The following is a 115,343-nucleotide window of genomic DNA, read 5'->3' as shown; positions in this document are numbered from 1 at the left end:
AATGGCAACATAGACATAGACGCAAATTCGGTTAGCCCCAACGTAAATGTACCCAGCGCCATCACCATAATGGGCCAAAAATAGGATGAGTGTTCCACGGTGTGTTTTACCGACATAATACCTTCTTTACAACATGAAAAAATAAGCTGTACATGACCTGCTTACCCTTTCGGGTTAGAGCAGGAAAGCGAGTTTGTTCAATTAGTGATGTAGGGATGCGTAAAGCGTACGCCTTTATTAGACGAAAATGGCGAGGACATGAAAGTGCCACGCACTATGGTGCAATACAGAATATTCTTATTATTATTTTGTGAATCTAATTTGAACTAGACATTATACAAGGAAGCGCACGTCAAAAACATCCGCTAAACACGCAAATTATGGCGCTTATCAGGTTTTATTTACAATACGCCTAGCCTGTGTTCCTTATTATCAATCTGCTTTCACTGCAAATGGCAGTGGTTTTATACAGTCCATAATACGGCCCGATTGGGTTATTTCCATAAAATACTCCCCCAACCTATCAGTTTCTTGTAATACCTTGTTCCAGTACTGTATTCGCGTCTTCGCCGGCAGTTTTTCAAAGTCTTTTCTGTCAGGTATTTTGCCATAAGGCAAGCTGGCAACAAATGACGCAGAAGGCACTAACATAACCACGTTATGGTAGCTACTGGCATGAGGAACACGCCGCTTAAACCCTTTATCAAACCACCCAGGAATGGGCTTAGGTACGAAATGGGGATATAACACCAACCCTTCATTTGGACCAAAAGACAGATCAAAGTGATAATCGATAATACCGCCATCACGATACATGCCTTGCGGTGCAGCAATGATTTTTTCCACCCCTTCTAAGACCAAAGGGATCGCGCCTGACGCCAATAGCGCATCATTGACATTCGCATATCCAAGCTCAGTGGTTTCTGTCTTTAGTTGGTAAGGATCATGAATAGTTAATTGGCTGCCTGGAGCAGAAAATACGTGACGTGTATACAACACGCTGAGTTTTTTACGTCCCACGGCATTTAAAGCAGCACTGGCGGCTAACCCACGCATCTGGGTGATACGCCCCCGGCTTGCCATAGGGCCATGACACCTTGCAGCAATAATGTGCGCCTTAAAACGTTCGTTAGTGATCACATCCATAGGCCCTTGAGCGCCCATGACATGATGAAGCAATTCCCGCGCTTTTAAGGTAATTTCATTGGCCGTAGGTTTTTCAGAATACACGGTGTTGGCGTAGCGTTCGGCAAGGCGATTTATGGCAGCGTAAGGATCTTGCTGCACCATACAGGCCGCGCGAAAAGCCCCCGCAGATGTGCCAATAATTTGAATCTGTCCACCTCGGTGGTAAAACCATTCTGGAAATAAAACACGGTCTAGCCCAGCTAAAACAAACCACTTGGGGCCACCGGATGCGCCAAGAAAGTAATTAAATAAAAGCGGATGAAAGCCATGTTTTTTTAACGTCGCTAGCGCACCTGGGCCAGCATACACATCAAGAGGCGCAGCCAATAGTGAGTCCCTTATTACCAATAACAACCCGATAATCTACCAGCGCACCACCTAGTTGTCACTTCTGCTCACTGTATAAAGCAAACGTTGCCCTTGAAGGGTCTTTAATATACACAAAGCGGGCAGCACCATGATGCCGTACCTCGGTGATGGCTTCTCCCCCTTGCGCTATGGCTGTTTCAAGGGCGTGATTAAAATCGGCGGTGGTAAAATACGGTGTCCATCCAGTCGGCACATCATTATTTGCACCTTTGCGATGGCAAATTCCTCCCATCACATTTCCTTTACTATCTTTCATAATAAAATCGCTGTAACCGTCCATTGCAACATCAACTTTTGTCCATCCTAGAACGTGTTGATAAAAATCGCTTATGGCTATGGCATCGTCTACTGTCAGATCTCGCCAACCGTCATTTGGATCGCTCATATTTAATCCCTACTCTATTACGCTGTGTCAAGGGTTCAAAGGCGAAGAAATTTCGCTTTTCCAGCCTATTTTTTCTTTATAACAGTAGACAACTTCTGTGGAAAATGCTTGTGAAAAGATAAATGTTATCCACTGACCATTGTTTAACCAATTAATTAAATACTTTGTTTTCAGTAACTTGCAATACTCACACACACTACTCAACAAACTTATCCACAGATAAAGTGGATAACACGAGATTTTCTGTGCGCAAACTGTATAACCACAACCAAGTTGGTTCCGTTACTCTTTTTGCTTTACTATTAAGGTTAGCGTTAACACAGTTACGCGCCATCTGATAGCAATTTTTTGATGAGGGTTTTCATCACAAGGTGGTTTTAGCATAATTAAAATGGGTCAATTACCGTTGTTCTTTACTACTTCACCACCCGATGAATTTAAGCAATACCATGGCTTAGCTGCGCCGATCACTGCGCAGCCACTTTCTCTTGAGGCGGTAACGTCTTTGGTTATTAGCCAACAAATTTGGGGGCCAACGGTTCCCTTTCATTATTCAGGACATACCCTTTACGCCCCAGCGGCTTGCCGAGTAGAGACTCTTCCTGAACGGGGCTACGAAGTCCGTTTGCGTACCGTGTTTGGCTTGAAAATACTGATTACCCTGTCGCTACACACGCACCACTTAATGGGCGAAAAATGTGAACGGCTATGTAAACCCGGCGATGAGCTGGCTAAAGGTGACGCCATTATGCATATACACCCACTGTGGCTGAAACAACAAGGTATGCAAACCACCGGCGCTATCGCATTAATGAATGGACATCAGTGCCAAGGTTTAACCTTAAGCACGAATAAACATTGGCTGGCCCAAGATGATGACGTTATTGGTGTTTATGTGTAATTGCCCTTATCGTGTTTGCCATCTTAGTTATAAGTAAAAAACACGGTGTAGACACTAACACGCTGTAATTTAGGGATATCACTTTTCCACAGTTGCACTGGGCGACAGTCTTCCTTTAGACTCTGTGATAATATTACAGATAGCGGCAACGTGTATTTATGACAACAACATTATTTGGTATCAGCAATTGCGATACGATAAAAAAAGCCAAAAAATGGCTAGAACAACATGATATTGATTACGCTTTTCATGACTATAGAAAACAAGGTCTTGATGCCAATTGGCTGGCTGAAACAGAATCTCACCTCGGTTGGGAAAATCTACTCAACAAGCGCGGCACCACTTATCGTCAGTTACCCGAGGAAGATAAACAGTCTTTGAATAAAGAAACGGCTCTGGCACTATTACTGGCCCATCCGGCAATGATTAAACGCCCGGTTTTACATTACAACAATCAGTATTTCTTAGGGTTTAAAGCCGAACAATATAAGGACATTTTTGCCCTATGACACAGGTAGTAGATGTAGCAAAAAATCTCATTAATCGTCGTTCAGTCACGCCTGAAGACGCGGGCTGTCAAACCTACATGAAAGAATGGTTAGATGAATCTGGCTTTGACCACGAAACCCTGGTTTTTGAAGATACCACCAATTTGTGGTCTCGCCGAGGCACCGAAGCACCGCTATTTTGTTTTGCCGGTCATACCGATGTTGTCCCTAGTGGCCCTGAAGACGCGTGGGTATCTCCTCCTTTTGAAGCCACAGAAAAAGACGGCTATTTATATGGTCGCGGTGCCGCCGACATGAAAGGCAGTTTGGCGGCTATGCTTGTTGCCACACGTAAATTTGTTGCCGATTATCCCAATCATCGTGGCAGCATTGCTTACCTTATTACCAGCGATGAAGAAGGCCCATTCATTAATGGCACCACTCGGGTTATTGATACCCTTGAAGAGCGCAATGAAAAAATAGACTGGTGTATTGTGGGAGAACCCTCTTCCACCACGCTGGTGGGCGATGTGGTAAAAAATGGGCGTCGGGGTTCATTAACCGGTGATTTAACCGTGAACGGGATCCAAGGCCATGTTGCCTACCCTCACTTGGCGAAAAACCCGGTGCACGATGTTGCCCCAGCCCTTAGTGAATTAAGTCAGGCGCACTGGGATCATGGCAATGAGTTTTTCCCTCCCACCAGCTTTCAGATATCGAATATTCACGCTGGCACTGGGGCGGGCAATGTTATTCCCGGCGCGTGTCACGTCTGCTTCAATTTCCGGTTTTCCACAGAAGTCACCGACCAAAAATTGATTCAAAAGGTTAACCATATACTCGATGGCCATCAGTTAGATTATCATATTGATTGGACCTTCAATGGTCAGCCTTTCTTGACCGATTCTGGCGCCCTGGTAGAAGCGACCCAACACGCTATTTTAGAGGTAACAGGAAGAAACACCGAACTGTCTACTGCCGGCGGTACATCCGACGGACGCTTTATCGCCCCTACCGGCGCTCAGGTCATAGAGCTTGGCCCAGTTAATGCCACTATTCATAAAGTGAACGAGTGCGTGTTGATGGACGATTTGGTTGAACTGGCAGATATTTACTACAGCATTATGGTTAAACTGCTGGCATGAGTAAACACGACGCATGGTTAGGTATCGACAATCCCTATTTGTGTGAAGTGGGACCCTCTTTTCTTATCCATAAAGAGGTAAAACCCGCTTGGCAAGCCCTGCAAAGCGCAGCACACAACGACGGTATCGATTGCCAACTGATTAGTAGCTATCGGGATTTTCATCGTCAACTTGCCATCTGGAATCGTAAGTGGCGTGGCGATGCAACCCTGTTCGATACTGACGGTGAAATTATTGAGCACAGTCAATTAAGCGATAACGAGAAAATCGACGCTATACTTACCTGGTCGGCACTTCCTGGCGGCAGTCGGCATCATTGGGGCACGGATATCGATGTGTACGATAAGCGTTCGGTTGATAACTGGTCGCAAAATTTCGACCTAGTGGATGCCGAATACCGTGAAAATGGCCCCTGCTACGCCCTAGCCTGTTGGCTTGATAAAAACTTGCATGAGTTTGGTTTTGCACGACCTTTTATGGAAAATAAAGGGGGTGTTGCGGTTGAACTTTGGCATCTTACTCACTCACAATGTGCCAGCGAATTTGAACACGCCCGTAATATCGAACAGCTCGAAAGGGTGTTATCTGAAGCGGATATGGAAGGGAAAGCGGCGGTGCTTTCTCGACTAGATGAGTTATATCATCGTTATGTGTTAAACGAGGGAATAGTATGAGTACCGGCTGGCTTATAGTGATCATCATTCTTGCCGTCGGCTTTATTGCTGGCAACGTACTGTTACTGAAATCCTCGTCACGCTTTAAAGTACCAAAAGGCTTTAAACCTAAAAAATGGGATGACGACGAAGATTAATCCCGTCGTCGTTTGTGATTTTATGCGTCAATGATCTTAACCGCAGTGCCAGCAATACTCACCATTAGCATGCTGCCTTTCTCACCAATTACCTGATAATCAATGTCGATGCCTACCACGGCATTGGCCCCCATAGTTCGAGCTTCTTGTTCAAGCTCAGAGAATGCCAACTTCCGTGCTTTAGTCAATTCGCCTTCATAAGCCCCAGAACGCCCACCCACAATATCCCGAATAGAAGCAAACAAATCTTTAAACATGTTCGCTCCCATCACGGCTTCGCCAATCACAATACCGTGGTACTGGGTGATGTTTTTTCCCTCGATAGTGGGAGTCGTAGTTAAAATCATGATTTCTCCTGTACCAAAAAAGCATTTCTAATTGTAGTTAGTCGCGTTTCAAGGGCATCTTTTGTGTAAGGTACTGCCGGCTGCTTGCCCCAAATAGGGGCCGGCCAGGCTACATCATTTTCAAATCTCGCTACATGATGTATGTGCAGTTGTCGGACAATATTACCGATTGCCGCCACGTTAAGCTTATGGGGCTCAAAAACACGGGTTAACACATCACAGGTAAGCGAAGATTCAGCCCAATAGGTGACCATTTGCTGTGAATTAAGATCCGTAAGTTCAACCGCATCCTTTATTCGAGGAACCAAAATCAACCACGGAAACTGACTGTCATTGGCCAGTAAAACACGACAAAGATCGAGATCTTGCACAAGCACACAGTCATTTTGTAATCGAGGATCAAGACTGAACATCAATATCTCCTACTTGTACGGGAAGTACGGTTAACAAAGCTCGCTGTCCTAAAGCCACATTAGCGTTAGGGAAGACGATGGCTTCACCATCTCGCTGAGCCTCGTAACGGGCTCCGGTCTCAGAGGCTAGACAAAACCCCTTAGGAAAATCAGTAAAATTAGGTATGTCATCGGCAAAATGAAGGGCAAAATCTTCGCAGTTCTTATTTATAACCTGATTAATTTTATATAAGGTCACATCACTAATATCGTCATCTACCGCCAGCGTACGCTGACTAATAAGCTGCTTTAATGTGTCGCGAACCTCGGCAAAATTGGCCATATCATTTTGACCAAAGGCTTGCACTTTTCCTAATTCAACGGTAAATCCATGGGCCTGGTAGTAGTAAGACGAATAATAACTGAAGGTGGTGGTGGGTGACGCGGATAACAGTACGGTTTGTACGCCACACGCTTTAAGTATCGCCAGTTGCCGACCACTGTAGGATTTACCATGTAAATACGGATAGACCGCGAACTTCTCATTTTTAGATTCGCGAATTGCTGTATGTAGATCGTAATGTAAGCGCTCGGCCTGTGCTGGCGCATTATCAAAAAAGTCAGCGACGGCTTTTTTTAATTCTTTAGCCCGTTGTTGTTCTTTGTTTTGGGTTGGCGCATCGGCAGAATAAGGAGCACCAAAAAGCCGGTTCATATTCTCTTCTACAAAGCGCTCGGCGATGGCCATGGCGTCTAAATTACCAAACAAAAACATCACAGGGTGAGCCGGTATAAACCCACCTAACAATATTTGTTTTACTAAATCATCACATATTTCGATAGGAGCGGTTTCATTGCCATGAATACCACTTGATAGCACGATAAATTGATGACGCTGTGAAACATCTGGGGGATAGAAGTGAATAATTCCGGGCCCCACAACTTTCACTTTCACCCCCGACGGTAAAATAAATTCGTCAGCGGTTACATTGTCAGGAGAAAACCGTGAAAGGTTGAGGAAATCACCATAAGCAAGCAATCGGCTTCGCATTGTTATCCTGTTCTATTTCGCAAAAATAAGAGTTTATCCTTTGGTTTAAGAAAAACCAACCAAGGGCTGTCTTATATCAACTTACGCCGTAAAGGCGAGTCGCCCACGATAATGTCCGACGCAGCGAGTTGTATAAACCCTTGCAATGGTAAAGCGCGAGAAAACAGATAGCCCTGCCCTACCTTAATACCAATGTCTCTTAAAATATGCAGTTGTTCGATGGTTTCGATACCTTCAGCGATAACTTCACACTGCTTTGCTTCACCGATCATCATAGCGGCCTGAATAATGGCTTTATTCACATTATTCGTTGTAAGTTCCATCACGAAAGTCTTATCCACTTTCAAAGAATGAATTTCTAACGCGCGAATATAGGCAAGATTAGAATATCCTTTACCAAAATCATCCACCGCAATGTTAACCCCCAAAGAGCTTAATTCACTTAACTGTTTTTTCACCAACAGTGAATTTGATAAGGCCACATCTTCGGTTAATTCCAGTTCAAACCGAGAAAGAGACAAATTATATTTATCACGGAGAAACTGTAGCGTGGGGATCAGCTTACTGTCATAAAGTTGGGTAGGCGAAATGTTTACTGATAGGGAAACGTTCATTCCCTGCCTGTCCATTCGAATCATGTTGATAAAGGCTTGCTCGAATGTCCAATAAGCCAGTTCGTTCATCATATTGTAAGACTCTGCAGCCTCAATTAATGGACCGGGGAACAACACGCCTTCGGTGGGATGATTCCAGCGTAATAAACATTCTGCCCCCACAATCTTAAGGGTTTGCAAATCGATTTGAGGCTGGTAGTAAAGCTCTAATTCATTTTCTAAAAGTGCCCGTTTCAGATCGGCTTTTAACGCAAGGTTATGCCCGGTTTCGGCTTTATCTGCCATCGAGATAATATGAAAATTTTGATATTTATTTTCTTTAGCTAGCTTCAGGGCCGCTTCTGCCCGAGAAACAAAAGCCGTTAAATCAAATGATGATGTAGCGCCACATACTGCTCCCACGTTGAAATCAGCAATAAATGCATGGTTATCTAGATGGAGGGGTGTTTTGAAGTGTTCAACAAGATAATCAAAGTGATCCTGAAGGTCTTGGGTTTGAGTGATGTTGGGAAATACAATACCAAACACATCACCACTAATACGGCCAAAATACGCCCCATCATCAAACAAAAGAATAATACGGTTGGCCACTTCCAGCAAAAAACGGTCAGCAACCCGAATACCCAGGCTGGTAGTAACATCTGAAAACCGCACAATATCGACCAACATAAGAGCAAAATGATCAAACTCATTTGCACTCTTATCAATAGAATCAATAAAGGCGTACCGATTGGGAATTGTGGCCAAGCTTTGATGCAGGCGAGTCATTACTTCAACTTAAAAACGCGTTATACAAATTAAATCGATAGTGTTATAGAAACACGTTGTCTGACAGCGGGCAAGTTTTATTTACCCTGTGATACCACCGTTTGAAATAAATAATTACACAATTAAAATCCCGCTAATTCATTGTTACTAAATATAAAAATAAATATATTTTAAACAAGTTCAGTCAAGTTCCTATGCTTTAGAAACCCTTAGTTACAAAAAAACAGACCGTAGCCTGCTTGTTTTTTAGAGAAATCGGTTAACCAATAGGTTAACCGATGTTACGCCAGTAAATTGTAAATAAATTAACGCACCTCGCAAGAAGATAGTTTCCATATCCGCGAGACATAATCGGCTATCGAACGGTCAGAGGTAAACTTACCCATTTTGGCCGTATTTATAATTGCCATTTGTGCCCAACGCTCTTTGTCTCGATAAGCTTCGTCTACCCGTTTTTGCGCATCTGAGTAGGCACGAAAATCCGCTAATACCAAGTACGGGTCACCATGATCCAATAAACTTTGTTTTATCGATACCAATGCGCCCGGTTTTCCTGGGGTAAAATAGTCGGTTTCTAGCCAATCCAATATGGCTTTAATTTCGGCATCTTTGTAGTAGTAATCATAGGGATTATAGCCCTTGGCGTTTAACCCATGAACTTCATCAACGGTAAGGCCGAAAATAAAGATATTGTCTTCACCCACTTCTTCGGCAATTTCAATATTTGCGCCATCTAACGTACCGATGGTCAGCGCCCCATTTAACGCCAATTTCATATTACCCGTACCAGACGCTTCTTTTCCGGCAGTGCTAATTTGTTCAGAAAGATCCGACGCTGGGATCATTTTCTCTGCCAAAGAAACCCGATAATTAGGCAAAAACACCACTTTTATTTTGCCGTTCACCCGTGGATCATTATTGATTTTATCTGCCACCTTGTTAATGGCGTAAATAATATCTTTTGCTAATTTATAGCCCGGTGCGGCTTTTGCGCCGAAAATAAATACCCGTGGGTGCATGTCGTAATCAGGGTTTTCTAACAGGCGTCGATAAAGCGACATAATGTGCAATAAATTCAGGTGTTGACGTTTGTATTCGTGTAATCGTTTAATTTGCACATCAAAAATGGCATTCACATCCACATCGATGCCCATAGATGACTTAATTTCTGCCGCTAAACGCTTTTTATTTTCCAGTTTTACTTTCATAAACTGTTTCTGGAACGTTTTGTTATTCGCGTATTTAACCAAGCCTTCAAGCTTACTGAGTTGAGTTGGCCAATCGGCACCGATTTTCTTATCAATCAATTTAGACAGTGACGGATTACACGCTTTTAGCCATCGACGGGGAGTAATACCATTAGTCACATTAGTGAGCTTTCCTGGCCATAGTTCATCAAATTCAGGGAAGAGGTTTTGTTTCACTAATTTCGAGTGAATTTCTGCAACACCGTTTACCGCAAAGGCGCCGATCACCGATAGATGCCCCATGCGCACCATTTTTTCGCTACCTTCTTCAATAATAGATAGCGCGGCTTTTTTACTGTTATCAGCAGGCCACTTTTTATCCACCAACGACATAAAGCGATGGTTTATTTCATAAATAATTTCTAAATGTCGAGGCAGAATTTTCTCAATCATTCTGGCTGGCCATTTTTCCAATGCTTCGGGCAGTAAGGTATGATTGGTATAAGCAAAAACCTGAGTACAAATATCCCACGCCTTGTCCCAATCCAATTCGGCCCTATCCACCAAAATACGCATAAGCTCAGGAATGGCTATCGCTGGATGTGTGTCGTTAAGTTGGATCACAACCTGTTCAACAAACCGGCTCCAGTCATCGCCATGAGCCCGTTTGTAGCGTCGAATGATATCTTTTAATGAACAGGAACAGAAAAAATACTGCTGAATAAGTCGCAGTTCTTTACCCGCTTCTGTTTCATCATTGGGATACAGTACCTTAGAGATGGTTTCTGCCTGAATATTTTCACGTTGGGCATCAACATATCCACCGGCATTAAATACATCCCAATTAAAATAATGGGAGGCTTCACTTTTCCATAAACGCAGTACGTTTACCGTTTTGCCGCCATAGCCCACAACGGGAATATCCCAAGGCACCCCTTTCACAATTAAGCCTGGATGCCATTCTTTTTGAATACGGCCATTTTCGCCGTATTTAGTTTCGACATAACCATAAAGAGAAATCTGCTGAATAGATTCAGGACGACATATCTCCCAGGGGTTACCAAAATCACGCCAACTATCTGGACGTTCAATTTGTGCACCATTTTGAATTTCTTGGCGAAAGAGGCCGTGTTCATAGTGAATACCGTAACCGATGGCAGGTAATTCCATGGTGGCCAGAGAGTCTATAAAACACGCGGCTAATCGCCCTAACCCGCCATTTCCCAACGCCATGTCGGGTTCTTCTTCCATAATGTCGGTCAGTTCTACCCCAAGCTCTTTTAAAGCCTCACTCGCAACGTCAAACAAGCCGAAATTTTGCAGATTGTTAGATAACAACCGGCCCATTAGAAACTCAGCAGAAAAATAATGTACCGCGCGGGTGTCGTTCAAATAGTGGCTTTTTTGGGTTTTACGTAAGCCTTCTAGAACCTGCTCTTGCATGGTGGCGCAGGTCGCTTTCCACCAAGCATGGTTATTGGCTTTGTTTTCATCCGTACCTAGGGTGCAATGAAGATGTTGGATGATCGCGTTTTTGAACTCTTTTTTCGCGATGGTATCGTTGGCGACGGATGACGCCCCCACTTTTTTATCTGTCTTTGCATTCATCGTTGTTCTCACTCTCGTCTAGCAATAAGCCAAAAGTGCCAAAAGCTGTAATTAGATTACATATAAACACTTTTTCATGACAGTAATATAGCAGTAGGTACCCAATGTTATTGTAATTTTAATGTTAAAAACGACGAAAAAAGGCGCACATTTTCATGGGCGCCCTTGCATTTAACATCCTGCTAACAATAAAGTTATTTTTTATTGCTAAATTACCGTTTATTTAATAATTTTAGCCACTAGTTCTTCCGCTTCTTTAATTAAAGACTGTAAGTGACTTTCACCATTGAAGCTTTCTGCGTAAATTTTATAGATCTGCTCAGTGCCTGATGGGCGTGCTGCAAACCAACCATTTTCAGTAGAAACTTTAACCCCACCAATAGCGGCATTGTTACCTGGTGCATGAGTTTGTACAGCGGTTATCGGCTCACCGGCTAATTGTTCGCTGGTTACTACCGATTTATCCATCGCAGAAAGCTTGGCTTTCTCTTCGAGTGACGCCGCCACATCGACCCGCTGGTAACAGGGCGAGCCAAATTGAGTTTCTAAATCAGCGTAGTGCTCGCCGGGATCTTTACCCGTTACGGCTAAAATTTCAGCCGCTAACAAACACATAATAAACCCGTCTTTATCCGTGGCCCAAGTTTGACCATCTTTTTGCAGGTAAATCCCACCGGCGCTCTCTTCTCCGGCGAAACCAATCTCTTGATCACTTAACCCTGACACAAACCATTTAAAGCCCACTGGCATTTCAGCAATTTCACGGCCTAAATTTGCCGCTACACGATCTATCATCGAACTGGAAACCAAGGTTTTACCAATCTTCATACTTGCCGACCAATCTGGACGGTGAGAATACAAATAATTGATGGCCACCGCTAAATAATGGTTGGGATTCATCAGGCCGTTACTAGGGCAAACAATGCCGTGACGGTCAAAATCAGGATCATTACCCCAAGCCAAATCAAATTGGTCTTTTAGCTCGATAAGCCCTGCCATGGCATAGGCCGACGAGCAATCCATACGCAACTTGCCGTCTTTGTCTCGGCGCATGAAGCCAAATTGAGGATCCACTTTTTCGTTTACCACCGTGATATCGAGACCATATTTCTCGGCAATGCGGTCCCAATACCCGACTCCAGCACCACCGAGTGGATCGGCACCTAATTTGAGTTTAGCTTTTGCGATAACCGCCATATCAACCACATCGGCTAAATCATCGATGTAGGGTTCCATAAAATCGGCTTGGCAAACTTTATTTTCTGCCAGAAGCTGCTGAATAGGTAACCGTTTAACCTCTTGATTATCTTGCGCGATAATTGCGTTGGCTCGGTCTTGAATAAGAGAGGTAACATTACTGTCAGCAGGACCACCATGAGGCGGATTATATTTGAAGCCACCGTCTGAAGGCGGATTATGAGACGGCGTAATGACGATACCATCGGCAAGACCATCGTGACCTTCTCGATTGTAACGAATGATTGTCCGAGAGATCACCGGAGTAGGTGTATAGCCTCGACTGGCATTATCACTGCGCTGAATAACAACCTGAACACCATTGGCAGCCAATACTTCAATAGCAGTAATCATTGCCGGTTCAGATAAAGCATGAGTATCTTTACCAATATAAAGCGGACCGGTGATCTTTTCACCTTCACGGTACTCAGCTAGCGCTTGGCAAATTGCCGCAATATGCACATCAGTAAAGGTGGCATTTTGTGCTGTTCCTCTATGTCCCGATGTACCAAAACTCACCGCTTGAGCCGGATCGTTTTTATCAGGCTGATAAGAGAAATACTGGGTAATAAGTTCAGGTACATTAATCAGCTGTTCAGGTGATGCAGGTTTCCCTGCTTCTGGATGTAATGCCATTTTTTGTCCTTATTTATTAAATCTGCCTCGTGCAGATCGAATTTGGCTATGCAAATTTTGCAATCACGGCCTCACTAGTTTGTTCACCATAGCCTAACAGGGTTAACACCTGCTCAAGCATGGCGACTTTTTTCGCCGTGTTGTTGTTTGTGACCACCCAATAGGGACTATCGGGTATGGCCTTTGGATTAGTACTGCTACCAGTATTTAACAAGGCATCCTTACTGGTTGCAAAGTAGATACGGTTCTTTCCTTTAATCTGTTCAACTTTAGCAAAGTCTTCGCCATGGATGTTATACAACTCGGCAAGAATAAACAAAAACAGATCTACCCGCTTTGTGTAGGTGGACAGCGCATTGTCACTTAAGCGACCAAGAATATCGCCGGTACCGTGAGTAATGGGTGGCGCAGGGGTAGCCGGTTTTGCCCGCGGTGTTGAACTACGTTTGGCCGCAGGTTTAGGCGCAGTCGCCTTAGGTTGAACCGAATCAGCAGCGTTCACCGCTTGCTCTACGACTGGCGAATTATGGCTGCTGTCATCATTAGTTGCAGCAGGTAACAGCAAACGGCGAAGAATATCCGATGCACTTTCACCAATATGCTTGGTTTGCGCGGCGATAAAATGATAAAGCTCGTCGTCAATTTCAATTATTTTCATAGCGTACTTCCTTAATAAACCGGATCATTATAGACAACACGGCAAGCGATAACAGCACAAAATAACCTTGGCATTCGTCCCATCATAAATCAAAGCAATCTACAGCACGCTCCGTCTATACTTAGGTATAGACACCACGACATAAAATTTATGTAAACTTGGTAGCATGATGGTCTATATGGGTCCTTAAAGGTAAGATAATGCGTACAGATTTTCAGCAAATATTAGCCACGCTTTTAGCGCACATTATTGGTAAACCACATCAACTTAAACTGGCAATGACCTGTTTGCTTGCCGAAGGCCACCTATTAATTGAAGATTTACCTGGAATGGGAAAAACGACCTTATCCCATGCCTTGGCCCGTGTTTTCAATTTATCCTACTCGCGGATACAATTTACCTCAGACCTCTTACCCGCGGATATTTTAGGGGTGAATGTTTTCGACCAACAAAAACATAACTTTCGCTTTCACTCAGGGCCTATCTTTAACGAGTTAATTCTAGCCGACGAAATTAACCGAGCTTCACCTAAAACCCAAAGTGCGCTGCTAGAAGCCATGGAAGAAAGTCAGGTTAGTCTTGACGGCGAAACCCATCAATTACCTTCGCCATTTTTTGTTATTGCCACTCAAAACCCCAGCTATCAAAGTGGTACCTACCCTCTCCCTGAGTCCCAACTGGATCGGTTTTTAATGCGTATCTCATTAGGATACCCCTCTTACGAGGCAGAAAAACAGATGCTGACCCAATCTAGTATGAAGCCACAACTTCAACTTGCCGATACCATTTCACCGGTCGATTTAATTGACTATCAGCGCCAAGCATTAGCGGTAAACTGCGCCGATAGCATCATCCATTATATTTTGAGGTTGGTAAATAAAAGTCGAGAACAATCGGCTTACCCTCAACCGCTTTCACCACGGGCCAGTAAAGCCTTGTTAAGAGCTTCTAAAGCGTGGGCGTTTTTACATGACAGAGATTACGTGCTTCCTGAGGACGTACAAGCGGTATTTGCTGCGGTGGCTGAACATCGCTTAAAAGGCGTACAACTGGAATGGGGTGAAGAAAGTGCACTAAGCCAGCAACTGTTAGACAGTGTCGATCCGTTGGCTGCTTAACAATGGTAAAAAATGTTGCAATACGGGCACTCGCCGAACGTTGGTTAAAAAAGCGAATTTCGCCTCAGCAAACGCTCACGTTAAACCGTAAAAACATTTTTATATTTCCCGGCCTTTTTGGCTTGTTCTACATTGCCATGACCATGTGCCTTTTTATTCTTGCTATTAATTATCAAAACAATCTGCTCTTGTTTATGAGTCAATTTTTAGCCAGTTTATTGTTGATCACCCTTTTTACTACCTATAAAAATTTTTCGGGTTTGCACTTTCATGCCAAAGCAGTAAAACCGGTATTTATGGGGGAAGATGTAGTACTGCAAATTAAAATTGCCACGCAGAAACAACACTGTGGTCATTTAGAAGCACGCTGGCGACACCAACGTCAAAAACACCTTATTGATTTAGAGTCCGACGATACCACCATTCGTTTACCCGTTAGCACTACGCAACGGGGCGAGTTTACCTTGCCCCGAGTAACCTTTAGCCTTGCCTATCCGCTAGGGCTTATCCGTTGCTGGACACACATCGATTTTGACCAAAACTATTTGGTGTACCCACAAAAGCAACCCTGCGCTCTACTTCTTTCTAGCGCCCCGGTTGAAGAAGGCGAGCAACAAACCATCGCGTCGGGAAACGATGATTTTTACGCCATACAGCCTTGGCAGAAAACCGACCCATTACATCGTGTTGCCTGGAAACGTGTTGCTAAAGGAGGCGACTGGACCACCAAGGTATTTAGTACGCCTCAGGCGCAAACCGGCTACCTTGATATTGCCGAGCATGGCGCAGACGTAGAATTAGCACTTAAACGGCTAAGTTGGCAGGTAGATACTTTAGCCCGTCAGGGGGCAACCTATGGACTAAGGTTACATCAGTTGACCATTGCCCCAGCCAATACAGATGCCCATCGCAAAGCATGTTTACGTGCCTTGGCGGTTTTTGCAAAGAGTACAACGTTATGATGATGGAGAATATTCCGGTAAAAGGTTACCTACCTACTATTCTCATCGCACTCTTTTATGGGGTAATCGCCCTGTCCATGGGTTCAAACGTGCACTTTTGGGTATTACTGTTATGCGGTTGCGTGTTGTTTGTTCGCCTATCTTTGTATTTTGGACACAATAAACATACGCCCAAAAAACGCACGGTGAATCTTCTCGCTGTGTTATCTGCCATTGCACTACTAACAACCAGTGGTGATTTGGGCCTGCTTCCCATTATGATCAATTTGCTTATTCTTGCTTGTTCTTTAAAGCTAATGCTCATTGCTTATCGCAGAGATTTTTATCAGCTAATTATTTGCGCTACTTTTTTAGTGGCTTGTGGCTTTATCTTATATCAGTCTTTATTTCGCTCTGTTTTTTATGCACTGGCGCTAATCTTTCTTTTTTACATCTTATTGTCGGCTCACGCCCCTTATGCTCGCGCAAAAATAAGACAAAAACGCTTAGCCATACTGCTAATACAGGCATTACCCGTCGCCGTACTTCTGTTTGTTTTTCTACCCCGTCTACCTCCTTTATGGAAAATGCCAGAAGGTAAACAAACAGAAACGGGGTTGTCAGAAACCATGACGCCAGGTGATATTGCAAAACTCACTAAATCGGACAAACTCGCTTTTACCGCCACCTTTGATCAACGCCCTCCCGCACCTCAAAACCGATATTGGCGTGCCTTTTCCCTTGAAAGCTTTGATGGAAAAACCTGGACAGTCAGTGACACAAGACATTTTGCTCGACGCCAACTTCAACAGATAAACCGAGTGTTTACGCCTCGTACCCAAGGCGTAGCAATAGACTATGAAATTATTTTAGAGCCAACGCAAAAGCAATGGTTAGTTGGATTAGATACCGCCACACCATCTGACAGTTCTTATTCGCAAAATTTATGGCAAGGCTGGGATTACCAGCTTAGCACCCGTAAACCGGTTTTTAGTCGCTATGCCTATGCACTCACCTCTTACCCCAACACCATTCGCAATCAAGGAATTGGCTCGCTAGATTCACAGGTTAACCTGCAGGTACCTGAACAAGGCAACGAAGAAACCGTAGACTGGGTTGCAGCCCTGCGCCAGCAACACCCTAACAACCAAGGCTTTGCGAAAGCACTGATGGCGTATTTTAAACACAATGACTTCGAATATACCTTAACGCCGCCGCCAATGACCACAGACCCTGTCGATAGCTTTTTATTTACCTACAAGGCCGGATTTTGCGCCCACTATGCCAGTGCCATGGCCTATGCATTTAGATTAGCGGGTATTCCCGCCCGAATTGTCAGCGGCTACCAAGGTGGCACTGCACTGAATGACAATACCTTGTCTATCTACCAATACGATGCCCATGCATGGGTTGAAGCTTGGATCGACGAAAATGGCTGGCAGCAATTTGATCCCACCACCATGGTTGCCCCTTCTCGAGTAAACGGGGGCTTTGAACATGCTGCTCGCTACTCCGGTGAATTAATAGGCGAACATCCATTTAACGGCCTGTCTCATCAAGGTATATTTGCCTATTTTAGCGCCCTAGGGGCAAAAATGGATTACATGTGGAGTCGCTGGTTTCTTGGGTTTAACGAAGAACGTCAGACAGATATTTTCAAACATATACTCGGCAAGCTATCGCCCCTTCGCATCGCCTTGCTTGGCAGCAGCATCATTCTGCTGATTATAGGCTTGTTAACGCTGTACTTTATGCCGAGACGGCAGCGCGCACCTTTAGCCGAACATCAAAGAAATTACTTAACTGCCGTTCAGCTAATCGAAAAATTTACCGGCATCCGCCGTGAGGATAAAAGTGCAAGGCGCTATTTTGCCACCGTAAAAGGCACTCTCCCTGACCCGGTTAGACGTCGCTTTTTAACCATTACCGAATATTTTGAACACCAAGAGTATGATGCACCGGATCCCAAAGTGGTCATCAAAACTACCCTAGCCCAATTAAAAACGGCACTAAAAAACACCAAGCCAATCTTAGGCGATCCCCCTTCCCCTTAGATGGCTATTTTGCACACTTTTGAGTGTCTACTTTTTTTACACACCATTGTTTTATTTCATAATTTTATTTTTAAGTTATTGTTCTTAAGTTATTTATATTTGGTGGTTCAAGACTTGCTTGTGTTCAAAAAACACACAGGAAGAACACCTAATGATGAAAATAATGAGCGTTTTAGGATTAGCACTTATTGCGTGTAACGTAAGTGCAGGGTTGGTTTCACAGAGTCTAGGATCACTTCTTACCATACGTGATTGTCCAACCGCAGGTAATGAAAGCCAATGTATCAGTGAATCGTTATCAGCGAGTGGTAACGTTACCATCGAAGAGCAAATAATTGACACGACGAATGTGCTTTCCTATGGGAATGAATACAGCAGCGGCACACTGCTTCTAGATCCGTCGAAATTTTCAGTGCCGGAATTTAAGTTTGAAATTACGTCCGATACTCAACAGCGAAATGGCGTAAATTTGTTCGCTTATCAGCAATACCTCTGGACAGGAGAAGATGCGGTTATCGAGTTTACGGTAGATTTCAATTTCCTTATGTCCAATGATGTCTGGGGAAGTGATCTAGACAGTCATTATAACGTGACGGTACTATTCGCCGATGACATTTATGCTAGTGGTGGCTTTTTCCCCACAATGGACGGTGTGCTTGACTCCGCAACCTTTCAGTCTAAATCCGAAACAATGCTTCCAACTGGTGCATTTTTTGGCAGCATGAGTATTTCTCAAAACGTGACCACTAACCAATCTTTTTATCTCTATACCCAAGTCCAGTCTTTCGCCATTAACGGTGGCTTCGTCGATTCGACCCATACCTTAACGTCACAAATCAACGGCTACGATTTAAGCGGGGCCACCTTAGATGATACGGTGCTGGCATCGGCATTACAGCCGCAAAATGGTCCCGTTGAAGTCAATGAGCCTGCCAGTATTATCATACTTAGTCTGGTGCTAACTGGGTTAGCAGTTCGTAGAAGGCAGCCTAACCATTTTATCGCTCAGCCAGACAGGCCAAACTGAAGTCGTTGTAGTTAAAAAAACGCAAAACCTAGCTATTTTTTGCGTATAAAAAAACCCGCCAATAGGCGGGTTTTTAGTAGAAAAAGACGAATTATTTAGCGGCTTTACGGGCCTTCGCTTCTTCAATAACTTTTTCAGCAACGTTTTGAGGACATGCTGAGTAGTGGCTGAACTCCATAGAGAACTGACCACGACCAGAGGTCATTGTACGAAGCTGACCGATGTAACCGAACATTTCGGAAAGTGGTACATCTGCTTTAATACGTACACCGGTAGTGCCTGCTTCTTGGTCTTTGATCATACCACGACGACGGTTAAGGTCACCGATAACATCACCTACGTGATCTTCTGGCGTGAATACATCAACCTTCATCACTGGCTCAAGGATCTGAGGACCGGCTTTAGGCATAGACTGACGATATGCACCTTTCGCTGCAATTTCGAAGGCTACGGCTGAGGAGTCAACGGCGTGGAAACCACCATCGTATAACTCAACTTCAACATCAAGCACGGGGTAACCCGCAAGCGGACCCTGTTCCATCATGCTACGGAAACCTTTTTCGATAGCTGGGAAGAATTCCTTAGGAACATTACCACCAACAACAGAAGAGGTGAACGTATAGCCGGTGTTAACTTCACCTGGCTTGATACGGTAATCGATTTTACCGAACTGACCAGAACCACCAGACTGCTTCTTATGGGTATAGCTGTCTTCAACGGCTTGAGTGATAGTTTCACGGTAAGCAACCTGAGGTTGACCTACTTCAAGCTCAACGCCATAAGTACGCTTCAAGATATCAACTTTGATATCCAAGTGAAGTTCACCCATACCTTTAAGGATGGTTTCACCAGAATCTTCATCAGTTTCAACTTGGAAAGACGGATCTTCTGCAACCAATTTACCAATCGCGATACCCATCTTCTCGTTAGCGCCTTTATCTTTAGGCTTAACAGCGATAGAGATTACCGGCTCAGGGAAAATCATAGGTTCAAGAGTACATTCGTGCTTAGGATCACACAATGTGTGACCAGTTTGTACGTTTTTCATACCTACAACCGCAAGAATATCACCGGCTTGTGCGCTAGTCAGTTCTGTACGTTCATCGGCGTGCATTTCAACCATACGGCCGATACGCTCAGTTTTGCCTGTGGCACTGTTAAGAATGGTGTCACCTTTGTTCAACTTACCAGAGTAAATACGAATAAAGGTCAAGGCACCAAAGCGGTCATCCATGATTTTGAATGCCAGTGCGCGGAAAGGTTCGTCGGTAGAAACTACAGCAACTTCACCTGTCGCTTCACCCGTATCTGGATCAGTTAACGGCTGAGGATCAACTTCTGTTGGGCTTGGCAGGTAATCAACAACTGCATCCAGAACTAACTGCATACCTTTGTTTTTAAATGCCGAACCACAGAACGTGGGGAAGAAGGTCATGTCTTTAGTACCTTTACGGATACAACGCTTGATGTCTTCAATAGAAGGCTCTTCGCCATCCATGTAAGACATCATCAGGTCGTCATCCATTTCAACAGCAGATTCGATCAACTGTTCACGGTACTCAGCAACCTTGTCTACCATATCGGCAGGCACGTCCTGAATTTCATAGTTTTCTGGTAAACCGGTGTCATCCCATACAAAAGCTTTTTGCTCAAGTACGTCTACTACACCGACGAAGTCATCTTCGATACCAATTGGCAGAGTCATAACCAGTGGGTTTGCACCAAGTACTTTTTTCACTTGGCCGACAACACGATAGAAATCAGCACCCATACGGTCTAGTTTGTTCACGAAGATCAAACGGGCAACTTCTGATTCGTTAGCATAGCGCCAGTTAGTTTCTGACTGAGGTTCAACACCGCCAGAACCACAAAATACACCAATACCACCGTCAAGTACTTTCAGTGAACGATATACTTCAACTGTGAAGTCAACGTGTCCTGGGGTATCGATGATATTCATACGATGATCTTTCCAGAAACAGGTTGTTGCAGCTGACTGAATGGTAATACCACGCTCAGCTTCCTGTTCCATGAAGTCAGTCGTTGACTCACCGTCGTGTACTTCACCTGTTTTGTGGATCTTACCGGTGAGTTTCAAAATACGTTCTGTAGTGGTGGTTTTGCCCGCGTCTACGTGAGCAAAAATACCAATGTTTCTGTAATGAGATAAGTCTGACATTAGTTCACTTTCGTTGGTTCAGAGTAAAAAAACGGCGGGATTATAAAGGATTTTAATACCAGATTTACAGCCCTTTGTGAAAAAAGTCTAAAACTTATTCAGCTGTTCCGCGCCAAGCCTTCTATTTTTTCTATAAAATCATAAAGTTACAAAAACCATCAGCCGATTAAGCTTTTATGACAGTAACCGTAACTTCGTCGCGATCGTGATAAAGGTGCTTCACATTGATTGTGTAACCATGCTGCGCCTTTCCCAACCGCGTTTTTATTTCACCCAGAGCAGCCACCACTGTTTCATAGCGTTTTTTCATTGGCAGTTTCAGGTTAAATATGGCGTGATCAGCCCAGCCTTTATATAACCAGTCGCTCATCAGTGCCGCCACCCTGTCGGGGCGCTCTATCATATCACAGACTAGCAAATCTACACGGCCAAATTTTGGTCTATAGGTAAATCCGTCTTCAGCATAGTGATTTACCAGTCCTGTAGCCATTAAATGCTCATCAATTAAGCCGTTATCGATGGCCTCTACGGACAGTTCTCTTTTTACTAACTGATAAGTCCAGCCGCCAGGACACGCGCCTAAATCCACAGCGGTGCCCCCTTCCCTAAAAATACATTGCCGCTGAGTTTCAGTTAGCATGGTAAGAATGGCTTCTTCCAGCTTTAATGTAGAGCGACTAGGCGCGCCACTGGGAAACTTTAAGCGACAAATACCGTTAGCAAAAGCACTTCTTTGTTTACCATAAGAATGCCCGATGTAGCATTTGTCATAATCGGTGAAGAAAACGTGGATCCCTCTACCGTGGGGTTTTTCTTTATAAGTAAGGCGTCCCGACTTGCGTAATCCTTGCCGTAACGGCACAGTAAACTTACGGCAAAATTTAGCCAATTCTTTACCCGCTTCCGTATCGGCATGTTCAACCTGCAATAAGGTATTGGTATGTGCATCGGTGTCCGACTCTTCTATGGCCCGCATAATAGGGCCTAATCGGTCTTTTTTTTCTAAATCATCAAAGTGATGGGTGATCACAATAATTTGGCGGGCAAATATGGTTTCAGACACCGCCAGTTTTTTACCTATTTTCTCTGCATCGCCTGGTTCATAGCAATGAAAAACCACAAACCCTTGTCCCGCAACAAACAGTGGATAACCAAAGACCTGCAAATCGGCGCAGCATTGGGTCAGTTCTCCTGCCACATCTCCTTCATAGCCCGGACGGCAATAAGCCAACAAACTATTCATGAGCGGCCCCTTTAACTAGACCGAGGATAAGACAAATCCAACCCACCATTAAACATACACCACCGATGGGCGTAACAGGCCCCACTAGTGTCCATTTCGCTAACGTAAGCAAATAAATACTACCGCTGAATAAAAGTATGCCAGATACAAAAAAATACCCTGCCAGTTTTGCAAACTTGCTTGCTGTATAGTTATTGGTAACCGCCAATATCAGTAACGCCAAGCCATGATACATTTGATAGTTCACGGCCGTATGAAAGGCACTAAGGTGTGCCGGTGATAGCACCGTTTTTAGTGCATGAGCGCCTAGCGCGCCAAAGATAACCGCTAGTAGTGCGGCCACCGCGCCAATAATGGCAAAACGTCTCATTTACTTCTCCAATGTACGAATAAACTGGCTGCCTATGGTTGCAGCGGTACTGATATGGGTGTCGAGATCATAACCACTGGCTTTACGTGGTTTAAAACTATGATCGCCATCGGGTAAAAAATGAAGGTGAATATTGGCTGGCAATTTATAATCTGTCACTTCATTTTGGTGTCCGAAGGTATCTCTTTCTCCCTGGATAATACACATGGGTTTGTGGGAAGAGTGTAAATGGTCAGTTCTTAGCTTTTCCGGTTTGCCTGGCGGATGAAAAGGATAACCAAACACCAACGCACCGTCTGCGTCGCACTGGTCTAATGCCATGGTAGCCATTCTGCCGCCCATGGATTTACCGCCAATAAATAAACGCCCCGAATATGACTTTCTCACTTCCCTTACCAACGCCAAATAATGGCTAAGCAGTTTATCCCCTTTATCCGGCGGTCTACGTTTGCCTGTTTCTGTCATGGTTTGCATATAAGGGAAGTCAAAACGAAGTACGCTGATCCCTTGGGCGCATAGTCGGGATGCCATATCCGCCATAAACGTAGAGGACATACCGGCACCAGCGCCATGGGCAAAAATAAATAACCCTTTAGCGTCACTGGCATCATCACGTATTGTGCTAAATGTCATTTTGTTCTTCTTCCACCTGACCTAATATCCATTCGCGAAACGCGGCGATTTTACCTAAATCGGCCTGAGATTCATCACATACCATGTAAAAGGCATCGCGACTGGCGACTTTTTCTTCAAAAGGCATGATTAGACGGCCTGCATCTAATTCCGGTTTCGCCAATATGGTGTTACCCAAAGCAATCCCCTGACCTAATGCCGCCGCTTGTAACACTAACATAGAATGACTAAATACCGGCCCTTGGTTAACGTTCACACCCGTTACGCCCACCGCCTTTAACCAATTTTTCCACGCCTCTCGGCTCATGTCGTGCAACAAAATATGGTGACGAAGATCGCTTAATCGCGAAAGAGGCCTTGGGCCATTAAATAAAGAAGGGGCACAAAGAGGAGTAAGATATTCGGTGTGCAGTTTGTCCGCCTTCACCCCTGACCAACGCCCTTTGCCGTAATAAATAGCAACATCTACGTCATCTTCTAAGAAGCCCTCATCAAAATCCACCGCCTTTATGCGTACATCAATATCTGGGTGTTCCACGCTAAATCGGCTAATGCGCGGCACTAACCACTGGCTGGCAAAACTTGGCGGCATTGCCACCGTGATCGCCCCCTTACTGCCTTTGGCCAGTAAGCGCTCTGTGGCCTCTTGCAAGTGCTTAAAAATATCTTTTAATTCGAGAAAGTAAGCCTGCCCTTCTTCAGTAAGCAAAAGTGAGCGATTGCGACGCAAAAACAATTTCATCGACAAAAACTCTTCTAATGCTTTTATTTGATGACTTACCGCAGCTTGGGTAACAAACAGTTCATCTGCCGCTTTAGTAAAACTGAGATGTCGAGCTGCAGCCTCAAAGGCTTTCAACGCATTGAGCGGCGGTAAACGTCTATTCATGGGAAAACCTGATATGCACAAGAGTTAGACATGTAAGGCATGGATTGTTTATTAGACAATTAAGCACCCTTTGGTAGCCGAAATCGTGATAGAACAATAAAAAGCTAAGATATTTCTGTTTATGCGACATCACACGACTTTTGGGAAAACATAGAAGCTGAGAAAGTATTCATGAGTTACCCAATGTTGTCAAACAAAAGCAAGCTGGATAACTGCACCAATTTGTCGCCACTTCCGTCCCTTATTAATTTTCGCTACCGCACTGATGGCGCTACCTTCAGGCATATTTATAAGACGCTTAGCGAAAACACTAATGACAGAGAATGGCTGAACTCGATGAAGATAAAGCACGGCTTAATAATTTGGCATCGAAGGATTAAACTTTAGTTGCAACTTCGGATTAGTTAATCTAATCCATCACCCCTATATTTACTCGATTTAATATTTCATTAAAACTGTTTATTATTCGCCCGCTTTCAAAGACAGGCGTTTTTGTTCAATAAGTTACAAACGCCTAATGTTAATGAAAGTAGACAACTTGTTAATAGATATTAAATTAATTTTATTAGGTGTGATATGACTAAATTCAAAAAATTCTTCAGCCAAATGGCTGTAATGCTTGCTGCTACAACTGCTTATCCAACTATCAGTGCAGAAATGCCGGTACAAAGCCCGTTTACGCCAGTAATCGAAAAAATCGAGCTTGCTCCTGTGTCTGTGGACATTAAGGCTCAAGTCTCAGCAACATTGGCAACAGGTAGCGTAGAACACGCATCTAAAACTTTGTTAGTAATGTCTGACGAAGCGACCGTTGTAATAAAGGACGCTGACAAAAGCGAATAATCCTTTACCCACACCTGATACGAATGCCGGTAACGTAAGTTACCGGCACTCGCCATCAGACGCCTTAGGTTGCACTTGTATCTAACGGCGCAAAACCCTTCACCAAATCATCTAATGCTTTCATTTGTTGCAAATACGGCTCTAATTTAGACAGCGGTAATGCACAAGGTCCATCACATTTCGCTTCATCCGGATTCGGGTGTGCTTCAATGAATAATCCTGCTAATCCTAATGCCATACCACTGCGAGCTAACTGTGCCGCTTGTGCACGTCGACCATCTGCTGACGTTGCTCTTCCTCCTGGCATTTGTAACGCATGGGTCGCATCAAAAATCACTGGCGCGTAGGCTTTCATCGCATCCATACCCAACATATCGACCACAAGGTTATTGTAGCCAAAGCAAGAGCCTCGTTCGCATAAAATGACGTTGTCATTGCCCGCTTCGTTTAATTTGGCAATGATATGGCGCATTTCATGGGGAGCCAAAAATTGCGGCTTTTTCACGTTGATCACAGCATCGGTTTTGGCCATTGCTACCACCAGGTCCGTTTGGCGAGCCAAAAAAGCGGGCAACTGAATAACATCCACCACTTCTGCTACTGGTGCCGCCTGATGGGGTTCGTGCACATCGGTGATCACAGGCACCTTAAAGGTGTCTTTTATTTCTTCAAAAATCTTTAGGCCTGCATCCATACCCGGTCCACGATACGATGACACCGACGACCGATTGGCTTTATCAAAAGAGGCTTTAAATACATAGTTAATACCCAACCGTTGGGTAACCTCTACATAGTGTTCGGCAATTCTCATTGCCAAATCACGGGATTCGAGCACGTTCATTCCGCCAAAAAGAACAAACGGATTATCGTTGGCAACAGAAACATTACCCACTGCAATTTCTGTTCGAGACTGTGTCATGATTATTTTCTCTTACTAAAAGAATAAAGGTTGTTTGGTCACCGCAACCTTGGCGATCAACGCTAACCAGGTTAATGCGCCAATAAAACCAATCCATTTTAGCGGTGCATTGCGGGCCCATTTAAGGGCAAATAAACCCATCAAAATATACACCACTAACCCTACCACTTTAAACGTTAACCAACCTTGTACAAAGGGGTATTGATTTAGCATGACGCATAAAGAAAGCGCACTGATCAACAAGATGGTATCTACCACGTGAGGAGTGATTTTTAACCACTTTTTTTCCAACACAGCAGGTGAAAACTGTGACCAGATAAATCGTAAAACAAACAAAAATACACTTAACGCAACGGCGGTAAGGTGAATATGTTTGGCCATCATATACATAATCGTATCCTTTTTTTTCTTTTTTAGCTGTCTTTCCAGCGCTGTTGAATTTCGTTGAAACGTTCTATGTTTTCCAGCATGTATTTAACCAATCGCGGATCAAAATGCCGGCCGCTTTCCCCTTGTAATGTTGCCACGGTTTTATCTAATGACCATGCTTCTTTGTATGGGCGCTTGTTCATTAGGGCGTCGAAAACATCCACCACAGTAGCAATTCGGCTTTGTAACTGAATTTCTTCGCCTTTTAATCCCATGGGATACCCTTTTCCATCCCACCTTTCATGATGCTCTCTGGCCAGTATGGAGGCTAATTGAATCGTCGGGCTGTCTGAATCTTTTAGGATCTGATAACCGAATTCTGAATGCTGCCTAATGGCAAACCGTTCTTCGTCAGTCAGGGTGTCTGGCTTTACGAGTATATGAGAGGAAACTTGTGCATTACCCACATCATGCAGTGGAATAGCCAAACGCAAGGTGACGATGTCCCGCTCACTTAAACCGACATAGCGGGCGAGAAGTTCAGCCATTTCGACCATTCGTTTAATGTGATTGCCACCCCCATCAGCCCCTTCCATGGCAATGCCAAGTCGCTCAATTATTTCCCGTTGGGTACTTTCGACCTCTTGAGTAACCAACACGTTTTCAAAAGCCAATTGCACGTTTTCGGAAAACAACTTAAGTAAATGCATGTTGGTTTCGCTTAATTTTCGGGGAATACCTGACAGGTAAAGTAGCGAGTCTTTATGGTGTTTGCTGTAACAATAAGCCACCACGTAATCTTCACCAAAAATAATGCGCTTTTCTTTCAGGGCTTGCTGACATAATTGATAGGCATCTTCGGGGATCGTCTCATTTAAGCGCTTACCTTCCTTGCCGGCGTACTCGCCGTTGCCGGCAAACACAAACAGCTCACGAGAAGAAGGCTGCCGAAGGGGACGAGACACCGCCACCGCATTGGTAATGTAAGCGGCGTCTTTTGAAAACCCCATAATAGACGCAAGTTGCTGAATAATGCCCCGCATAAACTTCTCAAGTGAACGAGAGGTAAAGAGATCGGCAGACGCATCCATGATTTTTTCCAAACCAGCGCGGTTCTCTTCAATTACCACAATATCGCGATAAGATCGTAAAGAAGCGATCATTACCGTGAACAGTTTTTGTGCGGTGAGTTCTGTTTTTGATTTATAGTCGTTGATGTCATAATCAACAATGACACTGCGTTCTGGTGCCTGTCCCGGTTGTCCGGTACGTAAAATAATGCGAGTAAAATGGTTATCCAGCACATTTCGAATAAATTGTGCCACTTCCAGCCCGGCGTTATCTGTTTCCATCACCACATCAAGCAATACCACAGCCACATCATTATGGGTCCGTAAGTACGTTTTTGCTTCATCGCCGCTGTAAGCGCTAATAAACTCTAACCGCCGATCATCAAGGATAAAATCACTCAGAGCGAGTTTGGTAACCGCATGGACTTCGGGCTCATCGTCTACGATAAGGACTTTCCAGCTTCCCAGTTCTTCTGGTATGGCTTCATCATCGTCTTCTATAAAGAAAAAATCATCACTCATCTAATACTGTCCGTATTTGTGTGGCCAAACAAAGCATACTGTAAGCGCGATTATTCGCAAGAAACTCTTTTGGCCGCGGTGAGTCTATCTAAACCGGCGAGATCCTGATAGGTATGGATATCCTGATACCCTGCTTGGGCAAATTGCTCTCGAATCGCTTGGCCTTGGCTGTGCCCATGTTCAATTAAAAGCCAACCATGTAACCGTAGATGTTGACGTGCTTTATCGATGATATCGACAATATCTTCTAATCCATCCTCACCGGCAGTGAGGGCTGAACGAGGTTCAAAACGCACGTCGCCTTGACCTAGATAAGGGCTATTGGATTCGACATAAGGCGGGTTAGAAACAATCATATCGAAGGTCGTCTGCGCGATGGCATCAAACCAGTGACTTTGCAGAAACGCCACATTCTTAACCTGATTATCTTGTGCATTTGTTTTCGCTAGGGCTACCACATTAGCGAATTTATCCACTCCGGTAACGTGCACATTCGCCCGTTCACTGGCAATGGCCAACGCAATAGCACCGGTGCCGGTACCAAGATCACATACCTGAGTATCGCCCTCATCCAACAAGGTCAACGCCGTTTCTACCAGCAATTCGGTATCGGGGCGAGGGATCAAGGTTGATGGCTCCACCCGCAATCGTAAAGACCAAAATTCCCGGTATCCGGTTATATACGCCACCGGCTCCCCTACCTCGCGTTTGTGTACAAGGGATTCATAGGTTTGGCGTTGGTCTTCGGTGAGTAACTTTTCGGGCCAGGTATAAAGATAAGTACGGTTTTGTTGTAGTACATGACATAACAACACCTTGGCATCGGTGTCTGCCGACTCTCCCCGCGACAATGTGTTACGCGCCCAGTCCAAGGCCTGGGCAATGGAAAGCGTCATTAATCGTCAGCCAACGAGGCAAGCAAGTCTGCTTGGTGTTCCTGTCGAATCGGATCTAGCATCGCCGCCAAATTACCTTCTATCACTTCATCTAAACGATACAACGTGAGGTTAATACGGTGATCCGTCACCCGCCCTTGTGGGAAGTTATAAGTACGGATGCGCTCGGAGCGATCACCACTACCCACTAAGTTACGTCGAGTAGAGGCTTCTTCAGCAGCACGCTTTTCTTCTTCTATTTGATTCAGTCTGGCTTGCAACACCGACATGGCTTTCGCCCGATTTTTGTGCTGAGAACGCTCATCCTGACATTCCACCACCACACCGGAAGGTAAATGGGTAATACGAATGGCTGAGTCGGTTTTATTTACGTGCTGACCACCCGCGCCAGACGCGCGAAAGGTATCGATACGTAAATCGCCTGAATTAATTTCAATGGCTTCAGATTCTGGTATTTCTGGCAATACAGCCACCGTACAAGCTGAGGTATGGATCCGGCCCTGAGACTCGGTTTCCGGTACCCGTTGTACACGGTGGCCGCCAGATTCAAATTTCAAAATACCGTATACACCTTCACCAGAAATATGAGCGATAACCTCTTTAAAACCGCCATGTTCGCCTTCGTTTTGGCTCACAACGTCCACTTTCCAGCCCTGAGTTTCAGCATAACGGCTATACATTCTGAAAAGATCGCCGGCAAAAATACCAGCTTCGTCGCCACCGGCTCCGGCTCGGATTTCCAAAAAGCAGTTGTTGTCATCATTGGGATCTTTGGGCAGCAACAAAATTTGCAGTGCGCTTTCTAACTCGGTGATTTCAGCTTTGGTTTGTTTTATTTCTTCTTGCGCCATTTCACGCATTTCAGCGTCATCTTCAGCAAGCATTTCTTGCGCAGAAAGCAAATTTTCGGTTGCTTGTTGATAGGCATTAAAGCCTTTTACCACATCTTCTAACTGACTGTATTCTTTGGATAACGCACGGAATTTGTCTTGGTTAGAAATGGTGTCAGGATCCCCTAGCAGGGCCTGAACTTCATCAAAGCGCTCTACCAAGGTTTCTAGCTTTCTGACAACGGACTCTTTCATATTAAGTAATACCTTTATTTATCTTGCTTATCGCCAGTAATATCCATCGACTGTCCCAACCATTGGGTTAATGCGACATCATTTTTCTGGGCGGCTTCCCGCAAGACCCGGGTAGGACCATGCATCAGCGCATTGGTTAATTTGTATGCCAGTTCTTGCATAATATCTTCTGGGGGCTTGCCTTCAGCTAACTGATTTAACGCACGTGCAACCGCTTCATCCCGAGATGCCATTCCACGCTCTCGGTACTCGCGTACCAAGCTAATCGACTTCTGAGCCTGTTTCCAGTTCAGAAACACCACAGCTTGCTCAGCAATAATTTTTTCGGCTTCTTGCGCTGCGACTTCACGGGACGCTAGATTTTGCTCCACAATGTGCTGCAAGTCGTCCACGGTGTATAAGTAGGCATCAGCTAGTTCATTTACCTGAGACTCGATATCTCGGGGCACGGCCAAATCCACAAGAAAGATGGGCAAGTTACGCCGTTTTTTTAAGGCATTTTCTACCATGCCTTTACCGATTAATGGTAACTGACTTGCTGTAGAGCTTATGACAATATCAAAATCGTGTAGATGCTCCGGCAACTGAGACAGTGTAAGCACATCCGCATCTAGTTGCTGAGCTAAATTTTCGGCTCGGGTGACAGTACGGTTTGCAACCGCTAATCGGTTTACACCTTGCTCTTTTAAATGCTGTGCCACCAACTCAATGGTTTCGCCGGCGCCGACCAACAACACAGAACGCTTGGGCAAAGCACTAAAAATATGCTTGGCTAATTGTACCGCAGCGAAGGCAACAGATACCGCATTGGCACCGATTTCAGTTTCAGAGCGAACACGTTTTGCCACTGAAAAGGTGTGTTGAAACAAACGCTCGAACTCAGAACTTACCGTCCCTGAATGTTTGGCATCGCTGAACGCCTGTTTAATTTGCCCCAGAATTTGCGGTTCACCTAAAATAAGTGAATCGAGGCCACTGGCGACTTTCATCACATGTTTGACGGCCTCTTCTTGCTCATATAAATAACTATGATTTTGAATATCTGCAGCAGACACACCATGAAAATCCGCTAACCATTGCATTAGCAGATCTTTAGCATTGTTACCTTTCACGTAGATTTCAGTACGATTACAGGTAGACACAATGACTGACTCGTCAACATTTGGCAGCTGTTTTAACGAGGCGAGCGCAGACACCAGAGAATCCGGTGTAAATGCAACTTTTTCCCGTAAGGCAACAGGTGCGGTTTTGTGGTTAATTCCGAGGGCAGTTAAGGTCATTCAAATTCATGCTGGCGTCGTCGGAGCGGCATTGTACGAAAAACCCAAAATGATTGAAAGTACTCATGAAACTGTGTTCACATAAACAATGCTGCTATTACACTTCAATTGTGCCAGTTTGGATTAAGGGAAATAGGACCACTATGCGTCGTCACATCGCTCTCGTTTTTATCGTTTTTTTCTGGCTCAGCGCCTGTACAACCCTGCCAGACGGGCCGCAACAAGCGGTAGACCTTCCTATACAGTTGGCAAAGTTGAACGACATTAACCAATGGCAAATCAAAGGAAAGATGGCCATTCGCCAAGGAAAAAAAGCCGTAAGTGCTAACATGAATTGGAAAACCAATCAGGCAGATTTTAAATTTCGATTAACAAACCTGCTGGGGATCACGCTGGTAAATATGGATTATAGCCAAGGTTTGGCGGTTCTTGAAGCCGACGACAAGACTTATGAACACTCCGATCCTTCCGCCCTGATTTACGAAGTCACAAATTGGGATATCCCAGTACACAAGTTATTGAGTTGGATAAAAGGCTTACCGTTAAAAGATGATGTTTATCAGTTAAATGATAAGCAATTATTGGCGTCACTTTCGCCAAATTGTGAAACTTGTTCTTCCTGGCAGGTGAGCTATAGCCAGTATGGTAATGTAGAAGGGATCTGGCTACCCTACCAATTGACGCTAAGACAAACAGATAAAGACAACACCATGATAAAAATTCGTATTGATAGCTGGGAATTAGCTGATGAGCCTCGATAAATGGTGGCCAAGTCCGGCTAAAATTAACTTGTTTTTGCATATTCTCGGGCGCTATGACAATGGTTATCACCAGTTACAAACCCTATTTCAGTTACTCGATTACGGTGACAGCCTGGCCTTTGACATTAACGAGTCCGGTTTATTAACGCTCTCGCCTTCTATTGACGGCGTAAATGATGAAGATAACCTGATCATTAAAGCAGCCCGGCTTTTACAAGAAAAAACTGGCACCCAAAAGGGGGCTCACATTCAGCTTAAAAAAGTGCTGCCTATGGGCGGTGGTATCGGCGGCGGTTCATCAAATGCCGCCACAACCTTGGTGGCATTAAATTATTTATGGCAATGTGGGCTTAGCGCCTCACAGTTAGGGCAACTAGGGCTCGCGTTAGGAGCAGACGTACCTATCTTTGTTCAGGGCTGTAGCGGCTTTGCGGGCGGTGTGGGTGAAAAAATACACAGCGAAAATTTAGCCGAAAAATGGTATTTAGTGGTAAACCCCGGCGTTCACGTAAGTACCGCAGATATTTTTTCTCAACCGGCGCTACCACGCAGCACACCGGCCATAGAATGGCACGACTATACATTCGAAAATACCCACAACGATTGTCAGTCAATTGTATGTAAGCAGCATCTCGAAGTTGCAAAATTATTACAGTGGTTGGTACACTACGCACCGTCGCGGATGACGGGCACAGGCGCCTGTGTATTTTCGGTCTTTGATAATGAACTCGCAGCTACACGTATTTTGAAGGCATTGCCGGAAAAATGGGCAGGTTTTGTTGCCAGAGGCGTCAATACGTCGCCACTACACCATAAGCTAAAACATGTGAACGATGCATCGGACATGAACTAATTATTTTTGGGGTATAGCCAAGTTGGTAAGGCAGCGGGTTTTGATCCCGCCATTCGTTGGTTCGAGTCCAGCTACCCCAACCACCTCTTATTATCAATGCACTGAGGAAACACTTGTGCCAGATATGAAGCTCTTTGCAGGCAATGCTGTCCCCGAACTTGCTCATAAAGTTGCCGAACGCCTTTATACCAAACTAGGTAATGCCAGTGTTGGTCGTTTCAGCGACGGTGAGATCAGCGTAGAAATTCATGAAAACGTCCGTGGTTCGGACGTTTTTATTATCCAATCTACCTGCGCACCTACCAATGATAACCTAATGGAACTTATCGTAATGATTGATGCATTGCGACGAGCTTCAGCAGGCCGAATCACTGCCGTTATTCCTTACTTTGGTTACGCCAGACAAGACCGTCGTGTGCGTTCCGCCCGTGTCCCTATCACAGCCCGTGTGGTTGCAGACTTCTTGTCAAATGTGGGCGTGGACCGAGTCCTCACCATCGACTTACATGCCGAGCAAATTCAGGGTTTCTTCGACGTACCTGTTGATAATGCGTTTGGTACACCCATTCTACTTGCGGATATGGTAGAACGGGACTTTGTCGACCCCATTGTCGTTTCTCCTGATATTGGCGGCGTTGTGCGGGCTAGAGCCACAGCAAAACTACTTAATGATACAGAACTTGCCATCATCGATAAGCGTCGTCCTAAGGCAAACGTGTCACAAGTCATGAACATCATCGGTGATGTGAAAGACCGTGACTGTATTATCGTAGACGACATGATTGATACTGGCGGTACTCTGGCAAAAGCAGCCGAAGCGTTGAAAAATCATGGGGCACGCAAAGTCTATGCTTATGCAACCCATGCGATTTTTTCCGGTAATGCCCCCACCAACTTAAAAGAATCTGTGATTGACGAAATCATCGTTACCGACAGTATCCCACTGTCTGATGCGATGAAAGCCACAGGCAAAGTAAAACAGTTAACATTATCAGAGATGCTAGCCGAAACCATTCGCCGTATTAGTAACGAAGAATCTATTTCTGCCATGTTTGATTACTAACATCCTGTTTAGTCAGTGACTCATATCGAGTCACTGGCCTCTTATTCTGTCGTCGCCTTCTTCTCTTTTCTTCTCGCTTCTTTTTTTCTGTAAAAACCTATACAAGATTCATTGTTCGTTCAGATAAAGCACGGCACACTATCCATAGCAACGATTACAGAAAAATCAGGAGACAGTCTGTGACACGTTTTGTTTATGCCACTTTAATAACAACCGCTTTAACGCTGACAGGATGCAACGAAGAACACATCCCTCATACCGTACAAGACACCGCCCCCAATGCCATGCATACCGAGCAACCACCGGGAACCGCTATGACCGACCTTGAAACACTGACCGGCAAACTGGTCTATCAACCCCAGGAAGGTGGTTTTTTAGGCTTTATTACCACCGACGGCAAGCACTACATGTTACGTAACCTAGACAAGCAGTACCGTAAAAACGGGATGAAACTCACCGTCAAAGGTAAGCCCGTGACCGACATGGCCACCACCAGACAATTTGGCGTACTGTTTACGGTTAAAGAAATCGTGAATATGGATGCAAGCCAGGTTTCCTTACCCTCTAACGAGATGTAACCCCCATTTTACTTTATCGCCCGGTTGTGCCAGGGGTGATTAAATTCCCGTTTGTATCTGTAACAGGGTGGTGGTAGAATTCGCCGCCCTTTTATTTTGGGTGTAGGTATTGCGCTTAGCAATGGCCTAACTAATCGCAGATTTTGGTCGCAAAAATCTGCACACTATTAATTACTTACTACGGAGACATACATATGTCTGGTGCAATTTTTACTTTGGAAGCAGAAATCCGTACTGATTTAGGGAAAGGTGCGAGCCGCCGCCTTCGTCATGCTGATAAATTACCTGCTATCCTTTACGGTGGCGAAGAAGCGCCAATCGCGTTAACGCTTGATCATAACAAAGTTAATAACTCCGCTGACTTTGAAGCATTTTACTCTCATGTTTTAACATTGAACATCGACGGAAAGCCTGTTGAAGCATTGGTTAAAGACATGCAGCGTCACCCTTACAAGCCTAAAATCATGCACGTTGACTTCCAACGCATCATTGCTGGCGAGAAGCTGACTACCAGTGTTCCTTTACACTTTGTAAATGAAGCGCAATCTGAAGCTATCAAAGCTGGCGGTATTGCAGAACACCACGTAAATGAAATCGACATTACTTGTCTGCCTAAAGATTTGCCTGAGTTCGTTGAAGTTGACATGGCAAATGTAGACATGGATCACACTGTTCACTTATCTGATCTTACATTGCCTGCTGGCGTTAGCTCTATAGAGTTGGCTAAAGGTGATGAAACTCATGATTTGGCAGTAGTGACTGTTAAGCCTGCGCCTAAAGCTGCTGATGCAGACGGCGAAGGTGACGAAGAAGGCACAACTGAGGAATAATCAGTTTGTCAGATATTCGTCTGATTGTGGGCCTGGGAAATCCAGGCCCAGAATATGAAAACACACGTCATAATGCCGGTGCTTGGTACCTGCATGAGTTAGCTGCGCGTTTTAATACTAGTTTAAAACCAGAAAGTAAGTTTTTTGGTTATTCCGGCCGCATTACTGTAGGCACTCAAGATATTCGTCTGCTCTACCCCACCACCTTTATGAATAAAAGTGGTCAGGCTGTTTCAGCCATGGCAAATTTCTACCGGATCCCGGCAGAGAATATCTTGGTTGCTTTTGATGAATTAGATTTACCACCTGGCGTTGCCAAATTTAAAGTTGGCGGTAGTTCAAGCCAAAATGGTGTCCGAGACATCGTTGCCCGTATGGGTAATAACAAAGATTTCCTCAGGTTGCGAATAGGCATTGGCCATCCAGGCCATAAAAGCAAGGTTACCGGTCATGTACTTGGGAAGCCTCAGGCAAGTGAAAAAGATGCTATTGTTGATGCCATAGATGAAGCCATTCGTTGTACTGAAATATTAATTAAAAACGACTTAAAACAAGCCCAGAACAGACTACACAGTTTTAAAGCTGACGTTCCGGGTACATAACCAGACAAGGGTCAAGCTCATGGGTTTTAAATGTGGCATCGTTGGTTTGCCAAATGTGGGTAAATCTACCCTATTTAACGCACTCACCAAAGCCGGAATCGAAGCGGCTAACTTTCCTTTTTGTACCATTGAACCGAATACCGGTGTAGTACCTGTACCGGATTTGCGCTTAGACAAGCTGGCAGAAATCGTAAACCCTCAACGGGTTATCCCTACCACCATGGAATTTGTGGATATTGCCGGTTTGGTTGAAGGCGCCTCTAAAGGTGAAGGCTTAGGTAACAAATTCTTAGCCAATATTCGTGAAACCGATGCCATTGGCCATGTTGTTCGTTGTTTTGAAAATGACAATATCGTGCATGTGTCCGGTAAAGTTAGCCCCCAGGACGACATTGATGTTATCAATACCGAACTGGCGTTGTCTGATTTAGAAACCACTGAAAAAGCCATCCTTCGTGTTGGCAAACGCGCAAAAGGCGGCGATGCCGATGCCAAATTTGAGCTTAAAGTACTTGAGAAAGTTAAGCCACATTTAGATGAAGGCAAACTGGTTCGCTCGTTAGAATTGGCGAAAGAAGAAGTGGCAGCCATCAGTTACATGAACCTGCTGACCATGAAGCCCACTATGTACATTGCCAATGTAAATGAAGAGGGTTTTGACAACAACCCGTACCTTGATCAAGTAAAAGCTATTGCTGCAAATGAAGATGCTGTGGTAGTTGCGGTGTGTGCTGAAATTGAAAGCGAAATCGCCGAACTCGATGACGATGAACGCGATGAGTTCATGGAAGACATGGGCTTAGAAGAGCCGGGCTTAAACCGTGTTATCCGTGCCGGTTATAACCTGCTGACACTACAAACCTATTTTACAGCCGGTGTAAAAGAAGTCCGCGCCTGGACCTTCCCTGAAGGTTCTACAGCACCGCAAGCGGCGGGTAAAATCCACACAGATTTTGAAAAAGGGTTTATCCGAGCTGAAATCGTCAGCTACGACCATTTCGTCGAATTCGGTGGTGAGCAAGGTGCTAAAGATGCCGGTAAATGGCGTCTTGAAGGTAAAGAATATATCGTTAAAGACGGTGACGTTATTCACTTCCGCTTTAATGTTTAAGTTGATTAAATAAGTAAAAACACCGCCTTTAGGCGGTGTTTTTGTTTAGGCTATAAAAAGCGTAAACACAAGCCGATGATCAACCCGGTGACTAGCAATTGCATTAGACAAAACCCCATTATGTCCTTGGCTCGCAATCCGGCGATGGCCAATACAGGTAACGCCCAAAAAGGCTGAATTAGATTCGTCCAGGCATCACCCCATGCCACTGCCATGGCCACCTTACTCACATCGGCGCCTAATTCTATCGCCGCAGGCAACATAACAGGCGCCTGTACTGCCCACTGTCCCCCTCCTGAGGGCACAAATATATTGACTACGCCAGCACTGATAAAACTCCACACAGCAAGAGAGTCGGCGCTAGCAAAGCTTATAAGCCACGTAGAAAGGGTTTGTGCTAAGCCAGACTGAACCATTACCGCCATAATGCCAGCATAAAAGGGAAACTGGATAAGGATGCCGCCACCCCCTTTCATTCCTTGTTGTAGGCTATGGAGTAAGCGACGAGGGGTGCCATGAAGAGTAATGGCAAGAAACAAAAACAAGGTGTTGACGATATTAAGGTTAAGGCTGCCACCTTGGTAAAAAAAGTAACCAAGATAGATAAGCCCGGCAAAACCGATAAGTTGCGATAAGATGACACTGTTTTCTAATTTATCCGCCGGTCGCGTCGACGTCATGTTCGCCACGGGTGGGTCTTGTAGGGATTGGGCAGACACGATAACACTGTTTTTTGCGTCAGGAAGCATTAAACGATTTACCACCGGCACAATAACAAACAAAAGTGCCAGCAAAACAAGATTAAGGGTGGAAAACAAAGTTTGTCCGGTATCAATCACCCCTATTTGTGCTTCAGCAAAATGCCCTGGGGTGGCAATCGCTAACGGTATCGAGCCAGCAAGGCCGCCATGCCAGACAACAAACCCCGAGTACGCACTCGCCACTAATAAACGGTAATCAACCGCGGTGCGCCGGGCGAGGGCCTTAGCAAACAACGCCCCTGCCACCAAACCAAAGCCCCAATTTAGCCAACTGGTACTAAGCGCAACCAAGGTTACCAGTACAATGGCTTTTCCTGGTGTATCTCCCAACACGGCCAGTTTTTCTAAAATTTGTTTTACCACTGGGGTACTTGCCAACATGTACCCACTAACTAAAACCAGGAGCATTTGCATAGAAAATGTAAGCAACCCCCACATACCTCCTCCCCACTGCTGAAGAATAACCATGGGAGCTTGGCCTTCCACCATATAAGCCGCACAAAATGTCACCAAGGTAAGCAGTAAAACAAGGACAAAGGGATCTGGCAGGTATTTTTCAACTAGCCGAACAAAGGGTTGAGACGCACGATTTAGCATAATTTAAGTTACATATTTAACATATTGATTACACAATACCGAAAATCACAGTGCCATCTCAAGTGTTTAGTCAGGCAAATTTTCATGGTTTAGAAAAAATGCAAATAGGGAAACCCCGTATATGGGATGCTTTTTATCGACGATAATTGGTGACATTATCAACATATCGACGATGAAATAGCCATTACAGTACACAATATGACCATTTAAAAAAAGTTCGTAAAAAAGGGGTTGACGGTCGAGATTCATATCAGCATAATACGCGCCACTTCCTGAGAGGGAAGAAAAAGAAAGAGGCTACGTAGCTCAGTTGGTTAGAGCACATCACTCATAATGATGGGGTCGCAAGTTCGAATCTCGCCGTAGCCACCATTTTTCTTTTTAAAAACTCTCAGGTATGTCTATTTGCGGGAGTGGTGGAATTGGTAGACACGCTGGATTTAGGTTCCAGTGCTTCACGGCGTGAGAGTTCAAGTCTCTCCTTCCGCACCATTATTGGGGTATAGCCAAGTGGTAAGGCAGCGGGTTTTGATCCCGCCATCCGTTGGTTCGAGTCCAGCTACCCCAGCCATTTTTTTTGTAATTGCGTCTTATCGCGATTATCTCTTGGGGTATAGCCAAGTGGTAAGGCAGCGGGTTTTGATCCCGCCATCCGTTGGTTCGAGTCCAGCTACCCCAGCCATATTTTAAAAAAAGCCAATCTTTGATTGGCTTTTTTTGTTTCTACATCACGTTTGTCTTTAGCTGCAACATACCACCTAAATTTCCCCCTTTGCTAACAAAGCTCTTTCCCCTTCCTTGGGTTCTGATAACATAAACCTACTAACCTATATAAGAATAAAATATCAAGGAACTCATGTGATTAACGATATCGTCTCGGCCGTAAATAATGTGTTGTGGGGTGATGGCCAAGTCCTTATCGTCATGCTGCTTGGTTGTGGTATTTGGTTTACGTGGAAACTGGGCGCCGTACAACTTCGCCACTTTACCCATATGTTTGTCCTTTTAAAGGGCAGTACCAGCTCAACCAAAGAGGGGATAAGCTCTTTTGGTGCGTTATGCACCAGCTTATCTGCTCGGGTTGGGACCGGTAACCTGGCAGGCGTCGCCATGGCAATTTCACTAGGTGGCTCAGGGGCCATTTTTTGGATGTGGGTGATTGCCTTTTTAGGGATGGCCACCGGCTTTGCCGAAAGCGTATTAGGCCAGCTATATAAAGTAAAAGACGAAAATGGCGAGTTTCGTGGCGGTCCAGCTTATTACATTAAGCAGGGCCTCAACAAAACGTGGCTCGCGGTGGCCTTCTCACTTTGTTTATTTTTCGGCTACGGGTTTGTGTTTAGTGCTGTTCAGGCCAATACCATTACCGACGCATTAAATAACGCCTATGGCTTTTCGCCCTTCTATAGCGGCTTGGTGATCATTGCCCTTGCCGCACTTATCGTGGTGGGCGGATTAAGAGGAATTGCACGATTTGCAGAGTGGATCGTCCCTTTTATGGCCATCAGTTATGTGATTGCAGCGCTTATTATCATGTGTATCAACATTACCGAACTACCAGGTGTGTTCCTCGATATCATTAAATCAGCGTTTGGCTTACAAGAAGCTGGCGCTGGCATGTTAGGTGCCGCCATCAAAAATGGTATCCAGCGTGGCCTATATTCCAATGAAGCGGGCTCAGGTAGTGTACCTCACGCCGCCGCAGGCGCTGCTCCAAAGCCAAACCATCCGGTGTCACAAGGCTATATTCAGATGCTAGGGGTTTTTATTGATACCATGATTTTATGTTCTGCCACCGCCTTTATTATTCTGTTAGCTGGCGGCGAAGCCAGCGGCAATATGGAAGGTATTGGAATGACGCAAGCGGCAATGAATACACATGTGGGTGGTGGTGGCACGGCCTTTGTTTCCGCCGCCATATGCTTGTTCTCTTTTACCTCTGTGGTGGCAAACTACGCCTACGGAGAAAGTAACCTGCACATGTTTAAACTGGATAATAAACTTGGCCGCATGGCATATACCATTGGCTATCTCGGTATGATTTTATGGGGTGCGATGGCTGCCCTGCCTACCGTATGGGCCATGGCAGATATGGCATTAGGATTAATGTCGGTAATCAATATTATCGCCATTGTCTGGATGACGCCCACCATTGTCGCGATTAGCAAAGATTATTTTGCCAAATTAAAATCGGGTAAGGAAATAACTTACAAGGCCGGTGATGCCATCATTCAGGGTGAAACAGAAAAAGGGGTGTGGCGGGATTAGTCACATTTAACGTGCGCTGTGTAGTTATTAACTACACAGCGCCAATTAGCAATGGGATGTTACTTTTTAGGTTCCCAAGCAAATTTTTCGAACGCTTCGTCCACTGGGGTTTCCGCCAAGTGATTGGTGTAATTGCTCATTACCTTCTGCGATAAAATCAAGATAATCTCAAGCATATTTTGTGCAGTATACCCTGCATCCATGAATGCTTTTTGTTCTTTGTCACCAATGACACCTCGTCCTCGAGTGACGGCTAATACTGTATTTCTCAACGCATTAAGTTTACTGTCTTTCAATTCTTCGGCGTTTCGTAATGCCTCAATCAGTTCATCACTCACATTCATGCTCTTAGCAATACCTGTGTGAGCAGGAACACAATAGTGGCACTCGTGCTCAACGTTAATTGTCTGCCATACCACGGTAAGTTCATCGGCATTAAATGAGGTCTTTTGCGCAAGTTCATGCAGTAACTGATAGCCTTTAAGCAATTCAGGGGATTCCGCCATCACTGCGTGGAGATTAGGGATCATACCAAAAGCGCTCTGTGAGTTTTCCAACAAGGGTTTGGCATTATCAGGGGCAGTATCTTTTGTATGTAATGTATACGTTGTCATAGCATCTCCAAAATTAAGAAAAAATGACATCCACTGTTATGTGGATGTTTACCTTGGACGTCAATATAAGTACTATTGAACAGTTGTTCAAGATCAACTTGAACGAACGTTCAAGTTTGAAGATATAAGGTATAACCAAATGAGATACACTGATGAAGTGGTTATTGAAAAAGCAACGCGGTTATTTTGGCAAAAAGGCTATCTTGCTGTCGGTATGCGTGAGTTACAAAGTGCGTTGGATATGCGTCCAGGCAGCATTTACAATCGTTTTAAAAGTAAAGACGGTTTGTTTTGTCAAGTGATCCAAGCTTATGTGGTACGCAGTGAAAATGAATTGCTGGCGGTTGCCCAAAGCGCCACTCCCCTCGCCGCGCTCAAACACTACTTTGTCACAACGCTAACGGCGTCTGCGGATCACGTTCATCAACGTCAGTGTTTATTGATAAAAACCCTGGCTGAAATTGACAGTGTAAATGCCGATACCCGGTTTGTGTTATCTGAGGGAATGAAGACCTTGAAGCAGGCATTTATACAGGTGGTTGAGCAATTAGTGCACGCCCATGAAATACCTCGAGGTATGGAGTGCGAGAAAGTGGCCACTTGGTTGCAAAGTCAGTTTATTGGTTTACGGACGTTTTCCCTTATTACTCAAGACGATATTCAAGTAAGCCAGTTAATTGAAAAAACATTGGTTGATCTACAAGGGCCCTGGCCTGTCACAGCTCACTAGCAAGGTTAGCGCCCTAACCTTGCATCATCATTCGTATGAGTTGTAGCACCAAAGCAATCATAATTAGCGGCCATATCCAGCGGCTAAGCTTTCCCGCCGTTTCCCCACTAATACGCATTTTTGAGCGTTCAATAAGTGGCACAATTATAATTAATGCCAAAAACAATACGCCCAGTAAAATCAGAACTTCCATTCATCCATCCCTATTGCATGTTTTAATAACCCAACCTTAAGGGGACCGCTGATATCTGCCCCTTTGAGAAGTAGGTTTCTTATCATCTTCAATGGGGGTATTTGATTACTAAACAAGGCATAAAAGCCGTCCATAGCAGACATCATGCGCAAATTATCCTGACGCCGCGGTCTCGCATAATCTTGGGATAAATGTTGATAAAATGACGGTTCATCAGGTTTGCTCGTTGCGGTAATCGCCAGTAATGCCGATACATCTTTAAACCCAAGATTCACGCCCTGCCCAGCCAATGGATTAATGGTATGAGCCGCATCACCAATTAAAATCACCCCCGGTTGAATATAGCGGGTAGCATGAGAACGGGTTAACGGAAAGGCCGCTTTATCAAGGACTTCAAAGTCGTCTAAGCGTTGGGGAAAATGCGCTAGCACCTGCGCTTTTAATTGTTCAGGGGGTAAACCACACAACTGATTGATGCGTTGTGGGCTGTCATACCAAATCAGTGACCCATAATTGTCGTACATGGGTAAGTAGGCCCGTGGTCCAGACGGAAAAAACTGTTGCCAGGTTTCTCCTTTGCTTGGCGTTGCCGACTTTATAATAATTCCCATGGCCTGTTGCTGATATTGCCAGCCGCTCGTACCAATGCCTGCCAACGCCCTTACTCGACTGCGAGCGCCATCGGCACCAATCAAATAACGGCTAGTGACGGTGTTACCTTTTTCCAGCGTTAGCGTTACACCATTATCGTTGCAGGTATAGCCCACTAACCGATTCTCTTTGATCCAGGTTACATCTTGGTTCTCTAAAGCAGCATAGCAGCCCAGCTGAATTAACCGGTTTTCAACGAAGTAGCCTAAATGGGATTGCTGAATACTTGCGGCATCAAAAGATGCAGCCATTGTGGGGTTCTCCCACACCGACAATTGGTCGTAAGCTTTAACACGATATTGTTGAATATATGACCACGCGCCTAGCTTTTCTAGCAACTGACAAGAGGCTAAACTGATAGCCGAAAGGCGCAAATCCGGTGGCTGGTGTGTGTCGAAAGGCTCTGGCATTGCAGATTCAAGGATCACTACCTTGTAACCTTGCTGTACCAAGCCGAGGGCTAGGCTACTGCCTACCATTCCGCCACCATTGATACAAAAATCGTACATAACGTCTCCTGATTCGAACCGGCATTATGACGTAAAGCTATAGGTTACGCCATGGATCATCCCTAATACCTTGCGATAGATCAGACAGCTATATGCAACCCAAAGAAAGGATTTAACCGTTTTAATGAATGACTGGGCAAAACACTCTACAACAGGTAAAATACGCGGCTATTTTGAACATTTACCTGAAAACCTAAAGTGAATATGACCAAAAAGCTGTTTATCAAAACGTGGGGCTGTCAGATGAACGAGTATGACTCGGAAAAAATGGCTGACTTGCTGGACTCAACCCACGGTTATTCGCTAGCGCAGGAAGCCGAAGATGCGGACGTCATTCTGTTGAATACTTGTTCCATTCGTGAAAAAGCGCAGGAAAAAGTATTCCATCAATTAGGCCGCTGGAAAAACCTTAAAAAACACAACCCCAACCTGATTATTGGTGTGGGCGGTTGCGTGGCATCACAAGAAGGCGATCATATTCGCCAGCGTGCCCCCTTTGTTGATTTAGTTTTCGGCCCTCAGACGCTTCACCGCCTCCCTGAAATGATTAATCAACTACAAGGCGGTGCTCGCTCTGTTGTGGATGTCAGTTTTCCTGAAATAGAAAAGTTCGATCGTCTTCCTGAGCCTCGTGCGGAAGGCCCCACGGCTTTTGTTTCTATTATGGAAGGCTGTTCTAAGTACTGCACGTTTTGCGTTGTTCCTTATACCCGTGGCGAAGAAGTCAGTCGACCGGTAGACGATGTCATATTAGAAGTCGCCCAACTTGCAGAGCAAGGGGTTCGCGAAGTGAATTTACTGGGTCAAAACGTCAATGCCTATCGTGGTGAGCATCACGATGGCACAGTGTGTCGTTTCGCCGAGCTGTTAGAATTAGTCGCCGCTATCGACGGTATTGACCGGATCCGTTACACCACGTCTCATCCGGTAGAATTTACCGACGACATTATTGCTGCCTATGAAGTGATTCCTGAATTAGTGGATCACCTTCATTTACCAGTACAAAGTGGCTCTGACCGCGTGCTTAATTTAATGAAGCGTGGTCACACCGCATTAGAATACAAATCCAAAATTCGCAAATTAAAGAAGGTACGTCCTAATATTAGTATGTCCTCCGACTTTATTATTGGTTTTCCCGGTGAAACCGATGCGGACTTTGAAGCCACTATGGACCTAATTCAAGCGGTGGATTACGACCTTAGCTTTAGCTTCATATATAGCGCTCGCCCCGGCACTCCAGCTGCGGATGCCGTGGACGATGTTAGCGAAGACACCAAAAAACAACGCTTGTACTTGCTTCAACAGCGCATTAACCAGCAGGCACTGCGTATTGCCAGAAATATGCTAGAAACAGAACAGCGTATCTTGGTTGAAGGACCATCGAAGAAAAACCCCATGGAATTAACAGGACGAACTGAAAATAACCGTGTGGTGAATTTCGAAGGCACCCCAGATATGATTGGTGAATTTGTTGATGTCAAAATTACCGATGTTTTTAGTAACTCATTACGGGGTAGCCTAGTAAGACGGGAAAAAGACATGGGCTTGCGTGTAGCCATTTCGCCCCAATCTATAACCGCAAAACATCAGGATAACGCCCCTGATGCCCTTGGCGTAGGTCAATTTGTCCCTGCCCATTAATGTAAAGTGAGGAAATAAACGACTTGAGTACACTGGTAAGTAACGAAGTAATTTTAGAACCGGTTGATAACAAAAGATTATCAAGCTTGTGCGGGCCCTTTGATGACAACATCAAGCAAATTGAACGTCGTCTGGGGGTAGAGATCTCATACCGAAATAACACCTTTAAAGTACTTGGTGATCCCCTTCAGGCTAAGGGTGCGGTTGAGTTATTAAAGTTACTTTATATTGAGACCCAGCCAGTTAAAGGTCTTATTCCTCAGTTAGATCCACAACAAGTGCACTTAGCCATTCAAGAAGCGCGCTTGTTGGAACGGGGTGAAAACAACAGCAATAGCAAGGATGTCACCATTCGCACTAAGCGAGGCGTGATCAAACCCCGTAACCCCAATCAGGCCCAATACGTTGCTAATGTGGTGAATCACGATATTACCTTCGGTATTGGCCCGGCAGGCACCGGCAAAACCTATTTGGCGGTGGCCTGTGCCGTGGATGCACTAGAACGCCAAGAAGTAAGACGCATACTTCTTACTCGCCCTGCAGTAGAAGCGGGCGAAAAGCTGGGCTTCTTACCTGGGGATCTATCGCAAAAAGTCGATCCGTACCTACGTCCACTTTACGATGCGCTGTTTGAAATGCTTGGCTTTGAAAAAGTCGAAAAACTCATGGAGCGTAACGTGATTGAAGTGGCACCTCTCGCTTATATGCGAGGCCGTACCTTAAACGATGCTTTTATAATTCTTGATGAAAGCCAGAACACAACAACCGAACAGATGAAGATGTTTCTGACCCGTATCGGTTTTAATTCAAAGGCGGTGATCACTGGCGATATTACTCAGGTCGATTTACCCCGAGGCGTGCGGTCCGGCTTACGTAACAGTATTGAGGTGTTAGAAAACGTCACCGATATATCGTTTAATTTCTTCAAAGCAGAAGACGTGGTACGTCATCCTGTTGTGGCTCGTATTGTTCAGGCTTATGAACAGTTTGATAGCGACCAAGAACGGGCTCGCCATGCTAAACGGTTAGCGGCAGAGCAAGAAAAACTGAACGCCTCTTCACAGGACGCGGACAAAGACAGCCAGTGAACACCTTAATAGATGTGCAGATAGCCTGTGATACTGATCAACAAGGTTATTCAGTTCCCAATGATGACCTGTTGCAGCATTGGGCTGACAGCGCTTTAACGGCACTGGATATAAGCGATAAAGAAGTGACACTTCGATTTGTGGACGCCGATGAATCGCAATCTTTAAACCTCACTTACCGAGGCAAAGATAAACCCACCAATGTGTTGTCTTTTCCCTTTGAGTGTCCGCCGGATATTCCGCTTAATTTACTGGGTGATTTGGTCATCTGTGTACCGGTTATCCATCAAGAAGCCGCTGAGCAGCGTAAAAAAGTCAATGACCATTTTGCCCATATGATCGTACATGGGATCTTGCATTTATTGGGCTATGATCACATTGACAATGAAGAGGCAGAGACCATGGAACGTCTTGAAACTTCAATTTTAGCGCAGTTAGGCATTGACGATCCTTACCAAGAGCTTTAACTTTTACCCTACAGAGAACTAAAAAGACCATTATGAGCGACGATAACCCTCACTCTACCAACGGCTCGACGAGCAAAGGTTGGTTAGATAAAATAAGACTGACATTTTCCGGCGAGCCGAGAAGCAAACAAGACCTGGTAGAAGTCATTACAGAAGCCGAACAACGGGAGCTGATTGACCCTCAAACCAGAGAAATGATTGAAGGCGTTATCGGCGTTAACGAAATGCGCGTACGGGATATTATGATCCCACGCACCCAAATGACCACCATCGACATTGAGCAAAATGTGGAAGAGTTTCTCCCTAAGATCCTCGAAACAGCCCACTCTCGTTTTCCGGTTATTAGTGAAGATAAAGACCATATCGAAGGTATATTGCTTGCCAAAGATCTGCTGGACTACGCGTTTACCCCTGATAGACCTTTTCAACTATGTGATGTGATTCGTCCCGCGGTGATCGTACCTGAAAGTAAACGGGTAGATGTCTTGCTCAAAGAGTTTCGTCAGCAACGTTATCATATGGCCATCGTTGTGGATGAATACGGTGGCGTATCCGGTCTTGTCACCATCGAAGACATTCTAGAACTCATTGTGGGTGAAATTGAAGACGAATACGATATCGATGAAGACGGCACCGAAGACATAAAGCCATTGAATAAATCTACCTACTCGGTAAAAGCCCTTACCGCCGTGGATGATTTTAACGATTTCTTCCATACCGAATTTAATGAAGAAGATGCAGATACCATTGGCGGCATTGTCTTAAAAGCCTTCGGTCATATGCCCGAAACCAATGATGAAATTACCATCAGCGACATTCATTTTAAGATAACCAATTCAGATAAACGCAGATTGGTACAGTTAAAAGTGACTGTTCCAGCTATGGAGTAAGACCGCTGAAAACCTGGTTCCCCTATTTACTGGCACTCCTTAGCGGTGCCAGTCTTACTTTTGCTTACGCGCCTTTCGCTATGTGGCCGGTTACCTTTATTGCATTGGCACTGGCCTTTCGCCAACTATCCGCGGTGTCTCGGCCTTTTCTATGTGGCTGGTTGTTTGGCCTCGGCTGGTTTGGTGCGGGTATCAGTTGGGTACACGTCAGCATTGCCGATTTTGGCGGTTTACCTCTTATTGCCTCTGTTAGCCTTATGCTACTACTTTGCAGCTATTTGGCACTGTATCCGGCCACCGCCCTATGGGTTACTAAACGTTACTTCCCTGCCCGATTATGGCCGTTAGCACTGCCATTTTTTTGGTTTATTGCCGAGTGGGTTCGCAGTTGGATGCTCTCTGGCTTCCCTTGGTTATCGGTGGGATATAGCCAGGCTGTAAGTCCCTTAAAAGGCTGGTTGCCCATTATCGGTGAAACCGGGGTTACCCTCATTGTTATTGCCCTTGCCGCCTCGATAACACAAGTTAAGCAAATTAAACAAGCCATCGCACCGAGTCTCGCCTTTGCGACCGCATTGTTGTCAGGTTATATATTACAATCGGTGGACTTTGTCAGTGTTAAAAAGACCTACCAAGTTGCCATGGTTCAGGGCAATATTGCCCAGTCAATACGCTGGACGCCAGAACACGACGGCCCCACCATGGAAAAGTACCTCTCCCTCACTGAACCTTTGTGGCAAAGTGACTTGATTGTTTGGCCTGAAGCGGCCATTCCAAAGCTGGAAATCATGGCCAGTGACTATCTTCATACCCTTGATGCAACGGCCATAGAAAATAACACCAGTCTTATCACCGGCATTGTTAACTACAACTGGGAATCACAAGAGGCTTGGAACAACCTGATCGTATTAGGGAAGCAATCGGCTGAGGATTCAACGCCTCAGTACACCTACTTCCATAGTGATCGCTACGCCAAGCATCACTTGCTACCCGTGGGTGAATTTGTGCCCTTCGAAGATTTTCTACGCCCCCTTGCTCCCTTGTTCGATCTCCCCATGTCGTCTTTCTCCCGGGGGGATTACCAACAGAAGAACCTCATGGCGAACGGCATTCACCTTGCCCCTGCCATTTGCTTTGAAATCGCATTTCCACGTCAGGTCGCAGCCAATGTGCATGACGATACAGACATGATCATTACCGTGAGTAACGACGCCTGGTTTGGCCATTCTCATGGGCCAGCACAGCATTTAGAAATTGCCCAAGTCAGGGCCATGGAAATGGGCAGACCGGTTATTCGCGCCACCAACAATGGCATTACGGCTTTTATCAACGCCAAAGGGGAGATTGTCTCGGCACTTCCTCAATTTGAATCCGGTAGTATTGTAGCGCCTGTGCAAGCCACTAAAGGTTTAACCCCTTATAAACGCTATGGTGATCTCTTTGCTTTGTTTATTGGTTTAGCTGGGCTCGCTTGCGCAATCGGGATCAAAAAAACAAACGCCCCCGCGCCTCGACAATAGCGTGAGTAGGAAACAAGCAACCCGTTGTTTTAACCGCACCATTGGGTGCGTACGGGTTAAGGACGAACGTTTAAGTTCAGGAGACGAAGATGCCTAGTATCGATTTAACACCACTATACCGCTCGTTTATTGGCTCAGATCACTTAGCAGCCTTGGTTGAAGCGGCTAAAGTTGCAGAAAAACAAAGCGGTTATCCACCTTATAACATCGAATTAATGGATGATACCCATTATCGCATCACCATGGCTGTAGCCGGTTTTAGCCAACAAGAAGTCATTATAGAAACCGTTGACAATAAACTGGTGGTGGCCGGTAAAAAAGCCCCCGTAACAGGTCAGGAAAGAAAGTTCTTACATAAAGGCATTTCAGAACGTAATTTTGAACGGACTTTTCAACTAGGTGACAACGTTAAGGTGTGTTCTGCGGACATGGAAAATGGGCTTTTGAATATTGATCTTGAACGTATTGTTCCGGAGCCTAAAAAAGCTCGCCGTATTAGTATTGGCTCTAACCAACCCAAATAAAAAAGGCAAGGGTTGTGCCCTTGCCTTTTATGAAACGTCTTCGCTAAAAAAAACGTTTATATATATTCCACTTCAATGATCTCAAACTCCACCGTGCCTGCAGGGGTTTGAATATTTACCACATCGTCGACTTCTTTGCCGATAAGCCCTCTGGCGATGGGTGAGTTCACTGATATTAAGTTGTTCTTAATATCGGCTTCATCATCACCAACAATGCGATAGGTAGTCTCAGCGTCGGTCTCAAGGTTCATAATGGTAACGGTAACACCAAAAATGACCTTACCGTTGTTATCCATTTTCGTCACATCAATGATTTGTGCGTTGGAAAGCTTTCCTTCGATATCTTGAATTCGTCCTTCGCAAAAACTTTGTTGTTCACGGGCCGCATGATATTCGGCGTTTTCTTTTAAATCTCCGTGCTCACGAGCATCCGCAATAGCTTCAATGATGCGTGGACGGGTGACTGTCTTAAGCTCATTTAATTCTTCGCGCAATAGCTCTGCGCCACGAGCGGTCATCGGATACTGACTCATGGTTTTATCTCACTTGTTTTTTTGACCATCGATGATTAAAAAAGTGCGCCAAACTGGCGCACTTTTTTTATAAGGCTGATTGTGAAGAATACCGCACTTTTCAGGTTATGTCATTAACCATGAATGCGTGCATGTAGCTCCTGCACTGACGCCACCTTGTTTCTGTCGTCCGCTGATTTTGCCTGAATAGTGGCAAAAGCGGCGTTCATTGTCGTCGTGTAGGTTATCTTATTAAGTAACGCTTCACGACGAATGTAAACAGAATCAGTAATGGCTTGTCGCCCTTCTGTGGTATTAATAATGTAGCTATATTCGCCGTTTTTAATCGCATCAACGATATTAGGGCGACCTTCAGATACTTTATTTACCACCGTATTTTTAATGCCAGCTTCATCTAATGTAGTGGCAGTACCACGGGTACATTCCAGTTCAAAGCCTGCTGCAATCATGGCTTTTGCCAGATCAACAATGCGGGCTTTGTCGTTGTTTCTAACCGAAATCAACGCTTTACCTTCACGTGGTAAGGGTGCGCTTGCCCCTAAATTAGCTTTTGCATAAGCTTCTTCGAAGGTATCACCTACGCCCATGACTTCGCCGGTAGAGCGCATTTCTGGGCCAAGTAATGGATCCACACCTTGGAACTTAGCAAAAGGTAATACCACTTCTTTAACAGAATAAAACGGCGGAATAATTTCCTCTGTTATCCCCTGCTCTGCCAGCGATTGCCCAGCCATACAACGGGCCGCCACTTTAGCTAACGGTACGCCGGTTGCTTTCGACACAAATGGCACCGTACGAGCTGCCCGTGGATTCACCTCAATGAGATACACTTGGCCATCTTTAATGGCAAACTGGGTATTCATTAAGCCCACAACACCCAACTCTAATGCCATATCGCGGACTTGCATGCGCATCACATCCTGAATCTCTTTAGATAAAGAATGGGGTGGCAATGAACAGGCGGAATCACCAGAGTGAACCCCGGCTTGTTCGATGTGCTCCATGATGCCGCCAATAACAACGTCTTTTCCATCACAGATGGCGTCGATATCCACTTCTATGGCGTCATCTAAGAAACGGTCTAACAACACAGGCGCGTCATTAGACACTTTTACCGCTTCAGTGAGGTAACGTTTCAAATCTTTTAAGTCGTAAACAATTTCCATTGCCCGACCACCAAGGACATAAGAAGGACGTACCACCAAGGGGAAGCCAATTTCTTCAGCTTTCGCCAAGGCTTCTTCGGTGTTAGTTACCGTGGCATTAGCAGGCTGTTTAAGGCCTAGCTTGTCCACCATATGCTGGAAGCGTTCTCTATCTTCAGCGCGGTCAATGGCTTCAGGTGACGTACCAATAACCGGTACACCATTGGCCTCTAGCGCCCGCGCTAATTTAAGCGGGGTTTGACCGCCGTATTGAACAATCACACCTTTTGGCTGTTCTTTAGCTACGATTTCCAGCACGTCTTCTAAGGTCACTGGCTCAAAGTACAAGCGATCAGAAGTATCATAATCCGTAGAAACCGTTTCTGGATTACAGTTAACCATAATGGTTTCGTAACCGTCCTCGCGCATCGACAACGCAGCATGCACACAGCAGTAATCAAATTCGATACCTTGACCAATACGGTTTGGTCCGCCGCCAAGTACCATAATTTTATCTTTATCTGACGGGTTCGCTTCACATTCTTCATCGTAGGTTGAATACATGTAAGCCGTGCTGGTGGAAAATTCCGCCGCACAAGTATCGACACGCTTGTAAACCGGATAAATATCAAAGCCTCGGCGCACATCACGGACATCACTTTCTTGGGAGTCTGTTAATTCAGCCAACCGAGCATCAGAAAAGCCTTTACGTTTTAGTTGACGTAAAAAGTCAGCGTCGAGGGCTTCTAAGCCAGCTTCACTAACCTTGGCTTCCTGTTTAACTAAGTCTTCAAGTTGCACCAAGTACCAACGGTCGATATTGGTAACCTTGAATACCTCATCCACCGTCATTCCCATACGGAAAGCATCGGCAATGTACCAAATACGTTCTGCACCCGGCTCACGTAGTTCGTACATGAGCTTGTTTTTCGCGTCTTCGTCGTCTAAATCCAGCACAGGGTTTAAGCCTGTTGCACCAACTTCTAGGCCACGCAATGCTTTTTGAAGGGACTCTTGTTGGTTACGACCAATGGCCATGACCTCACCCACTGATTTCATTTGCGTGGTTAGACGATCGTTTGCGCCAGCGAATTTCTCGAAGTTAAAACGGGGGATTTTGGTCACAACATAATCGATGGATGGCTCAAAAGATGCCGGTGTCAAACCACCTGTAATATCGTTGGCCAATTCATCTAAGGTGTAACCAATCGCCAATTTCGCGGCAACTTTGGCAATGGGGAAGCCCGTTGCTTTTGATGCCAGCGCAGAGGAGCGAGACACACGAGGGTTCATCTCGATGATGACCATGCGACCGGTTTTAGGATCCACACCAAATTGTACGTTTGAACCACCGGTTTCCACGCCAATTTCACGCAACACCGCCATGGCAGCATTACGCATAATCTGGAATTCTTTATCGGTAAGGGTTTGCGCCGGTGCTACGGTAATGGAATCACCGGTGTGAACCCCCATGGGATCGAAGTTTTCAATGGTACAAACAATAATACAATTATCGTTTTTGTCCCTAACCACTTCCATCTCGTACTCTTTCCAGCCAATGAGTGATTCATCAATCAACAGCTCACTGGTAGGGGAAAGATCTAAGCCTCGATTACAAATTTCGTTAAATTCTTCAATGTTGTAAGCGATACCACCGCCGCTTCCACCCATGGTGAAAGAAGGACGAATAATACAAGGGAAGCCAATGCGCGAGAGCACATCGTGGGCTTCTTCCATTGAGTGGGCAATTTCAGCATGCGGGCATTCAAGGCCAATAGAACGCATGGCTTTATCGAAACGCTCACGATCTTCGGCTTTATCGATGGCGTCGGCAGTGGCCCCAATCAATTCAACGTCAAATTCCCGTAACACCCCTTCGCGGTTAAGATCTAACGCGCAGTTCAGTGCGGTTTGTCCGCCCATGGTAGGTAATACCGCATCAGGACGTTCTTTTTCAATGATTTTTCTAACCACTTCCCAGTGAATGGGTTCGATGTAAGTAGCATCGGCCATTTCTGGGTCGGTCATAATAGTGGCAGGGTTTGAATTTACCAGAATAACCCGGTAACCCTCTTCGCGTAAGGCTTTACAAGCCTGTGCGCCTGAATAGTCAAATTCGCAGGCCTGGCCAATTACAATAGGGCCAGCACCCAAAATAAGAATACTTTTTATATCGGTACGTTTTGGCATAGTCGGCTAATTCCTACTGTTTTGATTGTTCAATAAGTTCGATGAAATGATCAAACAGATCTGCCGCCTCATGTGGGCCCGGGCTCGCTTCAGGGTGACCCTGGAAACTAAACGCCGGTTTATCAGTACGATGGATACCCTGCAGCGATTTATCAAACAGCGAAACATGCGTTACTTCAAGGTTGTCAGGTAACGAATCTTCATCCACCGCAAAACCGTGGTTTTGACTGGTAATCATGACCGTGCCCTTTTTAAGGTCTTTCACAGGGTGGTTAGCACCATGGTGACCAAATTTCATTTTAACCGTTGATGCACCGCTAGCCAGTGCCAATAACTGATGGCCTAGGCAAATACCAAAAATCGGTAAATTAGCATCGACTAAGGTTTTAATGGCCTCAATGGCATAATCACACGGTTCCGGATCGCCGGGGCCGTTTGACAAAAACACGCCGTCAGGTGCCATGGCAAGCACGTCTTTTGCGCTGGTTTGAGCAGGCACAAGGGTGATTTTACAGCCTCGGTCCGCCAGCATGCGCAAAATATTGTGTTTTACGCCAAAGTCATAAGCCACCACATGATATTTAAACGTATCATTAGTGGTATAACCTTCGCCCAATACCCAAGTACCTTCGGTCCAGGTTTTCACTTCCTTAGTGCATACTTCTTTGGCGAGATCCATGCCTTTAAGCCCAGGAAAGTCTTTGGCTGCGGACAGCGCTTCATCAGCATCGAGATTATCGGTGCAAATGATACATCCGTTCTGTGCACCTTTGTCACGTAACACTCGCGTCAATCGGCGGGTGTCAATGTCGGCGATCCCGACAATATTTTTCGCAACAAGATAATCAGACAGAGATTGTTGGTTTCTAAAATTACTGGCTTCAAGAGGAAGATCACGAATAATGAGACCTTTAGACCAGATTGTGTCAGATTCGACATCTTCAGAATTGGTACCGGTATTACCGATGTGGGGATAAGTAAGTGTAATGATTTGTTCAGCGTAAGATGGGTCAGTGAGTATTTCCTGATAGCCTGTCATGGAAGTATTAAAAACAACTTCCCCAACGGCCATGCCAGTAGCACCTATTGCCGTACCTTTAAAAACTGAACCGTCCTCTAACACCAAAAGGGCAGAATTAGCCAAGTCAACCTCCAGATTAAGGATAACCGACGGTTTATTCAAACAAGTGAATAAACCCCACAAAAAACGGGAAATAACGACTATTTACTTCCCGTTTACGATACTTTGCAGCTAATAAAAAGCGACTCGGACAAGCCGAAACGCTGAATTTTGGCAAATTCCAATTATTATATAGGAGTAATTAAAAGAGGTCTATTTCTAATTTAGATAATTATACAAAATGCCTCATTAACATCATTTTTACGACGTAAGGGTAAAAAAAGTCAGTAAAGTCCTCTTTTTAGTAATCTAGCCCTATTACATCGTTCATGCCATAACGACCAGATGCTTTACCATTTAGCCAGTTCGCCGCTTGAACCGCGCCTTTGGCGAAGGTTAGCCGACTAGAAGCCTTATGAGTAATTTCAAACCGTTCACCGATATCAGCAAACAAGGCAGTGTGCTCGCCAACAATATCACCGGCTCTTACGGTCGCAAACCCAATGGTTTTTTGATCACGAACAGGTTCTTTGCCTTCTCTGCCATAAACAGCGCATTCTTGTAAGTTTCTTCCTAGTGAATCAGCAATTGCCTCACCGATGGCCATGGCCGTGCCTGACGGTGCATCTTGTTTAAAACGATGATGGGCTTCTAAAATTTCAATATCCGCCGTTTCACCTAACGCTTTTGCGGCTTGCTTAACCAATGCCAACATCACATTAATACCCACACTGTAGTTTGCAGCAAACACGATGGGAATGTGCGCAGATGCAGCATCAAGTGACGCAATTTGCGCCGCAGATAGACCCGTGGTGCCAATCACCACTGGCTTACTGTGCTCCACGCACCACGCTAAATTGGTATCAAATGCCGCAGGCAAGGTAAAATCAATAACCACATCCACTCGTTCAGGGTCAAGGTCAGTAAAGCCACTGCATTGTATGCCTTGGGCACCAATACCTGCCAGTTCACCCACATCAACACCACACCAGGGAGAATCATCCCTTACGGTAGCGGCAGCTAGTTCTGCCTGATCATTTTCTCTGAGCGCTTCAATTAATACGCGCCCCATTCGCCCATTGGCGCCTAATATTGCTACTTTCATAAAACGTCTTCATAACAAGGTTAATTCACAGGCATTTTGCCTGACACAGAGGATAATTCAATTGTCCTTGGGCAATTAGCCGAAAATAGCGGCCATATTACCTAGGGATCTTGAACTCGCCCCCCTGTTTGATGCATGCTGAACACTATTGGCACGCACAGAGGTTAACAATCCGCTTTGTCTACTGTGCACACATTACCGTTAATACCCGAGTACAAATAATGAATGCACAACGCACGTTAATCTGGGATGTCCCCACCCGTCTTTTTCATTGGTTACTGGTTATTTCTCTTATTGCCCAGTACCTCACCGCTGAAGTGCTGGAAAATAGCATGCAATGGCATTTTTACTTTGGCTACTTTACCCTCGGACTTATTCTTTTTCGGATACTTTGGGGCCTGATAGGCACCACTTACGCCAAGTTGAGCCAGTGTTTCCATAGCCCTAAGGCTATATTTAACTATATGAAATGTCTGTTACAGTCAGACTCGCCGGCTCATGCGGGGCACAATCCGTTAGGGGGCTTGGTGGTTATTGCTATGCTAATGCTGGTTTTAACCCAAGCTATAAGCGGCCTATTTATGACCGACGATATTTTTCTTGATGGCCCATGGCGAGCAGCGGTAGGTGACGACACCTTGGATGTGATGAATTACCTACACCGAAACGTGTTTGACGTGATACTGGGTGTTATCGCTTTGCATATTGCAGCCATTATATTCTATGGGGTTTATAAAAAGCAGAAACTCGCGTCAGCCATGATCCACGGTAAAAAAATAACCACAGAAAAAGGGATCTCGTCGTCGCGTTTATTACTGGCCTTAATTGCCGCAATCATCAGCGCAGGTGTGGTGTATTACGCGGTAGAAATAGCGCCGCCACAAAGTGAAGACGCCGAGTATTACTACTGATAAATCGATGGAGAGGGGGCAAATCACTACCTGCTCCCTTCCCCCTGTTGTGCAAACGCTAGCGGTCACTTTTCACTAAACCTTGTTGCTTCATAATCGACTGTATTTCCGGCACACTGGCTGGATCGTCAATGGTCGAAGGCACCGCCACTTCATGGTTATCAGCAATTTGCCTAAGTAGCTTTCTGAGGATCTTGCCGGAACGGGTTTTCGGTAGCCTAGGGACAATAACCGCTCGCTGAAAACAGGCTATGGGGCCAATTTCTTTTCTGACCATACCAATCAAGGCCTTTTGTAGCTCTTCTTCGCTAATTTGTGCCCCATCTTTTAGTAACACTAACCCTACCGGTATCTGCCCCTTTAAACTATCGTGAACACCAATAACGCTACATTCGGCTACCATTGGGTGCGCGGCAACCACTTCTTCCATTTCACCGGTGGACAACCGGTGTCCGGCCACATTAATGACATCATCGGTACGCCCCATGATAAAGACGTAGCCTTCTTCATCTTTAAATCCACCGTCACCAGATGTGTAATAATTCGGATAGGCTTTCAGGTAACTTTGCGTAAAGCGGTCAAAATCTCCCCAAATGGTGGGCAAACAGCCCGGTGGCATGGGTAATTTAATGGCTATCGCCCCCTGCTCTCCCGGAGGAAGCGTATTGCCCATGGGATCTAATACTTGAACGTTAAAACCAGGCACCGGTAACGTTGACGAGCCGGGTTTAGTGGGCCGGGACTCAATGCCTGTCAGGTTCGCGCATATAGCCCATCCGGTTTCGGTTTGCCACCAATGGTCAACCACCGGCTTACCGGTTTTTTCCACGGTCCAAAGGTAGGTGGGTGGATCTAAACGCTCACCGGCCATAAAGATAGTATTAAGAGAAGAAATATCATATTGCTCAATTAAATTGGCATCGGGATCTTCTTTACGAATAGCACGAAAAGCTGTTGGTGCGGCAAACAAGGTTTTTATCTTGTACTCTTCAACCATTCGCCAAAATGCACCTGCATCGGGTGTTCTTACTGGCTTGCCTTCGTAAACCACCGTAGTACACCCTTGCAATAACGGACCATAAACAATGTAAGAGTGGCCCACAACCCAGCCCACATCCGAGGCAGCCCAAAACACATCTGACGGCTTCATGTCATACACGGCAGACATAGAGTATTTTAAGGCGACGGCATGGCCGCCGTTATCCCGAACCACGCCCTTAGGTTTGCCGGTAGTCCCAGACGTATAAAGAATATATAAGGGGTCGGTGGCCAACACCGCGGTACACGCTACCGGTTCTGCCACTGCCATGGCCTCATCCCAATCAACGTCAGTATCGCCAAGTGTGGCATGTAGTTGCTCACGTTGATAAACAATACACGCCTCAGGTTTAAATGATGACAGTGAAATCGCTTCTTCAACTAGCGGTTTATAAGCAATGGTTTTCGCCACTTCAATGCCGCATGATGCGGTAACGATGACCTTAGGTTGGGCATCTTCAATGCGCACGGCCAATTCATGGGACGCAAAGCCACCAAATACCACCGAGTGGATAGCGCCTAACCGTGCCACAGCCAGCATGGCGATAATAGCCTGTGGGATCATGGGCATATAGATAACCACCCTGTCACCTTTGACCACGCCTTGTTGTTGCAAAACCCCTGCAAATAAAGCGACTTCGTCTCGCAACGCTAAATAGGTGTAGGTCGTTTTTGTACCTGTTACCGGAGAATCAAAAATGATCGCCTTTTGCTCGCCCCGCCCTGCTTTGATGTGATGATCTAACGCCATGTAAGAGGTATTCATTTCGCCATCACTAAACCAACGGTGAATACCGTTATCATCTTTAGATAAAATGGTTCGTGGTGCTTTAAACCAAGGTAATGCTTCTGCTTTTTCTTGCCAAAATGCATCGGGTGTTGCTATGGAACGTGCGTATTCTTCTGCATACGACATAACCGGCCTCGCTTATTCAATATCAATGTAGGTTCACCAGTTGTAACCGAAGGTGAAAGTTTTTAATTTCATTTACATTAATACAATTTACTTAACAACAAGCATAAGACTTCTGTCGCAGATTGGAGAATTTCACCCCAAATAAGGCTGATTCGCAACGAAATACAGACATGCAGATGGGAAAAAGAAAAAGCAATACGAAAGGAAATGAGATTTTATTTTGACAGGGTTAATTTCTGTTTCCGCTGACCCATACACTGTCGCCAGCTTTCTTCTTTCATTGGCTTTGCAAGATGAAAGCCTTGAAATAAGTCACAGTTTCTCTTGGTGAGGTAATGTAATTGGATTTTATTTTCAATGCCTTCAGCAACGGTTTTCACCCCCATTGCCCGGGCCAAATCGATGATCATATTGACAATGGGTACGTCGTCGTCATCAAAGTTTATTTCATCCACAAAATACCGGTCAATTTTAAGCTCTGTGATGGGCAAGGCTTTTAAGTAACTTAAACTTGAATACCCTGTGCCAAAGTCGTCAATGGAGAAACCAAAGCCAAATTGAGCAAGGCGCTCCATACGACTTCTAACCAAATCGATACTTTCTACAAGAATGGTTTCGGTGATCTCGAGTGTTAACTGAGAAGGGGAAACCTGCCATTTTTGTACAATATCTAACAAATGCTCAGAAAAATCAGGACGTACTATTTGCCGACCACTCACGTTGACAGATAAAACGGTGTGAATACCCTGCTCAGCAAGATCTGCAAGCAAGCGACAAGATTCATTTAATACCCAGTAACCAATCTCAATGATTTCGTCACTGCGCTCAGCAATGGGAATGAACTCACCTGGGGTGATTTCTCCTAGCCTTTTTTCATTCCAACGCAGTAACACTTCCGACCCACACAAAGCGCCCACACTATTATATTGGGGTTGAAGTACCACATAGAACTCGCCCTCATCTAAAGCACGGGAAAAATTCTGGCGAATATAATTGTACCTTTCATAGGCGGTAAACTCGTCCTTATCGAGGGTGATTTTGCCGCCAAGTCCTTGGTTTTTAGCCCGTCTAGAGCCAAACTCCAGTATTCCAACCACCTTTTCATAAGACGCGTTTTTAGCGTGAACAAACGCCGAGGCCATTGAGGTTGTGGCGACCTGAGAATGACCGTGTAACGTGAAGGATTTTGACAGTTCAATGTGTATCCCCCAGGCAACTTCGTCGATATAGGCCAAAATACGCTTGTCAGTGCGTTCATCAAACGGCTGTCGATAAAGTATGTAGAATTTATCTCCGAGCCCCGCGTACACCTGAAATTGCGCCGATAGGGTCTTTTTCATTCTGCCAGCAAATATACGAAGAATGTAATCGCCGGTATCTTTACCAAATGAGAGGTTAAATTGTGCAAAGTTGTCGATATCCAACATACAACAATAAAAGTGCTTGTCGTTGGCTCTCGCGGCAATAATTAGGGCCCGTAAATCTTTTTCGAAGGATTTAAGATTAGGGAGTTGGGTGATCTCATCAATAAAGGCGATTTGATAAATGCTATCTAACGTCTGTTTACGTACCGTGTTATTTTTTAATACACAAACAAATTGAGAGCCATTGTATTGCCTGATTTCAGTCACCGACACTTCCACGGGCAAAGGCAGTCCAAGGTGATCTTTGGCCGTCATTTCATAGTTACTTAATACCCCTACTCCTTCTTTTAAGCGAAAGAACAGGCTATCTGCATCCTGTCCGTCCCCTGCAGAAAAAAGACAGTTCACACTTTCGCCAATGATGTCGCTAGGGGCGTAGCCGAAATGCTGACTGATGGCTGAGTTGGCGGTGATAATAGTGCCCGTTCCATCTACCATTAACACCACATCATTAATGCTATCGAGAATATTGCCAAAGTATCGGGTGAAGTTATGCTCTGTTTCCGATAGTTGCATATGGGCTGTCAAATCTTGAACCGCACCATAAAACCGCTTTTGTGCGGGCAAACTTCCTTTCCCCGACACCCGTAACCATTTTTGCTGGTTGGTTGCTACAGTAAAGGGTAATTCCAGATGAAAGGCTTTTTGATGCCTAACAAGGGCTTTAATTTCAGTGATGAGTTGATGGCGATAAGAAGATGGTATAGACCGTAAGAGATGACGAAAAGTGACAGGTTGTGAGGGTGCAATATCTAACAGATGACACAATGCTGGAGTAAAGTGAAGTTGCTGGCGGCTACTATTAAGCTCCCAACCTCCAACACCGGTTAATTCAGCCACTTCCGCTAATAAGGTGACGTGACTTTCCCCAAGTTTAATGTCGTCACTCACACCGATAATCACCCGCTCTCCTTACGAATAGACACGTACCGAGATGAATCCCTCTGATGGGCCGCTTAAACCATGGCTTGCAGTACGTTGCAAGCCATGGCTGGGAAGCAAATTACTTGTTTTAATCTGCTTTAAAGTCATCATGGCAAGACTTACATGCTGCCCCAACTTTTCCGATAGCGGCGCGATATTGGCTTTCGTCACCGGCTTGAGCTACTTGATATAAATTTGCTGAAGCCGATTTTAAAGCGTCGATTTTACCTTCAAATTCAGACCAATTTTCCCAAATTTCGTCTTTGGCTGCCGTATCCACATCAAACTTTCGTGTATCAACCTTCAGGTAGTCACTCATCATGTTGGCTAATTGCTCTAAGCGCATACCGTTGGTTTCAAGTACCGCTTGATCAAAGGGAATTGCCCCTTTCGCCATGCCACCAAGTGGCCCCATATTACTACGGATAAGCTGAAAGATAGACTGACGATAGGTTACTGCTGCATCAGCATGCTTTTCATTCATCGCCGCTTCCTGGGCTAATACTGCGCCGCTGGCAACGGTTGAAGATAATATGGCTGCCATTAGGCCGGTCTTGAGCAGTTGCTTCATTTATGGTTCTCCATTTGAGTATGCTGAAAATTTTTAAGCTCGGACGACGGTTCGTGGTGCAAAACTACCGTACGCCTGTTGCTATAAATAATATACGCTAATACAACAATTTTGGTACACAAGAAATTAGCATAATAGCTATACGGTGTTCTGAGAATAAAAACACGCCATATACGACAAGCCCTCCAAAAGGAGGGCTAAATTTAGGAATTGGACAGATTAATTGGTTAGATCGTCGAAGAATTTCTTCACGCCGTCAAAAAAACCTTTTTCTTTGGGCCGATGTTTGGCGGAATCGCCTCCCATGGAGTCATCCAACTCTTGCAGCAATTCTTTTTGCCGTGAAGATAGGTTAACCGGGGTTTCAACCACCACCTTACACATTAAATCTCCGGTTACACCACTGCGTACGGATTTTACTCCTTTGCCCCGCAAACGGAACATACGTCCGGTTTGTGTTTCCGGCGCCACTTTAAGTTTTACTTTGCCATCTAAGGTAGGTACTTGTAATTCCCCGCCTAATGCCGCTGTGGTAAAGCTTAAGGGAACTTCACAATACAGGTTGTTGCCGTCACGTTGGAAAATTTTATGTTCACGAACATGTACCTGAACATATAAATCTCCCGCTGGCGCACCCGCCTCTCCTGCTTCACCTTCTCCTGACAACCGAATACGATCGCCGGTATCAACGCCTGCCGGAATCTTAACCGACAAGGTTTTGGTTTTTTCAACACGACCGTGGCCGTGACACTTATCACAGGGATCAGAGATTATTTTACCTCTACCTGAGCAAGTGGGACAGGTTTGCTGAACGGCAAAAAAGCCCTGACGCATTTGAACCTGACCGGCACCATGACAGGTTGGACAGGTTTTCGGCGATGTCCCTTTTTTCGCTCCCGAACCATGGCAGCTATCACATTCCACCAAGGTAGGCACTCGAATTTCAACATCTTTACCACGCACCGCCTCTTCTAAAGACAGCTCTAGGTTGTAGCGTAGATCGGCGCCTTGGCGGGCTCTTGACTGGCGACCACCACCTCGGCCTCCGCCAAAGATATCGCCAAACACATCACCAAAAATGTCGCCAAAATCAGCGTTTCCACCGAACCCTGCACCACCACGATTGGGATCCACACCGGCGTGACCATACTGATCATAGGCAGCACGTTTCTGCGAATCAGTCAGGACTTCGTAGGCTTCCTGGATTTCCTTGAATTTATCTTCCAGTGCTTTGTCGCCCTGGGTGCGGTCAGGGTGGTATTTCATCGCCAGCTTTTTGTACGCTTTTTTAATTTCGCGTTCGCCAGCGCTTTTGTCCACCCCTAGCACTTCGTAGTAGTCACGTTTCGACATATCGCTTACTTTTCCTACTCGTTACTTCAAGTGTCTGAACTGACCAATTTGACTCGTTCAGCCACTTTACAATTCTCCGGATTATTGCCCGGTTATTACACAACAAAGGCGCAACAAGACTTCCCTGCCGCGCCTAGACTGTACAGTTCCCCGATGGCAGGCACCGGGGACATACTTACTACAGCTTATTTCTTGTCGTCTTTCACTTCTTCAAATTCAGCGTCAACAACATCATCATCCGCCTTTGCTGATGATTCATCAGGTTGTGCACCTTCTGCGCCGGCAGCACCCGCTTGGGCTTGAGCTGCTTCCATCAATTTGCTAGACGCCTGGATAAGCTCCTGAGTCTTAGCTTCGATTTCCGCTTTATCTTCACCTTTCGTGGCGGTTTCTAGTGCAGTTAGGGCTTCTTCGATAGGCGCTTTATCTTCTGCACTTAATGCTTCGCCGACTTCTTCAAGCTGCTTACGTGTAGCGTGAATCATGCCGTCAGCTTGGTTACGCGCTTGGATAAGCTCTTCAAACTGCTTGTCGGCTTCTTTATTCGCTTCCGCGTCTGCGACCATTTTTTCGACTTCATCATCACTAAGACCTGAAGACGCTTTAATGGTAATTTTCTGCTCTTTACCTGTATCTTTGTCTTTCGCTGATACGTGTAAAATACCGTCCGCATCAAGGTCAAACGTCACTTCAATTTGTGGTACACCACGGGCTGCTGGACGAATACCTTCAAGGTTAAACTGACCTAAGGATTTATTACCCGCTGCCTGTTTACGCTCACCTTGTAACACATGAACCGTTACCGCAGACTGGTTGTCATCCGCCGTAGAGAAGGTTTGTGATTTCTTGGTTGGGATAGTGGTGTTTTTCTCGATAACCACTGTCATCACACCGCCCATGGTTTCAATACCTAATGATAACGGCGTTACGTCAAGTAACAGTACGTCTTTTACTTCACCAGATAACACACCACCTTGGATGGCTGCACCTACAGCAACCGCTTCGTCCGGGTTAACGTCTTTACGAGGTTCTTTACCGAAGAATTCAGTTACATGTTTTTGTACCAATGGCATACGGGTTTGACCACCAACCAAAATGATATCGTTGATATCACCTACAGAAAGGTCAGCATCCGCTAATGCTTGTTTTACTGGTTTAAGAGAATCTTTAACCATATCTTCAACCAAAGACTCTAACTTGGCGCGGGTTACCTTAATGGCAAGGTGTTTCGGGCCAGAGGCATCTGCCGTGATATATGGCAGGTTAACTTCGGTTTGCTGTGAAGAAGACAATTCAATTTTGGCTTTTTCACCAGCTTCTTTAAGACGTTGCATGGCCAGCGGATCTTTACGCAGGTCGATGCCTTGGTCTTTATTGAACTCATCCACAAGGTAGTTGATAACGCGGTTATCGAAATCTTCACCACCTAAGTGTGTATCACCATTGGTCGCCAACACTTCAAAAGTGTGCTCACCGTCAACTTCATCAATCTCGATAATAGAGATATCAAAGGTACCACCACCTAAGTCATACACAGCAACAACATTGTCGCCTTGTTTTCTGTCCATGCCATAAGCAAGGGCGGCAGCAGTCGGTTCGTTGATAATACGTTTAACTTCTAAGCCAGCAATACGTCCCGCATCTTTGGTTGCCTGACGTTGAGAATCGTTGAAGTAGGCAGGTACAGTAATTACCGCGCCAGTCACTTCTTCACCAAGATAATCTTCGGCGGTCTTTTTCATTTTTTTCAGCACTTCAGCTGAAATCTGAGGCGGCGCCATTTTTTCGCCTTTCGCTTCTACCCACGCATCACCGTTATCTGCTTTCGCAATTTTATACGGCATGATGTCGATATCGCGCTGAACTTCTTTATCTTCGAAGCGACGACCGATGAGTCGCTTGATGGCAAACAAGGTGTTTTCTGGGTTAGTCACCGCCTGACGCTTAGCAGACTGACCGACCAGTGTTTCACCGTCGTTAGTGTATGCAATAATAGAAGGCGTTGTACGATCACCTTCAGCATTCTCGATTACGCGAGGTTTGTCGCCGTCTAGAACTGCGACACATGAATTCGTTGTACCTAAATCGATACCAATTATCTTACCCATTTTGTGTCTCCAAAATAAGAATCTTTAATTTCTGCAATTTTAGTGGGGTTATTTTTCCACTTTTTCAAGAGTCGTCAGAAAAAAATCTGTCGGCTATAAGGGCTTTCGCCTAAGTTATGCCTGCGTATCTACGCCACTTTCGGGCGCACGGGACACCATGACCATAGCCGGACGAAGTAAGCGCCCGTTAATCTGGTAACCTTTTTGCATCACAGCCATGACTGTATTGGGTTCGTGATCTGCACTTTCTTGCATAGACATCGCTTGATGCAGTTCCGGGTTAAAGGTTTCCCCTTGCGGATCCACTGGCGTTAATCCAAACTTTTCAATTGTGCTTACGAACGACTTCAATGTCATATCCACACCTTCAAGAAGGGGCTTCACGGCATCGTTTTCACCATCACCTGCCAAAAGGGCACGTTCAAGATTGTCAATTACCGGTAAGAGTTCACCTGCAAAGCGCTCTAACGCAAATTTACGGGCTTTCTCTACTTCCGCTTCAGCCCGACGACGGGCATTTTCCATATCGGCACGGGCACGCAGAACGCCTTCCTGTTGCTCTTTAAGCTGCGTTTGCGCTTCTGACAGTGCATTTTCCAGCGCATATATTGTTTGCTGGGTTTCAGACACGTCTTGCTGATTTTCGTTTTCGGACTGTTCGTCCGCTGACTCAAATTCTTGAGTCACGTCTTCTGCCTGAGATACGTCAGCATCCTGTGGCTTCTTTTCGTTGTGCACGTCACGCTCTTCGCTCATGCCTTCCTCCAAACGTTGCTTTTCCGGGCAAATGTTACATATTGCTGTCCATCACTTCAGGGGATCCCTTATTTGATGACAGCGATTTTGCGTTTAGTGGAGCTAATAATGGGGTTAGTTAACCCCCCTTCAAGGGTATCCTTAAAATTTTTGTGGCTAACAGCGATATTTTTTGCCCACTGATTGTTGTAAGGTGCATAAACACACGAATTTTATGTTCTTTTATCCATGTTTAGCATTTGGACCATTGGTCTAATAACGGTGTTTTATTTAGTGTTTTTGTTCGTGATTGCCTTTTGGGGGGACAAAAAACTAAAAGATAACCAACAACATCCCGTTTTATACAGCTTAGGCTTGGGTATTCACTGTACCTCCTGGGCTTTTTTCGGTACCACTACCCAAGCCTCTCAATTTGGTTGGGCATTGGTGCCCACTTATGCTGGCATTATTCTCGCCATGGCCTTTCTTTTCCCGGTTATACTGCGGGTGTCCCGCTATTGCCATCACCACAATGTCAGTTCCATCGCCGATTTTTTTGCCCTTAAATTTCAGCATTCCCACCTGCTTGCCGCCATGGTGACCTTACTGTGCTTTATTGGCGTGATCCCCTACATTGCGTTACAGCTAGACGCTATTTCCGCTAGCATTCGCTTACTATCGCCGCAAACCGGAGAAGGTTCGGACACTGTCGGCTTGTATGTGGCCGCGTTAATGGCTCTCTTTGCCATACTTTTTGGTACCAGAACCTTAAACTTAACAGATAAACACCCCGGCTTACTGCTCACCATTGCGGTAGAGTCAGTTATCAAACTTGTGGGACTAACCACCGTAGGACTGTTTGTTTGCTACGGGTTATTTAATGGTCCTTTCGACTTAATGGCTAAAGCCGCGCTACATCCAGCGGCAAGAGAGGTGTTATATGCGCAAAATGCACCGCTAGTTTATGCCAGCCACGTACTACTGGGGGTGTGTTCCCTTTTTGTTTTGCCCCGGCAGTTCCACATGAACTTTGTTGAATGTAACGGAGAAAACGAGCTCCGTACCGCACGGTGGTTGTTTCCCTTGTATTTGGTGGGCATGACCCTTTTTATCCTTCCCATTGCACTGGCCGGTCATATATTGCTGGATACCAACACCGTCAGTACCGATGCTTTTGTACTGGCATTACCCCTATATGCAGAAAACAAAACCGTGTCCTTGATTGCTATGATTGGGGGCTTATCTGCCACCACCAGCATGATCATTGTGGCAACCCTCGCTTTAGGCATTATGATAGCCAATAACCTGATTACACCTATTTGGTTAAAGATCCGCCTTAAGAATAATCCTACCCACGCGATGCGTAATACCACCTTATTAACCATCCGCCGTCTCACCGTGTTAGTGGTGCTATCGGTGGCTTACTGGTATCACGTCAATGTGAGTCAAAGTGCGCCGCTAGTTAAAAGTGGGATTATTGCCATTGCCCTACTCGCCCAATTGTTACCGGCCATGTTGTGGGGTTTGTATTGGCAGAAAATCACCAAGCGCGCCACGCAATTTGCCATACTTACGGGCTTTGTGTGCTGGTCGGCCTGGTTACTGTACCCTTCTATTTTATCCAGTTACTACTTTAACCCTGCCCCTACCGAAGCAGAACTAGGCTTAAGCTTTTTTGCTTGTATGGCCGTAAATTGCGTCACGCTACTGTGTATTTCTTTGCTGGATCGTTCTGCATCGGCAACCAGTAAAGCCCAAGACGATGAAGACAACCAGCCGGATTTAGCCATACGCATTCACGATTTATTTGCCCTTACTGCCCGTGTACTGGAGCCTGAAGTCAATCAAGCATTACGCCGACAAGTGGCTTCCCTCACTCATGGCGCCGCCCAAGATGGCTTTGCCAGTATGAGCCTTTTATCTCGGGTGGAAAAACTGCTTGCCGCTCAAGTGGGTACACCAAGCGCACGAATACTGCTTTCGGCCATCGCCCAAAGTAAGCCCGGTTCACTTAAAGAGTTAGTCGACTGGGTTGAAGAAGCCTCCTTGACGTTCCAATTCAATCATGAAGTGCTGCAATCCTCGGTTCAGCACATTCAGCAAGGGATCAGTGTACTAGATCAAGAACTTAAGTTATTGGCATGGAACGAGCGTTACCTCGAACTGTTCAGCTATCCTACCGGCTTCTTACACGAAGGTATTTCCATTCAATCACTGCTGGAATATAACGCTAAACGAGGATTGCTTGGCCCAGTAGAAGACGTGGAAACGGAAATCGATAAACGTATTGCGTATATGAAAAATGGAAGTCGCTATACCTATATTCGCAAGCAGCCCGACGGGCGGGTTATTGAGCTAAACGGCAGCCCGCTTCCCCACGGCGGCTACGTTACCACGTACAGCGACATCACCCAGTATATCCAAATTCAAGAGCAGCTTGAGGCCGCCAAATCTGATCTTGAAGACCGGGTAGCCGTGCGTACCAAACAGCTCGAACAAGCCAAGTTAGAGGCCGATCTGGCAAACGAAAGTAAAACCAAATTTTTGGCGGCGGCGGGTCATGATTTAATGCAACCGTTTAACGCCGCTACGTTATTTGCGTCCATGTTGCGACAAAAAACCGCCAGCAGTGAATTAGCAACCCTGTCTCAAGGGTTAGTTACCTCGCTGGCTAGCGCTGAGTCATTGCTTTCTACCTTGTTGGATATGACCAAACTGGAATCGGGGGTGCTAGTGCCTCAGCTTACAGAATTTGCATTAGATGATGTGCTGACCCCCTTGTATAACGAATTTTCTGTTATCGCAAAACAAAAAGATCTGGTTTTGCGTTATCACACCACCCGTCTCATTGTGCGTTCAGACAAAAAACTGCTTCGCCGCATAGTACAAAATCTTATCTCCAATGCCATTCGTTATACACAACAAGGCACGATCTTGTTGGGCGTCCGACGTAAAGGCACACATACCGCGACGATTTGGGTATGTGACACGGGCATCGGGATCCCTGCCCATCAACAACAAGTCATATTTAAAGAATTTCATCAGCTTGAAAGTCAAGCTAATCAAGGACTGGGCTTAGGGCTCACCATTGTAGAGCGGATCAGCCAACTGTTACATCACCCTGTTTCGCTGGTGTCAGAAGAATCTAAAGGCACGGTTTTCACTGTCACTTTGCCCAGAGCCCAGCGGGCACTGCACAAAAACAGCAATGTTGAGCCAGTGGAGTTAAGTGCGCCTGCTGCTTTCTGGCTTAAAGACAAAACCATATTGCTCATTGAAAATGATGATCAAATTACCTTAGCCATGAGCGAACTGCTTACTGACTGGGGTGCCACGGTTATCTGCGCTCCCTCATTACCACTGGCTCAAGCCCGTTGCCCACAACCACCGGATCTGATGTTGGTGGATTACCACCTAGACAGTGGTGAAACCGGCACAAAAACCGCGTTGGCGCTTAAACAGATTTGGGGAAAAGCGGTGCCGGGCATTTTAAATACCGCCAACCGCGATGACAATATACGTGAAAAGGCCACTGAAGCTGGCCTTAAGTACTTGCCCAAACCCGTAAAACAAGGTGCTCTTAAGCGGCTGTTAAAACAATTACTCAAGTAAAAAATCGAGGGTTTTGTTACTCAACACCCATTGGGTTAATCAGAGCCCGTGAGTTGTCTAAATAACACTCCAGCTTTGGTGCGATTAATCACTTGGAGTTTTTTTAATACCGCCGAGACATGTTGTTTAACCGTTGACTCTGAAATATCCAGTTCATAAGCAATTTGCTTGTTGAGTAAGCCATCGGACAGCATCTTTAGCACTTTAAATTGATGGGGCGTTAATGAGGCGAGTCGCTCGGCGAATGCCGCTTCATGACTATCTTGATGGTGACTCAACTCATCTTCTAACCCTTCGGGAAGCCATTGTTCACCTTCAAGCACCTCGTTAACCGCTTCCGCAATAACGGTAAGTGGGGTGGATTTAGGAATAAACCCACTGGCCCCTAAGTCAATGGCCTTACGGATTAACACCGGGGCATCTTCTGCCGATACAATGACAACCAGAACATCCGGAAATGATGTTCTAATTGCACTTAAGCCAGTAAGCCCTTCATTACCCGGCATATGTATATCAAGAAACACCAGTTCGATACTGTCATCGTTATGTAGGGCTAAATGTGTCTCGTCAAATGTAGACGCTTCAACAATATTGTCTCCTACAATTTCCTCAAGCGCTTGGCGCATAGCCGCCCGAAACAGAGGATGATCATCGGCGATGAGTACCTTCGATTGCATGATTATTTCCAATAGTACAATGCACTTATATGTTCAATTTAACACACAAGTTGTAAATAAACGCAAACAGGCGACATGACGTCGCCTGTTTAATTTACATCACCGTTAAGGGCGGTGAATTAGAAGCGGTATCCCACCGTAAGTTGTACGGTACGAGGGTCACCATAATAGCCAATGAGAGTGGTATCTCCGCCTAGACCCGGTCCGTATGAACCATCATCATTACGGGTAACAAAGTCATAGCCCCCCACCAAATATTCTTCGTCGGTCAGGTTTTTCACGTGCAGGCCACCATACCAATTACCTTCCATGCTTTCCCAACTAACACTTAAATTCACCATACCGTATGCGTCTTGTTCAATAAGATCACTGGTTTCAAACAACAAGTAATCGCCACGGTAGTAGTAATTTGCATTAAAGATAAAATCACCCATATTAGTTTGCAGCAAATAGTTCGCCGCCACATTCAAGGTATTTTCTGGAGTGCTAGCAAGCCCAATTAACGGCGGAATGGCATTGTTTTCTTTAATTTCAAAGTCGATATAACCGTATGCTAAGTCAAATGACAATGCATCGTTAACCACATAGGTCATTTCCACTTCTGCCCCCTTCGCCGCGGTTTCAGCGGCGTTTCTTAGGCGCTGCTGTAAGGCGGTAGGATCATCAGAGTTTCCTTCGATACCAATGTATTGGCGATCTTTATGATCATAGCTAAATAGTGTGACGTTCATCCGAAACTGATCGGTTAGATCACTTTTCATACCCACTTCAAAGGAATCCACCACTTCTGGCGCTACACCGGGTTCGTTAGTCTCCGCTCGCGGGTTGAAAGTGCCAGATTTAAAGCCCTGGGCATAGCTAGCAAAAAACATCGTGTTCCTGTCATATTGGTATTCCACCCCAACCCGCGGGGTAAAGCGAGACCAGCTTTCTACGGCAGGCGCATCAAGTAGGCCATCACCGTCGGTGTCAGTGCCAAGCACTTGGGGAATATTCACATCATCCGGACGAACATACCCGTCTATCCAACCCGATTCAGGGTATAGGTTATAAAGTACGGTACCGTTATTTACCGTGGCTTGTTTTTCTTCATCGGTAAATCGGGCCCCCAAAGAAATAGACCATTGATCGTTAATATCGTAATTGAGTTGCGAATACGCGGCCCAGCTTTCACTGTTGTTACACCCGGAGGTTTCGCGACTAAACCCGGTGGTATCTTCTGGGAAAATGCCCAACGCCCCATAGGTGCGACCCAGTACCCCAAGGACAGCATTAAATACCCCACAGGACTCACCGTCATAATAATACAAGCCACTAACCACACTAAAATCTCGGCCGGCATAATTAAGTTGCAACTCGTGGGTATCATTTTCATCTTCGTAAATGGCTGGCACATCGAAGATATCTAACTGGGTATTGTCAAAATCGATGTTCGTGGGTGAATAACCTTCACGGTGTGAACCAATGTACTTTACTTCTAAATTTTCGGTAACATTGTATCGCGCCATCCAATTGTACCCTTCTAGCTCCACTTTATTGTTGGTGGGCAAGCTGGTATACGAATCGTAAACCGAGTCTGGACTGGGCGCGTCAGTTAATACGCTAGAGAGCAATCGATACCCCCCTTTGGCATTGGATTTATCTTCGGTTTTATCCCAGCCAAAACGAAGGAAGAAATCATCCGTAGGGTGCACTTCTAAGGTTAACCGTGCCGCCCATAAATCTTTGTTATAGTTCTCGGTATCTTGGCCGTCTAATGCTGAAACCAAAAATTCACCGTATCCATCTCGGTTCAGGTTTGCGTATCCAAAACCTAAATAGACTTTATCTTCTACAATGGGGTATTGACCGGTTAGCTTCACGTCGCGACGGTTGTAGTTACCCAAGGTTAACTCAGCGTTGAGTTGAGGGTCACCCGTCATTTCTTTAGTTACATATTTTACGGCACCACCAATGGTATTCTTACCATACAAGGTACCTTGTGGGCCCCGTAAAACTTCAATTCTTTGCACATCAAGCAAATCTAAAACCGCCCCTTGTGGACGTGCAATATAAACATCATCGACGTAGATCCCGACTCCTGGCTCGTATCCCCACAGTGGATCCTGCTGGCCCATGCCTCGGATAAATGCGGTGAGTGTAGAGTTGGTTCCCCGACTGGTTTGCAGCGTGGTATTAGGAGAAAACTGTTGTACTTCGGTAAGCACGCTTATGCCTTTTTCAGACAACTCAGTGGCACCAATTGAGGTGATCGCCACCGGCGTTTCCTGCAATGACTCAACAGTTTTTCGGGCGGTAACCTCAATGCGTTCTAGTTTTCCTCGGGCTTCTTCGGCCTGATTTTCATTGTTGGCAGCCTCTTGCGCCATTACCCCAGGCGCACTAAAACAGGCAGCAGTAACAGCCATAGAGCAAAGGGTACGAGTAAAGCGACTTACGGGTTTGTGCGTGTATTTCATTATTGTGTCCCTATTCTTATCCACATTCGAATTCAATCTGAAGGTGCGGTCGTTATTTACTGTAGGGGAAAAGTGACCGTGGGTAAGTAGTACCATCGTACTATGGGCAACAACCTGATTTACCGCCACAATCTATTCAATTCCTGAAGCGTCTGCGGTCACAGAATGTCGGTAAGGAATCCTATATGTTAAGTATGTTTGGTCTAACTGGCGGGCTTGCGCTACTCATAATTCTCACCATTCGAGGTATGAATTTGTTTATCGCCGCACCGCTTTGTGCACTCATTGTCGCTGTTTCCAGCGGCATTCCATTAATTCACGGTGATGAAAATTTTATCACCCTCTACATGAGTGGATTTTCCGGCTTTATTGCTGCCTGGTTTTTTATGTTTTTACTAGGCGCAATATTCGGGAAGTTCATGGAAGATACCGGTGCCGCTGACTCTGTCGCTCGCTGGATTGTGGATAAGCTAGGTTTTAAACAAGCGGTGCTTGCCGTGGTATTGGCGTGCGCCATTCTCACCTATGGCGGCGTCAGTTTATTTGTGGTGGCGTTTTCCGTTTACCCTATGGCACTGAGTTTATTTAAAGATGCGAATCTACCAAGACGCTTTATTCCGGCGACCTTAGCCTTTGGTTCGGTGACTTTTACCATGACCTCCGCTGGCTCACCGGAAATCCAAAACTGGATCCCCATAAAATACTTGGGGACCTCTCCGTTTGCGGCTTGGGAAGTCAGCTTAGTGGTGGCAGCGTTTATGGCGACATTTGGGTATTGGTGGCTTAAACGCATGATTGGTCGCGCCGTTGCCAATGGCGAGCAATTTGACGTCCGCCCTGAAGATCCTAAAGTTGCCGTACGGGATTACCCACATCCTATAACTGGTGTATTGCCTTTGTTAATTGTGCTTATTTTGTCTTTTTGCTTACATGACAGCATGGCGCACTTGGCCCTAATTGTTGCATTGTCTGGGGGCGTATTAAGCTTAATGATCATTAACTTCCAGCATTTCCATAATTTATCTGCAGCTATTAATGCAGGTACCACTGGAGCACTGGTGGCTATCGGCAATACAGCCGCGGTAGTGGGCTTTGGTTCAATTGCCAAACATACCGATGCCTTTCAACACACCGTTGAAATTATGACCCAGATACCGGGTAATGAATTAATTGGTGCCGCCATTGCAGTGAGTGTGATTGCAGGTTTAACCGGCTCAGCCTCTGGTGGCCAGGCCATTGTGTTGCCCTTAGTGGGTCCTCACTATGTGGATCAAGGGGTGCAACCTGAGCAACTACACCGTATTGTCTCCATTTCATCGGGTGCGCTGGATTCCCTTCCCCACAATGGGTATGTTGTAACGACGATTCGGGCGATCTGTAAAGAAACCCATCAGGCAGCATACCCGGCAATGGCCGCATTAACCGTCGTGGTTCCGTTAATAGGGCTAAGTATTGCCATTGCACTGTTTAGTATTTTTTGAGGTAAAAATGAAAAAAATAATACTGACTACCCTTTGCTGTCTTTTTATTACCTGCGCCTATGGGCAAACCCAAGATGACAGTTTACTAACCGAAAAGCGTCGCTTTCATTTAGCCCAATTCACCACGTTTGGCGGACAAGTCATTCCCAATGTGAATGTAGGTTGGGAAAGTTACGGCAAACTGAACGAGAAAAAAGACAATGTGGTGTTAATTACCCATTATTTTTCGGGGAACTCCCATGCTGCCGGCAAGTATCATCCCAGCGACAAACAAGCAGGCTACTGGGATGCCCTCATTGGCCCGGGTAAGGCCATCGATACCAACCGTTTTTATGTGCTCAGTGTGGACTCTCTTGTTAACTTAAGTGCTAACAATCCCAATGTTATTACAACTGGGCCGGCCTCTATTAACCCCACAACGGGTAAACCTTATGGCCTTGATTTTCCAGTAGTAACCATAGGTGACTTTGTTAATGTACAAAAAGCCTTGTTAGAAAGCTTAGGAATATCCTCGTTGTATGCCGTGGTTGGCCCGTCTATGGGGTCTATGCAAGCCATTGAATGGGCGGCGACCTACCCCAGCTGGGTTGGGCGTATGATTGCAGTGATCCCAGCGGCACAAAGTGATGCCTGGACCACGGCGGCTTTGGAACAATGGGCCATGCCAATTCGGCTAGATGCTAATTGGAACGAGGGAAACTACTATGAACAAACTCCGCCCACAGAAGGACTTACCGCCGCGCTGATGCTCATCACGCAACAAGCTCTTTCTCCTGCGTTTTTTAATCAACAAGGAGACAGTTTGGCATATTCACCTCTGGAAGCTGGGCCCCTTGAAGATATTCGACAATCCCACAGTATTGTCAACTGGCTATATCAACGGGCAAAAAGCCGGGCAGGACAAATGGACGCTAACCACCTGCTTTATTTGGTAAGAGCCTGCCAGTTATTTGTAGCCGGGCACCAAGGTTCACTGCAAAATGGCCTTAAAAACATACAAGCAAAAACACTGTTTATCCCGGCCCAAAGCGATTTACTATTAATGCCTTATATGGCAGAGCTGTCTCATGGCTTATTACAAGCCCAAGGAAACAACACGCATATAGCGCCCCTAGAAGGCCAATCGGGCCACCTAGAAGGCCTATTGAATATTCAAGAAAAAGCAAAAACCATCCGTCAGTTTTTGGAAAACGAATAAGAGAGGCTTATGAATAAATTTACTGCGCCCCTAATTTCCACCGCTTTAGCCTTGGCGCCTGTTGCAGTTGCAATGGCGAAAATTCCCCCTTTAAAGCTCGATGTTGAAGATATCACGGTATCGGGGTTATCGGCCGGTGGCTACATGGCAAACCAAATGCATATTGCATACAGCGATTGGATCTCTGGGGTGGGCATCATTGCTGCGGGCCCCTATTATTGTGCAAAAGGCGATATCACCACAGCGCTCAGCCAGTGCGTGGACAAAGAAGAGCCGGCCATCAATCTTGACGAACTTAGTGCAGTGGCAGAACAACAAGCCCAACAAAATACCATTGCCCCATTGGCAAACCTTAAAAACGATAAAGTATGGCTGTTTCACGGTACCCGCGATACCCGGGTATCTGCCAGTGCCACCAATAAGCTGGCACAGCAATACGCCCGTTGGGTATCAGCCGAAAATATTAAATACGTTAATGATAAGCCTATTGCCCATTTGTTTCCTACACTTAACCATGGTGGGCAGTGCATGGTATCGGAAGCCCCCTTTATTGGCCGGTGCGACTACGATGCCGCCGGCGATATGCTGTCGTTTTTGTTAGACGATATTAAACCCGCGTCTACAAAAACCAGCGGGCGAGTTATCAGTTATAGCCAAAAAAGCCTCGCAGGAAGCGATGCAAAAACCCTGGCAGACACGGGTTACGCTTATGTACCTAAGCAGTGTGAAGAAGGCGAAACCTGTCACGTTCATGTGAGCTTTCATGGTTGCAATCAATACGCAGAAGCCGTGGACATGGCCTACGTTGAACAAACAGGCTTAAACAATTGGGCCGACAGCAATAACCTTGTAGTGGTTTACCCGCAAACAAGAAAATCACTATTTATGCCACTTAACCCTCAAGGGTGTTGGGATTGGTGGGGGTATACCGGCGACGATTATGCCACCCGCGAAGGTAAACAGCTTAAAGCAGTAAGAAAAATTGTTCTTGGATTAGCATCAAATTAGGATAAATCATGACATTAAACATTTTTGTAACTGGCGGAGCCAGTGGCATTGGATTCGGCATTGCAGAATCCTTCGCCGAAGAAGGTCATCATCTTATCATTGCAGATATTAATATTGAGGCGGCGAACTTAGCGGCACAGCGTATTAAAGAAAATGGCGGCAGCGCCCAGGCGGTGCAGGTTAATGTTTGTGACGCCGACCAGGTTGCGGCTTTGCCCGAGCAGTTAAAAGCCACCCCGGTTGATGTACTGGTTAACAACGCGGGGATCCAACATGTGTCGAACATAGAAGATTTTCCCGCTGAAAAATGGCAACAACTTATCAATATTATGCTGGTAGGCCCCGCTTTACTGACTCAGGCATTTTTGCCCAGCATGCGTAAAAAAGACTATGGCCGCATCATCAATGTTGGCTCTATTCATTCATTGGTCGCCTCGCCGTATAAATCGGCCTACGTGGCCGCAAAACACGGTCTTCTTGGCTTTGCTAAAACCATTGCACTAGAAACCGGCGACTGTAACGTCACTATCAACACCCTTTGCCCAGCCTATGTGAAAACCCCCTTGGTGGAAAAACAAATTACTGCCCAAGCAAAAGAAAACGGCATAACAGAAGAAGAAGTAATTAACGAAATTATGCTTAAACCCATGCCGAAAAAAGCGTTTATATCGGTACAAGAGCTTGCCGACAGCGCCAAGTTTTTACTTAGTAGCAGCGCTCGAAATATCACAGGGCAAACGATTGTTCTTGATGGCGGTTGGGTGGCTAGATAGCACTTTCAATTATAATAATACCTATGCTAATGTCCGAAAATAACTAATAGGGAGCAGGCGTTAGCCAGCGTATGACATATAAAACGGTTGGATTGATTGGTAAAGCAGACCATGTAGGCACCCATGATAGCCTCGGTCAAATTGCGGCGTATTTAGAGCAACGAGGCTGTAACGTGTTGGTGGAAGAGTCTGTGGTTCAAAACATGAAACACTGCCCTTACCCTTCAGCTAATATAGTCACCATTGGCAAAGAGGCTGATTTGGCGGTGGTAATAGGTGGCGACGGCAGCATGCTTGGTGCCGCCCGTGTGCTCGCCCGTTTTGATATTCATGTGGTGGGCGTCAACCGAGGAAACCTGGGGTTTCTCACCGATATCCATCCAGATCAAATTGAAGAACAGTTAAGTCTTATATTTGACGGCGATACGGTGGTTGAAGAGCGCTTTTTACTTGAGGTTTGCATCTATCGTTACGAAAAGCTTAAAAGCAGTAACGCCGCCATGAATGAAGTGGTACTGCACCACGGAAAAGTGGCGCATATGATGGAGTTTGAAGTTTATATCGACAACCAGTTCGTGTTTAGTCAACGTTCTGATGGCTTAATTGTTTCTACCCCCACCGGTTCAACGGCCTATTCGTTGTCTGCCGGAGGCCCCATTATTGTGCCTCATCTTGACGCGCTGACTCTGGTCCCCATGTTTCCCCACACCTTGAGTAGCCGCCCCATTGTGGTCGATGCTAAAAGCACCATTTCCATGCGTGTGTCAAAGGTTAATAGTGACAGTTTACAAGTAAGTTGTGACAGCCATATCGTGTTACCCGTGCTACCCGGTGATGAAATTCGTGTCCATAAAAGTAACGACACACTCACCCTCGTACATCCTAAAGGTTACAGTTACTTTAATGTGTTACGAAATAAATTAAGCTGGGGCAGCAAACTGTATTAGCCCAAGGGGCAACAAAAAGGACGGCTCCTTGCCGTCCTTATTTTTCTTATGACCGTTTCATTTTATCTATCAACCAAATACGACAGACCTTTTCTGTTTCCAGTAAAGCAAATAATACGCACCCGGCCAACACAATAAGCAAGTTATCCATAAGCGTGGGCGCCTGCGTACCAAACACCGCCTGCAACCAAGGGATATATGAAATGGCGAACTGTGCCACGATAACAAAGATGACGGCACTCCAAGCGATTTTCGTCCCCTTTAGACCTGACAAGGTAAAATGACGACGATGCATGGTACGTATGAAGAATAAGTAAAAGATTTCTAGCCCCACCAGCATATTCATGGCTTGCGTACGGGCATATTCCACATCGTGACCTTCCTTCACAGCAAACTGATAAATACCAAAAACCGCTAGGAAAAATAACGTACCGACTAATAAAATTTGCCACACTAACGCCGGTTGAATGAGCGCTTGCCCACGACGTCTAGGCGGCTTTTTCATGGTATTGCTGTCGGTGGGTTCAAACGCCAGTGCCATACCTAGCGTTACCGCCGTGATCATGTTGACCCACAAAATTTGTACCGGGGTAATGGGATAAGGCAAGCCGGCCAATAGCGCGACAATAATGGTGAGGGCCTCGCCCGCATTGGTCGGTAATGTCCAACTGACTACTTTTTTGATGTTGGCGTAAACAGTACGCCCCTGCTCTACCGCTGATGCAATGGAGGCAAAATTATCATCGGCTAACACCACTTCCGCCGCTTCTTTTGCCGCTTCGCTGCCTTTTAACCCCATGGCCACACCGGCATCTGCTCGTTTCAAAGATGGCGCATCGTTAACCCCATCTCCAGTCATCGATACAGTAAGCCCTAACGCTTGCAGCGCCATCACCAAACGTAACTTATGCTCTGGCGTGGTGCGAGCAAACACATCCGTTTGTTGTACGGCGTGTTTTAATTCTTCGTCTGACAGGGTGTTAATTTCTGCCCCCGTTAACACGGTATCGGCGTGTGCTAAGCCTAGTTGCAGACCAATAGCTTGAGCCGTGATAGCGTGGTCGCCGGTGATCATCTTAACCTGAACATGGGCTTGCTGACACTTTTTCACCGCCTCGATGGCCTCTTGACGCGGTGGGTCAATTAACCCAACTAACCCTAATAAACATAACCCCTCGTCTAGATCCGACACTGACAGAGCGTTGGCGTCTTCAGGCATAGGTTTTATGGCCAACGCCAATACCCGTAAACCTTGTTTTGCCATACTTTCCGCTTTCTCCTGCCAAAAAACAGTATCAAGGTTGGCGTCACCGGTTGCCGTGCGCTGACTGTCACATTTATTGATCACCACCTCAGGGGCACCTTTTACAAAAATGGCGTGATGATGGGCATGATCATGGTTCAAGGTTGCCATGTATTGCGTATCAGAGTCGAAGGGTAATACGTCAGTGCGAGACCAATGTTTTCGATACTCCCCCCCTTCATCAAAGGCCACTTTTTGAGAAAAACTCAGCAGTGCCCCTTCCATGGGATCGCCCTCGGTTATCCACTCGCCGTCTTTATTGTTAATCTCTGCGTCATTACACAAGGCACAGGCGCTGGCAATGTCATTAAGCAGTGAATGATGAGTGGTTACAGGCTGTTCATTTAGCCGTATTTTCCCTTCAGGCTCATACCCTTCACCTTCCACTGAAAAGGTTTCATCGGCGGTATTTACCCACGACACCAACATTTCATTGCGGGTAAAGGTACCGGTTTTGTCTGAGCAAATAACAGACACCGATCCTAGCGTTTCAATGGCAGGTAGAACCCGTACAATCGCGTTGCGCTTTGCCATTGCTTGGACGCCAACGGCAAGGGTAATGGTAAGCACTGCGGGTAAACCTTCAGGGATCGCAGCCACCGATAACCCCACCACGGCAAGAAACAGATCCGCAAAGGGTTGATCTAGTATGAAGGTACCCACACCAAGTAAAATAACCGCCACCACGAGAATAAAAACCGTGATCCATTTTGCCAACACGTCCATTTGTTCAACCAGTGGTGTGGTCAGTTTTTGCACATCAGAAAGCATCCCACCAATTTGGCCGATTTCAGTATGTTCGCCTGTAGACACAACCACGCCCATACCTTGGCCGGCTGTAACAGTGGTACCGCTAAACGCCAGACAGGTACGATCTCCTAAGGCCGTGTCGTTCTCGACTTGGCGGATGTTTTTTTCTACAGGAAGCGACTCACCTGTCAGTAAGCTTTCTTGAATAAAAAGGCTGTGCGCTTTTATAATACGAATATCCGCAGGGACTTTATCTCCTGCCTCCAGCATCACAATATCACCAGGAACAAGATCTTCACCGTCAATGGTCTGCCGTCGCCCGCCTCGGTACACCGCCGCCTTTAACGCCAGCATTTGGCGGATAGAATCCATGGCTTTTTCTGCCTTGCCTTCCTGCACCACTCCGATTATTGCGTTCACCACGACAACAGCAAAAATAACCGCGGTATCTACCCAATGCTGTAAAAATGCCGTCATAATGCCAGCCACAATTAAAACGATGACTAACAGGTTGGCAAACTGTTTTATAAATCGACTAAACAGGCTTGCATGAGGTGCTTCTGGTAAACGATTTGGCCCGTACTTGGTTTTTCGATGTGCCGCTTCTTTCTCTGTTAATCCATCTTTTGAAGCGTCAAGAAGGTTCAGTACTTCTTCACTGGTCTTGTCGTGCCAGTGGTAGTGCGTTTTACTTTCCATCATTGCCTCACTTTTCTGCCCATTTAATAAGTGTAGATCCACGTTATCAAAATGCACGTCCATGAATGATGATATGCATCAATGTCGCAAAGATCATATGCAAATTAAAGGAGTAAAGTGAAGCAAGGGTAGCGATGGATCCGTTGCAAAGGCGTATATTGGCGATCACATTGACGCAAGAGCAAGAAGACACGTGCCCGAAAGCGTTGTTGTTCGGGCACGTCAATTTACCTACATAATTTGACTACATAATTTGACTACATAAGATTACGCCGGTACTGGTGCGTTTTCTTCAATTAAGTTGTTTGCTTTTAATTCCTGCCAAAATTCATCCGGTATCACAACCTTCATTGCAGCCACATTGGCCTCAACCTGCTCGGCAGTGCGCGCCCCAGGAACGATACCAGACACCGTAGATGGCGCTTCTGCAAACTGCAACGCTGCCGTTTTAATATCAATACCGTGCTTTTTAGCAATGGCGCTAATGTTGTCGAATTTCTGCTGCATGGGGTCAGGAATAGACGGCGAATAATTAAACCGATCACGGCCGGCTAAAAAGCCACCATTTAGAGGGGCGCCGATAACCGCGGAAATACCTCTTTCTTCTAGCATGGGAAAGGTTTTATTAAGCGCCTGTTTGTGATCTAAAATTGAATACTGAAGGGCCAGTAGACAAATATCAGGATCGGACATTTCCAATGCCTTGTATACGGCATGAGGAGTATTTACGCCAAATCCCCACCCTTTAATAATACCTTCATCACGCATTTTCGTCAGTTCGGGGATCGCCCCTTTAGCGGCTTGTTCAAAATACGAAATCCAGTCTTCTCCCATATCACTGTTCTGGGGGGACAGATCGTGAATATACACAATATCTAGTGACGCAACGCCAATGCGGTGCAGTGTGTCTTCGATAGAACGACGGGTACCTGACGCCGTGTAATCATATTCATAATGAAAGGGAGAATGGTCGGCCCAATGCCAACTATTTTCCAAGGGTTCAGATGAGGGCGTAAGCAACCGGCCTACTTTGGAAGACAACACATAATCTTCTCGTTTTTTGTTCCGCAGCAAGTCACCAAAGCGCCGCTCACTTAAACTTAAGCCATAAAAAGGCGAGGTATCAAAATGCCTTATACCGGAATCCCACGCAGCGTTGAGCATGGTTAAAATTTCGTTGTCACTAGAGATGGTATTAAACCCATTACCGGCTGCTAACCCGCCTAACCCCATACGACCTTCTGGACGGTAGTGCTTATACTTTGATACATCATTTGTAGGTAGGGCTGTACTTGCGTCTATGGGCCCTTTGGTAGGCATGAGCTTGCCCGTCGAGTGTTTTATCTTCAATTGTTCAGCGAATGCTGATGCACCTAGAAAAGAACCGACGCCTAATGCCGCACCGGCTTTAATGAAATGTCTGCGAGATACCATTTACTATTCTCCGTAAGTAACGTTATATGCCCGCCTCTTGTGCTCGTAAAATTTCTATCTACCTCAACAGTTGCTTGATAACACGCAAAAAAATTAGCTTTAACAAACAGGAAAGTAACCCACCCGTTTTGTAATCCGTGAACTCCCATCTGCCAATCATGTTATGAAAGAAATCGTTTAGATGTGTGATGAACCACGACAGTTAAGCCGTCCATCGCAACACATGCTCAAGAGGGCTAACCTTGTTACCAACGAAGATGGCATACAGATCAACGTGATCTGGGATTGTAATGGTCACAGGGCATTGGCTAAGAATGGAAGTAAGCTGAGTTAATTTGCTGCAGAATCTATATCCGTTGCCACCAACCCACAGGTGGTGTAAATGGCAAATGTGTGGCGAGTGTCTTCTTTTATGGGGATATCATAGGTTTGAGGCGGTTGCGATACATCGCAGACTAGGCCCGATAAGAGATCTTTCAACGTCTGGCTATCGTTGTATATCGAAATGCTCGCGACCCATAACACGATCCCCTCAGTGGTCCCATTTTCCAAATAAATATGCTGGAACAAAGAAGAATTGTCGAACATTCGCGAAGGTTTAGCGGTTTTAATTATTTTCTCAGCAAACTCAAATCGTCCGTTTTCATCGGTTAGCGCGGTATCGACATACTCATCACCATAGGTTAACGAGCGAATGATTCGGGTATGCGCCATGGGTTTATCACCATGGAAAAGTTGTCCAGAAATGGGGGCGGACAACAAAAACGGTCGCTTTTTGAAAAAACTAAACATATCAGCGTATACCTTGATAGAAAAAAACAATACGACTAGCGCCAGGAAAATCGTGCCCCAACCCTTTAAGCGAAACGAAAACAAGGTATTAAGCTCCTGTAGTTGGCCGAATTATTTTAAGAAGGTATTGATATAAAGCTGCTCTACCTTATCACGGGCCCACTGGGTTTTTCGGAGAAATTTTAACGATGATTTAATGGAAGGATCGTTATCAAAACAATTAATTTTGATGCGGTAATATAACCCATCCCACCCGTAATGGGCGTGTAGTTGCGTAACAATTTTCTCCAGAGTAAGCCCATGGAGCGGGTTATTCGGTTGCTGATTCATGGTGGATCTCGTACCTTACTTTTAACTCATTTTACAAGGTATACCATGGGATGTCTGTAGCAAGATACCGGAAAACATCGCCAGTTTAATTAGGGTTTTAAGCCATCTAATAAAATACGGGTAATGGTTAACAAGGTTTCGTCAAAAAATACTGGGTCTTGCAAGTCTTTACCGGTAACCGCTTTAATTTGCACGCTAAAATCGGCGTAGTGCTGGGTGATCGCCCAGATACTGAATATTAAATGGTAAGGTGCGATGGGTTTGAGTTTGCCCGCCGCAATCCACGCGTTAATCACTGCGCTTTTATCATCAAGAAGGTTTTTCAGTGGCGTTTGTAATTCTTTGATAAGAAGGGGCGCGCCCTGAACCACTTCCATACAAAATAATTTAGACTCGGCAGGATTGTCCCGCGACATTTCTAGTTTAATTTTTATATATTCGCTTAGTGTTTCAATAGGATCTTGTTCTGGCGAAAAACGCTGTAAAGGGCGCAACCACACTTCAAGCAAATGGGTGATCACATCTAAATATAACCCCTCTTTGCTTTTAAAGTAGTACAGCAAGTTACTTTTAGACACGTCTGCCAATTCAGAGATTTGCTCCACACTGGTACCACTCACCCCATTTTTTGAAAACAAGGTTAACGCCGCATCCATAATGCGAGTGCGCTTTTCTTGTAGGGCCTGTTCACGACGTTTTTGCGCCATGGGGCTGAATGTACGTGGTGTCTTTGGGTTCATTTCTTTGTTGGACATTGTGTGCTTCTTAACTGCTTTATACCTCAGAGCGAGCATTTTACGCTTTGATCCTGCTTCGATAAACCGTTTTGAACAAAATTGCACCATAAAAGCACAGTTGCACTAAACCATTCGTTCCAAATTAGACCAAACAGTCCATTTTAAAAATCAAAAACACATAACCACTTGATAATAAACACATATTAATTTTGGCCCACTTTATGCTGCTCAAATATTAAACCGTTGTTTCGCAACATAGACTTCGGGCACTTAACGAAGCACTGGCACGACAGTGCAAAATATAAACAAATAGAGGGAACATCATGGATATAGGTGTATTTATTCCAATTGGCAACAATGGCTGGTTAATTTCCAAAAACTCCCCCCAATACAAACCCACATTTGATCTCAACAAAGAAATCGTGTTGAAGGCCGAAAAGTATGATTTAGACTTTGCCCTTTCGATGATCAAGCTACGGGGTTTTGGTGGTGATACTGAATTTTGGGACTACAACCTAGAGTCCTTCACCCTGATGGCAGGGCTTGCCGCAGTAACCTCAAAAATTCAACTATACGCGACTGCCGCAACCTTGGTGCTCCCCCCCGCGATTATGGCCAGAATGGCAACTACCATCGATTCTATTTCCAATGGTCGGTTTGGCGTAAACCTGGTTACCGGTTGGCAACGTCCAGAATACTCGCAAATGGGAATGTGGCCCGGAGACGAATTCTTTGGCAATCGCTATGAGTATTTAGACGAATATATTCAAGTGGTAAAAGAGCTTTGGGAAACCGGTCAAAGCGATTTTAAAGGTGAGCATTTCCAAATGGACGATTGTCGCATGCTGCCTAAACCCCAACGAAAGATCCCCCTTATCTGTGCCGGACAAAGTGCGGCGGGTATGGATTTTTCTGCCCGTCATGCCGATTACAACTTTTGCTTTGGCAAAGGGGTAAATACGCCCACCGCTTTTGCACCCACCGCCGAACGTTTAACAGAAGCCGCTAAGCAACATAAACGTAATGTGGGTTCTGCGGTTCTCATTATGGTAATCGCCGATGAAACTGACGAAGCCGCCATGGCGAAATGGGAAAGCTATAAAGAAGGTAAAGATCAATCGGCCCTAGACTGGATGGCTACCCAAGGCGCAGCCGACAAAAAGTCTGGTAAAGACACCAACATTCGTGACATGACCAACCCCACCTCTGCGGTAAATCTCAACATGGGAACATTGGTTGGCTCTTATGAGTCCGTTGCCGCCATGTTAGATGAAATTGACACCGTACCTGGTTGCGAAGGCGTTTTATTAACCTTTGATGATTTCTTAAAAGGCATGGACGATTTTGGTACCAAGATACAACCACTGATGAAATCTCGTCAGCACCTGCTAAGCACATCAGGAGCAGCGTAATGTTAGAAGGTGACACATACGAAGTATCTGGTTGCTTTCAAGCTAAACAGGAAGGCCAACCCGTACTTCCAGCAAAACCGGAACCCATTGTTTTAAACCCAGCAGAAACAGCGGTGATTGTTGTTGATATACAAAATGCCTACGCCAGCAAAGACGGCTATTTAGATAAAGCCGGGTTTGATGTTTCCACCACAGCGCCAGCAATAGCGAATACCGCAAAGGTTATAGAAACCGCCCGCGGCGCAAACATGCCCATCATCTTTTTTCAAAATGGCTGGGATCCTGATTACAAAGAAGCTGGCGGCCCTGGCTCCCCTAATTGGTATAAATCCAACGCGTTAAAAACCATGCGCAAACAACCTGAACTATTAGGTAGTTTATTGGCTAAGGGCACATGGGATTACCAACTCGTGGACGCCCTTGTTCCTCAACAGGGCGATATTATTATTCCTAAAACCCGCTACAGCGGCTTTTACAACACGAACTTAGACAGCATGTTGCGCAGTCGCGGCATTCGCAACTTAATCTTTACCGGTATCGCCACCAATGTGTGCGTAGAGTCAACCTTAAGGGATGGTTTTCACCGAGAGTATTTCGGCGTGGTCATCGATGATGCCACTTATCAAGCCGGGCCGGTGGCAATGCATGAAGCAGCCCTATACAACATTCAAACCTTTTTTGGTTGGGTCTCTAGTACCCAGCAATTTTGCGAAGTATTCGGCGCAAATCAGTCGCCTAACCCATCTACTAACAAATAAGGACCGTCACCATGCCAAAAAAAGCCATCATTCCAGCAGGCACTGCCGCCCCCCTCGCGCCCTATGTACCAGGCTCTATGGCCGATAACATTCTGTATGTTTCTGGCACATTACCCTTTGATGAAAACAACGATGTGGTGCATGTCGGTGATGCCGAAGCGCAAACTCGCCATGTATTAGAAACCATTAAAGGCGTAATTGAAGAAGCTGGCGGTACCATGGATGACGTCACCTTTAATACTATTTTGCTCACCGACTGGGAAAATTACGGAGTGATTAACAAGGTGTATGCCGAATACTTTGCCGGCGAAAAACCCGCTCGATATTGCATAAAAGTGGGTTTGGTAAAACCTGAAGCGCTGGTAGAAATTGCTTCTGTTGCACACCTAGGATAGCGGTACATGATGGGATCACGATGGAATCGAAAATATCCGGTTTTGCGAGGGCGATATGATGTATTTTGAAACCCACGGACTCACTGCGCCTGACGCCCCTACGCTAGTATTAAGTTCTGGTTTGGGTGGCTCAGCGCAGTTTTGGCAACCTCAATTGCCTGCCCTGATAAACAACTATCGGGTTATTGTGTATGACCAAATTGGCACCGGCCGCAGCCCTGCCAACCTTCCAAGTCATTACAGCATTGCTCATATGGCCGACGAGCTACTGACGTTGCTCGATAGACTGGATGTCAGCCAATGTCATCTTATCGGACACGCTCTAGGCGGTTTAGTGGGTTTACAACTGGCCATTCGCCGTCCCGATATGCTTTCCAGTTTGCTACTGGTGAATGCATGGAGTAGTCCCAACCCCCATACGCTGCGCTGCTTTAATATTCGCAAAGCCATTTTAGCCAGTGGAAAAAAAGACATTTACCTGCAAATGCAATCACTGTTGCTTTATCCGCCAGATTGGATTGCGGCCAACCACGCCGAACTGTCAAAAGAAGAGGCCCATCATGTTGCCAACTTTCCCAACCAAGATAACTTACTTGCCAGGATCCACGCCCTGTCTACCTTTGATATCGAGGCTCAACTAGGTGATATCGCCACGCCCACCATGGCGATTGCCAATAAAGATGATTTGCTTGTGCCTTGGCAGCGTTCACAGCCCTTTGCCAACAAAATGCCAAATGCCGAACTTGTGACCATGGAATATGGCGGACATGCGTCTAGCGTCACCGCCACTGAATCATTTAATAACATATTACTTAGTCACTTACAGACATTCGCATAATGTGACTTCACAATTTTGGAATTAGATTTTATGACTACAGCACTTAACGACAATGCCCTTGACCAGCTTTTTACTCAAGCGCACACCCATACTAGCTGGTTAGATAAAACCATAGCCAATGAGGTGCTACACCAGCTTTACGATCTTGTAAAAGTGGGAGCAACCTCTGCCAATTGTAGCCCTGGCCGCTTTGTTTTTATTACCTCACAAGAAGGCAAAGAAAAGCTCAAGCCTTGCTTATCAAGTGGCAACGTGGCCCAGACCATGAGCGCACCTTGTACGGTTATCGTTGCTTATGACGAGACCTTTTACGACCACCTCCCTACCCTGTTTCCTTATGCCGATGCGAAAAGCTGGTTTACCTCAAGTCCTGAAGCCGCTTTTGAAACCGCCATGCGTAACAGTTCCTTACAGGGGGCATACCTTATTAGCGCCGCTAGAGCATTAGGCTTAGACACAGGTGCCATGTCGGGCTTCGACCCTAAGCGGCTTAATGAAACCTTCTTTTCAAAAAGCACATGGAAAGTGAATTTCCTGCTCAATATAGGCTATGGCGATAATGAGAAAGTTCATGACCGTTTACCACGCCTAGATTTTGAACAAGCCTGTCAAATTTTATAACGCTTAAGAAGGAACTTCCCATGTCTTTAACTGCTATAAATGAAGAAACAACTTCTATCTTACCCCCAGTTACCCCCGACACCTACCGCCAGGGTATGGCTAGTGTCGCCGCGGCGGTGAACGTGGTTACCACTTCAGGCCCCCAAGGAAATGCAGGCTTTACCGCGACGGCCGTATGCAGCGTAAGTGATAATCCCGCCACCTTGCTTGTTTGTTTAAACCGCGGAGCATCGGTACACAAGGTATTTCAAAATAGTACCAGCTTAGTGATCAACACCCTTACCTCACAGCAGCAATCCATTTCGAATTTGTTTGGTGGTAAAGCCTCCATGGAAGATCGTTTTAACGGTGCACAATGGGCAACCTCTAAAACCGGTGCTCCTATGCTCGTGGGGGCTGCAGTCAGTTTCGACTGTGTCATTACTGATGTAAAAAGTGTGGCAACCCATGATGTGATTTTTTGTCAGGTGGTAGATATCCAACAAGACGAAAATGCCGATGCATTACTGTACTACCAGCGCGGTTACCACAACGCCAGCAAAGACGTATAACGAAGGGAATAAAACAAGCATGAAAGTTGTCGGTCATTTTATTAATGGAGAAACCTGTACACCGAAAGGACGTATGCAGGAAGTGTTTAATCCCGCCACAGGCGAAGCTGAAAAACTGGTGGTACTGGCCTCAAAACAAACGGTCAATGAAGCCATCACCTGTGCTGAAAATGCTTTTCCTGCGTGGCGTAATACGCCAGCAAGTAAGCGCGCGCGGGTTATGTTTGCGTTTAAAGCCTTATTAGAAAAGCATGCAGATGACATCGTTGCCTTAATTGGTGCCGAACACGGAAAAATTAGTCATGATGCCGCCGGAGAACTACAACGGGGTATCGAAAATGTAGAGTTTGCCTGCGCTGCACCGCAATTATTAAAAGGCGAACACAGCAAAAATGTCGGGCCAAATATTGACGCTTGGAGTGAATACCAACCCCTTGGCGTTGTTAGTGGCATTACGCCGTTCAATTTTCCGGCCATGGTGCCTCTGTGGATGTTTCCCCTGGCCATTGTTTGCGGCAATACCTTTGTACTTAAACCTTCGGAGCGAGATCCAAGTTGCGCGATTTTTCTTGCCAAACTGCTAAAAGAAGCCGGTTTGCCCGATGGTGTGTTTAATGTGGTTAACGGCGATAAAGAAGCCGTTGATTGCCTTTTAGAAGATGCCCGTATAAAGGCCGTTAGCTTTGTGGGCTCTACGCCTATTGCCGAATATATTTACACCCAAGCCAATGCCAATGGCAAACGCTGCCAAGCCTTGGGTGGGGCTAAAAACCACGCTATTGTGATGCCAGATGCCGATATCGATAACGCCGTAAATCAACTATTGGGGGCGGCGTTTGGATCATCAGGAGAGCGTTGCATGGCCTTGTCTGTGGTACTTGCCGTGGGTGATGACATCGCCGACATCATGGTAGACAAATTACAAAGTGCCATGACGAGTTTAAAAGTGGGGGCTTACGAAGACGCCAGTAACGATTTTGGCCCGCTGATCACCTTGCAGCATAAAGAAAAAGTGGAAGGCTATATTAGCAGCGCCGCCGAAGAGGGCGCGAGCATCTTGGTAGATGGGCGCAACCCTCATGTAGACGGTTTCGAAAACGGCTTTTTTCTTGGCGCGACCTTAATTGACAAAGTTACCCCTAAGATGGCGAGCTATCAGGCGGAAATTTTCGGCCCGGTTTTACAGGTAATGCGAGTTAAAAACATGGAAGAAGCCATGGCGCTTATTGACGAGCATGAATATGGCAATGGCACCTGTATTTTCACCCGTGACGGTGAAGCAGCGCGCTATTTTTCTGATCATATTCAAGTTGGCATGGTGGGCATTAACGTTCCTTTACCGGTACCGGTTTCTTATCATAGTTTTGGCGGCTGGAAGCGCTCACTGTTTGGTGATTTACACGCCTACGGCCCAGATGGCGTGCGCTTTTACACCAAGCGCAAAACCATCACCCAACGTTGGCCATCTAGCACCATAAGAGAAGGGGTAAGCTTTTCTTTTCCAAGTTAACACACCGTTTTGACGACCACATTCATAATAATTTTAAATTCCATGCCATCAGTCGGGCTTTTAGCACGACTTTTGGCATGAAAATCAGTGGCCTTCGATAAGCAGTTTACATCGACAGTTACTCTTGAAAATCGGGACAACACCGCCGTCAAGGGAGAGCAAAATGCTCTCGAAAAAAAACTATAAATGAGAGTAAATCATGCAAACGTTAAACACACACAAATGCATGCTGGCGTTGTCAGTATCCATGGCTTTATTGGCTCCCGTAGCGCACGCTGCGGAAAATGTTTGGGAAAGTATTGAAGTTACCGCACAAAAACGGAATGAAAATATCAGCGATGTGGGTATTGCCATTACCGCGTTTTCCGGTGATCAGTTAGAAGCGTTGGGGCTTGAAAGTAGTACCGAGCTTATCGCATTCACACCCGGTGTATCTCTAGCTGGCGATATTGGTGGCCAACGTGCCATATTTAATATTCGCGGTGTGGTTCAAAACGACTACGCCGACCTTGCCGAAGCACCGGTAGCGGTGTACGTCGATGGCGGTTATCTGGCCAGTACCCAAGCACAAACCTTTGGTTTATTTGACGTAGAACGTATCGAAATTCTTAAAGGCCCCCAAGGAACCTTGTTTGGTAGAAACGCCACCGGCGGTTTGGTCAATACAATAACAGCCAAACCCACCGCAGACACCGAAGGCTATGGAGAGTTTACCGCCGCGCGATTTGATCAGTATCGATTTGAAGGGGCAATTTCGGGCCAATTAGCCGACGGCATTTATGGCCGTTTTTCTGGTTTTACTAACCAGCAAGGGGAAATTTTAGAAAACATTTATGAAGACGGCGCAGAGCCAGATACCCGTTCGGGTTCAGTAGGCGGTGGGCAAGACGGCTATAACGACGATACCCTCGCCTTTCGTGCTCAACTGTTGTTTGATATTGGCGATGAAGGTTCATTACTACTAAGCGGTAACTGGTCGGATACCACCAAAAGCGAAGGCCCTTATCAAGTGGTAAATACCACCGAAGTAAAAGACGCCGAAGGTAATGTTACAGATGTTATTTTTGCCGCTGACGACCCCTTAGGTTGTGACACCATTCAATCCGGCGTATGTGTTGACGGCAACTTTAATGGAGATCCATTACGCCCAGTACAAGGCGGCGACTTCAATGGTAACTTTGATCCAGACGGCTCGGGCAATCTAGTTAACAAAGACTTTGCCTTTGATGATCAAAATAAAATTGAATCTCGTGGCCTGGCAGCCACTATTGAATATGCCTTTGAAGACTTCGATTTCTTTGCCATGTCTGACTACAAGCAATTTAAGCGAACCGTAGGGCTGGATTCTGACCAAACCGCCTCACCTGAACTTATCTTTCAATCTAACAGTACCATCGACCAGCTTAGTCAAGAGTTCCGATTCTCAGGGGAAACCGCAGATTTTAGATGGGTAACGGGTTTGTATTATCTTTCTATTGATACAGATTACAGCCAAGGCTTAGCGGCTTCGCCCACCGCCTATTTTTTAGGTGGTGAAGAAAATAATACCTTAGTTAGTTTAGAAACCGATTCCTATTCGGTATTTGGCCAAGTGGATTACAGTCTAACAGAGGATTTAGTGTTAGTGGGCGGGTTACGCTATACCCGAGAAGACAAAGATTTTGTGGGTAACGTTTATCAAAACACAAATACCAACGACCGGTTAATAGAAATAGATACCACCACGGCCCCATTAGAAGTATTAGTAGACAGTAACAATCAAAACCTATGGTCGGCAAAGCTTCAATTAGAATACAGCGTGGGCGATAGCTTGTACTATGCAGGTATTAACCGAGGGGTGAAAGCCGGTAGTTTTAACGCCCCCTTGTTTGGCGGTTTTAGCCAGTACGAACCCGAAGCCCTTACCGCTTACGAAGCCGGCCTAAAGCACAGTTTTATGCAAGGCAATGGCGTGTTTAACGCCAGTGTTTTTTACTATGACTATAGCGATTACCAATCTTTCTCTTGGGTAAACAATGCCGGGGTAGTAACCAACGAAGAGGCAACCTTTAGTGGCGTTGAATTAGAAGTCTTTTTAACCCCCACCGATAACATCGATTTACTGTTTAACGCCTCATATACCGATGCGGTTGTGGAAGATCTTGAAGTCGCCTCGGGTTATTTTGCCGATACCACTCCACCTTTTACTCCCGAATATCAGGCATCAGCCATGATCAGATATAACTGGCAAGCTTTCAGCGGCAATATGGCAGCCCAGCTATCGGCTAATTACCAATCTGAAACCTATCACAATGCCCGTAACTTTACCGCCCATGAAATTGACGGATTTGCCACCGCCGATGGACGGTTAACCTGGGACGATAACGATGATAAATGGCAGTTAGCAGCCTACGTGGATAACCTGTTTGACTCTGATCATGAGCTAATTGGTTTCGACGTTTCCGGCTTTTACGGCACAACGCAAATTTCTTATGCCAAACCTAGAACCTATGGTGTCACCATAAGACGTAATTTTTAATTAAGTAATGCTAAGGCCTAACAAATCGTGAGGCCAAGGAGCAGAAAAGCAGCATGGTTTGCTTTTCTGCTCCTCTTTGGCGAAACGGCAATATATTTGCTTTATGTTTTTACATTAGGAATAGGGCAACCCCGAAAAAGGAAAACCATCGTGGATAACGCTAATCATCACACCATGACAAAACCCAGCCATTATGACAGTGATCTCTGGAATGAAGACTTAGCACCAACGAACAAGGCAAGCAGAACCTGGGATTGGAAAGATTACGCCGCCTTATGGGTAGCCATGGTGGTGTGTGTGCCCACCTATTTACTTTCGGCTGGCTTGGTATCGGAGGGCATGAACTGGTATCAAGCGGTGATCACCGTGTTACTGGGAAACGTCATTGTTCTTGTTCCCATGATATTAATTGGTCATGCTGGTGCAAAATATGGCTTACCCTTTCCGGTGCTACTTCGCAGTGCCTTTGGAACAAAGGGCGCAAAAATACCGGCGCTAGCCAGAGGTTTAGTTGCCTGTGGCTGGTTTGGTATAAATACTTGGGTGGGCGGAAGCGCTATCTACGTCATCTTAAACAGTTTAAGCGGTGACGGATTTGTGGGTCAGCCCCTCCCCTTTTTGGGTATCGATATTGCCCAAACCCTGTGCTTTTTTGCCTTTTGGGCTCTGCACCTGGTGTTCATCAAATACGGAACCGAGTCAATCCGCTGGCTTGAAACCTATGCTGCACCTTTTTTGATCTTAATGGGGTTGGTGCTGCTTGGCTGGGCATACGTACAAGCGGGTGGTTTTGGTGAAATGCTTGCTTCACCCTCTCAGTTTGTCGTCGGAGGGGCAAAAGAAGGGCAATTTTGGTCTGCTTTTTTTGCTGGCCTTACGTCAATGGTGGGCTTTTGGGCTACCATGGCGTTAAATATTCCCGATTTTACGCGCTTTGCTAAATCGCAAAAAGATCAAATGATAGGGCAAGCCGTGGGCTTACCCTTGCCTATGGCCCTGTTCGCCTTTATTGGCGTAGCGGTAACGTCGGCAACCGTAACCATATACGGCGAAGCCATTTGGGACCCAGTGGCCCTTGCCGGTCGTATGGGCGGCATGGGCGTGGTGCTTGCCCTAGCAGCATTGGCATTGGCCACATTAACCACCAATTTAGCAGCCAATATGGTCGCCCCCGCGTATGGCTTCTCTAATATGGCACCGTCAAAAATCAGCTTTAAAATGGGCGGCTATATTACCGCTGGCATTGGTGTGGCCATCTTCCCATGGAAGCTACTGGAAACCGCAGGCGGATACCTATTTACATGGTTAACCGGTTATTCAGCGCTACTAGGTCCTATTGCTGGCGTGTTACTTGCCGATTACTTTCTGTTAAAAAAATCTAACCTGAATATTGATGCCTTATTTCAGCACAATGGCGAGTACGGTTTAAATAGTGGGTGGAATATGGCTGGATTATCGGCCCTTGTCATTGGCATACTGCCTAACATCCCCGGCTTCTTGCATGCAGCAGGCTTTGTTTCATCTGTGCCAGCAATATTCGATACACTATACGCCTATGCTTGGTTTGTTGGCTTGTTGGTGGCAAGTGCTGTGTATTTGATCCTTTCCAAGCGCGTAGCAACGCCGGTGGCAACGTTAAGTTAATCTGCCAAACCTACCACTTATAAAAATTAGCGGATGCCAAGTGGACTTTTAGCGAAGGATGGATTGCTGTAGATATGGGCGTTGAGATTTAAGAATAGAATAACAAAAAGATATGCCGCTCACTGGAGTAAATTTTGTGGCCTAACGGCCACTGTTATTGCCAAAGTGAGCGGTATTTTTGTTAATTAAGGCGTTGTATTCGTAATCAAATAGGCAGCCTTAATTAACGATGCTTATGCAAGATTAACCTGCAAACTTACGCTAGCACTTCTTTTAATGCGGTTACACAAGCGTCGGTTTCAGCGGGTGTGCCCACACTGATCCTTGACCATGAATCGAATCCAGGCCAGGTTCTGCCTACCACTTTAATGCCTTTTGCCTTCATTTTTGCTGCAAATTGATCGTGCGGCATACCGGTATCGATATAAATGAAGTTACCTTGCGGTTTTTTCGCATAAGGACGGCCAAGGAATTCGGCGGCGGCAGTCAGTTTACTGCGTTCGGTTTGAATTCGGCTACGCATAGTCGTGAGGTTAGCGTGGTCGTCCATGCTAGCCATACCCGCCACAAGGGCCAAATAGTTAACACCACCCATGCGCAGCTTTCTGCCCATTTCTTTTGCCTGTGCTGCCGGCATAATGGCATAACCTAAACGCTGTCCTGCCATGGCATGAATTTTAGAGAAAGTACGACAAACAACCACATTGTGGCCTTCGGCAACTAACTTAGACTGCACATTGGCTGGATACGCATCAGACATTTCGATGTAAGCTTCATCAATGAAAACTTGAGTTTTCTTTGATACACGCTTGGCAAACGCGTTGAGTTTAGCTGGGTCGACAACTTTGCCAGTAGGGTTATTAGGATTACAAATATATACCGCCGTTGTGTCGTCGGTAACGGCAGCCTCTATGGCATCAAGGTCGAAACCCATTTCAGAATCAAGTGGAACATAATTGACGTTAGCGCCCATGAATTCAGCGCCACGAGGGATCCCTTCATAGGTTGCCATGGACGTTACCAAATTACCGCCGTTTTCCATGATCCACTCGGCATAACCAAACAAAATAGGTGATGAACCGTTTGTGATCACAATTTGATCAGCCGATACGCCTTCTTGCTTAGCAATTTTTTCAGCCAGTACATCAACTGTCGCGTCTGTATACCTTGCTAGGTTATACAATTCGCCTTGCATCGCACTCACTGCTTTTTTGGACGGCCCAAAAGCATTTTCATTTGAAGAAAGCCGGATCAAACCATCATGAACATTGGGGGTAGCCGACGGGAAATGCTCGGTTGATAACCCAGCTGCATGAAGCTCTTTAACGCCAAGGTCAAAGCAGCTTGTAAGGGCAATGGCACCTGCCCCTGCGCTGAAAGATTTTAACCAATTTCTTCTAGACATGTCCGTGGAGGGTGCAATTTCAGTTTTATCTGAAGCCATAATTTCTCTCTGTTACCTTTTATTGTATGGAAGATCTCTTATTGCGAGCTTCTTATCATTGAGGTGTTTTCTCATTCAAAGGGCTGATGCAAAACAGAAGTCAAAATGCAACAGCTGTTCCATAAACTTGATACGTCGATAACTGGCTCAAAATTGTGGATAAACAGTACTAAAACAACGACAAGTGGTAAATTATTAGCATAAATTACCACCCGATTAGACCCCCAACCTACCCTCATTAATGCAATATGGTGGTGCGATGCCCCATTTTGGTGGGCATTTATGTTTACGCTGTGAATGGATTAACGGGCGCTTCCGGTGGTGTCTATTATTTTGTCCCAGGTTATCTCTGAGCCATCTTTGATGTTGCGCAGGTAATGGCTATCCTGATGAGCAAGATACACTGGTAGATGACTATTTCCTGACTTAGCCCAGCGGGCTATTAGCCAAGATTCTAAAACCAATGCGCCGAGAGCCCAATGATCAATTTCTTCATACTTTTCTGCATCGTATAGTTCAGAAGGAATAACAACTGCCTTATGTTTCATAAACGAATGCTTATTACCCACCAGCTCGCCATCACGATTTAGAGCAAACAAATACACCGAAAATTGTTCGTTAAATGTGGGCGAATGATAAGCAAGTTGCAGACATTTTACGGCTTTTGAAAACCGCTGATTAGAAATTGAGGCGAGTTCAGCTTCAAAGGGTTGCTGTAAACTTTCCAAATGATTTATAAGTTGTATTTTATATTCTTCTTCAATACTCATCATAATTTTAGCTCTACGTACATTGGTCATTTTGTGATGCATTTCGGGCAACAAGCACGTCTTTAAAACAAAACATGCCATTTAGTGCGGCGGGAAACCCAGCGTAAACGGACATTTGAAGTATCACTTCTTTTATTTCATCTTCAGTACAGCCAACATTTAATGCGGCATTCAAGTGGACTTTAAGTTGAGGGGCGCAGTGGCCTAATGCAGTGAGTGCTGCTACCGTGGCGATCTCACGAGATTTTAAGTCTAATCCTTCTCGTGCATAAATATCGCCAAAGGGATACTCAATGGTAAACTTAGCTAAATCGGGGCAAATGTCTTGCAGACTCTGAATAACATTGTGCCCTGCTTCACCATCAATTTGATTAAGTAACGCCAGCCCAGCTTCAAAACGAGATTGTACCATTTTCTGACTCCTATTTTTATCAAGGAGCACAGCCTACATGTTAGAGTTAACTCTAAGTCAACGAACATTTCCCTGTTCATATAACGTAATTTTTTCCTCTAAAGCGGCCAAATGAGCTTGCTGCTGGGCAATATGAGTTTGTAAGTGTTGCTTATGCTGTTCTAACAATACTTGGCGCTGATATAACGAGCTAACGCCGGCTTCCCGTAGCCTTGCATATGCCAATATTTCTTCAAGGGGCATGGCGGTATCTTTAAGGCGTTTAACAAACGCCATCCAGGTTAAATCTTTGGAAGTATAAACACGGTGGCCGCTGCTATTTCGTTGAATGTTTTTAAGTAAACCAATTTTTTCATAATACCTAAGAGTATGAGAAGACAACCCCACTAAATTCGAAAATGATTTGATATTCATTACCCTGCCTCTTAGGCCAAATGCCTGCTTATGTATTCGATTTGCGTAGCTGCCCCATACTCGGTAAACAGCCATACGAAGGCACCGCAATTTAATAATACCGTGATCCAAAAAACAATACGGAACGATTGTTTCTGGGTTTTATGCCGCAACTTTTGCTGGGCAATCAGTGCCCCTGGCCAACCTCCAATTAAAGACAGCAAGTGTAGTGTGCGTTCTTGTATTCTCCAGCCTCCTTTTTGGGCCGCAGATTTATCGAGGGCATATAAAGTAAAAGTCACTAGGCTTGCAGCAGTGTATAACGCCAGAATATGAATTGGGATCTTGGTAGCGAAAACACAGAGCACCACAATGATAAGAAAGCAAACAGCTACAACCATCGACACATTACTCGTGTTTCGTTTCGTTTTTTTGCTAGATTTTTCACCGGCTACAGTTGCTTTTACGGCGCATGGCCGTCCTTGCTTATCAGAAGACTGAGTATACGTGACTATCTCACCAACAACTGGGCAACGATTACGGTTGCTAAACCCGTTAATATGAATAAATATTTGTTTTCCACCAGCCATGGGCGTGATGAATCCAAACCCCTTCTCTTCGTTCCAAGAGATTAATTTCCCTTTAGTGCGCATGCCTTCCTCCTTAGGGCTAAACACAATGACTCCTTGTTAAATGAAACTACCCGTTTAATACAAGGCTAAATCAAGCTTACAAAAAATAAATAACTCAGAACGGTGCTTCAATGCACTAAGATATCGCATTTTAAAAATAAAACAGGAAATCCAATTGTAAAGTTAAGTCATTATATCGTAAAGATTTTTTACACTCGCCTCTCTAGACCTTATTTATTCGAACATGAAAAATCGCCCCGCTCAAAAACCGTCCAATTGGTCAGGATATGGCATTTTCTTTGCTTTTCGGGGTAGGTAAAATTTCTATTTTGCATCACACTTTTAGACTCATCGTTTAAGGAACATTATGAAGACTCCTCAATTCTCATTAGGATATCTCGCGAAAGGGATCTCCTACGGGATTTTGCTTTCTGCTTCATCACAATCTTTCGCAGCAGACACCGATAACGATTTAGAAGACATCGAAAGGATCGAAGTTCAAGGCTCGCTAGGCAGTTTACCAGGCCAAGACGTGCAAGCTATTTTCGGTTTTGGCAAATCCATTCTTGAAACGCCTCGTTCAGCCTCCACGATTTCTTATGAACAAATGGAACGATTCGATATTAGCGATATTGATGATCTGGTTGCTTTCGCACCTGGCACCTTTACTCAATCTTTCTTTGGTGTTGCCGGCTCTTTGGATGTACGTGGTACGCCGGGCGAATCTTACTTTCGCGGTGTAAAGCGTCTTGATAACCCTGGAAACTACCCAACGCCCATCGGCGCATCTAGCCGAATTGATGTAGTTCGTGGCCCTGCGTCACCCATTTATGGTCCAGCAAAAGTGGGAGGGTACTTAAACTTCGAGCCTAAGTCTGCCCGTTCAAGTCAAGGCCAGTACATGACTGAAGATTCAGGTGAGTTGTCTTACACCCGGGGAAGCTGGGACAAGAATATCCTCACTGCAGAAGTTGGCGGCCCAACAACAATTGCCGGTAAAGATGCGGGATTTTACGGCTACGCTGAAATTGAAAACTCCGGTAGCTTCTACGACAACACATCAACCAAGCAGACCATTTTACAAAGCTCATTCAACGTAGACGTGAATGAAAACCTACGGTTTGAGTTTGGTGGTATGTATCAAGACTATGATGGTAACCAAGTGGCGGGATGGAACCGCTTAACACAAGATCTTATCGACAGCAGCACCTACATTACCGGTACGGCGCAACCACTGGATACCGATGGTAACGGCTCAATTTCCCAAGACGAGTTTAACGCTGTGGGATTAGGCGGTGGATACTACGCAGTGGATCCTAGCTCACTTGAGGCTTCTGATTTATCTAGTGCCTACGCGTTAGAAAATGTAGGAACGGCCAAATTAAAACGTAGCTCGGTGTTGGTTGCTGAAGATGATCAACTGGCTAACGAAGCCACAACCCTGTACTTCGATACCCTCTACTACACAGACAATGGTTGGGAAATCAAAAACCAAATGTTTTATGACGGTTACGAAAACCTGAATGAAAATACCTATGGGTTCTCGCAATTACACGACTCATGGACTGCAGAAAACAAGGTTGTTTTTTCCAAAGAGTTTTACACCGATTCAATGGAAATGGCGGTACAAGTTTCGCCATCTATTCGTTACACCAGCTTTGAACACGGTGAAGACTATTCTTATGAATACTTCGACCGTCGCGACCTTACTATGGAATCTTCAGCGTTAGATCGGGTAGAGCTTGCCACACGTACCGGTGAAAACTACACGAACTACTACAAAGGTAACTATATCGATTACGGTTTAGCGGCATTAGGTGACTTTACCTGGGACACGGGTTTAAACGTAGTCTTAGGTTTGCGCTACGACTCTATCGACATGGAAAGCCGTCAAGTTATCGATAAACTAGAAAATCCTGATGATGTGGATTATGCAAAAGCCTCTGGCACGGACGGCGGTATCTCTTGGACAGCCAGTATTTCTTACAAAACACCCATTGGCCTAATTCCCTATGCCACCGCCGCAAGACAAACCACAGTCATTGCTGGTCAAGGCGCAGAAATCACCACCACCAATATTGCCGAAGGCACAGCAACAGCCGCCTCTAAAATGCATGAATTTGGTATAAAGGGCAGCTTTTTAGACGATTCACTGTACGTTGCTGTTGATTACTACTCGCAAGAAAGAACCGATTATTCAGCTCAAAACACCACCACCAACAACACCACCTTATCTGAAGGCTATGAAGCTGAATTACGCTGGGTAGTTACCGATCAACTGGTGGTTACTGGTGGCTATACGAAAACTGAAGTGACCAACTTAAGCGCACTAGAAAGTGGTCAATATGGTCGTTTAGGCGCGGATGATCTGGCCAATGTCGAAGGTTACCAAATGTATGGCGGCTACCTCGCCGCGACCACGGGTATCGACAGCAACCCACAAGCGCGTAAAGCCGGTATGCCTGAAAACATCTACACATTAACGGCCACCTACGACTTCCTAAACGGGTTGGCGGCTAACATCAATGCTGTAGATGTAGATTCCACTTATTCTGGCTTTACCCAGTCGGTGAAATTACCTGGCTATACACTAATTGGTGCAGGGCTTGTTTATACACAAGATGCGTGGAAATTCAGCTTGAATGTGAAGAACCTAACTAACGAAAAGTACTTCCGTGCTAACTTCCCAGATTTCGCAGGGGGAGATGTGGTACTGCCAGAACTGCCTCGTAACTGGACAGCCAAAGTTTCTTATAAGTTTTAATTGAACAAGTAAGAACCCTTACAGTGCGCTGCTATATGCAGCGCATTTTTTTAGATTTTACTGAATAACAAGCTGGTGCCTGTTTGTGGTTTTTCACTACCGTAGCAAGCAACTTCCTGTAAAATGTTATGCTTTTTCTTGACCTTTTAGTCAAAGTTGTCCCACTATTAATTATCGCTGCAAAACTTAATAAAAAAATAAAAAAAACTAAGATTTTGCCGATAGTTAAGATGTACCACCTCAGGATAGTGTTGCGCTTAGTAGAATAACGATAATCAACCTACCCTAGGTGTTGTGCAATTTAAAATCGAACGTTGCTGTGCCTGCAATGCAATATCACACTCACACAATTAACTTACGTGGTCGAACGTTATGACTCTCAGTATTAAACAAAAAATAATTATTGCGCTGATGGTTGCTGTTTTGGCTGCCGCTGTACTGGTTGGCTCTATTAGTCAGTGGATAGCCCGAGATCTTGTTAAAGACAACATGGAGCAGTTGCAATTACCGTCATTGCTTAAGCAAATCGGCAACCAAGTAGACAGAGAAGCCAGTGTTATGCTGACTGTTGCCCATAGCGTGGCATCGGACCCCAACATTTTGGACTGGTCGAAAGCAGGAACCGACGCCGAAGGTGAACAAAAACTGGTTAACTACCTTAAAGAATTGGTGGCTTTTAATGATCTTACCGTTGCCTCATTTGTCGACAAAAAAACCTATAAATACTGGAATCAAGACGGTTTTTTAAGAACCCTTAAAAACGACGCCCTTGATGGATGGTTTTTTGCCTATAAAGACAGCGGCCAACCTATTTCGCTAAGCTTGTATAACGAACCTGGCCATGGCTATCGCTTGTTTGCGAATTTTCAGCAGGTTAATGGCCGCGGTATGTCAGGGGTGGCTAAGTCTGTGGACGAACTCTTGTCTATTATTAACGATGTGAAAATTGCTGAAACCGGCTTTGTTTACCTCGTAGACGGTAAAGGCACCATCATTGCCCACCCAAATACCGCGTTGTTAGGTAGCGCCCATTTGTCGTCGATCACCGGCTCCAAGGCGGCTAATGCTTTGCTAGGTAAACAAGATTTTGCCATGGCTAGCCATGAACAAGACGACGGTAACATGTTATACGCCAGCACCTACGTTGCAAAAGCGGGATGGTACGTGGTTGCGCAAGTGCCAGAACGTGAACTGTATGCCTCTTTGAATGAAGGCAGCCAGCAAATCATTATTTGGGCATTAATTATAGCCGGCGTGTTCGCTGTGCTTGGGATCTGGTTGGCCGCATCATTAACCAAGCCTATCGAGTCGTTAGCCGATACATTCCAAAAATTAGGTAAAGGCGAAGGCGACTTACGTACTCGAATTGATGTGCCTGAGCAAAAAGAAACCGCCAGACTAGTGGATGGCTTTAACGACTTTATCGGGCACTTGCACCAAACCATATCGTCAGTGGCACAAAGTAGCGAAGCGCTAAAGTTATCTGCCTCTGATGTTGCGAAGCAATCCCTTACCACCAAAGACTCAACCAGTCAGCAACAAGAGCAAACCTTGCAAGTGGCTACCGCGCTAACCCAAATGGGCAGTACCGTTTCAGAGGTAGCACAATCCGCCTCGCAAGCTGCAAAAAATGCAAACCAGGCCGCCGCCAGTTCGTTAGAGGGTCGTCAGGTAACAGAGCATGCTGTTCAGGCAATTAATCATTTAAATCAGCAAATCGAAACGGTTTCTGGTGTTATTCAATCGTTGGACGATCACACCTCGGCCATTGGCGGTATTTTAGAAGCGATTCGGGGTATATCAGAACAAACCAATTTACTTGCACTCAATGCCGCCATTGAAGCTGCCCGTGCGGGAGAGCACGGTAGAGGCTTCTCGGTAGTTGCTGATGAAGTGCGCACTCTTGCACAACGGGCAGCGGCGGCCACCGATGAAATTCAGGTAAAAATTGATAAATTCCAACATGACTCTAAAGATGCCGTCAATCAGATGTTAGACAGTCAAAGCCAAACTCAAAAGGTGGTGGCGGCCACTGATGATATAGATAATCTGTTGGTGAGAATTAACGAAGAGATCATGTTAATTAATAACATGAATACACAGGTAGCCACCGCCACAGAAGAACAAGCAACGGTGGTGGAAGATATCAGCCGAAATATTAATGAAATTAGTATTTCAGGCGATAGCACGTTAAGCGCAACCGCCGCATTAGTTACATTAAGTGAACGGTTAGATGAACTTGCCGTGGGCCTTTCTTCCCAAGTTAACCAGTTTAAGTTGTAGGCTTAGCCGTTTACGTTGTAGGCTATATTGCGCGTTTATAGCCAAAGGCTAACGGTTTAAAAAACAAACAAATAAACTTAGTTCACTAGCTGATATTCAGTTTCTCGACGCTTGCTGTGCAAGCGTCACAACTTTTCAATTTGGAATACATTCATGCAAAAATCTTACTCTATGCTTGGCGTTATTTTGTTGTTGGTAACCATAGTCAGCGCCTGTAGTTACTCTCGCGCTAACCAACAACAAGCCGCAGACGACGCAGTAGGAGAAATAAGCCAACAGCAGCTACTCACCCACTACCCTGTGTTTTCCAACAATTACAACGCCTATTCCCCTAGCGACAAAGAAGTGGCTGCCGTTGCCTCTTTACAAGGATATTCACTGGTAGTGTTGTTTGGTACTTGGTGCCATGACAGCGAACGGGAAGTACCTCGCCTACTTAAAACCCTAGATGCCAGCGGCCTTGATAATTTAGATATTCAATTAGTGGCGGTAGATCGTAAAAAACGTGATCCACAAGGCATTGCTCTTTCCCATAAGCTTAAATACACCCCCACCTTTGTTTTATTAAAAGATGGTAAAGAGTTAGGCCGGGTTATTGAAAAACCCACACTGACCATTTCACAAGATTTACAAGCCATAGCGGCGCAAACAACGCCTTAGCGGCTATTGCAACACAGAAATACGCACTACAAAAACCCATCGCCACTAAAAAAATGAAAGATACCGCCGGTTTACCCGTTCTTTTACTTTATAGGCCTGACAGATATGGCAGGTATAGAAAAATAGGAACTTAGATGAAATCTGCAATAACTTTATTTTTACTTGGCATGTCGATAACCTCTTTTGCCACCCATGCAAAAGAGGCCGTGTTAGCCGGCGGTTGTTTTTGGTGTATGGAATCCGACTTCGAAAAACTCGAAGGCGTTACTGACGTTGTTTCTGGGTTTACTGGTGGCAAAGTAAGAAACCCCACCTATAACGGTAATCACAAAGGCCATTACGAAGCCGTAAAAATTACCTATGACGAATCGAAACTGAGTTATCAGGACATTCTTGACCACTATTGGGTAAGCATTGACCCCTTCGATGCTCAGGGCCAGTTTTGCGATAAAGGCAGCAGCTATCTTAGTGCTATTTTTGTTGCCAATGACGAAGAGCGCCAACTCGCCATGGCCTCAAAAGCGGCCGTTGAAGCACAATTCCCCGACCAAACCGTGGTTACTCCCATACTAGACGCCAGCCGATTTTACCCCATAAAAGGCAATGAAATTGGCCATCAAGATTTTTATAAAAAGAGCCCGGTTCGCTATAAACTTTATCGCTGGAACTGCGGCCGAGATCAGCGCTTAGAGCAAATTTGGGGCGACCAAGCCAGCCATTAATAAAATGTGTTGCGAAGCCGCTTTTGTTTTAGGGCTTCGCCATCATCTTTTGACAGTGTAAAAGACGAAATTCGCGGTTGTTTTGGCAGCGATTCCCTTTCATTACTGCCAGCTACCTTGTGCAATATCTTTCATACAATCTTCCACCACTGCCCGAAACCATTGATGTTCAAAATCATCCCTGTATTTCACATGCCAAGCACAAAACACCTCAACCTGCGGCCATGCGTCAGGTAAACGAAGTTGTGCCATATCAAGGGTAATATGCAATGGCTCAGCAATGATTGCAGGCATAGTGGCAATCCCATTGGATTCCCTAGCACTTAGTGCTGCTGAGAAAAAGCTTGGTACCATAAATTGATGGGTACGCTGCAAACCAAAACGCCCCAACGCCAGATTCAATTCTTTAGAAAACTGAGTTTGAATAGTAGCCAAAATATGTGGGTAAGCCATCATAGCCTGCTCGGTAACAGGGCCAGAAAGTAATTTGTGCCCCTTGGCTACCAACCCAACTAACGGCACCTTGCCGAGTTGTTTAACCACGGTTTCTGGTGGAAACGAACGCCGCCCGCTTAGCTCTAAATCAACATCGTCATCGCGAAAATCTCCCCTTGGAGACTCGCCAATAAAATGTAAACCTGCCTGTGGTGCCTGCTGCTGTATAAGAGGAATAAGCTTACGGCTGACAATACCCGCTAGCGTTCCATCACAACGAATTTTAAAAACCCGTTGGCTGGTTGCCATATCGTGCTGCGTTTGATGAGAAGTAAGTGCTTCTGCAAGCGCAAGCAGAGTATTGAGATCGGCTTGCAAGGCTTCGGCTTTTGGTGTGCGCACTAAATGACGACCAGAACGTACCAACAATTGATCATGAAAGGTATTCCGCAGTTTCGCCAATGCCCTACTTACTGTGGGAGAGCTTAAAGCCAGAATCTGCGCCGTTTCAGCCACACTTTGTGTACGTAACAATTGGTCCAGTATGGGGAGAAGGTTGAGATCCAGTCGAGCCAATGCCACATTATTCGATTTCATATATTAAAACTATTACTTTTAATAATTTCAATATTAGCAATCAATTATGGGGATTAATATAACAGGTTAACTAATTCGTTTTTATGGAGTTGTTATGAACAAGCTTGGTGTGGCAGCCACAGCCTTTACGCTAGCTATTTCGATGGGTACGCCAGCCATAGGCGCCCAAAGCAGTGAACTTTCCGCTGAGGCTCAGCAAATTATTCAGCATTTCAACATGCAGCATATTCCCCATGAAGGCCCATGGTTTGTGCAATCAGCGAAAAGTAACGAAGTTATAGAAGGCCCTATTGCCAGCCGATACGAGAGCCCTCGTTATGCCTATACCGCAATTTTATCACTTATGACTGATGAAGACTTTTCTGCGCTGCATCGGCTCAATACTGATGAAATTTGGCATTTTTACGGCGGGTCTCCCGCTGAAATGCTCATGCTTTTCCCTGACGGTCACGATGAAATACGAATACTAGGAAATGACATTGCAGCGGGTCAGGAGCCACAAATACTTGTGCCGCGAGGGGTGTGGATGGGCGCAAAACTCATTGATAATGCTGCCGCCGATTACACCTTTTTTGGTTCGAGCATGGCACCGGGGTTTGAATATCAAGATTACGAGGCAGGAATACGCACAACATTACTAAAAGCCTATCCGCAGCAGGCCAAACGCATTATCGCTCTTACCCGCCCCGACGAAGATAACCATCTAACCCAGGCTAACCCTATGGCAAACTCTGCTCCCCCGATCAATATCGAAGAAATTATTGGTCTTAACGGGCCGGTAATTAATGCCGACACCAGTGTTGCTAAAGTGACCATGCAGGCCGGTGAGCAACTGCCACTTAGTTACAATAAAGCAAACACTGAAGTTGTTATTGTGGTTAGCGGTAGTGGCGAACTTACCGTGGCTGAGCAGACACATAATTTGGAACCCAATGCCGTTGTGTTGCTACCACCTAAGGTGAAATACCGTTTTAAAGCGCACAGCGATCTGGTGTTTTACGCCGTGGTGACACCGGCATTTGTGCCAGACGATCATGTTGAGTTACCAGAGTAAATTATCGGATTGAACTTTAGATATACGACTTAGAATATCTTCAGAACGTATAATTTCTGTTTCGAATGTTACAACCGTATTTGAAATATAATAATTATATATTTCAGCAATAGAGGTAGCATCGTTACTCACCGCTTTTCGAATCACAATGCCTGCTGAAAGCATGACTTTTACATAAGGGGCATAAAATGGCGAAGAGCCATTGTGTTTTAGCCCCAGTCACCCTCGCGGCGGGTTTGTACAACGTTATGTTTCCTTGCTTTGAGCATCAAGCTTGTTCAGGTAAGGAACTAACAAAGCCGCGATAACCGCCCCCCCAATAGCAACATAACCGAGTTGATAAAATAAATGGGTATAGAGCGGTAAGGTTTCTAACGCATCATCAATTCCTTGGGGGGCACTTGCAAAATTCGCTACGTAGCTTCCTAGGTACTGTGAAAGGCCAGTAGCCAATAGCCAGGCCCCCATCATCAATCCTCGTAGTGAGGGCACCACATAACGAGCCACCATGCCCAAACCTAACCCAGAGATAATCAACTCTCCGACTGATTGGAAGAAATAGCCGGCAACCATCCATAAAGGTGATACGAGCCCGTTTGCATCAGCAAAATTGCCACTAAACCCGTACAACAAAAAACCAACAGCGAGTAATACAAACCCCAAAGCATATTTTCCAGCCAATGACGGATCTTTATCTTTTGAGCCGAGGGATGCATAAAGCCATGCGAATATAGGGCTCATTACCGCAATCCAAAACGGATTGAGAACTTGGAATTGTTCAGGCGGAATACTAAAGCCCCATACATTAAGCTGCACGTTGTACATGGCAAAGAGCGTTAACGATGTGGACATTTGCTGATAAAACACAAAGAAAAGTATGGTTTGCAAAGTAAGAATAACCATGGCAATCAATCCGCTGCGTTCACTTGATTTAGCGCGTACAACCAACACCACAAAAAAGAGCGCTAAGGCCACAGCCGTTAGTTGAACAATGGTTTGCGCCAGTGAAACATGCTCAACAATTTGCCCAATCACAATGGCTAATACCACCGAACCAATGACGACCAGCCCCACACGTTGCCACTTTATCGGTTTTAAATCGGGCGCTGTACCAACCTGTTTGAGGTGCTTACCTTGCACAACAAATTGGGCAATTCCAAAAATAAGCCCCAAAGCACAACATAAAAATGCCCAGTGCCAACCAAATTCTACGCGCACAATTGGCGTTAACGCTTGAGAGAGAAACCCACCTAAATTGATAGACATATAGTACATTGTGAATGCACCATCTAAGCGGGATTCATCATCTTCATAGAGCTTCGCCACTAAATTGTTTGGATTGGCTTTAAATAGCCCATTTCCTACCGCAATTACACCCAAAGATAAAAAGACCAAATCGTGGCTGTTTCCACTGGTTATCTGATCCCAAGGCACGGATAACATGCCATAACCAATAGCCAAAACAGTGGAACCAAGTAAGGTTGTACGGCGAGCCCCTAAGTATTTGTCGCCAATCCAACCGCCTAAAATGGGGGTTGTGTAAATCATTGCCGCAAGCGCACCCCAAGTTAAGTTTGCGCGTGAATCGTCAAACCCAAGGTAATGAATGGCAAACACCACAAGTAAAACTTGCATGCCGTAATAACCAAAACGTTCCCACATTTCGATCATAAATAAGGTAATAAAAGCTCTACGGCGGCGTGATTCTTTTTGCTGAGAAGTAAGAGGAGTTGGGTTTTCTAAAGTCGATATTGTCATTGTTGTCGCTATTTTTATGTTTATCCCTTTTAGGGGGGCGACCACGGGTTTTGTTCAACCGCTAAACTAACAAATTAGACAGCTCATCGGACATTTATATTGAATTAACATTTAAAAACTATCTTGGCGTGATTGTTGTGTGCATATTCAACCAATGTGGATCTTGCCCGAACATTTTGGGTAACGACAACACCCCCAAAAACTTTGACCAACAAACCGACCTTTTTTTGCAACTCGTTTAACCATTGGAAACTGGCATTCTGGGCAACTAGGTACGCCCCCCTTTTTCCAACTTTTTAAAGTTAAAGCATTTTTTATCAGAGCTTTGATTGCAGGAATGGCGAACACAAAAGGAAAAGCGCGCCGACTTGATTTGCCTTGTTAAATGCCGCCTACTCTGACTTTGAAAAACTTAGTTTTTTCACTTAAATGTTGATATGACCAAGGAGGGTTAACTACATCAATGTTAGAAACGCCCAGCCTAGCAAGCCCTTCGAGTGAATAGTACCAGCCGATAAAGTCTTCTTTCTCGGCGAACTCTTTATACTCGGAAGATTGTCCTAGTGTTGTTATTTGCTGGTCCACACCAATTTTTTCGAAGAAGTTTCGCTCACGAACTATAGCTGACTTCATATATTTTTCTAAGTTCTGCTTTGTTGATTCCCGCTCTTCCTCAGGAAGACCATCAATAAACGATGTTATTTCTTTCTCCATTCCGGTTGTACCACCATGGAAACCAATAACTGCGTGATTCGAAATCCTGTGATGATTTGCTGCAGAAAAAACGTAGTTGGCGCATGATGAGAGACAATACTCATTGACCTCAAGCTTCAAATCATAGTCATGAACAATATTACCAAGATCCATTCCATGATTGATTTCACCGCCTTCGGAGGTTATTGACAGCCATTCAACTTTACTCTTACCATTTTTCAGAATTGAAAGAAGTTTCTGATTTGCTGATGGCGATAATTTACCATGATAAATTACAGTGTTTTCGTTTAAATCGACTGTTGTTTCACTACCTTGAGCTGACACGCATGATAGAGAAAAAATTAAAATAAAAGACCCAAAAAGTTTAAACATGCTGCCTCCTTGTGGCATTTAACGCTAAGCTAACGGGCACGAACATGCGGCGAGAATGGCGAAGCCGCCGCGTATTTGTGTCCCAGTGACCGCAGAGAACCTGTTAAGCGCTTTGCTATATGCCCTACTTCCCATGAAAAGCAGACTCCGCTTTTTTCATTAAGTTTGTATATTGTTGTCTTGATATTTCGCCAGATTGAAGTTCATTTTCCAATTCTAAAGACCTAAGAAAAAACACGTTTTCCAATTCTGCAACAATATAACCATATTCTCTTTCTGAAATTAAATCTGACCAATAAGCATCCCATGCGAGTTTTCTTGTCCATTTTAGGCCTGAGGGGTGAGAAGGATAAGAGTAGTCCTTTTCTAGAATTGACTGGTCAGATACTCTAAAGACGAAATCCCCTTCACTTTTTGCCGTCTCAACACAATAATTTAAAAGCCAATCCCTTGATGCTTCCGCTCCTATTAAGTGCCATTTATAGCCAGCTGTACATTCTCCAATTTTCTGTCCTTGTGTGTCGAACATATCTAACTTCCCACTTGCACAACCAAATAATGAATAAGATAAGCTCAAAACGACTACATACTTCATTTTCCTTCTTTGGGCATATAACTTTTAAATAAGGGGCGAAGACGCGTGGGCTACAATGCGAAGCAGCCCATGTGTATGCGTTCCAGTGACCAACGGGAGCGACTTTTTTTGTTGTTATGTGGCACTACTAAAAACTGCCTTGATATACGTTTGCGCTGAATATAAACCACTTGTTGTCTATAAAATGACAGACATACAATGTGTGGAAGTCTATGTTTGAATTGCCTGCATTAACACGCCACGCAACTGTAACTGCTACTTTGTCCTGTCCAAGTGTTTGCTCTTGCATAATTTTGAACTGAGCGGATTGATAGCTAAAGTTGCGCATAGATTCACAATTTAACGCAAACTTTTTAATAAGCGCTGATCTTTCTGTAAATGTAAGAGTTCCGTCTGCGTCGGAAATAGCACAGGGTAGGCGATAAAGGTTTGCTATAGCTTCTGAGTTAAGAGCGTCAAAAGCTTCTGTGTATTTTTTAAAAAACTCTTCCATGCGCGATTGTTACTCCTGATGCATAACACCCTGCTTAGGGGCGGAAACACATGGGCTAAAATTTAGGAGCGAAGCGACGCAGCCCATGTGTTTGCGTCCCAGCGAGCCCGCGAGTGGCTACAGCAGATTGTTAGTTCTCATGCTACCACGAAGAAAGAATAAACAAACAACCACAGTATTTGAAACCCATAGCTTAGGCGTTGATGAACACCCGGCACGGTTTCGGCTTTGAATGCTAGTTTAAGTCTGTAGGCAAAATAGAAACAACCTATAATACAAGCCAAAGAGACAAGTCTGAGCGGCATCGGGTAGTAACTAGAAAAAGTGATGATGGCGGGAGCAATGATGAATGAGAGGAGCATAAACATTCCTGACCAAGAATGTACTAAACAGCTGCAGGAAGGATTTTTGGTATATGGGTCGGCGTCCATAGGAAAGTAACCGCAAACCCAAGTACATAAGCCGTGGATTATTACCATTAGTCCGATTATTATCGTTGGTAAATGAGCTGCAAAGTTAACAATTAAGTAGTACCCAAAAAGGATAAACAGGGCTCCAAGAGGATAGTTATTTATGAGAGGAGAAAGCTTTTGTGTAGGGCTACCGAAAGCGCCTAACTCGCTGCAGAATTGCTTGGAATGGCTGAATTTTGGATAGAAAAGTGATGCAATGTAGATGCCTACAACTATCCAGACTGACGCAATTATTCCTGAGTATTGAATCAAACTATCCATGCTTAAATCCTAATTGAAAACTAACGCCCTGTTAAGGTGTGAGCAACGCAATGCCCAAGCTCCCGCATACCACCTTAATCACTAAAATCAACGCATAGTGAAAATGCCACGCGTTGCGAATCACTCTTAAACAGTTTGTTATTCCTATTTTTCCACGTAATCTTCGTCTATTTCACGAGCAAGGCTTTCAAAGCTTTTATGGCTCTTTCGCAGATAAAACAAGAATATTCGTGCATCTGCCTCTGAAAAATCATTAGCACTCAAACTAGTCAGGTAAGCTTTCACTCGTTTAATACCGTGAAAATATTCATCAAGTTCGTGCTGCGTGTGGTCAGGTAACTCATTCCTTTCTAGCAATGCACTCTTGAAGTTATGGTATGCCTCTTCGATTGACTCAAGCATACTAAGACCAAATGAAATATTTGAATCGGATGGTGAGTATATTGCTTGCCCTACCTTTTCAAACATATACCCCATTGTTGAGTGAAGAATATCTGCTAGAGGTTTTTCCATAAATTTAGCCCTATGTTGCTCATCAATTTCGCGAAGCGTGTCGCTGATTAATACGTAAGCATTATTAATACCGGTAAGCTGTGTTTCTACTATTTTCTTAAAATCAACATCGATGAACTCACTCTCACCCTCGTCGTAAAAACGAGCTAAAGTAAAGCCACCTTTACTCATAGAAATCCTAGAAATGTGATTAAAGTAAGTAGTTTTCTTAACTCTATTCTTTGTTGGATGACCTATTGAGGCATTTCTAACTGCTCTGATGCTTTTAAGTTCATCAGACAATTCATAAGGCACTTCAAATGCTTCTGACAAATGATTCATCGCATCTTGTTGAATAAATAGCGCCTGCAAAAGTCCATAGGTATAGATATAAGATAATCCCGCTTCAGAAGGAAAGTCAGATTTAAAATAACTTCTTAGCGCTAACCCTGTATCACCTAGAGTGTCCAAAGAACTACAGATTTGACTCCAGTTATCTAGCTCTGAGATCAAAACCTTTTGATATCTATGAGTATTTATGTGTTCTCGTACTTCACTTTCGATATCAAAGAACTTGATTAAGATCTCTTCAATATTGTTCATCTATCGCAAGTTCTCTCAATAGGTATAACGCCTCGTTAAGAGGCCAAAAACTGTTGGCTAAAATTAGCGACGAAAGAGCAAAAGCCAACTGTTTTTTGTCCTTTTGAACGACTTGTTAGCCGTTTTAAACTCTATTTATGGCTTTTTTTGCCATAAATCCATATTAAAATGGACGCACTAACCGAGTTAGTGCTACCATGATATTAGAAATAATACTATGGAATTCCTTAAAAATGCTAATTGAATTTACTGTTAAAAATTATCGCTCTATCAAAGAGGAGCAAGTATTTAGCATGGTAAAAGCAAAAGGTGATGAGTTGGAAAATGAAAACTCATTTTTACCAGCAGCTACGTCTTCTCCTCTTCTTCGTTCGGCTGTTATTTATGGAGCGAACGCAGCTGGAAAATCAAACTTAATCCGAGCATTGATGGATATGGAGTTTATTGTTAGAAATTCTTCTTCTAATATCCAAGAAGGTGACTCTCTACCAATTACACCTTACCTGTTTGACGAAGACACAATAAATGAGCCTTCTGAATTTGAGGTGGTTTTCATTAGTGAGGGTATTAAGTTCCAATATGGTTTTTCAGCTACAAAATATAAAGTTTCAGAAGAATGGTTAATTGCATACCCTAAAGGTCGACCTCAGAGGTGGTTTTCTAGAGCTTTTGATAAAAAAAATGATCAATATGACTATAAGTTTAGTGATCATTTATTAGGTACAAAAAGTGTTTGGATGAATTCTACTCGCTCTAATGCTTTATTTTTATCTACTGCTGTACAATTAAATAGTGAGCAGCTAAAGCCTATTTTTAATTGGTTTAAAGAAAAGCTGCGCCCGACCAATGTTAGTGGTTGGGGACCTAGTTATACCGCATCCTTGTGTGAGGATAATGAAACAAAAGAACAAGTTTTACATTTTTTACAATCTGCTGATTTTAATATTCATGATATTGAAATTGAAACTGAAAAATTCGATCCTAACTCCCTTCCTGATGAACTTCCAGATGTTGTAAAAGAGCAAATTTCAAGGGAGATGAAAGGAAAGGAAGTAATTGATATTAAAACAGTTCATAAAACAAAATCAGGTAAGAGAGTACCTTTAGACTTTTCAGAAGAATCTGATGGCACACAAAAATTCTTTTCTTTTGCGGGCCCTTGGATTGACATCCTTAAAAACGGATATATTTTAATTGTTGATGAACTCCATGATAATTTACACCCTAAGATGGTTAAATATTTAGTGAACCTTTTTCATAGCACTAAAACAAACCCTAAAAATGCTCAATTGATTTTTACAACTCATGAAACATCTATTTTAAACCAAGAAGTATTTAGACGCGATCAAATCTGGTTTTGTGAAAAAAACAAAAATCAAGAAACTTCTGTTTACCCTTTGACTGATTTTAGCCCTAGAAAAGAACGTGAGAATATTGAGGTAAGCTACCTTTCAGGTAGATATGGCGCTTTACCATTTATTAAAAAAGTTAATAAATTAGGAGCGTAAAATGGGGTCGGAAGATTTACACCATAAAAGAAAAGCGAAGGCTTCACGCGAACTAAAACGTAGAGCTTCTCGTCGTTCTCCATATGACAAAGTTCTTATCGTTTGTGAGGGCGAAAAAACAGAACCTAATTATTTCAATGAGCTAGTACACTATTACAAACTGAACTCTGCAAATGTTGAAATTGATGGTTCATGCGGTTCTAGCCCTAAAAGTGTTTTTAAAAGAGCTGAAAAATTAGCAAAGATAGAACAGGATAAGGGAGATAGCTATGATCGAATTTACTGTGTATTTGATAAAGATTCCCATGAAACTTATGAAGAAACGAAAGCAAAAATAGCCTTAAAAAAACCAGCTGGTTTATTTTTCCATATTGTTTCAGTTCCTTGTTTTGAATACTGGTTGTTACTCCACTTCCAATATACAACAAAACCGTTTAGTGCTACGGGGAGATCAAGTATTGCTAACGAAGTATTAAAAGAGTTAAAGAAAGTAATGCCTGAATACTCTAAAGGGGATGAAAAGGTATTTTGTACCTTGCTAGAGCAACTTGAATTTGCTAAACAAAATGCACAACGAGCTTTAAAAGCAGTTGAGAAAAATTTTACTGATAATCCTTCAACCCATATTCACGAGCTAGTAGATTATCTACAAAATTTGCAGAACGGCTAACTTTTAAATAAGGGGCGCAGGCATGTGGGGCATAATGGCGAAGCCGCCCCGCATGTATGCGTCCCAGCGAACGAAGTGAGTGACTTAATTTTTTTGTTATACGCGCTTTTCAACGAAGTGCATACCCCAGCGGTTTGATGCAGAAAGCATAAAGCCAAAATAGACGATTGGAAATACACAGCCCAAGAATGCTTCACTTCCTGTTTTAGCGAGTAGAGATTCAAAGAAATTCACTACGAGGCAAAACAGAGTTATAAACCAAATCGCTTTTATAACGTTGTCGTAAATATGGTTTTTTAGAATGCCGCTGTGTTCTTGAAAGCTGAAGAAAAAGCCTGAAAGTTTGCAAGTAAGCCAAGTTAAGAAAAAAGATGAAAATGAAATGAAGATTGCAGCTACTATTTCTTGAGTAAACACGCCGATTAATAACGCTGAACCACACCAAACTAGTGGTAACTTAAGCCCTAACTTTTGAGTAATGAGAAGATACTTAGGTTTTTTAAGCTGCATTTCTATCCTTGATGCTCATAGCGTATAACGCCCTAATCAGCGGCAGCTTCAGCTGTCCGCTGTATTTGATTGTTATGTTCTGTGATATCTTGAACTAAGCAAGGCAATGTCATGTTTGAGACACACCTTAGGACACCGCTCATACTTGAAAGCAAGCGCCTCTGAATATCGTGAAACTCCTTTGAGCCATGAAACATATTACAGCGAGCGACATAAATAAGCTCCAAAACAGACTTTACACTCCCTTTTCTTATTCCCTCGGCCAATTTTCGATCCCGCACTAAATCAGGAGCATCGCTTTCATAGTCATAGTTGAAATAGAAACTCCCATTCTCTATTGAGTTAGCCAAGTAATCTATTTCGTGTTCGCAAGTATCAATAATTTCGTTGATTAAATTATTTTTCCTAAGGTAGGCTTCTGTAAGTTCTACAGCACTAATTTTGTCAGGCAAGGGTCTGATCGGTTTGAGAGCATTTTGACGCTCTCGAACAAACCTACGCTGAGATAAGAATCGAGCTACGCTAGGGTGGCGCTTGTGAATTAGTATCTTTCCTATTTCGACATACAATCGATTGTATACAACGAACAGGGTAAAAAACTCATCAAAAGGATCTGATAACCGATCAGTCCTATAATTCTCAGCTTTTCTCAACCAGCCATCACAAAAGTTATTGAGTGAATAGACATCAATTGCCATCAGACTTCCTCAGGAACATAACGCCGCCATAAATAGC

At 45.0% G+C, this 115,343-nt stretch carries 104 protein-coding genes and 5 tRNA genes (1 of these 109 running past the window's edge); 53 read left to right on the top strand and 56 right to left on the bottom strand.

The window, feature by feature from the left end; genetic code table 11:
* From KO501_RS11780 to KO501_RS11770, 3 genes are all read right to left on the bottom strand, one after another.
* Positions 1-116: the start of an MFS transporter gene (locus KO501_RS11780; RefSeq protein ID WP_216029872.1), read on the bottom strand. It extends 1,114 nt beyond the left edge of the window; 116 of the gene's 1,230 nt are visible here — the first part of the coding sequence; it begins with the start codon at positions 114-116; the stop codon falls past the left edge of the window.
* A 316-nt stretch (positions 117-432) separates the two neighbouring features.
* Entirely contained in the window at positions 433-1,515 is a 1,083-nt protein-coding gene (locus tag KO501_RS11775) for a patatin-like phospholipase family protein (RefSeq protein WP_216029871.1), read from the bottom strand.
* 58 nt (positions 1,516-1,573) lie between these two features.
* Positions 1,574-1,942 carry a VOC family protein gene (locus KO501_RS11770; protein ID WP_216029870.1) on the bottom strand — a complete coding sequence of 123 codons (369 nt, stop codon included), beginning with the start codon at positions 1,940-1,942 and terminating at the stop codon, positions 1,574-1,576.
* Between the two features lie 391 nt (positions 1,943-2,333).
* Between KO501_RS11770 and KO501_RS11765 the strand changes: the two genes are divergently transcribed.
* From KO501_RS11765 to KO501_RS11745, 5 genes are all read left to right on the top strand, one after another.
* On the top strand, positions 2,334-2,843 hold the full coding sequence (locus tag KO501_RS11765) for a PTS glucose transporter subunit IIA (RefSeq protein ID WP_216029869.1): 510 nt from the start codon (positions 2,334-2,336) through the stop codon (positions 2,841-2,843).
* Positions 2,844-3,001: 158 nt separating this feature from the next.
* Positions 3,002-3,352, top strand: a complete 351-nt coding sequence (locus tag KO501_RS11760; RefSeq protein ID WP_216029868.1) for an ArsC family reductase — start codon at positions 3,002-3,004, stop codon at positions 3,350-3,352.
* Positions 3,349-4,476, top strand: a complete 1,128-nt coding sequence (gene dapE, locus KO501_RS11755) for a succinyl-diaminopimelate desuccinylase (protein ID WP_216029867.1) — start codon at positions 3,349-3,351, stop codon at positions 4,474-4,476. The genes KO501_RS11760 and dapE overlap by 4 nt, the downstream gene beginning before the upstream one ends.
* On the top strand, positions 4,473-5,150 hold the full coding sequence (locus KO501_RS11750; protein ID WP_216029866.1) for a M15 family metallopeptidase: 678 nt from the start codon (positions 4,473-4,475) through the stop codon (positions 5,148-5,150). Before dapE ends, KO501_RS11750 begins: the two co-directional genes overlap by 4 nt.
* Positions 5,147-5,287: a DUF2897 family protein gene (locus KO501_RS11745; protein ID WP_216029865.1), complete on the top strand. Its 141-nt coding sequence runs from the start codon at positions 5,147-5,149 to the stop codon at positions 5,285-5,287. Before KO501_RS11750 ends, KO501_RS11745 begins: the two co-directional genes overlap by 4 nt.
* A gap of 20 nt (positions 5,288-5,307) precedes the next feature.
* Here the strand turns inward: KO501_RS11745 and KO501_RS11740 are convergent, their stop codons facing one another.
* From KO501_RS11740 to seqA, 7 genes are all read right to left on the bottom strand, one after another.
* Positions 5,308-5,634, bottom strand: a complete 327-nt coding sequence (locus KO501_RS11740) for a heavy metal-binding domain-containing protein (RefSeq protein ID WP_216029864.1) — start codon at positions 5,632-5,634, stop codon at positions 5,308-5,310.
* Positions 5,631-6,047, bottom strand: a complete 417-nt coding sequence (locus tag KO501_RS11735) for an HIT domain-containing protein (protein WP_216029863.1) — start codon at positions 6,045-6,047, stop codon at positions 5,631-5,633. The genes KO501_RS11740 and KO501_RS11735 overlap by 4 nt, the downstream gene beginning before the upstream one ends.
* Entirely contained in the window at positions 6,034-7,077 is a 1,044-nt protein-coding gene (gene astE, locus KO501_RS11730) for a succinylglutamate desuccinylase (protein ID WP_216029862.1), read from the bottom strand. The genes KO501_RS11735 and astE overlap by 14 nt, the downstream gene beginning before the upstream one ends.
* A 71-nt stretch (positions 7,078-7,148) precedes the next feature.
* The gene (locus KO501_RS11725) at positions 7,149-8,459 is read right to left on the bottom strand and encodes a bifunctional diguanylate cyclase/phosphodiesterase (protein WP_216029861.1); all 1,311 of its coding nucleotides are present in this window, start codon (positions 8,457-8,459) and stop codon (positions 7,149-7,151) included.
* A gap of 305 nt (positions 8,460-8,764) precedes the next feature.
* Positions 8,765-11,254 (bottom strand): glycogen/starch/alpha-glucan phosphorylase, encoded by a 2,490-nt coding sequence (locus tag KO501_RS11720; protein WP_216029860.1) that lies wholly within the window; start codon positions 11,252-11,254, stop codon positions 8,765-8,767.
* 219 nt (positions 11,255-11,473) lie between these two features.
* On the bottom strand, positions 11,474-13,126 hold the full coding sequence (pgm, locus tag KO501_RS11715) for a phosphoglucomutase (alpha-D-glucose-1,6-bisphosphate-dependent) (RefSeq protein WP_216029859.1): 1,653 nt from the start codon (positions 13,124-13,126) through the stop codon (positions 11,474-11,476).
* A 46-nt stretch (positions 13,127-13,172) separates the two neighbouring features.
* On the bottom strand, positions 13,173-13,784 hold the full coding sequence (gene seqA, locus KO501_RS11710; RefSeq protein WP_216029858.1) for a replication initiation negative regulator SeqA: 612 nt from the start codon (positions 13,782-13,784) through the stop codon (positions 13,173-13,175).
* Positions 13,785-13,984: 200 nt separating this feature from the next.
* On the opposite strand from seqA, the gene KO501_RS11705 reads away from it, so the two are divergent.
* The 4 genes from KO501_RS11705 (at position 13,985) to KO501_RS11690 (ending at position 18,924) form a co-directional block, all read left to right on the top strand.
* On the top strand, positions 13,985-14,902 hold the full coding sequence (locus KO501_RS11705) for a MoxR family ATPase (RefSeq protein ID WP_216029857.1): 918 nt from the start codon (positions 13,985-13,987) through the stop codon (positions 14,900-14,902).
* A gap of 2 nt (positions 14,903-14,904) precedes the next feature.
* A complete protein-coding gene (locus KO501_RS11700) occupies positions 14,905-15,864 on the top strand; it encodes a DUF58 domain-containing protein (protein WP_216029856.1) in 960 nt (319 codons plus the stop codon).
* Positions 15,861-17,897 carry a DUF3488 and transglutaminase-like domain-containing protein gene (locus KO501_RS11695; protein ID WP_216029855.1) on the top strand — a complete coding sequence of 679 codons (2,037 nt, stop codon included), beginning with the start codon at positions 15,861-15,863 and terminating at the stop codon, positions 17,895-17,897. The genes KO501_RS11700 and KO501_RS11695 overlap by 4 nt, the downstream gene beginning before the upstream one ends.
* A 151-nt stretch (positions 17,898-18,048) precedes the next feature.
* Entirely contained in the window at positions 18,049-18,924 is an 876-nt protein-coding gene (locus KO501_RS11690; RefSeq protein ID WP_216029854.1) for a hypothetical protein, read from the top strand.
* A gap of 91 nt (positions 18,925-19,015) precedes the next feature.
* Here KO501_RS11690 and fusA read toward each other — a convergent pair whose 3' ends face one another.
* From fusA to KO501_RS11665, 5 genes are all read right to left on the bottom strand, one after another.
* Positions 19,016-21,103: an elongation factor G gene (gene fusA, locus KO501_RS11685; protein WP_216029853.1), complete on the bottom strand. Its 2,088-nt coding sequence runs from the start codon at positions 21,101-21,103 to the stop codon at positions 19,016-19,018.
* A gap of 166 nt (positions 21,104-21,269) precedes the next feature.
* Entirely contained in the window at positions 21,270-22,346 is a 1,077-nt protein-coding gene (rlmM, locus tag KO501_RS11680; protein WP_216029852.1) for a 23S rRNA (cytidine(2498)-2'-O)-methyltransferase RlmM, read from the bottom strand.
* Positions 22,339-22,716 (bottom strand): DUF423 domain-containing protein, encoded by a 378-nt coding sequence (locus tag KO501_RS11675; RefSeq protein ID WP_216029851.1) that lies wholly within the window; start codon positions 22,714-22,716, stop codon positions 22,339-22,341. The genes rlmM and KO501_RS11675 overlap by 8 nt, the downstream gene beginning before the upstream one ends.
* Positions 22,717-23,349: an alpha/beta fold hydrolase gene (locus tag KO501_RS11670; RefSeq protein WP_216029850.1), complete on the bottom strand. Its 633-nt coding sequence runs from the start codon at positions 23,347-23,349 to the stop codon at positions 22,717-22,719.
* Positions 23,339-24,238, bottom strand: a complete 900-nt coding sequence (locus tag KO501_RS11665; protein ID WP_216029849.1) for a transcriptional regulator GcvA — start codon at positions 24,236-24,238, stop codon at positions 23,339-23,341. Before KO501_RS11665 ends, KO501_RS11670 begins: the two co-directional genes overlap by 11 nt.
* A 576-nt stretch (positions 24,239-24,814) precedes the next feature.
* Here KO501_RS11665 and KO501_RS11660 point away from each other — a divergent pair.
* Entirely contained in the window at positions 24,815-25,081 is a 267-nt protein-coding gene (locus tag KO501_RS11660) for a hypothetical protein (protein ID WP_216029848.1), read from the top strand.
* Positions 25,082-25,145: 64 nt separating this feature from the next.
* On the opposite strand, the gene kdsA is transcribed toward KO501_RS11660, so the two are convergent.
* Genes kdsA through hemA form a run of 6 tightly spaced genes read right to left on the bottom strand, consistent with a single transcriptional unit; the run spans position 25,146 to position 31,222 of the window.
* The gene (kdsA, locus tag KO501_RS11655) at positions 25,146-26,000 is read right to left on the bottom strand and encodes a 3-deoxy-8-phosphooctulonate synthase (RefSeq protein ID WP_216029847.1); all 855 of its coding nucleotides are present in this window, start codon (positions 25,998-26,000) and stop codon (positions 25,146-25,148) included.
* A gap of 15 nt (positions 26,001-26,015) precedes the next feature.
* Positions 26,016-26,390, bottom strand: a complete 375-nt coding sequence (locus tag KO501_RS11650; protein WP_216029846.1) for a SirB2 family protein — start codon at positions 26,388-26,390, stop codon at positions 26,016-26,018.
* A gap of 23 nt (positions 26,391-26,413) precedes the next feature.
* Complete coding sequence (locus tag KO501_RS11645; protein WP_216029845.1) at positions 26,414-27,961, bottom strand: DUF3369 domain-containing protein; 1,548 nt, start codon at positions 27,959-27,961, stop codon at positions 26,414-26,416.
* A 50-nt stretch (positions 27,962-28,011) separates the two neighbouring features.
* Entirely contained in the window at positions 28,012-28,857 is an 846-nt protein-coding gene (gene prmC, locus KO501_RS11640; protein ID WP_216029844.1) for a peptide chain release factor N(5)-glutamine methyltransferase, read from the bottom strand.
* Positions 28,857-29,942 carry a peptide chain release factor 1 gene (gene prfA / locus KO501_RS11635; protein WP_216029843.1) on the bottom strand — a complete coding sequence of 362 codons (1,086 nt, stop codon included), beginning with the start codon at positions 29,940-29,942 and terminating at the stop codon, positions 28,857-28,859. The genes prmC and prfA overlap by 1 nt, the downstream gene beginning before the upstream one ends.
* A 14-nt stretch (positions 29,943-29,956) precedes the next feature.
* Positions 29,957-31,222, bottom strand: a complete 1,266-nt coding sequence (hemA, locus tag KO501_RS11630; protein ID WP_216029842.1) for a glutamyl-tRNA reductase — start codon at positions 31,220-31,222, stop codon at positions 29,957-29,959.
* Positions 31,223-31,365: 143 nt separating this feature from the next.
* Between hemA and lolB the strand changes: the two genes are divergently transcribed.
* From lolB to ychF, 8 genes are all read left to right on the top strand, one after another.
* Positions 31,366-31,983: a lipoprotein insertase outer membrane protein LolB gene (lolB, locus tag KO501_RS11625; protein ID WP_216029841.1), complete on the top strand. Its 618-nt coding sequence runs from the start codon at positions 31,366-31,368 to the stop codon at positions 31,981-31,983.
* A complete protein-coding gene (ispE, locus tag KO501_RS11620) occupies positions 31,970-32,836 on the top strand; it encodes a 4-(cytidine 5'-diphospho)-2-C-methyl-D-erythritol kinase (protein ID WP_216029840.1) in 867 nt (288 codons plus the stop codon). Before lolB ends, ispE begins: the two co-directional genes overlap by 14 nt.
* A 7-nt stretch (positions 32,837-32,843) precedes the next feature.
* Positions 32,844-32,919: transfer RNA gene (locus KO501_RS11615), tRNA-Gln, on the top strand.
* Positions 32,920-32,951: 32 nt separating this feature from the next.
* Positions 32,952-33,899 (top strand): ribose-phosphate pyrophosphokinase, encoded by a 948-nt coding sequence (locus KO501_RS11610; RefSeq protein WP_216029839.1) that lies wholly within the window; start codon positions 32,952-32,954, stop codon positions 33,897-33,899.
* Between the two features lie 179 nt (positions 33,900-34,078).
* Complete coding sequence (locus KO501_RS11605) at positions 34,079-34,477, top strand: hypothetical protein (protein ID WP_216029838.1); 399 nt, start codon at positions 34,079-34,081, stop codon at positions 34,475-34,477.
* Between the two features lie 194 nt (positions 34,478-34,671).
* Entirely contained in the window at positions 34,672-35,307 is a 636-nt protein-coding gene (locus KO501_RS11600) for a 50S ribosomal protein L25/general stress protein Ctc (protein WP_216029837.1), read from the top strand.
* Between the two features lie 5 nt (positions 35,308-35,312).
* Positions 35,313-35,909, top strand: coding sequence for an aminoacyl-tRNA hydrolase (pth, locus tag KO501_RS11595; protein ID WP_216029836.1), 597 nt, complete (start codon positions 35,313-35,315; stop codon positions 35,907-35,909).
* Between the two features lie 19 nt (positions 35,910-35,928).
* On the top strand, positions 35,929-37,020 hold the full coding sequence (gene ychF, locus KO501_RS11590; protein WP_216029835.1) for a redox-regulated ATPase YchF: 1,092 nt from the start codon (positions 35,929-35,931) through the stop codon (positions 37,018-37,020).
* 50 nt (positions 37,021-37,070) lie between these two features.
* Here the strand turns inward: ychF and KO501_RS11585 are convergent, their stop codons facing one another.
* Positions 37,071-38,378 carry a TIGR00366 family protein gene (locus KO501_RS11585; RefSeq protein WP_216029834.1) on the bottom strand — a complete coding sequence of 436 codons (1,308 nt, stop codon included), beginning with the start codon at positions 38,376-38,378 and terminating at the stop codon, positions 37,071-37,073.
* 295 nt (positions 38,379-38,673) lie between these two features.
* On the opposite strand from KO501_RS11585, the gene KO501_RS11580 reads away from it, so the two are divergent.
* The 5 genes from KO501_RS11580 to KO501_RS11560 all read left to right on the top strand — a co-directional run bounded on the left by KO501_RS11580 (position 38,674) and on the right by KO501_RS11560 (position 40,646).
* Positions 38,674-38,750, top strand: a tRNA-Met gene (locus KO501_RS11580).
* A 35-nt stretch (positions 38,751-38,785) separates the two neighbouring features.
* Positions 38,786-38,870 (top strand) — tRNA-Leu (locus tag KO501_RS11575).
* Positions 38,871-38,874: 4 nt separating this feature from the next.
* Positions 38,875-38,949: transfer RNA gene (locus KO501_RS11570), tRNA-Gln, on the top strand.
* Positions 38,950-38,985: 36 nt separating this feature from the next.
* Positions 38,986-39,060, top strand: a tRNA-Gln gene (locus KO501_RS11565).
* Between the two features lie 176 nt (positions 39,061-39,236).
* Positions 39,237-40,646, top strand: a complete 1,410-nt coding sequence (locus tag KO501_RS11560) for an alanine/glycine:cation symporter family protein (RefSeq protein ID WP_216029833.1) — start codon at positions 39,237-39,239, stop codon at positions 40,644-40,646.
* A 59-nt stretch (positions 40,647-40,705) separates the two neighbouring features.
* Here KO501_RS11560 and KO501_RS11555 read toward each other — a convergent pair whose 3' ends face one another.
* Complete coding sequence (locus KO501_RS11555; protein ID WP_216029832.1) at positions 40,706-41,260, bottom strand: carboxymuconolactone decarboxylase family protein; 555 nt, start codon at positions 41,258-41,260, stop codon at positions 40,706-40,708.
* 139 nt (positions 41,261-41,399) lie between these two features.
* Here KO501_RS11555 and KO501_RS11550 point away from each other — a divergent pair, with 139 nt between their 5' ends.
* Positions 41,400-41,990 carry a TetR/AcrR family transcriptional regulator gene (locus tag KO501_RS11550; protein ID WP_216029831.1) on the top strand — a complete coding sequence of 197 codons (591 nt, stop codon included), beginning with the start codon at positions 41,400-41,402 and terminating at the stop codon, positions 41,988-41,990.
* A 13-nt stretch (positions 41,991-42,003) separates the two neighbouring features.
* Here KO501_RS11550 and KO501_RS11545 read toward each other — a convergent pair whose 3' ends face one another.
* Both KO501_RS11545 and KO501_RS11540 read right to left on the bottom strand, forming a co-directional pair.
* Positions 42,004-42,183, bottom strand: a complete 180-nt coding sequence (locus KO501_RS11545) for a hypothetical protein (protein ID WP_216029830.1) — start codon at positions 42,181-42,183, stop codon at positions 42,004-42,006.
* On the bottom strand, positions 42,171-43,343 hold the full coding sequence (locus KO501_RS11540) for an FAD-dependent monooxygenase (protein ID WP_216029829.1): 1,173 nt from the start codon (positions 43,341-43,343) through the stop codon (positions 42,171-42,173). The genes KO501_RS11545 and KO501_RS11540 overlap by 13 nt, the downstream gene beginning before the upstream one ends.
* Before the next feature lie 204 nt (positions 43,344-43,547).
* On the opposite strand from KO501_RS11540, the gene miaB reads away from it, so the two are divergent.
* From miaB to KO501_RS11510, 6 genes are all read left to right on the top strand, one after another.
* A complete protein-coding gene (gene miaB / locus KO501_RS11535) occupies positions 43,548-44,984 on the top strand; it encodes a tRNA (N6-isopentenyl adenosine(37)-C2)-methylthiotransferase MiaB (protein ID WP_216029828.1) in 1,437 nt (478 codons plus the stop codon).
* A 23-nt stretch (positions 44,985-45,007) separates the two neighbouring features.
* The gene (locus KO501_RS11530; protein WP_216029827.1) at positions 45,008-46,072 is read left to right on the top strand and encodes a PhoH family protein; all 1,065 of its coding nucleotides are present in this window, start codon (positions 45,008-45,010) and stop codon (positions 46,070-46,072) included.
* On the top strand, positions 46,069-46,539 hold the full coding sequence (ybeY, locus tag KO501_RS11525; RefSeq protein WP_216029826.1) for an rRNA maturation RNase YbeY: 471 nt from the start codon (positions 46,069-46,071) through the stop codon (positions 46,537-46,539). Before KO501_RS11530 ends, ybeY begins: the two co-directional genes overlap by 4 nt.
* A gap of 32 nt (positions 46,540-46,571) precedes the next feature.
* Positions 46,572-47,429 (top strand): transporter associated domain-containing protein, encoded by an 858-nt coding sequence (locus KO501_RS11520; protein ID WP_216029825.1) that lies wholly within the window; start codon positions 46,572-46,574, stop codon positions 47,427-47,429.
* 5 nt (positions 47,430-47,434) lie between these two features.
* The gene (gene lnt / locus KO501_RS11515; protein ID WP_289847299.1) at positions 47,435-48,949 is read left to right on the top strand and encodes an apolipoprotein N-acyltransferase; all 1,515 of its coding nucleotides are present in this window, start codon (positions 47,435-47,437) and stop codon (positions 48,947-48,949) included.
* 89 nt (positions 48,950-49,038) lie between these two features.
* Positions 49,039-49,473, top strand: coding sequence for an Hsp20 family protein (locus KO501_RS11510; protein ID WP_216029823.1), 435 nt, complete (start codon positions 49,039-49,041; stop codon positions 49,471-49,473).
* Positions 49,474-49,529: 56 nt separating this feature from the next.
* On the opposite strand, the gene greA is transcribed toward KO501_RS11510, so the two are convergent.
* From greA to dapB, 4 genes are all read right to left on the bottom strand, one after another.
* Complete coding sequence (greA, locus tag KO501_RS11505; protein WP_216029822.1) at positions 49,530-50,006, bottom strand: transcription elongation factor GreA; 477 nt, start codon at positions 50,004-50,006, stop codon at positions 49,530-49,532.
* A 113-nt stretch (positions 50,007-50,119) separates the two neighbouring features.
* Positions 50,120-53,341 (bottom strand): carbamoyl-phosphate synthase large subunit, encoded by a 3,222-nt coding sequence (gene carB, locus KO501_RS11500; RefSeq protein ID WP_216029821.1) that lies wholly within the window; start codon positions 53,339-53,341, stop codon positions 50,120-50,122.
* A gap of 13 nt (positions 53,342-53,354) precedes the next feature.
* Positions 53,355-54,485 (bottom strand): glutamine-hydrolyzing carbamoyl-phosphate synthase small subunit, encoded by a 1,131-nt coding sequence (gene carA, locus KO501_RS11495; protein ID WP_216029820.1) that lies wholly within the window; start codon positions 54,483-54,485, stop codon positions 53,355-53,357.
* A 277-nt stretch (positions 54,486-54,762) separates the two neighbouring features.
* Positions 54,763-55,566, bottom strand: coding sequence for a 4-hydroxy-tetrahydrodipicolinate reductase (dapB, locus tag KO501_RS11490; RefSeq protein ID WP_216029819.1), 804 nt, complete (start codon positions 55,564-55,566; stop codon positions 54,763-54,765).
* Between the two features lie 221 nt (positions 55,567-55,787).
* Here dapB and KO501_RS11485 point away from each other — a divergent pair, with 221 nt between their 5' ends.
* Positions 55,788-56,477, top strand: a complete 690-nt coding sequence (locus KO501_RS11485) for a cytochrome b/b6 domain-containing protein (protein WP_216029818.1) — start codon at positions 55,788-55,790, stop codon at positions 56,475-56,477.
* Between the two features lie 58 nt (positions 56,478-56,535).
* Here KO501_RS11485 and KO501_RS11480 read toward each other — a convergent pair whose 3' ends face one another.
* The 6 genes from KO501_RS11480 to grpE all read right to left on the bottom strand — a co-directional run bounded on the left by KO501_RS11480 (position 56,536) and on the right by grpE (position 65,567).
* Complete coding sequence (locus KO501_RS11480; protein WP_216029817.1) at positions 56,536-58,431, bottom strand: propionyl-CoA synthetase; 1,896 nt, start codon at positions 58,429-58,431, stop codon at positions 56,536-56,538.
* A 215-nt stretch (positions 58,432-58,646) separates the two neighbouring features.
* The gene (locus KO501_RS11475; RefSeq protein ID WP_216029816.1) at positions 58,647-60,758 is read right to left on the bottom strand and encodes a GGDEF domain-containing phosphodiesterase; all 2,112 of its coding nucleotides are present in this window, start codon (positions 60,756-60,758) and stop codon (positions 58,647-58,649) included.
* 109 nt (positions 60,759-60,867) lie between these two features.
* Positions 60,868-61,350 carry a cytochrome c gene (locus tag KO501_RS11470; protein WP_216029815.1) on the bottom strand — a complete coding sequence of 161 codons (483 nt, stop codon included), beginning with the start codon at positions 61,348-61,350 and terminating at the stop codon, positions 60,868-60,870.
* A 219-nt stretch (positions 61,351-61,569) separates the two neighbouring features.
* Positions 61,570-62,703, bottom strand: a complete 1,134-nt coding sequence (gene dnaJ / locus KO501_RS11465) for a molecular chaperone DnaJ (RefSeq protein WP_216029814.1) — start codon at positions 62,701-62,703, stop codon at positions 61,570-61,572.
* Between the two features lie 185 nt (positions 62,704-62,888).
* A complete protein-coding gene (gene dnaK / locus KO501_RS11460) occupies positions 62,889-64,811 on the bottom strand; it encodes a molecular chaperone DnaK (RefSeq protein WP_216029813.1) in 1,923 nt (640 codons plus the stop codon).
* 114 nt (positions 64,812-64,925) lie between these two features.
* Positions 64,926-65,567, bottom strand: a complete 642-nt coding sequence (gene grpE / locus KO501_RS11455) for a nucleotide exchange factor GrpE (RefSeq protein ID WP_216029812.1) — start codon at positions 65,565-65,567, stop codon at positions 64,926-64,928.
* Positions 65,568-65,795: 228 nt separating this feature from the next.
* Between grpE and KO501_RS11450 the strand changes: the two genes are divergently transcribed.
* On the top strand, positions 65,796-69,158 hold the full coding sequence (locus tag KO501_RS11450; protein WP_216029811.1) for a PAS domain-containing hybrid sensor histidine kinase/response regulator: 3,363 nt from the start codon (positions 65,796-65,798) through the stop codon (positions 69,156-69,158).
* 35 nt (positions 69,159-69,193) lie between these two features.
* Here KO501_RS11450 and KO501_RS11445 read toward each other — a convergent pair whose 3' ends face one another.
* Positions 69,194-69,835, bottom strand: coding sequence for a response regulator transcription factor (locus tag KO501_RS11445; RefSeq protein WP_216029810.1), 642 nt, complete (start codon positions 69,833-69,835; stop codon positions 69,194-69,196).
* 119 nt (positions 69,836-69,954) lie between these two features.
* On the bottom strand, positions 69,955-72,294 hold the full coding sequence (locus KO501_RS11440) for a TonB-dependent receptor (protein WP_216029809.1): 2,340 nt from the start codon (positions 72,292-72,294) through the stop codon (positions 69,955-69,957).
* Positions 72,295-72,479: 185 nt separating this feature from the next.
* Between KO501_RS11440 and KO501_RS11435 the strand changes: the two genes are divergently transcribed.
* The 5 genes from KO501_RS11435 (at position 72,480) to nadK (ending at position 77,701) form a co-directional block, all read left to right on the top strand.
* A complete protein-coding gene (locus KO501_RS11435; RefSeq protein ID WP_216029808.1) occupies positions 72,480-73,775 on the top strand; it encodes an SLC13 family permease in 1,296 nt (431 codons plus the stop codon).
* Between the two features lie 7 nt (positions 73,776-73,782).
* Positions 73,783-74,973 carry a homoserine O-acetyltransferase gene (locus KO501_RS11430; protein WP_216029807.1) on the top strand — a complete coding sequence of 397 codons (1,191 nt, stop codon included), beginning with the start codon at positions 73,783-73,785 and terminating at the stop codon, positions 74,971-74,973.
* A gap of 9 nt (positions 74,974-74,982) precedes the next feature.
* Positions 74,983-75,981 carry a PHB depolymerase family esterase gene (locus KO501_RS11425; RefSeq protein ID WP_216029806.1) on the top strand — a complete coding sequence of 333 codons (999 nt, stop codon included), beginning with the start codon at positions 74,983-74,985 and terminating at the stop codon, positions 75,979-75,981.
* Between the two features lie 8 nt (positions 75,982-75,989).
* Positions 75,990-76,754, top strand: coding sequence for a 3-hydroxybutyrate dehydrogenase (locus KO501_RS11420; RefSeq protein WP_216029805.1), 765 nt, complete (start codon positions 75,990-75,992; stop codon positions 76,752-76,754).
* A gap of 71 nt (positions 76,755-76,825) precedes the next feature.
* Positions 76,826-77,701, top strand: a complete 876-nt coding sequence (gene nadK, locus KO501_RS11415; protein WP_216029804.1) for an NAD(+) kinase — start codon at positions 76,826-76,828, stop codon at positions 77,699-77,701.
* 46 nt (positions 77,702-77,747) lie between these two features.
* Here nadK and KO501_RS11410 read toward each other — a convergent pair whose 3' ends face one another.
* The 5 genes from KO501_RS11410 to rutR form a co-directional block, all read right to left on the bottom strand.
* Complete coding sequence (locus KO501_RS11410) at positions 77,748-80,516, bottom strand: HAD-IC family P-type ATPase (protein ID WP_252728377.1); 2,769 nt, start codon at positions 80,514-80,516, stop codon at positions 77,748-77,750.
* Between the two features lie 204 nt (positions 80,517-80,720).
* Positions 80,721-81,887, bottom strand: a complete 1,167-nt coding sequence (locus KO501_RS11405) for an aldo/keto reductase (protein WP_216029803.1) — start codon at positions 81,885-81,887, stop codon at positions 80,721-80,723.
* Positions 81,888-82,217: 330 nt separating this feature from the next.
* The gene (locus tag KO501_RS11400) at positions 82,218-82,679 is read right to left on the bottom strand and encodes a DUF6795 domain-containing protein (RefSeq protein WP_252728375.1); all 462 of its coding nucleotides are present in this window, start codon (positions 82,677-82,679) and stop codon (positions 82,218-82,220) included.
* Positions 82,680-82,790: 111 nt separating this feature from the next.
* On the bottom strand, positions 82,791-83,009 hold the full coding sequence (locus KO501_RS11395; protein WP_216029802.1) for a VF530 family protein: 219 nt from the start codon (positions 83,007-83,009) through the stop codon (positions 82,791-82,793).
* 89 nt (positions 83,010-83,098) lie between these two features.
* Entirely contained in the window at positions 83,099-83,764 is a 666-nt protein-coding gene (rutR, locus tag KO501_RS11390) for an HTH-type transcriptional regulator RutR (RefSeq protein WP_216029801.1), read from the bottom strand.
* Between the two features lie 305 nt (positions 83,765-84,069).
* On the opposite strand from rutR, the gene rutA reads away from it, so the two are divergent.
* The 9 genes from rutA (at position 84,070) to KO501_RS11345 (ending at position 93,993) form a co-directional block, all read left to right on the top strand.
* The gene (gene rutA / locus KO501_RS11385; protein ID WP_216029800.1) at positions 84,070-85,158 is read left to right on the top strand and encodes a pyrimidine utilization protein A; all 1,089 of its coding nucleotides are present in this window, start codon (positions 84,070-84,072) and stop codon (positions 85,156-85,158) included.
* Positions 85,158-85,916, top strand: coding sequence for a pyrimidine utilization protein B (rutB, locus tag KO501_RS11380; RefSeq protein ID WP_216029799.1), 759 nt, complete (start codon positions 85,158-85,160; stop codon positions 85,914-85,916). Before rutA ends, rutB begins: the two co-directional genes overlap by 1 nt.
* Before the next feature lie 11 nt (positions 85,917-85,927).
* Positions 85,928-86,311, top strand: coding sequence for a pyrimidine utilization protein C (gene rutC / locus KO501_RS11375; protein WP_216029798.1), 384 nt, complete (start codon positions 85,928-85,930; stop codon positions 86,309-86,311).
* Between the two features lie 55 nt (positions 86,312-86,366).
* Positions 86,367-87,149 carry a pyrimidine utilization protein D gene (gene rutD, locus KO501_RS11370; RefSeq protein WP_252728373.1) on the top strand — a complete coding sequence of 261 codons (783 nt, stop codon included), beginning with the start codon at positions 86,367-86,369 and terminating at the stop codon, positions 87,147-87,149.
* Positions 87,150-87,179: 30 nt separating this feature from the next.
* Positions 87,180-87,770 (top strand): malonic semialdehyde reductase, encoded by a 591-nt coding sequence (locus tag KO501_RS11365; protein ID WP_216029797.1) that lies wholly within the window; start codon positions 87,180-87,182, stop codon positions 87,768-87,770.
* Positions 87,771-87,790: 20 nt separating this feature from the next.
* Positions 87,791-88,321 carry a flavin reductase gene (locus tag KO501_RS11360; protein ID WP_216029796.1) on the top strand — a complete coding sequence of 177 codons (531 nt, stop codon included), beginning with the start codon at positions 87,791-87,793 and terminating at the stop codon, positions 88,319-88,321.
* Positions 88,322-88,340: 19 nt separating this feature from the next.
* The gene (locus KO501_RS11355) at positions 88,341-89,831 is read left to right on the top strand and encodes a CoA-acylating methylmalonate-semialdehyde dehydrogenase (RefSeq protein ID WP_216029952.1); all 1,491 of its coding nucleotides are present in this window, start codon (positions 88,341-88,343) and stop codon (positions 89,829-89,831) included.
* Between the two features lie 199 nt (positions 89,832-90,030).
* On the top strand, positions 90,031-92,349 hold the full coding sequence (locus KO501_RS11350; protein ID WP_216029795.1) for a TonB-dependent receptor: 2,319 nt from the start codon (positions 90,031-90,033) through the stop codon (positions 92,347-92,349).
* Between the two features lie 150 nt (positions 92,350-92,499).
* Positions 92,500-93,993: an NCS1 family nucleobase:cation symporter-1 gene (locus tag KO501_RS11345; protein ID WP_216029794.1), complete on the top strand. Its 1,494-nt coding sequence runs from the start codon at positions 92,500-92,502 to the stop codon at positions 93,991-93,993.
* 256 nt (positions 93,994-94,249) lie between these two features.
* Here the strand turns inward: KO501_RS11345 and KO501_RS11340 are convergent, their stop codons facing one another.
* From KO501_RS11340 to KO501_RS11320, 5 genes are all read right to left on the bottom strand, one after another.
* Positions 94,250-95,437, bottom strand: a complete 1,188-nt coding sequence (locus tag KO501_RS11340; RefSeq protein ID WP_216029793.1) for a histidinol-phosphate transaminase — start codon at positions 95,435-95,437, stop codon at positions 94,250-94,252.
* A 302-nt stretch (positions 95,438-95,739) separates the two neighbouring features.
* Positions 95,740-96,210, bottom strand: coding sequence for a hypothetical protein (locus KO501_RS11335; RefSeq protein ID WP_216029792.1), 471 nt, complete (start codon positions 96,208-96,210; stop codon positions 95,740-95,742).
* 10 nt (positions 96,211-96,220) lie between these two features.
* Positions 96,221-96,619 carry a carboxymuconolactone decarboxylase family protein gene (locus KO501_RS11330; RefSeq protein WP_216029791.1) on the bottom strand — a complete coding sequence of 133 codons (399 nt, stop codon included), beginning with the start codon at positions 96,617-96,619 and terminating at the stop codon, positions 96,221-96,223.
* 57 nt (positions 96,620-96,676) lie between these two features.
* Entirely contained in the window at positions 96,677-97,033 is a 357-nt protein-coding gene (locus KO501_RS11325; protein ID WP_216029790.1) for a MerR family transcriptional regulator, read from the bottom strand.
* 11 nt (positions 97,034-97,044) lie between these two features.
* Positions 97,045-97,689, bottom strand: coding sequence for a cold shock and DUF1294 domain-containing protein (locus KO501_RS11320; RefSeq protein WP_354667827.1), 645 nt, complete (start codon positions 97,687-97,689; stop codon positions 97,045-97,047).
* 322 nt (positions 97,690-98,011) lie between these two features.
* Between KO501_RS11320 and KO501_RS11315 the strand changes: the two genes are divergently transcribed.
* The 4 genes from KO501_RS11315 (at position 98,012) to msrA (ending at position 104,073) form a co-directional block, all read left to right on the top strand.
* A complete protein-coding gene (locus tag KO501_RS11315; RefSeq protein WP_216029789.1) occupies positions 98,012-100,408 on the top strand; it encodes a TonB-dependent receptor plug domain-containing protein in 2,397 nt (798 codons plus the stop codon).
* 372 nt (positions 100,409-100,780) lie between these two features.
* Positions 100,781-102,691: a methyl-accepting chemotaxis protein gene (locus KO501_RS11310; RefSeq protein ID WP_216029788.1), complete on the top strand. Its 1,911-nt coding sequence runs from the start codon at positions 100,781-100,783 to the stop codon at positions 102,689-102,691.
* 153 nt (positions 102,692-102,844) lie between these two features.
* Positions 102,845-103,351 carry a thioredoxin family protein gene (locus KO501_RS11305; protein WP_216029787.1) on the top strand — a complete coding sequence of 169 codons (507 nt, stop codon included), beginning with the start codon at positions 102,845-102,847 and terminating at the stop codon, positions 103,349-103,351.
* Between the two features lie 134 nt (positions 103,352-103,485).
* The gene (gene msrA / locus KO501_RS11300; protein ID WP_216029786.1) at positions 103,486-104,073 is read left to right on the top strand and encodes a peptide-methionine (S)-S-oxide reductase MsrA; all 588 of its coding nucleotides are present in this window, start codon (positions 103,486-103,488) and stop codon (positions 104,071-104,073) included.
* 102 nt (positions 104,074-104,175) lie between these two features.
* On the opposite strand, the gene KO501_RS11295 is transcribed toward msrA, so the two are convergent.
* The gene (locus tag KO501_RS11295) at positions 104,176-105,105 is read right to left on the bottom strand and encodes a LysR family transcriptional regulator (protein ID WP_216029785.1); all 930 of its coding nucleotides are present in this window, start codon (positions 105,103-105,105) and stop codon (positions 104,176-104,178) included.
* A gap of 94 nt (positions 105,106-105,199) precedes the next feature.
* Here KO501_RS11295 and KO501_RS11290 point away from each other — a divergent pair, with 94 nt between their 5' ends.
* The gene (locus KO501_RS11290; RefSeq protein ID WP_216029784.1) at positions 105,200-106,159 is read left to right on the top strand and encodes a cupin domain-containing protein; all 960 of its coding nucleotides are present in this window, start codon (positions 105,200-105,202) and stop codon (positions 106,157-106,159) included.
* Positions 106,160-106,405: 246 nt separating this feature from the next.
* Here the strand turns inward: KO501_RS11290 and KO501_RS11285 are convergent, their stop codons facing one another.
* The 6 genes from KO501_RS11285 to KO501_RS11250 form a co-directional block, all read right to left on the bottom strand.
* Positions 106,406-107,917: an oligopeptide:H+ symporter gene (locus KO501_RS11285; protein ID WP_216029783.1), complete on the bottom strand. Its 1,512-nt coding sequence runs from the start codon at positions 107,915-107,917 to the stop codon at positions 106,406-106,408.
* 381 nt (positions 107,918-108,298) lie between these two features.
* The gene (locus tag KO501_RS11275) at positions 108,299-109,003 is read right to left on the bottom strand and encodes a hypothetical protein (protein ID WP_216029781.1); all 705 of its coding nucleotides are present in this window, start codon (positions 109,001-109,003) and stop codon (positions 108,299-108,301) included.
* A gap of 124 nt (positions 109,004-109,127) precedes the next feature.
* On the bottom strand, positions 109,128-109,598 hold the full coding sequence (locus tag KO501_RS11270; RefSeq protein ID WP_216029780.1) for a hypothetical protein: 471 nt from the start codon (positions 109,596-109,598) through the stop codon (positions 109,128-109,130).
* Between the two features lie 127 nt (positions 109,599-109,725).
* On the bottom strand, positions 109,726-110,091 hold the full coding sequence (locus KO501_RS11265) for a ketosteroid isomerase family protein (RefSeq protein ID WP_216029779.1): 366 nt from the start codon (positions 110,089-110,091) through the stop codon (positions 109,726-109,728).
* 137 nt (positions 110,092-110,228) lie between these two features.
* Positions 110,229-110,825: a DUF998 domain-containing protein gene (locus KO501_RS11260; RefSeq protein ID WP_216029778.1), complete on the bottom strand. Its 597-nt coding sequence runs from the start codon at positions 110,823-110,825 to the stop codon at positions 110,229-110,231.
* Positions 110,826-110,969: 144 nt separating this feature from the next.
* Positions 110,970-111,920 (bottom strand): hypothetical protein, encoded by a 951-nt coding sequence (locus KO501_RS11250; protein ID WP_216029777.1) that lies wholly within the window; start codon positions 111,918-111,920, stop codon positions 110,970-110,972.
* A gap of 233 nt (positions 111,921-112,153) precedes the next feature.
* On the opposite strand from KO501_RS11250, the gene KO501_RS11245 reads away from it, so the two are divergent.
* Positions 112,154-113,428, top strand: a complete 1,275-nt coding sequence (locus KO501_RS11245) for an ATP-binding protein (RefSeq protein WP_216029776.1) — start codon at positions 112,154-112,156, stop codon at positions 113,426-113,428.
* Position 113,429: 1 nt separating this feature from the next.
* Positions 113,430-114,098, top strand: a complete 669-nt coding sequence (locus tag KO501_RS11240) for an RloB family protein (RefSeq protein ID WP_216029775.1) — start codon at positions 113,430-113,432, stop codon at positions 114,096-114,098.
* A gap of 96 nt (positions 114,099-114,194) precedes the next feature.
* On the opposite strand, the gene KO501_RS11235 is transcribed toward KO501_RS11240, so the two are convergent.
* Both KO501_RS11235 and KO501_RS11230 read right to left on the bottom strand, forming a co-directional pair.
* Positions 114,195-114,608 carry a hypothetical protein gene (locus KO501_RS11235; RefSeq protein WP_216029774.1) on the bottom strand — a complete coding sequence of 138 codons (414 nt, stop codon included), beginning with the start codon at positions 114,606-114,608 and terminating at the stop codon, positions 114,195-114,197.
* 32 nt (positions 114,609-114,640) lie between these two features.
* The gene (locus tag KO501_RS11230) at positions 114,641-115,306 is read right to left on the bottom strand and encodes a hypothetical protein (RefSeq protein WP_216029773.1); all 666 of its coding nucleotides are present in this window, start codon (positions 115,304-115,306) and stop codon (positions 114,641-114,643) included.
* Between the last annotated feature and the right edge of the window lie 37 nt (positions 115,307-115,343).

The sequence above is a fragment of the Alteromonas sp. C1M14 genome (genome assembly GCF_018860965.1).
In the GTDB taxonomy this organism is placed as follows: domain Bacteria; phylum Pseudomonadota; class Gammaproteobacteria; order Enterobacterales; family Alteromonadaceae; genus Alteromonas.
This window is presented reverse-complemented; position numbering and strand designations above follow the sequence as displayed.

Coding starts and splice junctions, on each gene's coding strand:
- KO501_RS11770 (WP_216029870.1), bottom strand. CDS start 1,942: ATGAGCGATCCAAATGACGGTTGGCGAGATCTGACAGTAGACGATGCC.
- KO501_RS11765 (WP_216029869.1), top strand. CDS start 2,334: ATGGGTCAATTACCGTTGTTCTTTACTACTTCACCACCCGATGAATTT.
- KO501_RS11760 (WP_216029868.1), top strand. CDS start 3,002: ATGACAACAACATTATTTGGTATCAGCAATTGCGATACGATAAAAAAA.
- dapE (WP_216029867.1), top strand. CDS start 3,349: ATGACACAGGTAGTAGATGTAGCAAAAAATCTCATTAATCGTCGTTCA.
- KO501_RS11750 (WP_216029866.1), top strand. CDS start 4,473: ATGAGTAAACACGACGCATGGTTAGGTATCGACAATCCCTATTTGTGT.
- KO501_RS11745 (WP_216029865.1), top strand. CDS start 5,147: ATGAGTACCGGCTGGCTTATAGTGATCATCATTCTTGCCGTCGGCTTT.
- KO501_RS11740 (WP_216029864.1), bottom strand. CDS start 5,634: ATGATTTTAACTACGACTCCCACTATCGAGGGAAAAAACATCACCCAG.
- KO501_RS11735 (WP_216029863.1), bottom strand. CDS start 6,047: ATGTTCAGTCTTGATCCTCGATTACAAAATGACTGTGTGCTTGTGCAA.
- astE (WP_216029862.1), bottom strand. CDS start 7,077: ATGCGAAGCCGATTGCTTGCTTATGGTGATTTCCTCAACCTTTCACGG.
- KO501_RS11725 (WP_216029861.1), bottom strand. CDS start 8,459: ATGACTCGCCTGCATCAAAGCTTGGCCACAATTCCCAATCGGTACGCC.
- KO501_RS11720 (WP_216029860.1), bottom strand. CDS start 11,254: ATGAATGCAAAGACAGATAAAAAAGTGGGGGCGTCATCCGTCGCCAAC.
- pgm (WP_216029859.1), bottom strand. CDS start 13,126: ATGGCATTACATCCAGAAGCAGGGAAACCTGCATCACCTGAACAGCTG.
- seqA (WP_216029858.1), bottom strand. CDS start 13,784: ATGAAAATAATTGAAATTGACGACGAGCTTTATCATTTTATCGCCGCG.
- KO501_RS11705 (WP_216029857.1), top strand. CDS start 13,985: ATGCGTACAGATTTTCAGCAAATATTAGCCACGCTTTTAGCGCACATT.
- KO501_RS11700 (WP_216029856.1), top strand. CDS start 14,905: ATGGTAAAAAATGTTGCAATACGGGCACTCGCCGAACGTTGGTTAAAA.
- KO501_RS11695 (WP_216029855.1), top strand. CDS start 15,861: ATGATGATGGAGAATATTCCGGTAAAAGGTTACCTACCTACTATTCTC.
- KO501_RS11690 (WP_216029854.1), top strand. CDS start 18,049: ATGATGAAAATAATGAGCGTTTTAGGATTAGCACTTATTGCGTGTAAC.
- fusA (WP_216029853.1), bottom strand. CDS start 21,103: ATGTCAGACTTATCTCATTACAGAAACATTGGTATTTTTGCTCACGTA.
- rlmM (WP_216029852.1), bottom strand. CDS start 22,346: ATGAATAGTTTGTTGGCTTATTGCCGTCCGGGCTATGAAGGAGATGTG.
- KO501_RS11675 (WP_216029851.1), bottom strand. CDS start 22,716: ATGAGACGTTTTGCCATTATTGGCGCGGTGGCCGCACTACTAGCGGTT.
- KO501_RS11670 (WP_216029850.1), bottom strand. CDS start 23,349: ATGACATTTAGCACAATACGTGATGATGCCAGTGACGCTAAAGGGTTA.
- KO501_RS11665 (WP_216029849.1), bottom strand. CDS start 24,238: ATGAATAGACGTTTACCGCCGCTCAATGCGTTGAAAGCCTTTGAGGCT.
- KO501_RS11660 (WP_216029848.1), top strand. CDS start 24,815: ATGACTAAATTCAAAAAATTCTTCAGCCAAATGGCTGTAATGCTTGCT.
- kdsA (WP_216029847.1), bottom strand. CDS start 26,000: ATGACACAGTCTCGAACAGAAATTGCAGTGGGTAATGTTTCTGTTGCC.
- KO501_RS11650 (WP_216029846.1), bottom strand. CDS start 26,390: ATGTATATGATGGCCAAACATATTCACCTTACCGCCGTTGCGTTAAGT.
- KO501_RS11645 (WP_216029845.1), bottom strand. CDS start 27,961: ATGAGTGATGATTTTTTCTTTATAGAAGACGATGATGAAGCCATACCA.
- prmC (WP_216029844.1), bottom strand. CDS start 28,857: ATGACGCTTTCCATTGCCCAGGCCTTGGACTGGGCGCGTAACACATTG.
- prfA (WP_216029843.1), bottom strand. CDS start 29,942: ATGAAAGAGTCCGTTGTCAGAAAGCTAGAAACCTTGGTAGAGCGCTTT.
- hemA (WP_216029842.1), bottom strand. CDS start 31,222: ATGACCTTAACTGCCCTCGGAATTAACCACAAAACCGCACCTGTTGCC.
- lolB (WP_216029841.1), top strand. CDS start 31,366: ATGCGTCGTCACATCGCTCTCGTTTTTATCGTTTTTTTCTGGCTCAGC.
- ispE (WP_216029840.1), top strand. CDS start 31,970: ATGAGCCTCGATAAATGGTGGCCAAGTCCGGCTAAAATTAACTTGTTT.
- KO501_RS11600 (WP_216029837.1), top strand. CDS start 34,672: ATGTCTGGTGCAATTTTTACTTTGGAAGCAGAAATCCGTACTGATTTA.
- ychF (WP_216029835.1), top strand. CDS start 35,929: ATGGGTTTTAAATGTGGCATCGTTGGTTTGCCAAATGTGGGTAAATCT.
- KO501_RS11585 (WP_216029834.1), bottom strand. CDS start 38,378: ATGCTAAATCGTGCGTCTCAACCCTTTGTTCGGCTAGTTGAAAAATAC.
- KO501_RS11555 (WP_216029832.1), bottom strand. CDS start 41,260: ATGACAACGTATACATTACATACAAAAGATACTGCCCCTGATAATGCC.
- KO501_RS11550 (WP_216029831.1), top strand. CDS start 41,400: ATGAGATACACTGATGAAGTGGTTATTGAAAAAGCAACGCGGTTATTT.
- KO501_RS11545 (WP_216029830.1), bottom strand. CDS start 42,183: ATGGAAGTTCTGATTTTACTGGGCGTATTGTTTTTGGCATTAATTATA.
- KO501_RS11540 (WP_216029829.1), bottom strand. CDS start 43,343: ATGTACGATTTTTGTATCAATGGTGGCGGAATGGTAGGCAGTAGCCTA.
- miaB (WP_216029828.1), top strand. CDS start 43,548: ATGACCAAAAAGCTGTTTATCAAAACGTGGGGCTGTCAGATGAACGAG.
- KO501_RS11520 (WP_216029825.1), top strand. CDS start 46,572: ATGAGCGACGATAACCCTCACTCTACCAACGGCTCGACGAGCAAAGGT.
- KO501_RS11510 (WP_216029823.1), top strand. CDS start 49,039: ATGCCTAGTATCGATTTAACACCACTATACCGCTCGTTTATTGGCTCA.
- greA (WP_216029822.1), bottom strand. CDS start 50,006: ATGAGTCAGTATCCGATGACCGCTCGTGGCGCAGAGCTATTGCGCGAA.
- carB (WP_216029821.1), bottom strand. CDS start 53,341: ATGCCAAAACGTACCGATATAAAAAGTATTCTTATTTTGGGTGCTGGC.
- dapB (WP_216029819.1), bottom strand. CDS start 55,566: ATGAAAGTAGCAATATTAGGCGCCAATGGGCGAATGGGGCGCGTATTA.
- KO501_RS11485 (WP_216029818.1), top strand. CDS start 55,788: ATGAATGCACAACGCACGTTAATCTGGGATGTCCCCACCCGTCTTTTT.
- KO501_RS11480 (WP_216029817.1), bottom strand. CDS start 58,431: ATGTCGTATGCAGAAGAATACGCACGTTCCATAGCAACACCCGATGCA.
- KO501_RS11470 (WP_216029815.1), bottom strand. CDS start 61,350: ATGAAGCAACTGCTCAAGACCGGCCTAATGGCAGCCATATTATCTTCA.
- dnaJ (WP_216029814.1), bottom strand. CDS start 62,703: ATGTCGAAACGTGACTACTACGAAGTGCTAGGGGTGGACAAAAGCGCT.
- dnaK (WP_216029813.1), bottom strand. CDS start 64,811: ATGGGTAAGATAATTGGTATCGATTTAGGTACAACGAATTCATGTGTC.
- grpE (WP_216029812.1), bottom strand. CDS start 65,567: ATGAGCGAAGAGCGTGACGTGCACAACGAAAAGAAGCCACAGGATGCT.
- KO501_RS11450 (WP_216029811.1), top strand. CDS start 65,796: ATGTTTAGCATTTGGACCATTGGTCTAATAACGGTGTTTTATTTAGTG.
- KO501_RS11445 (WP_216029810.1), bottom strand. CDS start 69,835: ATGCAATCGAAGGTACTCATCGCCGATGATCATCCTCTGTTTCGGGCG.
- KO501_RS11440 (WP_216029809.1), bottom strand. CDS start 72,294: ATGAAATACACGCACAAACCCGTAAGTCGCTTTACTCGTACCCTTTGC.
- KO501_RS11435 (WP_216029808.1), top strand. CDS start 72,480: ATGTTAAGTATGTTTGGTCTAACTGGCGGGCTTGCGCTACTCATAATT.
- KO501_RS11430 (WP_216029807.1), top strand. CDS start 73,783: ATGAAAAAAATAATACTGACTACCCTTTGCTGTCTTTTTATTACCTGC.
- KO501_RS11425 (WP_216029806.1), top strand. CDS start 74,983: ATGAATAAATTTACTGCGCCCCTAATTTCCACCGCTTTAGCCTTGGCG.
- KO501_RS11420 (WP_216029805.1), top strand. CDS start 75,990: ATGACATTAAACATTTTTGTAACTGGCGGAGCCAGTGGCATTGGATTC.
- nadK (WP_216029804.1), top strand. CDS start 76,826: ATGACATATAAAACGGTTGGATTGATTGGTAAAGCAGACCATGTAGGC.
- KO501_RS11410 (WP_252728377.1), bottom strand. CDS start 80,516: ATGGACGTGCATTTTGATAACGTGGATCTACACTTATTAAATGGGCAG.
- KO501_RS11405 (WP_216029803.1), bottom strand. CDS start 81,887: ATGGTATCTCGCAGACATTTCATTAAAGCCGGTGCGGCATTAGGCGTC.
- KO501_RS11400 (WP_252728375.1), bottom strand. CDS start 82,679: ATGTTTAGTTTTTTCAAAAAGCGACCGTTTTTGTTGTCCGCCCCCATT.
- KO501_RS11395 (WP_216029802.1), bottom strand. CDS start 83,009: ATGAATCAGCAACCGAATAACCCGCTCCATGGGCTTACTCTGGAGAAA.
- rutR (WP_216029801.1), bottom strand. CDS start 83,764: ATGTCCAACAAAGAAATGAACCCAAAGACACCACGTACATTCAGCCCC.
- rutA (WP_216029800.1), top strand. CDS start 84,070: ATGGATATAGGTGTATTTATTCCAATTGGCAACAATGGCTGGTTAATT.
- rutB (WP_216029799.1), top strand. CDS start 85,158: ATGTTAGAAGGTGACACATACGAAGTATCTGGTTGCTTTCAAGCTAAA.
- rutC (WP_216029798.1), top strand. CDS start 85,928: ATGCCAAAAAAAGCCATCATTCCAGCAGGCACTGCCGCCCCCCTCGCG.
- rutD (WP_252728373.1), top strand. CDS start 86,367: ATGATGTATTTTGAAACCCACGGACTCACTGCGCCTGACGCCCCTACG.
- KO501_RS11365 (WP_216029797.1), top strand. CDS start 87,180: ATGACTACAGCACTTAACGACAATGCCCTTGACCAGCTTTTTACTCAA.
- KO501_RS11360 (WP_216029796.1), top strand. CDS start 87,791: ATGTCTTTAACTGCTATAAATGAAGAAACAACTTCTATCTTACCCCCA.
- KO501_RS11355 (WP_216029952.1), top strand. CDS start 88,341: ATGAAAGTTGTCGGTCATTTTATTAATGGAGAAACCTGTACACCGAAA.
- KO501_RS11350 (WP_216029795.1), top strand. CDS start 90,031: ATGCAAACGTTAAACACACACAAATGCATGCTGGCGTTGTCAGTATCC.
- KO501_RS11340 (WP_216029793.1), bottom strand. CDS start 95,437: ATGGCTTCAGATAAAACTGAAATTGCACCCTCCACGGACATGTCTAGA.
- KO501_RS11335 (WP_216029792.1), bottom strand. CDS start 96,210: ATGATGAGTATTGAAGAAGAATATAAAATACAACTTATAAATCATTTG.
- KO501_RS11330 (WP_216029791.1), bottom strand. CDS start 96,619: ATGGTACAATCTCGTTTTGAAGCTGGGCTGGCGTTACTTAATCAAATT.
- KO501_RS11325 (WP_216029790.1), bottom strand. CDS start 97,033: ATGAATATCAAATCATTTTCGAATTTAGTGGGGTTGTCTTCTCATACT.
- KO501_RS11315 (WP_216029789.1), top strand. CDS start 98,012: ATGAAGACTCCTCAATTCTCATTAGGATATCTCGCGAAAGGGATCTCC.
- KO501_RS11310 (WP_216029788.1), top strand. CDS start 100,781: ATGACTCTCAGTATTAAACAAAAAATAATTATTGCGCTGATGGTTGCT.
- KO501_RS11305 (WP_216029787.1), top strand. CDS start 102,845: ATGCAAAAATCTTACTCTATGCTTGGCGTTATTTTGTTGTTGGTAACC.
- msrA (WP_216029786.1), top strand. CDS start 103,486: ATGAAATCTGCAATAACTTTATTTTTACTTGGCATGTCGATAACCTCT.
- KO501_RS11295 (WP_216029785.1), bottom strand. CDS start 105,105: ATGAAATCGAATAATGTGGCATTGGCTCGACTGGATCTCAACCTTCTC.
- KO501_RS11290 (WP_216029784.1), top strand. CDS start 105,200: ATGAACAAGCTTGGTGTGGCAGCCACAGCCTTTACGCTAGCTATTTCG.
- KO501_RS11285 (WP_216029783.1), bottom strand. CDS start 107,917: ATGACAATATCGACTTTAGAAAACCCAACTCCTCTTACTTCTCAGCAA.
- KO501_RS11275 (WP_216029781.1), bottom strand. CDS start 109,003: ATGTTTAAACTTTTTGGGTCTTTTATTTTAATTTTTTCTCTATCATGC.
- KO501_RS11270 (WP_216029780.1), bottom strand. CDS start 109,598: ATGAAGTATGTAGTCGTTTTGAGCTTATCTTATTCATTATTTGGTTGT.
- KO501_RS11265 (WP_216029779.1), bottom strand. CDS start 110,091: ATGGAAGAGTTTTTTAAAAAATACACAGAAGCTTTTGACGCTCTTAAC.
- KO501_RS11260 (WP_216029778.1), bottom strand. CDS start 110,825: ATGGATAGTTTGATTCAATACTCAGGAATAATTGCGTCAGTCTGGATA.
- KO501_RS11250 (WP_216029777.1), bottom strand. CDS start 111,920: ATGAACAATATTGAAGAGATCTTAATCAAGTTCTTTGATATCGAAAGT.
- KO501_RS11245 (WP_216029776.1), top strand. CDS start 112,154: ATGCTAATTGAATTTACTGTTAAAAATTATCGCTCTATCAAAGAGGAG.
- KO501_RS11240 (WP_216029775.1), top strand. CDS start 113,430: ATGGGGTCGGAAGATTTACACCATAAAAGAAAAGCGAAGGCTTCACGC.
- KO501_RS11235 (WP_216029774.1), bottom strand. CDS start 114,608: ATGCAGCTTAAAAAACCTAAGTATCTTCTCATTACTCAAAAGTTAGGG.
- KO501_RS11230 (WP_216029773.1), bottom strand. CDS start 115,306: ATGGCAATTGATGTCTATTCACTCAATAACTTTTGTGATGGCTGGTTG.